Here is a 115,343-nt window from a genome sequence, read left to right as displayed (position 1 = left end):
TTCATTTTTACCATTTGATGGTGAAGGTGCTCAAGGTAAAGATGCGTATAAAGAAGCTGGAGTGAAAGAGAATTTTTGGTTTGGTACAGATCAATTAGGTAGAGATTTGTGGTCTCGTACTTGGCAAGGTGCACAAGTATCACTATTCATCGGTGTTGTTGCAGCACTGCTTGATATTTTTATAGGTGTTATTTATGGCGCGATTTCAGGATTTTTTGGAGGCCGTATTGATAATGTGATGCAGCGTATTATTGAAATTGTTGCGTCTATCCCAACGTTGATTGTTGTTATTTTATTCGTTTTAATTTTTGAACCATCTATATGGACGATTATATTAGCGATGGCTATCACAGGTTGGATTGGCATGAGCCGTGTGGTCAGAGGGGAATTCTTAAAATTAAAAGGTCAAGAATTTGTATTAGCATCTAAAACACTAGGTGCCTCTAAACTTAAATTAATATTTAAACATATATTACCTAATACTTTAGGGGTTATTGTAGTTACATCCATGTTTACAGTACCGAATGCAATCTTCTTCGAAGCATTCTTAAGCTTTATTGGTATCGGGGTACCAGCGCCAAGAACTTCTCTTGGGTCACTTGTAAATGAAGGTCGAGCAATGTTATTGATTCATCCACATGAATTATTTATTCCGGCTATTATTTTAAGTTTATTAATACTATTCTTCTATCTATTTAGTGATGGGTTACGCGATGCATTTGATCCGAAAATGCGTAAATAATAAAGGGGGCAACATTTTATGTCAGAAAGAATATTAGAAGTGAACGATTTGCATGTTTCCTTTGATATTGACGCAGGGGAAGTGCAGGCAGTACGTGGCGTGGATTTCTTTCTTGATAAAGGAGAAACGCTGGCGATTGTTGGTGAATCAGGTTCAGGGAAATCAGTGACAACAAAAGCTATTACAAAATTATTCCAAGGCGATACTGGAAGAATTAAAAAAGGTGTTATTAATTTCTTAGGTGAAGACTTAGCTAAAAAATCAGAAGAAGAATTGATTAAATTACGAGGTAAAGATATTTCTATGATATTTCAAGATCCAATGACTTCGTTAAATCCTACAATGAAAATAGGCAAGCAAGTCATGGAGCCATTAATGAAACATAGAAATTACAATAAGGCAAATGCGAAGAAAAGGGCGTTAGAAATATTAAATCTTGTAGGATTACCAAACGCTGAAAAACGTTTTAATGCCTATCCACATCAATTCTCAGGTGGACAAAGACAAAGGATAGTCATTGCGACAGCACTTGCATGTGAACCTAAAGTATTAATTGCAGATGAGCCAACTACTGCACTTGATGTAACGATGCAAGCACAAATATTAGAATTGATGAGAGAATTACAAAGCAAAATAAGTACTTCAATCGTTTTTATCACACACGATTTAGGTGTTGTTGCTAATATAGCTGACAGAGTAGCTGTTATGTATGGAGGACAAATGGTTGAAACAGGAGATGTAGATGAAATATTTTATGACCCTAAACATCCATATACTTGGGGGTTACTATCATCGATGCCTGATCTGACAACTGGTACAGATACAGCATTATTAGCTATTCCAGGTACACCACCAGATTTATTACACCCACCTAAAGGAGATGCGTTTGCTGAACGTAGCCAATATGCATTAGATGTAGACTTTAAAACTCCACCACCATGGTTCAAAATTTCTGATACACATTTTGTAAAGTCTTGGTTACTTGATGAACGCGCACCGCATGTTGAACCACCAGAAATGGTACAAAAACGTTTACGTAAGATGCCTAATAATTACGATAAGCCGCAACAGGTAGAAAGGGTGGCGTTTGATGATGCAAAATAAAGACATACTTTTACAAGTGAAAAATGTTAAACAATATTTTAATGAAGGAAAGCGTAGCGAAGTACGTGCAATTGAAAATATTTCATTTGATATTTATAAAGGGGAAACATTTGGACTAGTTGGTGAATCTGGTTGTGGAAAATCTACTACTGGTAAAGCAATTATTAAACTCAATGATGTAACGAGTGGAGAAATTCTTTATGACGGTGTAGACATTCAAAAAATAAAAAACCGTAAAGATTCTTTGAAGTTTAATAAAAAGATGCAAATGATTTTCCAAGACCCATATGCTTCATTAAATCCAAGGTTAAAAGTCATGGATATAGTGGCAGAAGGGATAGACATCCATAAGCTTGCTAGTGGAACAAAAGATCGTAAAAGAAGAGTTTATGATTTATTAGAAACGGTGGGACTTAGTAAGGAACATGCCAATCGTTATCCACATGAATTTTCAGGTGGTCAAAGACAACGTATCGGTATTGCTCGTGCATTAGCAGTAGAACCAGAATTTATTATTGCAGATGAACCGATATCAGCGTTAGATGTTTCAATTCAAGCACAAGTTGTCAATTTGTTATTAAAGTTGCAAAGAGAACACAATATTACATTTCTATTTATTGCTCATGACCTTTCGATGGTGAAATATATTTCAGACAGAATTGCAGTTATGCATTTTGGTAAGATTGTCGAATTAGGTTCTGCAGATGAAATATATAATCATCCGTTACATCCTTATACGAAATCATTACTTTCAGCAGTACCACAACCAGATCCTGAAAGTGAGCGTACGCGAAAAAGAACAGTGTATAAAGAAGACATGTCCAAAAACGATCAACGGTCTTTGAACGAAATACAACCAGGGCATTTTGTATTTACTACGGATGAGGAAGCAGAAACATTAAAATCTCAAATACAAGCACCATCAGTATAAGGGAAAGGGGGATTAATATGAAAAGGATTAAACTATTTGTAGTTTTATTAGCTTTAACTGTAATCGCTGCGGGATGTAGTAGTGCTGAAGGTGTTTACTCGGATAAAGGACAAGTATTTAGAAAAGTTATATCACAAGATATTTCTTCTTTGGATACTGCCTTAGCCACTGATACTGTATCGTTTGATATATATAACCAAGTGTATGAAGGTTTATATACATTAGATAAAAACGATAAAGCTCAACCAGGTGTTGCTAAAGAGATGCCAGAGAAAAGTAATGGTGGAAAGACATTGACTATTAAACTGCGTAAAGATGCTAAGTGGTCCAACGGTGACCCTGTTACAGCTCATGATTTTGAATATGCTTGGAAAAGAGTTGTTAATCCAGAAACAGCTGCTGAATATGCTTACATAATGTATGATATTAAAAATGCTGAAGACATTAATATGGGGAAAAAAGATGTTGATAAATTAGGGGTTACAGCTTTGAATGATCATACATTGAAAGTTGAATTAACAAAACCAATCCCATATATTAATGAAATGTTCGCCTTTGGAGCATTTATGCCACAAAATGAAAAAGTTGTGAAAAAGAATGGCGAGCAATATGCTACAACTGCAGATAAAACAGTCTTTAATGGTCCGTTTAAAGTTAAAGATTGGAAAGTTGAAGATAAAATTCAGTTAGTTAAAAATGAAAATTATTGGGACAAAGAAAAAGTTCAATTAGATCGTGTAAATTATAAAGTGTTAAAAGATCAGCAAGCAGGTGCATCACTTTATGACACTGGTTCTGTAGATGATACGACCATTACCGCTGACCAAGTAGATAAATATCAAGATAATCCAGGATTAAAAAAACGTTTATTGGCTAGCACGTTCTATATTAAAATGAATCAGGATAACGTACCAGAATTTAAAAATAAAGACTTGAGGTTAGCCATTGCACAATCTATCAATAAAGAGGGATATGTGAATTCAGTAAAAAATAATGGATCAGAAGCGACAGATGGATTTACTGCTAAATTAACGGCAGAAACACCAGATGGTAAAGACTTTGCTGAATCCATAGATTCACCACTGACTTATAATCCTAAAGCGGCCAAACAACATTTTGAAAAAGCAAAAAAAGATTTAGGTATTAAAAATTTAACATTTACGATGAATACTGAAGATACACCAGATGCAAAGGTTTCAGCTGAATATATTAAAGCACAGGTAGAAAGTACCTTGCCAGGTGTTACTTTGAAGATTAAACAATTACCATTTAAACAACGTTTAAATCAAGAGTCTTCTGAAACATTTGAAGCATCGTTATCAGGTTGGGGGCCAGATTATCCAGACCCATTGTCATTCTTAAATATTATGACTACAGGTAATTCGCAAAATAATACTGCATGGAGCAGCAAAAAGTATGACCAACTTATTAAAGATGCAAATGGTAAATTATTGAAAAAACCTGAAGAACGTAACGCAGCAATGAAAGAAGCAGAAGAATTGTTACTCAATGATGCGCCAGTAGCACCTGTTTATCAAAAAGGTGAAGCACACTTAACTAATCCTCAAGTTAAAGGGTTAATTTATCACCAAATCGGCGGCGATACATCGTTAAAAGAAGTGAAAATTGATAAATCAATTGACCGTGAAACAGGTGAAAAAAAATAAAATGAAGTAAAAGGTGAAAAAGAAGCCTGAGTACAATTTATTGAATTAATGAAAAACATCAGTTTCTATATCACGTTATAGAAATTGGCGTTTTCCTCATGACAAGAATTTTGGTTCATTTGTTGAACTATTATTATTCTCTAGCAGAGTTGACTTTGTACGTTAATTAATAATGTAGGCATTATTGATATATTCCAAGAAATTGTGGTGTTATTGAAAAATTCGTACACTTAACGATATTGTAATTTGGTTATATCAAGTGGAAAATTTGAGTGGAAATTACAGAAATGTTTCATTTGCAGGTTAATATAAATACCATAAAATTTATAGAAAAAAGGGCTAATCTATTTGATGTAGATTGGCCCTTTTTTGAATGAGATTTATGCAATCTTCACTATGATTTTATAAATTATCTTTTTCGGCCTAAGCCCATTGCTTTTTCCATTTTTTTCAACGTTTTAAATGAAGCTTTTTGAGCTTTATCTCTACCGTTATCTAAAATCGTATCTAATTCATCAGAGTTGAAATAGTATTCATATTTTTCTTGGAACTGAATTAAAAAGTCTTTCACAATTTCAGCTAAATCTGATTTAAATTCACCATAGTTAGAATCTTTATATTGTGTTTGGAGTTCATCAATCGTTTTGTCTGTTAAGCTTGAATAAATTGATAATAAATTTGAAATGCCAGGTTTATTGTCACGGTCAAATTTAATAATGCCATCTGAATCTGTTACTGCACTTTTTATTTTTTTGGCACCCACATTTGGTTCATCTAATAACGAAATATAATTTTTTTGGTTATCGTCACTTTTACTCATTTTCTTCGTTGGATCCTGTAAACTCATAACACGACCACCAACTTTTGGCATGCGTATTTCTGGTTTTACAAGTACATCATTGTAACGTGAATTGAATCGATCTACTAAATTTCTAGTTAATTCAATATGTTGTTTTTGATCGTCTCCAACAGGAACGATATTTGTGTTATAAATGACGATATCTGCTGCCATTAATGGCGGGTATGTAAGTAACCCAGCAGGTATACCTTCAGTTTGTTTTACTGCTTTATCTTTAAATTGTGTCATGCGTTCTAATTCACCAATCGATGAAATAGTTGTTAACATCCAGCTCGCTTGCACGTGCGCCGGCACCTCAGATTGTATAAATAATGTTGATTTTTCTGGGTCAATGCCTGATGCCAAATAAATTGCTGCTAGCTGTCTTGTTTGTTTACGTAGTTTTAATCGGTCTTGTGGAATTGTAATCGCGTGTTGATCCACGATGCAGAAGAAACAATCATAATCATCTTGGACTTCACCAAATTGCTTCAACGCACCAATATAGTTACCAAGCGTTGGAATACCGCTAGGTTGGATACCAGAAAATAAAGTTTCCATTTTTTGATGCCTACCTTTATAATAATTTAATTTGTATACTTTAGTAATAGTATAACAGTATTTCAATCATTTGTAAGTTATGTTAAACTGTATACATATCAATATTTCTAACTAAATTGATTGGGAATTAAGCTTATTTGAAATTTTTTAAAAAAATTAGAGAATTCTCATTTAATTTTAATGTTGATAGGGTATACTTTAATTGTAAGGTTAAGAGAGATAAAAATTACTTTAAAAATTCTTAATCATATAAAATTGAAATCTAATGAATTTATATTCATGAAAAATAGGAGAGTGAGATGTATGGTAACATTATTTACTTCACCAAGTTGCACATCTTGCCGTAAAGCGAAAGCATGGTTACAAGAACATGACATTCCGTATACGGAGCGTAACATTTTTTCAGAACACTTAACAATTGATGAAATCAAACAAATTTTAAAAATGACTGAAGATGGAACAGACGAAATCATATCTACTCGTTCTAAAACTTATCAAAAATTAAATGTAGATATTGATGCTTTACCACTTCAAGACTTATATTCAATTATCCAAGATAACCCAGGTTTATTAAGACGTCCAATTATCTTAGATGATAAACGTTTACAAGTTGGTTATAATGAAGACGAAATTAGACGTTTTTTACCTAGAAAAGTACGTACGTTCCAATTGCAAGAAGCGCAACGTATGGTTGATTAATGTATAGATAGAGCGATTGAGCCATAAAGTAACGTTATTGTGATGTTGCTTTGTGGTTTTGTTGTATTTACCGTAACAGATAAATATATACTTACGTCAAACAAATCGGTTATTCAATTGTGAATGATTATTGACTGAATTCAAACAGCACTCTAGAGAAAGTGCTGTTTTTTGGCCTTTTATAAGGGTATATGTTATTATAAGAGACCAAATAGAAAATAGTAAAAATTAATCAAACAAATTAATTGTAATTCTTACTACGTTCTAATACAATAATGATTACTATTCATCGACTGTAAGGAGTGAGATGATATGAGAATAGAGCGAGTTGACGACACTACCGTTAAACTATTTATAACATATAGTGATATAGAAGCAAGAGGCTTTAAACGTGAAGATTTATGGACTAATCGCAAACGTGGAGAAGAATTCTTTTGGAACATGATGGAAGAAATCAATGAAGAAGAAGATTTTGTTGTTGAAGGTCCTTTATGGATTCAAGTACATGCTTTTGAAAAAGGTGTGGAAGTAACGATTTCTAAATCTAAAAACGAAGATCTTATCAATATGTCTGATGAAGACAATGATCAATTAGATCATCAAGTTAATGATTTATTATCACAAACATTTGAGCAAGATGATAGTTTAGAGGATTTATTTGAACAACGTCAACAACAAAAAGAAACGCAACAAGATCAAGAACGCAACAAACGTAAACCACAGAATACGCGTACTGTTATAGTTAGATTTAATGACTTAGAAGAAGTAATTGATTATGCTTACCATAATAATCAAAGTGCAGATGAGTTTGAAGATTTATTATATAGTCTTAATAATGTATATTACTACGCTGTTCACTTTGATGAAACAGTTGGACAAGAAACAATTAACGATAGTTACAGTCAATTACTTGAGTTCGCATATCCTACTGATAAATCAGAAGTATATTTAAACGATTACGCAAAAATTATTATGAGTCATAACGTCGCTTCACAAGTACGTCGTTATTTTCCTGATACAACTGAATAATGATGATTAAAAACTAATATAAATTATTATCAATACTGATTATGATTTGATTAGTAATATTATTTAGATACTGAGCCATAAGTTAATTGTTAACTTATGGCTTTTTGTATTAATAATTTTTTCTTAAATAAAGGTATAGTAATTTGATGACTTTCTGCGTGTAATTATATGAGGTGACGAAATGTTATACGCAAACAATGATCAAAACCAGGCCGTGTGGGCAAAAAATGCAATAAAAAGTGAAAACTATCGTTGCCCATTTTGTAAAGGAAAAGTGTTATTAAAAAAGGGGGCATACTATACACCTCATTTTGCACATGTTCGTAATGATCGTTTATATTGCCATAAAAATGAATCGCAAGCACATTCTGATTTGAAATACCGCATTGCTCAACAGCTAAAAGATTTAAATCATAAAGTTAGCATTGAACCATATGTACCACAAAGTTACCAATATCCTGATTTAATTATAGATGATGAAATTGTATTCGAAATACAATTTTCAAAAGTAACGTTAGCGTGTATTTCAAGACGCAGTAAAGCTTTACAAAATGCCGGTTATAAAGTTTATTGGATAATAAAAGATGTAAAATATAATAAAAATAATAGCGTTGTATACTTATCAAAATACGAAAGAAATTTCATTAATATTTATAATAGATTGTTATTATCATGGGATACAACACATGAAATGCTTTTTGGTTATAAAGTGATTAATTTTATTGGTGGACAACAATTTATTGCGAAAAGGTATGATATACCATTAAAGCATTTAGTTAATCAAATTCAGTTAAAGGATGTTTATCATGCTGCAACACAAACGTTAAAACTATCAAATCGTGCTATAAAACATTATTTAAGTCTATGTCGTAAGACGCATTCAGTTTTAGAGCCAAGTTTAAGTGTGATGTATAATTTAAAGCTAACTGATGAATGGGTAGGTAAATATCTAGGGATCATTTATCCAGAACAAATGTATATTAAGTCGCATCCTGTGTATTGGCAATTACAACTTATATATATGTGGCAAATGAACACATTTAATATGACACATTTTAAACAACTGCTAGAATTAAACCAATTTTATAATAATGAAATAGATAAAACACAAATAAGTTATAGCATTGTTCAAAAATTCAAACAATTCTATTATAATCATGGGTGTTATAGCGTGCAAAAATGACTATGACGTGAGAAAATTATACTAATAGACTTTATAGGAGGTTTACTAGATATTATGACACAACAATTAACAAGAGAAGAGCAAGAACGTCAATATCCAGAATATACTTGGGATTTATCTACCATCTTTGAATCTGATAATGCTTTTGAGGATGCATTTAAAGATGTTGAAAATAATATAGGTAAAGAACAACAATATGTCGGTCATTTAGCTGATAGCTCATCGACTCTATTTAATGCATTAGCATTAGAAGATGAATTAGGTTCCAAGTTGGAAAAAGTATATGTGTATGCCCATTTAAAACAAGATCAAGATACGGCGAATGATAAATACACAGGTTATGAATCTAGAGCGCATCAATTAATTATAAAATTTAGCTCAGCATGGAGTTTTTTAGTACCTGAAATTCTACAAATAGATGAAGCAACGATTCAAAGTTTTATTGATGAAAATGATGATTTGAAACGTTATAAATTTGATTTAAAATTAATTAATGAAAAGAGACCGCATGTATTAAGTGCTGATAAAGAAAGATTATTGACAGAGGCGCAAGATGCATTGTCTACACCTGACAACGTGTATGGCATGTTTAGCAATGCAGACTTAGAATTTGAAGATGCAATAGATAGTGAAGGTCAACGACACGCTTTAACACAAGGGACATTCATAAAATGTCTGGAATCAGATGATCGCGTATTACGACAATCTGCATATGAAAATTTATATAAAGCATATGGTGCTTATAACAATACACTAAGCGCGACACTAGCTGGAGAAGTTAAGAAAAACGTCTTTAATGCTAGAACACATAATTATAAAACGGCAAGAGAAGCTGCTTTGAGTAATAATCACATTCCAGAAGCTGTTTATGATAATTTAGTGAAAACAGTTCATAAATACTTACCTTTACTGCATCGGTATACTAAATTACGCAAAGAACTATTAGACTTAGATGATATGAAAATGTATGATGTATATACACCACTTGTCAAAGACATTAAGTTTGAAATGCCTTATGAAGAGGCTAAAGATTGGATGTTGAAAGCATTACAACCAATGGGTGAAGAATATATGAAAGTTGTGGAAGAAGGTTTAAATCATCGATGGGTAGATGTCTTTGAAAATAAAGGTAAACGTTCTGGAGGATACTCATCAGGTGCTCACTTAACGAATCCATTTATATTACTGAATTGGTCAAATACAGTTTCTGATTTATATACCTTAGTACATGAATTTGGTCATTCAGCACATAGCTACTTTAGTCGTCAAAATCAACCATCTAATTTAAGTGATTACACTATATTCGTTGCAGAAGTCGCATCAACTTGTAATGAAGCATTATTAAGTGACTATATGGATAAACATTTAGATGACAAACGCAGATTACTACTATTAAACCAAGAACTTGAACGTTTCCGTGCAACGTTATTTAGACAAACAATGTTCGCAGAGTTTGAACATAAAATCCATCAAATAGAAGAAGCTGGAGAACCATTAACTGCTAACCGTATGAATGAAGAATATGCAGATCTCAATAGAAAATATTTTGGAGATGCTGTTGAAACAGATGAAAATATTAGTAAAGAATGGTCTAGAATACCACACTTTTATATGAATTATTATGTGTATCAATATGCAACCGGATACAGTGCAGCTCAAAGTTTAAGTCATCAAATTTTAACAGAAGGTAAACCGGCTGTTGAGCGATATATTAATGAATTCTTGAAAAAAGGTAGTTCAAATTATCCTATTGAAATCTTGAAAAATGCTGGTGTAGATATGACAACACCTGAACCAATTGAACAAGCTTGCCAAGTATTCGAACAAAAATTAGACGCTTTTGAAAAGTTAATGAAAGCTTAGTATGAATGTATTCGTTTACTATATGACAAGTTTGTGACAAAGGGTATTTATTTAATTTTAATGGTTGAAAGGTATATAACAGCGTGTTATATTATATACATGAAATTAATCACATAACAAACATACCCCTTTGTTTGAAGTGAAAAATTTCTCCCATCCCCTTTGTTTAGCGCCGTGTAATCAGACACGGCGTTTTTTTATATCCATTTTTAAATAACTAAGAGATGTATAAGAAATTGAATAACTATTCAGATATTTCAACATATAATTTGCATTGAATTTTATATAAAGTACTAATGTATATTGAAAATAATGTTTAGCAATTAGCAAATAAGAAAAAGTTGTAGAGATTCATTTTACAAAAAGCAATTGAAATATAATAACTAGAGGCAATAAAAAGCGCCAACTTCTTTAGTAATAATATAGAAGTTGGCATTTTCTTTGTTTTTATGAAATTTTGTATTATATGACGATTTGAAAATGCTTTGGGTACTAAATTTATATAAGTGCAACTTTGTTTCATCTTCCCGTAGTTAGTTAAGTGCGGAATAGGTGTTTTTTTGAGTTAAAATACATCATTTATCGAAAATTTGTAACGTGTCGATCGATGAGAATTTGAGCTAAGTGTGAGGTTATAGACTTAATTCATATTCTGTGTAAGTCAGTATAATCCCAATCGATAACTTGTAAAAAAGGACTAATTCATTTTGTTATGGATTAGTCCTTTGTCCAATGCTTCTTGGAAGTGAAAAGTAACTTTTTTCACAGCTTCTTTGATTGTTTGTTTCATTGATTTGAGACAAAATAGTCTCTGAATTAGTAATATTTTCAGTGTGATATTGGCAGTGATTTGGGCCGACTCCTGCGGGAAGCGCACTAGCCGAAGACTACAGGCTAAGGCAGTGCCAGCGGAAAGCGTGTACAAAAAAACTGCCAACAAAGTCGGAGACTTTGTCGACAGTCCTTTTTAACAATAAAATACATGCCACAGTATCTGTTTCAAATAAAATGAAACTTATAATTTTGAAAATAAAGCATATATTGTTGTGAATACTAGCAACATTTCAAACTTTTGACTTCCAAAATTTACCTTCTGGTGAGCTAAGTTTTTCTATTTTTTGCTGTAATGCTAATTTTTTCAGTTCTTTATTCAATAATTTTTCAGGCCATTCATAAATAGTCAGCAACTCTTCTTTGGTTACTAATTGTTGTTGATAAATGTAAGTTTCTAAACTTGGTGGAAGTTCTTTTTCAATTGGTGAACCAATAAGTTCATTTATGATATACGTATATATATGATAAGGGTATAAACCTTCAACTTTTAAACCTTCTTCATGTATATCTTCGTTAAAGAATACAAGGGAAGGTGCCTCTTCAATTTCCATTTCTCGAGCTATATGCAGGTCAACTTGTAAACTTTCTTTTAATGAACTCTTATGTAAGTCTTCTTTAAAGACTTCATAATCAAGTCCAGCATTACTAATACAATTATTGACCATCTCTTCAGTTATAATATCTCGTTTTGGTATTATTTCATTTTGTACAAGATGTATAAAGCGCTCAGCCCGTAATCGACCTTGGAGTTCAGCAGCTTTATAAGCAAGTGCGATATTATCTAAATTAGATGTACTTTGAGCTTGGCATTTTGTTAATACTCGTAAGGAAGGATTTAAAATATGTCTAATACTGATATATTGTTTATACTCAAGTCGTAATTTTGAAAGTATAGCAGACAATTTAAAGCACTCTTTACTGAATGGATCGAAAAAGGAATAAATTTCAATCTTACTCAAAGGTGAAAGATTTGCATCTTCACGACTATTAGCATTTATTAATTTTAATTCTTCAGCCATGTTTTTTCACCTACAATTAATTTTCGGAATTAACCATGTGATTCGCTGTTAAACGTAATCGTTCATATAAATAATCCCCGACGCCTGCAGGAAAATCTGCTTGTTGAATAGCTTTATACATATTTTCAAGCCATGCGTCACGTTCGTGCGTTGTTATTACAAATTCTAAATGTCTTTTTTTTAACATAGGATGACCATGTTCTTCTGTATACAGTTGAGGACCGCCTAAAAATTGTGTTAAGAACTGTTTTTGTTTTCTGCTTGTTTCTTCAAAATCTCCAGGAAACAAATGATTGATTCTATCATCACATTGTACCATATAATAAAAATGGTCAATCATTTTAAATAAGGCGTCTTGTCCGATAACCTCGTAAGGTGTTTGTGTCATAGTATCACCATATCCTATTAATATAATACTAATATAACATGAATTTTTACATTTGGAAGTAATTCGACTTCTTAATATTGCGCGCAATTAACTATTGCTTAATTTATGTTTGCGATTGAAAAATCTTTGGACTTTATTGTTTGGAATTTCATGATTGATATTGAATTGATGAAGGATTGATTTAAATTGAATTAATCCTTCATCATAATCATTTACTTCATATTCAAGTTCGAAGTCTTCAAAATCCAGATATTGATTTTTATCCAAGACAAGTAAATTACCATGAATTTCTTTTTCTAAACGTTCGGTAGTCAAAGCTCCTAATACGGTTAATGCATCAATATCTACATCCATTTTTAAGAGTTGGTTTAAAATATCTTGGGGCAGGTCCTGACTTTTGATGTGTTTGTTTAGTTTTGGTTTAACCTTTGTGTCGAAATTATACTCCATCAAGCCAATTTCAGCCGGTACTTTTAATGTCATTTCGTAAGTATCATCTTTAATACGAATTCTCAAAGCTGAGTGATGTGATTTTAAATCGAAATTTCGTGTATCGATGTAATAATTGGTCTGACTAAATGGTTTTGTATCTAAAAAATAAGTGTTGTATATTGCTTGGTAATTGTCTTTAGACAATAACTGTTTAAATTCAATTTCATTATTAGTTGCCACGCGTTACACTCCTTAAATACTTATGATAATTCATTTTAAAGTACTTGTGAGTTAATTTAAATTAGATTGCATTATACGCTAAAAATTATTATATTTACGTTAAGCCAATTGATGACATGATAATAGTCATGTAACGTGTTATGTACGTCATAATTATGTTAAAATGATGAAGAATAAGGAGGAACAAGCATGCGTATTTATGTGAATGAAATTAAAGTAACAGAAGATAGTTTAAAGTGTTATACAGAACAATCTACAGAAGGCTTACAAGAAGCAGGACAAATGCTTGTTGATAGTGATAATTATAGTTTTGCATATATCTTAGATGATGGCCAGTCATATTCATATTTGATTTTTGTTCAAGAAACCTGGTCTATGTTACATGAGAATAAAAATAAGAAGATTATCATTAATGATCAATTAGAACTAAAACAATTCGACAGAGAGTTTAATTATATATTAGAAAATATTCAAGGTAATTCAAACTATGGTAAGGAGTTTGTTTCTGTTGTGGAAGATACTTTCGAATTAGAGTGAAGCGGAGTGAAGCACAATGAATCAATGGGATCAGTTTTTATCTCCATATAGACAAGCAGTTGATGAATTAAAAGTTAAATTAAAAGGGCTTAGAAAACAGTATGACGTAGAAGATAATGCTTCACCAATTGAATTTGTGACGGGTCGTGTTAAACCTATGACTAGCATTATTGATAAAGCGAATAAAAGACAAATCTCATTTGATCGATTACACGAAGAAATGTACGATATCGCAGGTTTGAGATTAATGTGTCAATTCGTAGATGATATCGATATTGTGGTAAATCTCTTGAGACAACGTCAAGATTTTAAAGTAGTAGAAGAACGCGATTATATCAACAATACAAAACAAAGTGGATATCGTTCATATCATGTTATTATCGAATATCCAATTGAAACACTTGAGGGTGAAAAATCAATTTTAGCTGAAATCCAAATCCGGACATTAGCGATGAATTTTTGGGCAACAATCGAACATACATTACGTTATAAATACGACGGAGATTATCCGCCAGAAATCCAGCACCGACTAGAACGTGCGGCTGAAGCAGCGTTTTTACTTGATGAAGAAATGTCGGAAATTAAAGAAGAAATACAAGAAGCTCAAAAATACTATTCCAAAAAACGTGCTAAAAAGCATGATAATGACTAGGAGGTGTAATCATGCGCTATACAATTTTATCTAAAGGTGATTCAAAGTCTAACGCTTTAAAGCATAAGATGATTAATCACATGAAAGATTTTGAAATGGTTGAAGATACGGAAAATCCTGAAATAGTCATATCAGTTGGTGGAGATGGTACATTATTACAGGCTTTCCATCAGTATAGCCATATGTTATCACGGTGTGCATTTGTAGGGATACATACAGGACATTTAGGATTCTATGCAGATTGGTTGCCACATGAAGTGGAGAAATTAATTATTGAAATTAATAATTCAGAATTCCAAGTTATAGAATATCCTCTATTAGAAATCATTGTTCGTTATAACGATAATGGATATGAGACGAGATACTTGGCATTAAATGAAGCGACAATGAAAACTGAAAATGGCTCTACACTTGTTGTGGATGTGAATATAAGAGGGAACCAATTCGAACGTTTTAGAGGAGATGGACTGTGTGTATCAACACCATCAGGTTCCACTGCTTATAATAAGGCATTAGGTGGCGCATTGATACATCCTTCTTTGGAAGCAATGCAAATTGCAGAAATCGCTTCTATTAATAATAGAGTGTTCAGAACGGTTGGTTCACCATTAGTATTACCCAAACATCACACATGTCTGATTACACCAGTGAATCAAGATAAGATTTTAACGACCATAGACCATGTTAGTATAAAACATAAAAATGTTAATGCAATTCAATTTAGAGTGGCAAATGAAAAAATTAGATTTGCTAGATTTAGACCGTTTCCATTTTGGAAAAGGGTACATGATTCCTTTATTTCAAGCGGAGACGACGAATAATGCAATTTACGTATACAATTAGAGGCCCTCAAATGCTAAGAACCTTTTTACAGGAACAAGGGTATTCTAAGAATACAATTAGCGCCATTAAGCATAATGGCGCTTTAATTGTTAATGGACAAACAGAAACTGTGCGTAAACAATTACAGAAAGACGATATAGTAGAGGTACATTTAGCTCAAGAAACAGCAAGCCACAACTTGGTCCCGTTTGAGAAAACTTTAAATATTTTATATGAAGATGAATACTTATTAATTATTTCCAAAGAACCTTATCAAAATTGTGCACCATCAAGGGAACACAAACATTTTAGTTTAGCTGAACAAATTCTTGGTTATTTTAAACAATCACGACAAAACATAGTCCCACATATTGTCACTAGGATTGATCGAAACACTTCAGGTATTGTTGTGGTTGCAAAACATGGTTTTCTACATCATCTTATGTCAAACATACACATTGATAAAACGTATTTATGTGTATGCTTTGGTGAAATGGAAGAACAAGGAATTATAGATGCACCTATTGCTAGGGATCCTTCTAGTATTATTACAAGACAAGTCAATTCACATGGCAAACAAGCAATAACTAAATATAGGCGTTTAGACCATGTCAGTAATTACAGTTTATGTGAAATTGCTTTATTAACAGGTCGGACACATCAAATCCGCGTTCATTTTCAATATATAGGACATCCTATTGTGGGTGATGATTTATATGGAGGCGGACACTCGAGCTATAAACATCAGTTATTACGATGTTTTAAAATATCTTTTATGCATCCAATCTATGATAAAAAAATTGAAATACAGGATAGATATGATGCAATAGAAAATATATTTAATATGATATAATTTGAGTAACTATGGAGGTGGGACTTTTGGCAAATGAAAAAGATCAAATCGTTTTAGAAGATGAGCAAGTATATGATCAAGAAATGTTAGATAAACTACTTCATGAAAATCATATAGGTGAATTTAGAGAAGAATTCTTAGCGATGCACACATACGAACAAAGTGAATACTTTGAAGACAGCGATGAAGATATTAGACAAAAAATGTTTGAAGTATTGTCCCCTGAAGAAGTAGCGGATTTCTTCGAACAATTAGAAATTGATGAAGAAGAGTATGAAGCGCTATTCGATACCATGGATGCTACATATGCTAGCAAAGTGTTAGAAAATATGTCATACGATAATGCAGTTGACATTATGAATCAATTATCTAAGCAGAAAATTGTTAGCTTGCTGACACTAATGAACCGTGAAGATGCAAAAGAAATTAAAGCATTACTACATTACGAAGAAGATACCGCCGGTGGTATCATGACGACGGAATATATTTCTTTAAAATCAACAATGCCTGTAAAAGAAGCATTAATGCAAGTTAAAGAGCAAGCGCCAGATGCTGAGACAATTTATGTCATATTTGCTGTGAATGAGCATAAACAATTAGCCGGGGTTTTATCACTAAGAGATTTAATCGTAGCAGAAAATGATGCTTATATAGAAGACATAATGAGCGAACGTGTGATTAGTGCTAACGCTGCTGATGACCAAGAAGACGTAGCGCAAAAAATGCGTGATTATGATTTTATCGCTATGCCAGTTGTCGATTATCAAGACCATTTATTAGGTATTATAACAATCGATGATATCTTAGATGTTATGGATGAAGAAGCGAGCGAGGACTACTCTCGTTTAGCCGGGGTATCTGATGTTGATGCAACAAATGATTCTGTCATTAAAACTGCTAAGAAACGTTTGCCATGGCTAATTATTTTAACGTTTTTAGGAATGATTACAGCGACGATACTTGGATCATTTGAGGATACATTAGCACAAGTATCGTTGCTGGCAGCATTTATTCCAATTATCAGTGGTATGTCTGGTAACTCTGGCACACAATCACTTGCCGTATCAGTACGTAATATTTCAACTGGTGAAATTGATGAACAAAGTAATTTCAAAGTCGCATTGAGAGAAGCGGGCAGTGGCTTTTTAAGTGGATTGATTTGTGCTATATTGTTATTTATTATTATACTGGTGCTTTATGGTCAACCAATTTTAGCTACGATCGTAGCGAGCAGTTTAACGATTGCTATGACAGTAGGTACGTTAGTGGGATCAATGATTCCATTAGTTATGAATAAATTAAATATTGACCCTGCAGTTGCAAGTGGTCCATTTATAACTACGATCAATGATATTGTGAGTATGTTGATTTACTTTGGATTAGCAACTTCATTCATGTCTTACTTATTATAGGGGGTTACATGGAATTTTTATCACTTGTTGTCGTTGTAATGGCAGCGTTCCTTACACCGATACTAATCAATAGATTACGAATTACATTCTTACCTGTTGTTGTAGCAGAAATACTAATGGGTATTCTCATAGGACACTCTTTTTTAAACATAGTAGAGCGTGATGCTATGTTAAATATTTTGTCTACATTAGGTTTTATCTTCTTAATGTTTTTAAGTGGTTTAGAAATTGATTTTAAAGCATTTAAAAAAGATAAAGGATCGTCTGGAGATAAGGATAAAAGTAAAGAACCAGGCCACCTGCAATTAGCACTTACTGTATTTTTATTTATTATGATAATTTCAATTGTATTTGCTTATGCATTTAAGTGGTTTGGCTTAATTGATGATGTCTTATTAATGATTATTATCATTTCTACGATTTCATTAGGTGTTGTTGTACCGACACTAAAAGAAATGAATATTATGCGTACTACAATCGGACAATTCATATTATTAGTAGCAGTATTAGCTGACTTAGTGACAATGATATTGTTAACTGCATATGGCACACTACATGCTTCTGGTGGTGCATCACTATGGTTAATAGGCAGTTTAGTAGTATTTGCGCTTGTTTTTTATTTCTTAGGTGGCATATTTAAGAAAGCACAATTTTTACAGAAATTGATGGATGGTACCACACAGATAGGTATACGTGCTGTATTTGCATTAATCATTATGCTGGTTGCCTTAGCAGAAGGCGTTGGTGCAGAAAATATTCTAGGCGCTTTCCTAGCAGGTGTGATTGTTTCTTTATTAGGCCCAGATGAGGATATGGTGGAGAAATTAGATTCTTTTGGTTATGGTTTCTTTATACCAATATTCTTTATCATGGTTGGTGTAGATTTAAATATACCAATGTTAATAAAAGAACCTTCGTTACTACTTATTATTCCATTTTTAATACTCGCATTTGTAGTATCTAAATTAATACCAGTGTTTTACGTACGTCGATGGTTTGATATGAAAACGACAATATCTTCAGCATTCCTGTTAACATCTACTTTATCATTGGTCATTGCTTCTGCAAAAATTGCTGAAAAACTTGGAACAATATCATCGGAAATATCAGGTATTTTAATTTTAAGTGCAGTCATTACATGTGTCTTTGTACCTATCATATTTAAAAAAATGTTCCCAATGCCAGATGAGGCTACAAGACAAATTGAAGTGAGTTTAATAGGAAAAAATCAATTAACCATTCCTATTGCTCAGAATTTAACATCACAACTTTACCAAGTTTCACTTTATTATAGAAATGATTTAAGTGATAAACGTAAATTATCAGATGCGATTTCGATGATTGAAATTGCAGATTACGAAGAACCGTTATTAGATCGTCTAGGTTTATTTGAAAGAGATATCGTTGTTTGTTCTACAAATGATGATGATATTAATAGAAAAGTGGCGCTAATGGCTAAAAGACATGGTGTTAATCGAGTTATTTGTAGATTAGAGGCGAGTACGGGTGATGAAGGTCTACAAAGTGAAGGCATTGAAGTATTTAGTGGTTTTATGAGTAATAAAATACTCTTGAAAGGTTTAATAGAAACGCCCAATATGCTAAATCTTTTAAGTAATGTGGAAACATCGTTGTATGAAATTGCAATGTTAAATCATAAATATGATCAAATTCAATTACGTAATTTCCCGTTTGACGGTGATATTATATTTGTGAGAATCATTCGAAATAATGAATCAATCGTACCTCATGGTGATACACAATTACGCTATAAAGACCGTGTTATTGTAACGGGTTCTAAAGAATATGTTGATGAATTAAAACGTGAATTAGAGTTTTATTATTAACATCCATGTCTGGGATATGATTTATGTCTCAGACTGATGTAGGAATAGGCAGTAAATGAATTTCTGAAAGCTATTTTGAGTTGTTAATATTTATTTAATGAGTGAAGTATTGGTAAGCATTTTAACTTTGTAACCTATAAAAAATGATAAATTCGTATATAGAATGTAATATGAATTGTTTAAACAATGAAACCAATGTTAAAATAAAGTTTGTTAGAATTGGCATCGAGCAAAGTGATAGGAATACGATTATAACTTCTCGAACCAGTTTAAAATGAAAATTTAAAAAAGGAGTTATTTTCATGTTAAATTTAGAAAATAAAACATTCGTCATTATGGGTATTGCTAATAAACGTAGTATCGGTTTTGGTGTGGCTAAAGTATTAGACAAATTAGGTGCAAATTTAGTTTTTACATATCGTAAAGATCGTAGTAAAAAAGAAATGGAAAAACTTGTAGAACAATTAGATCAACAAACAATTAGAATGTATCAAATAGATGTACAAAAAGACGAAGATGTTATCAATGGTTTCGCAAAAATTGGAGAAGAAGTAGGTAACATTGACGGTGTTTATCATTCGATTGCTTTTGCTAATATGGAAGATTTAAGAGGCCGTTTTTCAGATACATCTCGTGATGGTTTCTTATTGGCACAAGATATTAGTTCATATTCATTGACAATTGTTGCTAGAGAAGCAAAAAAAATTATGCCTGAAGGTGGTAGTATCGTTGCTACAACTTATTTAGGTGGCGAATATGCTGTACAAAACTACAATGTAATGGGCGTAGCTAAAGCTAGTTTAGAAGCAAATGTACGTTATTTAGCATTAGATTTAGGTGAAGATAATATCCGTGTCAATGCGATTTCAGCTGGTCCAATTCGCACACTAAGCGCTAAAGGTGTTGGTGGTTTTAACACAATCATGAAAGAAATTGAAGAACGTGCGCCATTAAAACGTAATGTAGACCAAGAAGAAGTAGGTAAAACTGCAGCGTACTTATTAAGTGATTTATCAAGTGGTGTTACAGGCGAAAATATCCATGTAGATAGTGGTTATCACATCGTTAAATAATTTATGACTTAAAACATAATTGAAGATTTATATATTAAAAAAGACTATTCGTTTCAACGACAGAAACGAATAGTCTTTTTGTTTTATAACGTTATTTTATTCCTTGACATCACTATTTGCTTTAGCAATGATATCTTGTCTATATCGAAAGACATTTCTGACAACTGTTTTAATTACAGCATATAATGGAACAGCTATTAAGATTAAACCGAAACCACCAAGGTTACCTGCAGCTAATATCACTACTATAATTGTTAAAGGATGAATATTAAGTGATTTACCCATTACGTTCGGTGTGATTACATTGCCTTCCAATTGTTGTGCAATCAGCGTGATAATACATACCCATATAAATGTTGAAGGGCTTTGAATAATCGCAATGACTGCAGCAGGTGCAAATGCCATCCAAGGACCTAAGAACGGTATCATATTTGCAACACAAGCAAACATAACGAGCAATAGTGTGTAGTTAAGCCCTACAATTGAATAACCAATGTATAAGATTATTCCAAGAATGATACTTACTGTTACTTGGCCTTGAATATAAGATTTAACAGTTTCATTTAAATCTTTTAATAATTCTACAGTAAAAACTTTTCTATCTCCTTTAAACAATCTTGCAATGAAAGGGATGAAACGCTCGTGATCTTTTAACATATAGATTAAAAAGAACGGAACCATTATCAATAAGAAAAGCGTTGAAATAAATGATGTTAAGTATCCTAAAGAGTTAGATAAAATATCAGCAGTACTGTCGCTAATAGATTGTACCATTTTATTAATTCTATCAGTTACATCATTCGGCAATCTTTCCATTTGATCTAGTGCAAAATTGATGATGTTCTGCACTTCATGTTGTAATGCAGGTATTTGATGTACTAAGTTTTCAATTTGTTCTGCAATTAACGGAGCTAACACACCAATAACGATACTAATAATAATAATTAAGCCTATGAAGATTATAGTAATGCTGCCCCAACGTGGCACATGATTTTTTTCAAGTATTTTTTGAAAAGGCAAACAAATATAAAATAAAAAGCCACTTAATAATAATGGCAACAATACTGATTGAAGGATAATAATAAATGGTGTGAAAATACTATGTACTTCCATAATCAGTTTGATTAGTAAAAACAGGATTAATAAAGCGATACCTGTTCTAAACCATACTTTGTTAAGCATAGAACGGTTCCTCCTATAAAACTTTATTTTAATTTATAATTCAGTATATCTTAAAAAAAGATAGAACAAAAGATAAATTTGTGAAACTTTGTACTTAATGTGCATGTGAAGATTGATTACAATTTCAGAGTGATAACAAAGGGGAAACAGTAATGCGTAGTGCATTATAAGATAATATAAATATTAAATACATTAATGTTATTTATGCAAAAAATTCATAGCGAAATATATATTTTGTGAAAATAATAACTTATATAATGCGTTGCGCGGAACATAACATATGTGTATAATATTAAAAAATATCATTTTCTTTAATGGTATAACAAGGGGGATACGTTATGATAGAAGGTTTTTTAACTTGGCTCTATGACATAGTATGGAGCAAACCATTAGTTTATGGTTTGTTAATCACTGGTATATTATTTTCACTATTTATGAAATTTTTCCAAGTAAGACACTTTAAAGAAATGATTCGACTTATGTTTCAAGGGGAAAAGTCACCAACAGGTATTTCAAGTTTTCAAGCAATCGCATTATCGTTAGCAGGTCGTGTAGGTACTGGTAATATTGTAGGGGTATCAACAGCGATATTTATTGGTGGACCGGGAGCCGTATTTTGGATGTGGGCAACAGCATTTTTAGGAGCGAGTAGTGCATTTATAGAATCGACATTAGGTCAGATATATAAACGTGAAGAAAAGGGACAATATAGAGGTGGACCAGCATTTTATATTGAATATGGTATAAAGGGGAAACTGGGTAAAATATATGGCTTGATCTTTGCAATCGTCACTGTGATTTCAGTCGGATTGTTATTACCAGGTGTTCAATCAAATGCTATTTCTAGTTCTATGAAAAATGCATTTCAATTAAATCCATGGATTGTAGCCATATTTTTAGCAATTATTATCGGCTTAATCATTTTTGGGGGAATAAAGTGGATTGCTAATGCAGCGACTGCAGTTGTACCATTTATGGCAGTATTATATATTTTAATGGCGGTCATTATTATCATACTCAATATTGAAGCAGTTCCTTCTTTATTTGCATTAATTTTCAAATCCGCATTTGGTATGGAAGCTGCTTTTGGTGGGATAGTAGGTGCAATGATTGAAATAGGTGTCAAAAGAGGTCTTTATTCAAATGAGGCTGGACAAGGTACAGGACCACATGCAGCTGCGGCAGCAGAGGTATCACACCCAGCAAAACAAGGTTTAGTGCAAGCGTTTTCAGTTTACGTTGATACTTTGTTTGTTTGTACTGCAACAGCATTAATCATCTTGCTTTCTGGTACATATAATGTAACGGATGGCGGTAACACACCAAGTGATAAAGCAAGTTTAATTAAAGATAATGGTATCTTTGTTGAAATGTCAAATGGAGATAAAGATTATTCTGGAACCGCAATGTACGCACAAGCAGGTATAGACAAAGCATTACAAGGTGGAAGTTATCATTTTGATCCATCGTTCTCTGGATTTGGATCTTATTTTATAGCAATTGCTTTGTTTTTCTTTGCCTTTACTACTATATTGGCTTATTACTATATTGCAGAAACCAATATTGCATACTTAACAAGAAACGCAAATTATAGGACTTCCTTTATATTTATCAATATAACGCGAATTGTATTAATTCTTGCCACCGTTTATGGCGCAGTGAAAACGGCAGATATTGCATGGCTAATGGGAGATTTAGGTGTAGGTATGATGGCCTGGCTTAATATCATTGCAATTTGGCTATTACACAAACCAGCTATAAGCGCATTGAAAGATTATGAATTGCAGAAAAAACGTTTAGGATCGGGTAAAAAAGCTATTTATAAACCAGACCCTGAAAAAGTACCTAATGCTGTATTTTGGCTGGAAGATTATCCTGAACGTCTAAAAAAAGAGGATATTAACGACTAAAAATAATATGTCACTTAGACAAATAAAAAGCGAGTTATTTTAAAATATTGCGTCTCTTGATACAATGTCATTAAGACTACGAGGGGGCGCATTATTTTATGGACAATTTACAAGCAGGGCGAATTAATAAGATTAATTTTTCTAGTGACATATTAGATAGAGATATTACACTATCTATTTATTTACCTAAAGATTTTACAGAACTATTTAAATACAAAGTCGTCTTTTGTTTTGATGGTTTAGACTTTTTTAGCTTTGGCAGAATACACAGAACATATGAAAAATTATGGGAAGCAAATGAAGTAGAAAGAGCAATATTTGTAGGTTTTCATTATGAAGATGTTGAAAAAAGAAGAGCAGAATTTCATCCCCAAGGAGCAAAAACAGCTTTAACTGTAAAATGTATGGCGAATGAAATTTTACCGTTTATAGATGCTCAATTCCCAACGTATAAAGTAGGCAATGGCAGAGTTATTTTAGGTGACAGCTTAGCTGGAAGTGCAGCTTTGATTACTGCATTATCTTATCCGAGAATTTTTAGCCAAGTGGGACTATTGAGTCCTCAACATGATGAAGTGATACAAACATTAATCGAACGATGTCAATTTCAAGAACAATTGACAATATGGCATACTGTTGGATTAGAAGAAAAAAACTTTGCTTTACCAACGACAGGTAAGCAAGCGGATTTTTTAACACCTAATCGCCAGCTTAAATCGATTATCGAACATAGTGATATAACTTATCATTATGCAGAGTTTGATGGTGGTCATAGATGGAAATCTTGGAAACATTTATTAGAAGATTTATTAAAATATTTTTTATCAGATAATATTTCTTTTTAATTATCTGTAGGAAATTTAGTTAAAAGTAACGAATTTTTGTGAAATTTGATATAATGTAGTTATGTTAAACAAAGGAGGAATTTAAATGATTTTAGGATTAGCATTAATTCCGTCAAAAGCGTTTCAAGATGAAGTAAATGCATACCGTAAACGTTATGATGCTCACTATGCAACGATAATGCCACACATTACGATTAAAGAGCATTTTAAAATAAACGAAGGTGATCTTGACGCTGTCAAAGAGACAATCAAATCAAGAATCGAGGGGATACCACCTATTGAAGTACACGCGACAAAGGCTTCAAACTTTGCGCCAATTACAAATGTAATTTATTTTAAAGTTGCCAAAACAGACAATTTAGAAAAATTATTTAATCAATTCAATAGTGGTGATTTTTATGGTCGTCCTGAACATCCATTTGTACCACATTTTACAATTGCACAAGGTTTAACTAGTCAAGAATTCGAAGACATTTTTGGTCAATTGAACTTAGCGGGTATTGACTATAAAGAAGCAATTGAGCAACTTTCTTTAGTTTATTACGATGAAAGTGCGGAAAAATGGAAAGTCTTAGAGAATTTTAATTTTGCATAATTTTTTTATATAAAGTTATCATTTCAATCAATGATAATATTGAAACTTTAAAAGAGTCGCTATCATTTTAGAATTTATCTAAAAACTTGATAGCGACTCTTTTGTATATTGAACATTACTAAATATAGTTAAGTGTGTGTGTGTTGTTGTTTATTTTTAACAAAATAAATACCATAAAATATTGCTAAAAATAAAAATACTAATGCTGAAAAATAAAAAGTATTATTAACAGATTTAGAGAATTCTGTGATTAAACCACCTACGAGTGGACCAATCATAGAGCCGAAACCTTGTACACTATTGAACACGCCCCAAGTCTCTTCTTGTTCATCCATGTGTATATGACTTGCCATAAAAGTATTCCATGCAGGTAACAAGATGCCGTACATTAGGCCGATAAATAATGCCAAGCCCCAAACTAATTTAATATCCGTAATAATAGATAACGCAAATATCATTAAAGTATATAAAACAAATCCACTAAAAATGATACCATACATAAATAATGTACCATTGTTGTCTATAATTTTAGATAAAAACAACATAGAAATAGCACAACCTATGCCACCAATGATAATTGCAATCGTATATTCAACTGTTGAAACGCCCACGACTTTCGTTGCATATGTAGGTAATATCGGTACTAAGGCAGTGATGGAAGCACCTTGTAATAAAATACCTGGAAACAGAATTAAATGGCGTTTAGTCACATTTACAATTTGACCTAACTGTTGTTTTACAGGTCTTGTATTATAATTAGTCAGTCTTATTTTAACGAAATAGTATAGAATCCATGCAATCAGTACGACTAATGACATCATAAAAGCAAAACATGTTGGATGGAATTTAAAGATTAAGTTCATTCCAACCATTCCAACTAATAAACCTAGTAACCATGAGAAATAAACATAACCCATTTGTTTACCACGATTATTTTCATCAACACTTGCAAGCATAATGACCCAAATAGGACTCACGGCGATACCTAGCAATATTGCACTTGTGATTAGCACGATAGGTGATGTAGGAAACCAAATGACTAAAAACAAACTACCAAACGCTAATAAAAATCCAAGTGTCAAAACAAGCTTTGTACCTAAGCGTTTAAGTAAAAAACCTATGACAAAGTTGGTTGTTGCATCAGCAATAAAGTGAATAGAAATAGCGATAGATGTAACACCTACCGCAATAGAAGTTGCCGTTGGAAGTAATGCTAAATAACTCAACACATACATACCTCTAGCAAACTCCATTAAAAATAAAATAATCAACATAATAATAAAATTTGTACTTGAATTGTAGTTAGTATTATTTAACGAAGAGCTTTGCATATAAAGGAACCTTTCCATAAACTTCTTCATAACGTGTTGAATGGTCTAGAAGATCTAATAAATCTTTGCATAATTTATATGTTGAATATGGAATGCGTGATTCACTCATTGCTTTAGACATTTCTACTAGTGAAGTTGGATGATTTGTTAATGATGCTACTTGTTGAATAGCTTCATCAGGTGAATAAGCGATAGTGCCGTAACCTTTTTCTTCAAAATAAAGCGCGTTTTCTAACTCTTGACCAGGTGCAGGATCTAAGAAAATCATTGGAATTTGTCGGGTTAGTGCTTCAGAAATCGTGATGCCACCTGGCTTTGTAATCATCAACTGACTTGATGCCATCCATTCATTCATCTGTTTTGTATAACCTAAGATAAGTACGTTATCATAATTTTTAAATTGGCTAGATAATGTGCGTTTCAACTCTTTATTTTTACCACAAACCATGACTACTTGTGATTGTGGACTTTTAGTCAAAATATCACTAATCATTTGACCGAATCCTTTTGAAACGCCAAAAGCACCTGCGGACATAAGTATTGTAGGTTTATCTGGATTCAAATTATTTTGACGTAACCATGAAGATTGGTCAATATCTTGTTCGAATTTATCAGAAATTGGAATGCCAGTAACCTTTAATTGATGTCTTGGGATCCCTATTTCAGCAAATTCATCTTTTAATTCCTCAGTTGCCAAGTAATACCTTTGAGAATGTGGTGTAACCCAATTCTTTTGTAATCTATAATCTGTCATAACTGTGGCAATTGGGATATTCATATCAAATTGCTCAGTTAATACAGACATTACTGGCGTAGGGAAGGTCAACAATATTAAATCTGGTTTTTCTTTTAGTAATAGATTAATTAATTTATTTAATCCATAATATTTATAGAAACATTTGTCTATTTGGTCAGGTTTACTATAGTAAAAAGATTTGTACATATTTCTGAAATACTTAAAACTATTGATATACCACTTTTTACATATAGAAGTCAGAATTGGGTGAGCTTCTAAAAATAAATCATGTTCAATGACAGTTAAATTGTCTAGATTCATTTCATTGAATTGGTTTACTACGCTTTGAGTAACCTGTAAATGTCCATTACCAAAAGAACCAGTAATAATCAATATTTTTTTGTTACGAGTAACCATTTTGAGTCACCCTCCAATAGTATAAATTTAGCTCATGCTAAGTTTAACGCATTTTATTGTCATGCGAAAGAAAAAACATAATTATTAGAGATTATATCATTTTACAAACGCATAGAAAATGATTCATACTTATTTTTTAAAATTATATCACGCTAAATTTAGATTGTTCTATATGTATACCATACCACGCTTTCTATTAAAATAAGCGACCTTAAAAGAAACTAAACAAATAAAAAAGAAAATCTACACAATTAATTACATATGATTAACAAACTGAATCTAGTTTATGCTCATGATAGTTATAAAATTTTTTAAATGAAAACGAAAAATATATAATAGTAGAGAAAGAAATAATTAGCAATATTAGTTTCTATAAAATCAACTGAAAATGTGTATAATAGAAGTATTGGAAATAAAGGAGCGGTTAATGTTGAATGCAAATGAGTTGTTTAAAAAAATAAGAGTTAAACAAGTGATAGGTACATTAGATATGAATGTTAATGATATAACAACAGACTCGCGTACTGCTAAAGAAGGAAGTATATTCGTTGCTTCTAAAGGTTATACAGTCGATAGTCATAAATTTTGTCAAGATGTTGTAAATCAAGGCTGTAAAGTCATTGTAGTAAATCATGAACAATTGTTGAAAGGTGATGTAACACAAGTTATCGTTCCTGACACGTTGCGCGTTGCCAGTTTACTCGTAAATGTATTATTTAATTATCCAAGTAAACAACTAACTACATATGGTGTTACTGGAACCAATGGTAAAACATCTATAGCGACAATGATACACCATATATATAGAAAATTAGATAAAGGTAGTGCTTATTTAGGTACTAATGGTTTCCAAATTAATGAGGAAAAATCTAAAGGTACAAACACAACACCTGAAACAGTTGCGCTAACTAAAAAAATTCATGAAGCTGTAGAAAAGCAAGCACAGGCCATGACTTTAGAAGTATCAAGTCATGGTTTATCATTAGGACGTTTAAGTGGCGTTAATTTTGATGTGGCGGTATTTTCAAATTTAACGCAAGATCATTTAGACTTTCATGGCACAATGGAAGCTTATGGTCATGCTAAATCATTATTATTCAGCCAGTTAGGTGAAGATTTATCAAAAGAAAAATATGTTGTTTTAAATCAAGATGATAGATTTTCAGAATATTTAGCTTCAGTTACACCTTATGAAGTCTTTACCTATGGCATTAATGAATGTGCACAATTTATGGCTGAAAATATTAATGAGTCATTACAAGGCGTAACGTTTGATTTTAATACACCTGAAGGTACATTTCCTGTAAAGTCACCTTATGTAGGCATCTTCAACGTTTCTAATATTATGGCTGCAATGATAGCTGTTTGGGCAAAAGGTGCTACGTTAGTAGAAATTATTCAAGCCGTAGAAAACTTAGAACCTGTTGAAGGTCGACTTGAAGTTTTAGACCCCCAATTGCCAATTAATCTAATTATTGATTATGCACATACAGCAGATGGTATGGATAAACTTATAGATGCTGTGAAACCTTTTGCAAAACAAAAATTAATTTTCTTGTGCGGTATGGCTGGAGAAAGAGATATGGGCAAAACACCTGAAATGGGGCGCGTTGCTTGTAGAGCGGATTACGTTATTTTTACACCAGACAACCCAGCAAATGATGATCCTAAAAAATTAACAAGCGAACTCGCTAAGGGCGCAACACATAATAATTATATAGAATTTGAAGACCGTGCAGAGGGGATTCGTCATGCTATTGAAATTGCTAATCCTGGCGATACAGTTGTCTTAGCTTCTAAGGGACGTGAACCTTACCAAATTATGCCTGGTCATGTAAAAGTACCACATAGAGATGATTTAATCGGTTTAGAAGCAGCTTATAAAAAGTTTGGCGGTGGCCCTATTGGAAATTAGGCTTATCAGTCTGAATGATGTAACAGTCCGTAGTTATATTTATAAAAATGATAACGATGAAGTCTTGCTTTTGGCAATACCAGACTTAAATTGGTCATTAGAAATTGATACTTCGTTAAATGATGATGATATCAAGGAGGAACTTGTGATACACTTGTTTACGTTACTTGATGAGTCAACAGCAGTACAAATTGCTGATGATATTGGTCAATCGATATTTGAGAGTTAAAGGAGAGAACAAATGAGTATAAAGGAAGAAGTAGAATCCAGAAAAACTTTTGCGATTATTTCCCATCCTGATGCTGGTAAAACCACATTAACTGAAAAGTTACTATTATTTGGTGGTGCAATTAGAGAAGCAGGGACTGTAAAAGGTAAAAAAAGTGGTAAATTTGCGACAAGTGACTGGATGAAAGTTGAACAAGAACGTGGTATCTCAGTTACAAGTTCAGTGATGCAATTTGATTATGATCATTACAAAATTAACATTTTAGATACACCTGGACATGAAGATTTTTCTGAAGACACATATAGAACATTAATGGCCGTAGACAGCGCTGTAATGGTTATAGATTGTGCAAAAGGTATTGAACCGCAAACTTTAAAATTATTTAAAGTTTGTAAAATGAGAGGCATTCCTATTTTCACATTTATCAATAAATTAGATAGAGTAGGTAAAGAACCGTTTGAATTATTGGATGAAATCGAGTCTACATTGGAAATCGAAACATATCCTATGAATTGGCCAGTGGGTATGGGACAAAATTTCTTTGGTATCATTGATCGAGATACACATACGATTGAGCCTTTTAGAGATGAACAAAATGTGCTTCATTTAAATGATGATTATGAATTGGAAGAAGATCATAAAATTAAAAATGATAGCGCCTTTACGCAAGCAATCGAAGAATTAATGTTGGTAGAAGAAGCGGGAGAAACATTTGACAATGAAGCTTTGAGAAAAGGTGATTTAACACCAGTGTTCTTTGGATCAGCGCTAGCAAACTTTGGTGTACAAAATTTCTTGAATGCTTATGTTGACCATGCACCTATGCCAAGTGCTCGACAAACGAAAGAAGATATTGAAGTTACACCATATGATACAGATTTTTCAGGCTTTATTTTCAAAATTCAAGCGAATATGGACCCCAAACACAGAGATAGAATTGCATTTATGAGGGTTGTTAGTGGCGCTTTCGAACGAGGTATGGATGTTACGTTACAAAGAACTAAAAAGAAACAAAAAATAACACGTTCAACTTCATTTATGGCTGATGACAAAGAAACTGTTAATCATGCAGTCGCTGGAGATATTATAGGCTTGTATGACACGGGTAATTACCAAATTGGAGATACATTAGTAGGTGAAAACCAAAAATTCAGTTTCCAAGAATTACCACAGTTTACACCAGAATTATTTATGAAAGTTTCTGCGAAAAACGTCATGAAACAGAAACATTTCCATAAAGGGATTGAGCAGTTAGTTCAAGAAGGTGCCATTCAATACTATAAAGCATTGCATACTAATCAAATTCTTATTGGTGCAGTTGGTCAACTACAATTTGAAGTTTTTGAACATCGACTTAAAAATGAATATAATGTTGATGTCATCATGGAATCAGTTGGTCCAAAAATTGCAAGATGGATTGAAAATGAAGAAGATATTAAAGATAAAATGAGTTCTTCTCGTTCTATATTAGTTAAAGATGTTTATGATAATTACGTTTTCTTATTTGAAAATGAATTTGCAACGAGATGGTTTGAAGAAAAATTTCCAGAAATTAAATTATACAGTTTGTTATAACATGATTAATTGTGTATAATACTATATTATTAATAGAATACCTATGACTTTGTAGTCGGAGGGGAGTAACTCAACTGTTTTTAAAGAGATATATGAGATAGTAATATCATTATAAAATATCTGTTTTATATATCTTTTTAACATAGTCATTTTGTCGTCATTACGAAACGTTAAATGTTTCCGGTAAAATGGGCAGGAAAAACACTGTCGAGTGAGACCTTTGCTTATAAATGTTACAAACATACAAATTATATAAGACCGAAAGTTTAATTTACTTTAGTGAGTGTATATGATTAAAATGTGTGTAGCATTTACTTAGCTTAGGTCTCTATTTTTATGTAAAAAAACTAAAGGAGTTTTCCTAAATGGATCCGAGTTTGATTTTACCTTATTTATGGGTTCTAGTAGTACTGGTATTTTTAGAAGGTTTATTAGCAGCAGATAATGCTGTTGTTATGGCAGTTATGGTTAAACATTTGCCTCCTGAACAACGTAAAAAAGCATTGTTCTATGGACTGTTAGGTGCATTTATTTTCCGTTTTATTTCTTTATTCTTAATAAGCATTATCGCACATTTTTGGTGGATTCAAGCGCTAGGCGCAATTTACTTATTATACATGTCGATCAAAAATCTCATATCATTCTTTAAAGAAAAAGACCATCAAAAAGAGGATGGTACTGATGATCATCATTATGATGAATCGGGCGAGGAAATACATGCAAGTCCTAAAGCATTTTGGGGCACAGTATTAAAAGTAGAATTTGCTGATATAGCATTTGCGATTGATTCCATGTTAGCTGCTCTTGCTATTGCAGTAACTTTACCTACTGTTGGTATACACTTTGGTGGTATGGACCTTGGACAATTTGCAGTCATGTTCCTAGGCGGTATGCTAGGTGTGATCATCATGCGTTTTGCAGCCACTTGGTTTGTAAATCTATTGAACAAATATCCTGGTTTAGAAGGCGCTGCATTTGCGATTGTAGGTTGGGTAGGTATTAAATTAGTAATCATGGTGCTAGCACACCCTGATATTAAAATATTACCAGAACATTTCCCACACAGTGTATTATGGCAATCAATTTTCTGGACGGTTATGATTGTACTTGTAATTATCGGTTGGTTAACATCTGTTAAAAATAATAAAAAAGAACATAAATAATATATGTAAGCCTGAGTCATAAAATCTATGACTCAGGCTTTTTTGTTCTATATGTGATAAAGTTAGAATTTTTTACTAAAAGAGACTATAATCTGTAGTATGCTAACTTTATATGACAAAATAAAGCAGAAAAATTATATATGTTATGTCATAATAGAATTGTAATCAAAAGGAATAGGGGGGCTTACTGTGACGCAAAATAAAAAACATGTCATCCCAAAAGTAAAGTATGGACGTAAACGACGTGAATACTTTCATAACGAGGAACGGGAACAACGTGTGCAACAAGAACGTAAAGCTAGAAAACAGCGTGAAGAAAAAGCTGAAATACTTGCTAAAAATAATGAAGAACGTGTGAAAGAAAATTTAAGAAAAGCACGTATTGAAAAGCTAACACAAGAAGAAATTCAGCAACAACAAGCAATTGCTGCAGCGCGGAATTCCAAACATACGCAAGAAGACACACAGCACAATGAAACAACTTCAGCAAATAATATCAATCAATCGTATAATGAAAACGATGATATGGTGGAGGAAGAAAATAAAATAGATTCAAAATCAGTACACACTGAGAGCGAGACTCAAAATAACAGTACATCGTCAAATGAAGAACATGTCCCACCTAAAAAAGAACAAGAACAGAATTTTTATTCAGAAAATGCACAACAATCAAGAGTTGATTATTATTTGAATAATGATGAGCAAACTTCACAACAAAAAAGTTCTAGGGAATATTCGAATTCTAATACTGAAACTAAGCACCAAAATACGACTAACACACTTGATAAAGTTAAGGCTTTCTTTATTGAACATTGGGCCAAAATTCTAATTGTTGTGGCAGTTATTGTTTTACTGACACTCATACAAGCTATATTCAAAAATGTTGATGAAAATGGCACTTCAAATGATCATGTTTTTCATGATAATCAAAATAAAGATAAGACTTATACAACAACAATGAAAAGTGCGAACAGTGCAATTCATTCCGTAGTAACTGTTGAAAATGATACGAGTGATGATAGAACTTCTGCTGAAAAAGAGACACAAGAAGCAGGTAAAGAAAATGAATTAGGTTCAGGTGTCGTCTACAAAAAAGTGGGCGACTCTATTTTTATTATGACCAACGCACATGTGGTTGGAGATAAAAAAGAGCAAAAGATTACATATGGTAACGATGACTATTCTATTGGAAAAGTTATTGGAACGGATAAATATTCAGATATCGCTGTTGTTAAGGCTAAAGTAAAATCAGATAGTAAAGTGAAACCGATTAAAATAGGTGATTCCAGTACTTTAGTACTAGGTGAACCAATCATAGTAGTAGGAAATCCTTTAGGTGTAGACTTTAAAGGAAGTATATCTGATGGTATTATTTCAGGTTTGAATAGACACATACCAGTAGATATCAATAAAGATGATCAATATGATGTATTAATGAGCGCTTTTCAAATAGATGCACCTGTAAATCCAGGTAACTCAGGTGGTGCAGTTATCGATAGAAATAGTAAGTTAGTAGGTATAGCATCACTAAAAATAGATATGGATAATGTTGAGGGTATCGCCTTTGCTATACCAGTCAATGACGCTGAAGATATTGCCAAGCAGTTAGAAGCTAAAGGTGAAGTCAAATATCCTAACACTGGCGTAAAGATTGCTAATATTGGAGATATTGATGAGGCTACAAAGCAATCTATTAATTTACCAGAAGACGTTAAAAAAGGCGTATTTATAGGTGAAGTTAAAAAAGATTCATTAGGTGAAAAATCTGGGTTGCAAAAAAATGATGTCATAGTAGAATTAGATGGTAAAGAATTAGAAGATAATCTTAGATACAGACAAATTATTTTTAATCATAAAGATGATTTAAAAACATTACCAGCTAAAATCTATAGAGATGGTAAAGAAAAGGATATTAAGATTAAACTGAAGTAACGTTGAGGTGAAGAAACGTTGTCCATTTTCAACCAATTGTTAAAAAAATCAAGTCCTCAACAAGGGATTGTAATGTATTATATCGTGGCTATTATTGTGGCATTTTTAATGCTGAACTTGCCCTTTGTTCATAAGTCCAATGTGTCTGTAGATCCAATTGATTCATTGTTTGTTGCAGTGTCTGGTGTCAGCGTAACAGGACTAACGCCAGTTAATATTATTGATACTTACACAACCTTTGGTCAAGTTATAATCATGCTGATACTTAATTTGGGCGGGATTGGTGTTATGGCCATCGGAACCATGTTATGGGTTGTCTTAGGTAAGCATATCGGTATGCGCGAACGTCAATTGATTATGCTAGATAATAATAAACATACGATGAGTGGCACTGTGAAATTGATTCTAGATATTGTTCGAACAATCATCATTATAGAACTTGTTGGTGCATCACTATTAGCATTTTATTTTTATAGAGATACCCCGGATATACAATATGCAATCATGCAAGGATTATTTGTATCGGTATCGGCGACGACAAATGGTGGACTTGATATAACAGGACAGTCACTTATACCTTATGCAAATGATTATTTTGTACAAACAATCGTTATGTTTTTAATTATGTTAGGTTCAATTGGTTTTCCTGTATTAATAGAAGTGAAGGCATATATAAAAAATCGAATTCCTAATTTTAGATTTTCATTATTTGCAAAAATTACAACGGTAACATATTTTGGTTTGTTTATTTTTGGTGTGATAATTATTCTATTATTTGAACATAACCAAGCTTTTCAAAATATGAGTTGGCATAAATCGTTATTTTATGCATTGTTTCAATCAGCAACCACTAGAAGTGCGGGACTTCAAACTATTGATGTAAGCGGATTTGGTGAAGGTACGAATATCGTTATGGGTATACTAATGTTTATAGGTTCATCTCCAAGTTCAGTAGGTGGTGGTATTAGAACAACGACCTTTGCTATTTTAATATTATTCCTTTTAAACTTTAGTAACCAACCTGAGAAAACATCTATCAAAGCATTTAATCGTGAGATTCACATTACTGATGTTCAACGTTCATTTGCTGTATTTATCATGGCCAGTATATTAACTTTTACGAGCATGATTTTTATACTAGTTGTTGAAAATGGGAAGGTATCATTTTTACAAGCATTTTTCGAAGTCATGTCAGCATTTGGAACATGTGGATTATCGTTGGGTATTACAGGTGATGTGAATGATATGAGTAAAGGCGTCTTGATGTTATTGATGCTCATTGGCCGTGTTGGCTTAATCAGTTTTATCATTATGATTGGTGGACGTAGAGAACCAGATAAATTCCATTATCCTAAAGAACGCGTTCAAATTGGTTGATTGTCAAAAGTAAATCTGAACTTAATAATTTGTGAGACCATGGCGCCAGTATATCTAACAAATGATGTACTGGTGCTTTTAATTTTTAAATAAAGGGAACATATATAGCGAATCATATATGTTCATAATTATTTCAAGCTATTTTAGAAACGTGTTAGACTATGATTAATGAGGGGAGAGGCAAATGAAAAAAAGTGAAAAGATCGCAATAGACATTATTACTACTTCTGATATGCATAGTTATTTTCAAAGTGGTGAAAATAATTCAAATATTTATAGAGCAGGCTCTTATGTTAAAAGTATTAGAGAAACAAATGATCACGTTATTCTATTAGATAGTGGTGGTAGTTTAGCAGGTTCGTTAGCAGCTTTTTATTATGCAGTTGTAGCACCGTATAAGCGTCATCCAATGATAAAATTAATGAATGCCATGCAATACGATGCAAGTGGTATTAGTCCTAATGAATTTAAATTTGGACTGTCATTCTTTTCGAGGGCTGTATCATTGTCGAGGTTCCCATGGTTATCCGCAAATATTGAATATAAACGTACGAAAGAACCATATTTTTCTACACCATATACAATTAAAGAAATTGAAGGTGTGAAAATCGCAATTGTGGGTTTAACTTCAGATGGTTTAATGGAGCGTGAACATTTTGAAATGGAAAATGATGTACGGATTGAAAAAACATTGCGCTCTTCTAAACGCTGGATTCGATTTATCCACGAAAGTGAAATGCCTGACTTTTTAATTGTTATATACCATGGTGGGCTTAATCAACTAAATAAAACATCAAATGAACGTGAACAAAATGTTAATGAAGCGGAAAAAATAATGCAAACCTTAGGCGTTATTGATTTATTAATCACTGGTCATCAACATCAAACATTCATTGGTAGAGATGATCAAACGCTTTATGTGCAAGCTGGACAAAATGCTGAACAACTTATTCATGTGAAAATTAACTTTAAAAAGCGTACAAATTCATATGAATTAGAAAATGTCAATTCTAAAATCGTAGATCTAAATCATTATCCAGAAGACCAAGCATTATTAGATTTGACTTTTTATGATAGAAAAACAGTTTGTAATTGGAGTGAAGAAAGCATAAACGAAAATGTTCTATCAGCTGAGGTAAATGGTTTGAGTGATGTTATTACAAAACCACATCCATTTACACAGTTATTGCATGATAGTATTCGGTTAGCCTATGATTATGATATATCGTGTGTGCACTTACCAACGAGTGGCGAAGAAGGGCTCAGAGGCATCATTACAAATGAAGATTTATTCAATGCTTATCCTCATCCAGATGTTCCTGTTGATTTAACCATGAAAGGTCAACAAATTCACGATATTTTAGAATATTGCTATTCACATATAGAATTTAGTGACGGCGCATTGAGTTTAACAATTGTAGATGAAACCTTATGTACGTTTTGGCAAGGTGTTCATTACACCATTGATATGAATGCTGAACCTTATCACCGTGTAACATTAGAAAATATTAAATTGGATCACATGTATCGTGTAAGCATGACTGATTACTGCTATAGAAACTACAAGCAATATTTAGAAAATGCTGTTATACATGAAACTGGAGAAATTACAATGGTAGAATTAATTTCTAGAAATTTAAAAGATAAGGATTACCATATCGAACAAAAACAAACATTTAACGTTATTATATGATATGACACATAAAGTTTGATTGTCATCATTAGCTATAAAAAATGTCACGAAACCAAAGAAAACGCCAATTTCTATATTATTTCAATAGAAGTTGGCGTTTATTTTCGTGCAGAGATTATTTATGGCTAATCTCTTTTAAAATTCGGATAAAGGGGTTAATATCTCAACCCTTTTTCACATCATTCATAAGCCTGAGTTTCCGTTTCAATTTAACCGTGGAAAATTAATAGAATAACAACTGCAACAATTTGTGCTATTACAGTCGTAGCAATTCTGCGCGTATAATAATAGCTTAATGAAAGTACAATTTGAACGATAAACACAAAGAAAACAATCCACATTTTATCTAGATAGAAAAATAAAGAAGCAGAACAAATTGCTGTTATTAATACGCTTAACCACATGGGAATGTTTAATTTGAGTAGTTCTTTTTGCAATACAGTTCTCATATAGAGTTCATGACATGGTATTACAAATAATAATGTAACTAACATTTGCCATTTAAAATATACGCCTGTTCGCGTTAACTCTTTAATCAGTGCTGTATACTGAATATCTGATGAGATAACCGCTAAAATAAGCTGTACAATAATGAGCACGATACCAGTAATAATACCTATCCCTAGAGATGTTAATAGTCTTTTTGACTCAATATCTCTTTGGTAAAAGATATAACTGATACCTGCGATGAGCATGATACCAGTATAAAGGTACCAGTATTCTTGCTTTTCACCCCACATTATATATAAAATAATGTGAAATACGATAAAACTTACAATAAACCAGATTAAAGCGTTTGAAATTCTATTCATATAAACTATCCTTCTTGTTCGACGATTGTATATCGCTTGTGATTGATGACAGTTTTTTCAGGCAGGTCTAGATCATTGAAGTTTTCCATAATTGTTAAATCTACAATTACAGAGTTATCATTAATTTTTTCTACGCGGCCTTTTAAACCGTCATAAAATTCCACTATATTTCCGACTTCTGCAACAGTCATATTGAATCCTCCCTAGAAATGCTAACTAGATAGTATTATACAAAAAAACTACAGACAAATAAACAAATAACCTTTAAATATACAGTTATCATTCTTTTTTTAGAAAAATTAGTATAAATCAGTTAAATGATTGGCTTTTTTAACAAAAATATTGCATAAATAAGGTAAGGGCAATAAAAGGAAAAGGAGTGCAGTAAATGAAATTTATTAGTAATAATGATATTACCGATCCAACTTTAAATTTGGCAATGGAAGAATATGTTTTAAAACACATGCCGAATGACGATAGTTATTTTCTATTTTATGTCAATCGTCCTTCAATTATTATTGGTAAAAACCAGAATACGATTGAAGAAGTTAATCAACCTTATATTGATGAACATGGTATAGATGTAGTCAGACGTATTTCTGGTGGCGGTGCCGTGTACCATGATACAGGTAACCTTAATTTTAGTTTTATAACGGATGATGATGGTAATAGTTTTCACAATTTTAAAAAGTTCACTGAACCTATTGTAGAAGCATTGAAATCACTTGGCTTAGATGCTGAAATGAGTGGTCGTAACGATATTCAAGTCGGTAAAGCCAAGATTTCAGGCAATGCGATGGTCAAAGTAAAAGACAGAATGTTTAGCCATGGAACTTTAATGCTAAATAGTGAATTAAATGAAGTTCAAAATGCTTTGCGTGTGAACCCTGCAAAAATCAAATCAAAAGGCATTAAATCTGTGAGAAGTAGGGTGGCAAACATCTCAGAATTTTTAACTGAACCATTAGATATTGATACTTTTAAAGAAATTATTTTAAAAACAATATTTGGTGAGGCGACACAAGTTGAAGAATATAAACTTTCAGACGAGGATTGGGCCAACATAGAGCAATTGAGTAATGAAAAATATCGAACTTGGGAATGGAATTACGGTAGAAATCCTAAATATAATTTTGAACGAGAAGAAAAATTTGAAAAAGGTTTTGTTCAAATTAAATTGGATGTTAAAAAGGGAAGAATTGAACATGCTAAAATTTTCGGTGACTTCTTTGGCGTAGGAGACGTTACTGAATTAGAACATGCATTGGAAGGTACATTGCATGACTTTGATAGTATAGAAGAAGCTTTAGCAGATTATGATATTTATCATTACTTTGGAGATATTGATAGATATGAGTTAATCAGGTTAATGTCTTAAATAAACAATATAAAAGGTCTATTCGCTAACTATAATTAATTAGTGAATAGACCTTATTTTAAATAAATTATGACTAAATTAACCAACGAGATATGCCTCCAAATTTTTGTATTCTTCTGTATAACGTTTGAAATCATTCTCGTTTTTATTTTTAAGCGCATGATCGATGAGATTTTCTAGTTGTTGTTTACGTACATTCCTTAATGATTCATCAATAATTAATTCAATACCTAAGTCATTAATTGTAGATACAAAAGACTCTAAAGTATTGTATTTTACATGTGTATTATGTTTCATTGTCAACACAACCCCTCTATCTATATTTAAAATATATTATACAAGGTTTTGATTTTTAAATCAACGAATATTCTGACTTTTCCGAAAAAATAAGTGTAAAACGAAACTTTCAATAATTAAAAAATAGAAAAAGATTCGCAACTAAAATTTAATTGTAGAATATATAGAAATTATTTTATAATATAAGTTGATTTTAAAATGATGATAGTATATTATTTGAGTATCACCAAAACTGCAAGGAGGTTACAACTATGATACAACCGTATATTATTAAAAAAGGTGATATGACATTACAACCGTGCCATTTGCCTGTTGGCCAATATGAAGGTACACGAGTACTAAGATATAAAGAAGACGAAAGTACGATAAAAGAACGCACCCACAAAATCATTGATCGTTCTTGTAGATTTTATGGTAGTAGCTATGTTTTTAAAAAAGAGGACACAATTCGTATTACAGGCATTAGTAGCAAGCCCCCAATTTTATTTACTCCATTATTTCCCACTTATTTTTTCCAGACACATTCTGATAGAAAAACACAAAATACATGGATCAATATCCATTATGTTCAAAGTATTAGATCACTAAAAGATAAAAAATGTAGAGTGAACTTTGTTGATAATCAATCTATCGTTGTGAATATCTCAGCTCATAGCATGCAACATCAATATTTAAATGGCATTTATTATTATTATATGATGGATAGAGCAGCAAGAGTTGCCACTTTTGATCCAGAGTCTCCCATAGATTACACAAAACCTCAATTAAATATATATGAAGCACTCGCTAAATATTCTTTATTTGAAAGTAAATAGTAAAGTTTATTAAAAATATTAATGTAAAAGTAGAATATGCGGAATATTATATTAATTTAGTGTAAATGTTCTGCATATTTTTTTGTGATATGACTTGAAAATTTGTTATTAATTGATATAATAATATTTGTGCTTGATTAGAGATACTATTTATCCACAGTAGCTCAGTGGTAGAGCTATCGGCTGTTAACCGATCGGTCGTAGGTTCGAGTCCTACCTGTGGAGCCATTGGAAACGTACTCAAGTTGGCTGAAGAGGCGCCCCTGCTAAGGGTGTAGGTCGCGAGAGCGGCGCGAGGGTTCGAATCCCTCCGTTTCCGTAAAAACATAAGAGTATATCCAAATGAATATTTTGGATACAAGAAGGACGTTGATATATCAGCGTTCTTTTTATTTTGTTAAAAATAAATAAAAGCCAATCTTATTATGCATAAGTCCCACTAACTCATTTAATTGAGATAGTGGGACTTTAATTTTCTTATATTTTATGTGCAAATTTTATTTTGTTTTTTTACTAATTAAATTTCTAATTCCTCTTACAATATAACCGACAATCAGTGTTCTAAAAACACGTTTTATAATATTCATAAACTTTTACCTCCTCATCGAAACTCATACATGCTTCATACATACCTTTACCCATTTATTATCAGAGTAATGAAAATATATGAAATTTTTATGCGGTAGTTTAAAACTATTTTTCGAAAGTGATGAGCCCGTTTTCATCTGCTTTGTTAAAGAAAATTGTTAAGATACCACTAATGATAGCAATAATATAGGGAATACCAGTCCAGAAAAATATTAAGTGAATAATGCCTTTTAGTAATTGGTTTGAGTAAAATTTGTGGATGCCACACCATCCTAAAAGAAATGCAAGCACGACGTAAATGACTTTGTTTACTTTCATGTGTATAATGTCCTTTCGTTATCTAGATTCTTATTTTAATTATCTCTTAAATAGTGGAATTGAACAAACAAAACAATGTTACAAAATTTGAGTTATAAAGTTGTTATTACATCGAAATTTTAATTTGATTCATATATAATAGAATTAATAATTGCTATAAATAAAGGAGAAATAAAATGATTAGAAAAGCTAAACCTAGTGACAAAAAAGATATTGCAGAATTATGTTATCTCATTTGGAGTCAATTAGACATCGATATGGTAAAAGAAGTCGAAAAGTTTCGTTTGTTAAAAATAATGGAACAAAGTATGGTAGATGTAAAATATAGAGGGCATATTAGTAATGTATGGGTGTATGAAATTGATGGCAATGTAGCAGGATGTTTAATTGCATATCCAGGCAATAAGGAATTAGAACTGGAACAAGCGTGGCTAGACATGGATTTAGAAGCAGATATAAAATCCTATGGTACACCTATGCCTATGAAAGAGGCTAATGATGATGAATGGTATATTGAAACTGTAGCAACATTTCCTCATTACCGTGGGAATGGTGTAGCAACGAAATTGATCAAACATGTCATTGCGAACTACCCAGATGAAAAATGGAGTTTAAATTGTGATATAGATAATCTTACAGCATTACGCGTCTATGAAAAATTAGGTTTTGAAATTACGAGCGAATTTGATTTATATGGTCATATGCATTACCACTTAGTACATATTTAGCGTATATTTGTTAAAAATAAAAATCGTTCATCAAATGAATGAAGAACGATTTTGTATATATAAGCATAAAGCTTAAAATTAGTTGTTATTAAATACCACCTAATAGGGCACTTATATAGATACCTAATGCATAAAGGAAACCAAAGAAAGTATTAGTTTTTCCTGTAGCAGCCATTGCAGGCATCATTGTTTCAGGTGTGTCGTTCTTTTTAAATCTTCTAACTGCTTTGATTGGCATTGGGAATGACAATAAGGCTAGCAAGAAGAAAATTGAACCACCAGGTTTAAAGAAAGTGATGTAGATAACGAGTAAATAAGCAACGATATACATCAATGCTAAAAAGCGTACAGCATTATTTTTTCCTAATAAAATGGGTAATGTTTTTCGACCGCTTGCCTTATCTTTTGCCCAATCTCTGATATTATTGCCCATATTGATAAGTCCAATTGTAATTACGATTGGAATACTAATCCATACTGCTAAACTTTGTAAATTACCAGTTTGGATAAAGAAAGCAATTAAAATAATGATCATGCCCATAAAAATTCCGGAGAATAGTTCACCAAAAGGCGTCCAAGAAATAGGGAATGGTCCACCCGTATATAAGTAACCTACGGCCATGCATACTAACCCAATCGGTAGTAACCAGAATGAACTTTGGGAAGCGATAAATATGCCTAATATTGCTGCGATAATATAGAACGTTATGGCTAAGTTCATGACTAATTTTGGACTCATGCCATTACGCACAATTGCGCCACCGATACCTACTGAAGTATGGTCATCTAAACCTTTTTTAAAATCATAGTATTCGTTAAACATGTTAGTAGCTGCTTGGATAAGTAAACAAGCGACTAACATAGCTACGAATAAGCTAAGCTTTAGATGATCTTCACTACCTAGGAGGAATATTTTTGCAGTTGCAGTACCTACTAAAACTGGAACTACTGCAGCAGTCAAAGTGTGTGGCCGCATTAGATGCCAGTATTTTCTGACTGTTGAATATTGTTGGTATTGAGATGCCATAATAATTTACCTCGAATTCTTTTAATATAATTAATTTTTATCAAATTAATTTTAATAGAAGAAGTTATAAAGGTCAACTTACGTAAAAAATGTCTACATGAAATAAGCTGAAAAACGTACACAGATTGTGAAAAGTGGTACAATATTATAATGAGTGTAAACAGATAATGAAATGAAAGAAGTGAAATAGATGACTTTAGATGTCAAGGAAAGTGAAATTGTCGAAGCGGTGTACGAAAGTAACCAAACTTGGGTTTCTGTAGAAGCAAAATTAGATTATGAATTAGAACCTACATTATTATTTCATTTAACCGAAGATTGTGCAGGAGACCGTTTTTATTTCAAGAAAAATGACAACGAAACTTCATTCTTTGGCTATCATGCTATTACGAGATTTAAAAACGATTTTGAAAATAAACAATCTATTTTTCGTGAGTGGGAAAAGTATAAAAATGATATTGAGTTAATACATCCAAATTCTGAAAAACATCATTTGAAAATCTGTGGCGGTTTCCAATTTTCAACACACAAATCAGGTGATGAATGGCGTGAGTTTGGTATTAATCATTTTGTCTTGCCTGAAGTACTCGTCACGATGGAAGAGGGACAATCTTTTATAACGTATACTGTCGAAGCTGATAAGTTTGAGATGGATGCTTTCTTAGCAATTATTGACAAACTTACGCAAAAGGACGTTCAACCTAGTGATGAGATAGGGGAAATAAAAAGAATTGACGATATCTATAAAGACGAATGGCGTGACCTAGTTAAAGATACAATTGATATTTTAGATGAAAATAAAAAAATTGTACTTGCAAGAAAAAGACTTATTATGTTTGATAAAAACATTAACATTCCATATATATTAAATAGGGCAATGCAAGGTGAACACAATAGCTATTTATTTGTGCTTGAATCAAAGGACAGTGTCTTTTTCTCTCAGACCCCTGAGCAATTAATGGAAGTAAAAGATGATGTGCTATCAACTAAAGCAGTTGCTGGTACGATTAAAAGAACACATCGAGATGACATAGATAAGGCAAACATTGATGCATTTTTAAATGATAAAAAGAATTTAAATGAACATCATTTTGTTGTGAAAAGTATATTAAATGATATCAAGCCTTATGTAGAGCAAATAAAATTTAATAAAAAACCACAAATTTTAACGAACGATCATTTATACCATTTATATACAAAAATTGAAGGGCATTTAATCCAGAATTCATATATTGGATTATTGGATAATCTTCATCCTACACCAGCATTAGGTGGTTATCCTAAAGAAGAAGCTATTTCTTATATTGAAAACAATGAGTTTGGTACTCGAGGTCTATATGGCGCTCCAGTAGGTTATATTGATATGTATGATAACTGTGAGTTTATCGTAGCGATTCGATCTATGTTAATTAAAAAGAATCAAGCTACTTTGTTTGCTGGGTGCGGTATTGTACAAAATTCTGATGCTGATAGTGAAGTAGAAGAAACTGCTGTTAAATTCAATCCGATGATGAAAGCTTTAGGAGTAGAGAAATATGAATAATTACACAGACGCTTTAACAAAACAAGTTTTTACATTAGTCTCAGAACTATATGCATATGGCATAAGAGAAGTAGTAATAAGCCCTGGTTCACGTTCAACGCCTTTAGCTATTGCTATAGAGGCACATCCTAAACTAAAATCTTGGATTCATCCAGATGAACGTAGTGCTGCTTTTTTTGCAATGGGATTAATGAAAGGCAGTGAAAGACCAGTTGCAATTTTATGTACATCAGGTACTGCGGCTGCCAATTATACACCTGCGATTGCAGAAAGTAATTTAAGTCATTTACCATTGGTCGTTTTGACGAGTGATAGACCACATGAATTAAGGGAAATAGGTGCACCTCAAGCGATAAATCAAACAAATATGTTTGAGAACTATGTTCAATATCAATTTGATTTTCCAATAGCGGATGCTGATGAAGAACAAGATTATTTGTTAGACACTATAAATTTTCAAATGCAAAAAGCAAGTCAATATTTTTATGGACCACATCGTGGGCCAATACATTTGAATTTACCATTTAGGGAGCCTTTAACTCCGAACTTAGAAAAAGTAGAATGGTTAAGTTCAGATAGTAAGATATTGCCACATTATCAAAAGACAGCAAGTTTGAATGAAATCAAAGCGATTATGCAAAAACGCAAAGGACTAATTGTTGTAGGTGATATGCAACATCAAGATGTCGATCAAATACTTACTTTTGCGACGATCCATGACATGCCTATATTAGCAGATCCTTTGAGCCAATTACGTAAAGAACATCATCCTAATGTAGTGACAACTTATGATTTATTGTATAGATCGGGGTTATCTATAAATGCTGATTTTATTATTCGCGTAGGTAAACCAGTGATTTCTAAAAAAGTAAATCAATGGTTAAAAGCCACAGAAGCTTTTCAAATATTAGTGCAAAATAATGATCAACCAGATGCATTTCCAAAGGTACCACATGTATCTTACGAAATGTCGGCCAATGATTTCTTTAGACAACTTTCTGAAATTCCTACTGTAGAACGTAAAAATTGGTTAGAAAAATGGCAATCATTAGAAAAACAAGCACATATTCAAATCAAAGACTATTTGAGAACTGCTACAGATGAATCAGCTTTTGTAGCGAATGTATTAGATAAATTAACGAAAGAAGATGCGCTGTTTGTTAGCAATAGTATGCCAATCCGTGATGTCGATAATTTATTTGTAGATTGTGAAGCAGAGGTTTATGCTAATAGAGGAGCTAATGGCATAGATGGTGTTATTTCTACTGCGATAGGAATGGCGGCACATAAACGCGTAACATTATTAATAGGTGATTTAGCATTCTATCATGATATGAATGGTCTGCTCATGTCAAAATTAAATAATATCAACTTAAATATCATACTCTTAAATAATGATGGTGGCGGAATTTTTTCCTTTCTACCACAAAAGTCGTCAGCTGATATTTATTTTGAAAGACTTTTTGGTACACCGACAGGATTAAACTTTGAACATGCTGCATTACTTTATGATTTCTCTTACAGATGTTTTGAAACAATTGAGACTTTTAAATATGCTGAGCTATCAAAACTTGGTGCGCATATATATGAAATCATTACAAACCGTGATGAGAATTTAAATCAACACCAAAATCTCTATACGAAATTGAGTGATATTATCGATGTTACATTATAAATTTCATCAAACTACAAATAACTCAAAAGATTTGCTCGTATTATTGCATGGATTTATAAGTGATCAATCGACATTTGATGAACATATCAAAACGTTCACAGATGAAATAAATGTATTAACTATTGACTTGCCAGGTCATGGGCTTGATCAATCAAGTGAAAATCATACTTGGAATTTTGAATTTATTTGCGAATCATTAGATGATACATTAACTTCATTTAAGTCATCATATCGTATTTTTTTACATGGTTATTCTATGGGTGGTAGAATTGCTTTATATTACGTACTCCATGGAAAACATCACTTAGATGGTTTAATATTGGAAAGTAGTTCTCCAGGTATTGCAGATGAAGACGATCGCATAGAAAGAATACAAATTGATCAAGCGCGTGCAAAAGTTTTAGAAATAGCTGGATTAGAAGTTTTTGTAAATGATTGGGAAAAATTACCTTTATTTCAAAGTCAGTATGGTTTAAGTACAGAAATAAAACAAAAAATTCGTCGAATGCGATTGCAACAAAACCCTATACGATTAGCAAAAGCTTTAAGAGACTATGGCACAGGCCATATGCCCAATTTATGGCCCGAAATAGCAAACATTACAGTTCCAACGTGTATAATTGTAGGAAGTTTAGATGAAAAATTTATAAAAACTGCTTATAATATGTGCGATTTAATACCAGAAACGAGCTTATATGAAGTTGATGGTAGTGGTCATACTGTACATGTGGAAGAAATGACAGAATTTGATAAAATAGTGTTAGGTTTTATTTTTAAGGAGGAGCAAAATGACTAGACAATGGGAAACAATTAAAGAATATAAAGAGATTAAGTACGAATTTTATAATGGTATAGCAAAAGTAACTATCAATAGACCTGAAGTTCGTAATGCATTTACACCAAATACTGTACAAGAAATGATAGATGCTTTTACAAGAGCTAGAGATGATCAACGTATTTCAGTTATTATCTTAACAGGTGAAGGTGAAAAGGCATTCTGTTCAGGTGGAGACCAAAAAGTACGTGGCCATGGTGGTTATGTTGGTGATGACCAAATTCCGCGTCTTAATGTGTTGGATTTACAAAGACTTATACGTATTATTCCAAAACCAGTAATTGCGATGGTTAGAGGATATGCCATCGGTGGAGGAAATGTCTTGAATGTTGTGTGTGACTTAACAATCGCCGCAGATAATGCAATATTTGGTCAAACAGGACCAAAAGTAGGATCATTTGATGCTGGTTATGGTTCAGGATATTTAGCTCGCATTGTAGGACATAAAAAAGCACGTGAAATTTGGTATTTATGCCGTCAATATAATGCACAAGAAGCTTTAGATATGGGCTTAGTAAATACCGTTGTACCTTTAGCTGATATAGAGGATGAAACAGTAAAATGGTGTGAAGAAATCATGCAACATTCTCCAACAGCATTAAGATTCTTAAAAGCGGCAATGAATGCTGATACTGACGGATTAGCAGGATTACAACAAATGGCGGGCGATGCTACGCTATTGTATTATACAACTGATGAAGCTAAAGAAGGTAGAGATGCGTTTAAGGAAAAACGTAACCCTGATTTTGATCAATTCCCTAAATTCCCGTAAGCAAAATTGCTTAAAAGCAATACATTAATAAATTAGTGTGTTGTGACTATAAGTTATGAGGCTAAGCTAAAAAAAATCGTTAATTTCTATTAGATAATATAGAAATTAACGATTTTTTTATACAATTTTATAGCCATTTATTCACTATTTTATACTTAGTCGTAAGTATTAGGATCAAAAAAAGTGTTCAAGCTCATAAATCCAATATTTATAAAATATACATTTCATTAAGGAAAAAAGTTGAAATATAATATGAAAATATAGTTTTTAAATTTATTATTAAAAAGCAATTGTAAAACATGTAAATTGAGTGAAATTCGTTTTCAGAATATTCTATTGACTAATACTAGTAATGTTAAAATTTTTAAACATTTTGTTATTATATTTGACCAAAAATAAAATTTCTATTAATATAATAAAAAAGGGCAGAGGAGAGTAATGAATGGCACAATATAAAAATAAAGACCTTATGCAGGATATGTGTTTTCTGTTTTATGTTTCTAGTAAAGAGATAGTAAATAAATTTAATAAACATCTAAAGCAGTATGATATTAGCTTTCCCAATTATGTGGTGATGTTATATATTGAAAATTCGAAACCTGTATTTATAAAAACCTTATGCGATCAATTATATTTAGATTCTGGTACAATAAGCCCAATTATTAAAAGACTCGAAAAAAAAGGATTAATTGAACGTATGAGAACAGAAGAGGATGAGCGTAGAGTTAAAGTCCAATTGACAAAAAAGGGTAGTGGGTTAAAAGAGAAATTTGAACAAATTTCAGATGAAGTTTTAACACAGTTTAATATGAGTTCGGAAGATATAGATATATATTATAAATTAATGAAAAAGTTTGCTGAAAAAAACATCTATCAATAAAACGTATATATCTGAAAAATAAATCATAATATAAAAGAAGCCCGTAAATGAATTTTCTTTGAAATTCATTTACGAGCCTCTTTTATATCGTATTTCCTAAAACATAGATGTTTTTCCAGAAATTCACCTCTGTCTAAATATATAGACATTTACCAGTAAAGTTCTCCTCATACGCCTCCTTACAACGAATCACTTTAAATACAAGTATTTTTAATCACTATAATGACTGACTGTATGTTACAGTTCATCAATTTTTATGCTGAAGTCTGATGTTGGATGTTAATACGCATAAAACAACATGTATGTATTCAATTAGGTTTTAGGCTCAAATATTGAATACATATATAGCCATAGTTAAAATTGATAAAAATATTTAAACTACAAATTAACATATTGTTATTCATAGTGTTCTTTTATATAAAGCTCTAATCTTCTCATAGCCTCTTTTAAAGCATCAAGTTCATAGGCGTAAGAAATACGCACATGGCCTTTACCGATATCTGTAAAAGCAGAACCTGGTACCATTGCAACATGTGCTTTTTCAAGTACATCTACGCAAAAATCAAAATCATTTTCAGTGAAATTTTCAATACTTGGGAAGATATAAAAAGCACCTTCTGGTTTAGCGTCGAGTTTAAAACCTAAAGCTTGAAGTTTTGTGATTAAAAAATCTCGTCTTTCAATATATGCTTTGTTCATATAATGAGGCGCGTCTAATCCTTCGTTTAACGCTGCTATACAAGCAATTTGAGCAGGTACATTTGCGCAAATACAATTATAAGCATGCATATATGTTAACTTTTCAATTAAATATTCAGGACCTATTAAAAAACCAATACGAATACCAGTAGCAGAATGAGATTTACTTAATCCACTTACAAGCAATAATTGATCACGGATTGATTCAAATTCAGCAAAAGAACAGTGTTTATTACTAAACGTATTCTCTGCATAAATTTCATCACTAATGATAAAGATTTCTTCGTTTTTTAACACTTCTGTAAGTGCATGAACTTCATCATAAGTTAAAATGACACCAGTAGGGTTAGTAGGATAATTTAAAAGAATTGCTTTTGTTTTTGGTGATATATTTTGCTTGATTGCTTCAGGCGTTATTTTGAAATCTGATTTTGTAGTGTCGATATATACCGGAATTCCACCAAGTGTTTTAATTAATGGGATATAACCGGCATAAATAGGACTAGGGATCAATATTTCATCACCTGGGTTAATTATGTTTCTTAAAGCTGTGTCTAGTGCTTCACTAGCACCATTTGTAATAATGATTTCATCAGAACTATAATGAAAACCATAACGTTGTTTAAAGTAATGACCGACTGCATTACGTGTTTCAAGTAATCCTTTGTTATGGGAATATTTCGTTTGGTTTTCTTTTATTGCATTAATATATGCGTTTTTTACGACATCAGGCATAGGGAAATCTGGTTGTCCGATTGTTAAATTGATACAATCATCAATATCTTTAATTTTATTTGAAAATTGCCTAATACTTGGTGCCGTTAAAAATTTAGAATTGTCGTTTAAAGATAGCTTCATTGTTTTTCACCTCAAAATAAAAATACCGATCTGTAGATAAATAAGTATGACTAGCTTTTAATATCAAATTACTACTATCATAACATATTTGAAACAACTACAAATCGGTTGAATATCGTATTAATCTTTAAAATTGGCAGGGGATTGCAAGTTTATGACTGGATTGGTCCACTTAGATATAAATCTTGTTGATAATACATATACAATAATACTTGTGAGTAAGATTAGATAGATATAAGTCATTATAGAGATCTGATCTTTAAATGGATAAATATCAAAACCACGTATAATACCAATTACAATGCCGTGTAGTAAATATACATACATAGTGCGACGACCAATGTATGTGAAAAATCTTTCTTTTTCAGGTACTAAATTAAGGAAAGAAAACATTGTAATTAAAATAATAAAGTATAATAGTAATCGTTTAATTGGACTATATAAATCTTGTTTACCTTCCAGTGACATATACGGTGAATCACCTAAAAGCCAATCAGCGTTTATAGGATGTAAAGTATAAATGATATAAAAAAGGAGTAGGATGCTGACAGCGATCGGCATGAATTTTTTACTTCTTAATAAACGTGTATGTTCACTAGTAAATAAATAACCTAAATAAAAAATAGGGAAGAACATGATTGTTCTTGAAAAACTTAAATAATTGTCAATATCATCTGAATAACCTGCAAATAAAGAAATAATGATGGATATTGGTAATACAAAATATGGTTTATAATCTTTGACTATAACTAATATGACATGGAAGAAGAATAATGTAAGTAAAAACCATAATGCAAATACAGGGTCAAATGGATCAAATTTAACACTGTCTTCTTTTCCTGTGAAATAGTAGTAAAAGGTAAAAAAGCCAAAGAAAATAAAATAAGGTACCAATAATTTTTTTGAAACTTTTTCTAGATAACCAGCCTTGCCTGCTTTTTTAGCAAAATAACCTGAGATGAACAAAAAGCATGGCATATGGAAACTATATATAGTTAAATAAAGTGACGAAAGATATTTACTTTCTTCAGTATATGGTTGTAATAAATGACCAAATACAACAAGAAATATTAATATCATTCTCGCATTGTCGAAGAAATAATCTCTTTCTTTTATCTGTGTCATGTAGTTGCTCCTTTTTTAATGCAGGTAAAAATTTATAATCACTGTTTCTAATTTATTATAAAACATATGACAAATGCAACAAAACCGACTGTTTTGTAGATTATTATTGTATATTATACGGAATAACATTATAATATTAGAAAATAAAATAATAAATTTAAATGCTATTAAACATTTTAATTAAAGTAGTGGAGATGAAACAACATGTATAAACAACTAGAACAATTAATTACACTTACAAGTAATGATTTAAATTTAGTCAGTAGAAGGTTCGGCCAACGTAAAGATTTAACTTCCGAACAGTTAGAAATGTTAAGGATTTTGTATCATTATAATGTGCTATCGCAGTACGATTTAACAATGAAAATTAATAAAGAACAGTCTATAGTGTCTAGGTGGATCAAAAAGTTATGCCAAATGGGCTATATTACCAGCAAACAGTCAAATAAAGATTTAAGGTGTAAAGATTTAATGATTACAGAAAAAACGAAAGCCCTTGTCCAGCAAATTAACGAAGTTAGGGTAGCTTTGATTGAAGCAAGATGTCAAAATTTAACATTAAATGATATTGAAAACTTAAATTACTTATTAAATAAATTAAACAACCATCATAATTATATAAAATAGACGATAAACAATCGCTAAAATTTCTAGCAGCATCTGATAATAAAAATTAAAAATGACTGCAACAAAATTTTTATGATTAAAATATAGAACTAATCCTTATGAATAAGGATTAGTTCTTTTTAATGTTATAAAGCTCAAATTAATCAAAACGTTTAGAAACAGAAAGTTAAAATTCATATTTAATAATTGAAAAAGAGTTTGCATTACCCAAAAGAAGTTATTGTTATAGTTTTAAAGGTTTCTAAAATAATTTGGAAAATCCGTGTTGCTATAAAATAAACAAAGCAATGTGACTAATAAACAGAACTATAGGCTCTAGTTAGTAATAGAATTCCTAAATTGTATTACATTATATAAAAAATAAACCTTAGGTAAAATATCACCTAAGGTTTATCTATGTTTTTAAATATACATAATTATGGTTTATTGTTATTTATATGTGTTTATATCAAAATATTTACCTAATTTATTCATAGAATCATAGAACCCTTTAATACGTGTAGCATTATGAGATGCCCATGCTACATCAGTTGCATATTGATGTACGCCTGGATTATCAGGGTTCCAACGCATTTTATATAAAGTGTTTTGCCCTTGATTGATGTATGAATTAGCGATGAATTTAGCACCACCGACAATTGCTTTTTTAACAGTATCCCAACCATTATTTTTAGCGGTAGCAAAACCTTGTTTTACAGGATCTTTATCAACGGCTCCAATACCGAACATATTGTAATATTTTTTAGCACCATTAGTAACAACTTTATTATTTACTACGTCGCCACCATTAGCAAGCTTAGAAGTACCGTTTCCAGTTTCAAGTAGAGCATGAGAAACTAAGTAAACTTCATTGATATTATAAGTTTTTGCAGCTTCACTAAATGCTTCACCTTGACCTTCTAATATACCTTTACCAACTAGTAATTTATCTAAATCAGTACCAGAAATATTTTGAGATTTATCTAGGCGTAAGAATTGGTATTTTTGGGTTGGATCTTTAGCAAGTTTACTACTATTCATAGCATTTTTAATCTCACTCGCTGTTGCATCTTCCCATTTTCTAGGTGTACGTTGAATTTGAGGTTTGAATTTCATACCATGTTGTAACGCGACAGCCTGATCTAAAGTAAGATTAGATTTATAATATTTTACTAGTTCTTTACGCAAATCACTTTCTTTAATCCAAACAATTTTACCGTTTGATAACTTACCATGATACCAAGTTACACCATTAATGATTTGTTTTTCAAAAACAGTAAAGATGCTTTCATGGAAACCTTTCAATGATCCAGCTGATTTTGTAGCGTTAGGATTCAAGTAATAATTACCGCTTGCATTGTAAATAACATAGTCGAATTTTTGTGGTGTGACAGCTGATTGTGTTTGAGTTTTATTTAAATCTTTAGCTGAAATCCATCCAGTTTTATTATTTACATTTCCATATAGATACTCATCTTTATCAACAAACACAGATTTTGATGCGTTAAATTTACTATTCTTAATATTATTTTGAGTATCTAATTGCTGAGCTTTTGTACCCCATGGAATTGCATATAAACCATTGTTCGTTGCTTTTACAGTATATTGTCCAGTTTTAGCTTTTGTTTTGCTTAAGTCACGCGTATTTATATCTTTAGTATTAACCCAACCAATAGGTGTATTTTGTTTAGTATTTTGAATTAACACGTAAGTGTTATTACCTTGCGTACGTTGTTTAGTTACCGTATACGTACGGCCAGCAAATTTCGAAGCATTTTTACCTTTTTTATCATAAACAGTTGTTTTAATACCAGAATTATTTGTATTTAATTGTCCGATTTTACTAACTGATGTCGTTGGTGTAGCAGTAGCTTTTGTAACTGCTTCCTTAACAGTGATATCACCTGTTTGCATCCAACCCAAGTTAGTATTTGTTTTATTATCTGTAATTAAATAAAATGAATTATTTCCTAATGTAGCTTTTTTGCTTAATTTATAAGTTTTACCATTTACATAAGATTTTTGAATACCTTTTTTATCATATACAGATGTATAAACACCATGATTTGTCTTAGCCACTGTACCTTGTTGACTTGTAAGTGTATTGACAGTTAAATGATTATTTGTAGTAGGGGAAGTAGCTGTTTTGCTTGTCGAAGTTAATTTACTTAAGCTTACCCAACCAGATAAATTATTTACTGTGCCATAAACATAATTTGTTTTGCCAATTTGCTGTTGTTTTGATGCTTTGAATGTTTGACTAGAACTACCTGAAACTGTGCCTGCTTTTTGAGAACTAGTGCCCCAAGGTACAGTATAAACAACTTCACCAGGTTTGATTTTATAGGATTGGTTGTTTTTAACAACGGACTTAGCAGAGTTATAACTTACATCATTTTGATGTACCCATCCTATTAAATCACCTTTATTATAATCAGAAACTAAATAAAAGTTTTTGTTTCCTAAAGTGGCTGATTTTGTAACTTTTAAAGTTTGATTTGTTTTACTTGTTTTCTTACCATTTTGATCATAAACAGTGGTATATAAACCATCATTACTTGTATTTATACGACCAACACCGTTGTTAGTTGATACTGTTAATTTACCAGTATTAGTAGATGGTTTTGTAGTAGAACCATTTGATTCGTTCTTGCTTCCACTTGTACTTCCAGATGAAGTGGTACCCCAAGCAGCAGCTTTACCTGTTTTAATTAAATATTTTTCATAAATTAAATCATAAAGTTCATCATAACTATAATTATGGTTAGCTAAATAACCATGAGGGTCGATATGATCTGATCCACCTAAATAATTACTTACAGCTTTATGCGTCCAAACAGTTCCAACACCATCGTACTCAGAGCTATCAGGAGCAAGTCCATAATATTGTAGGTTTGTAGCTGCATAGTCTGCGTAGTTATTGATTGAACGCGCAAATGAATCATAGTCATGTGTATGGACTAATTCTACATGAATAAAGCGATCGTTTGCAGCTGGGCCAGCTCCCCATGCTAAATAATCTGTATTAGCTGTTTCAATTATACGATTACCATCTACATATGCATGTACAAATGCGCTATTATAATTATTTTTCATGTAATTAATTTCACCAGTAATTGTTGAATTATCGTTTGCAGTATCATGCATAACGATACCTTCAGGTTTACCATAACGATATTGATATTTTGGTAAATAACTTGCGATATCTTGTTCATAGTTAGGAGCTTTGAAGTTGTTTTTACGAATATAATTATTTATTGATGAATTTACTTTTGGCGTATATTTAGGTAATGAACTTTTAGTTGTAGATTCTTTAGTGACAGCTGATCTTGTAGCTATAGTAGGAGTACTAACTGATCTAGCCATTCTTAATTTTGGTGTTGCATCACTTTTATAAATTTGACCCGTTTTAGCTGAAGTATTTATATCTGAATCTAAAGTATTAACCTTTTTAGTTTGTGCTTCTTTGTCAGACTCATTTGTAGTAGTTGAATCGTCAGAGCTTACCTCTGTATTAGAAACTTCTGAATCATTATCATTTTGAGCAACATTAGTGCTGTCATCTTTATCATCTGCAACGTTAGTGTTATTATCTTTGTCTTCAGTCTCGTTAGAAGCATTATGAGTTTCATTTTCAGTATCAGAAGTTGAATCGTCAGAGCTTACCTCTGTATTAGAAACTTCTGAATCATTATCGTTTTGAGTAACATTAGTGCTGTCATCTTTATCATCTGCAACGTTAGTGTTATCGTCTTTGTCTTCAGTCTCGTTAGAAGCATTATGAGTTTCATTATCAGTATCAGAAGTTGAATCGTCAGAACTTACCTCTGTATTAGAAACTTCTGAATCATTGTCGTTTTGAGTAACATTAGTGCTGTCATCTTTATCATCTGCAACGTTAGTGTTGTCGTCTTTGTCTTCAGTCTCGTTAGAGGCATTATGAGTTTCGTTTTCAGCATCAGAAGTTGAATCGTCAGAACTTACCTCTGTATTAGAAGTCACTGAATCATTATCATTTTGAGCAACATTAGTGCTGTCATCTTTATCATCTGCAACGTTAGTGTTATTGTCTTTGTCTTCAGTCTCGTTAGAAACATTATGAGTTTCGTTTTCAGCATCAGAAGTTGAATCGTCAGAACTTACCTCTGTATTAGAAGTCACTGAATCATTATCATTTTGAGCAACATTAGTGCTATCATCTTTATCATCTGCAACGTTAGTGTTATTGTCTTTGTCTTCAGTCTCGTTAGAAGCATTATGAGTTTCATTTTCAGTATCAGAAGTTGAATCGTCAGAGCTTACCTCTGTATTAGAAACTTCTGAATCATTATCATTTTGAGCAACATTATTGCTATCATCTTTATCATCTGCAACGTTAGAAGCATCATTATTTATATTTTGCGAATCAGAAGTTGGTTGTTCAGAATTTACCTCTGTATTAGAAACTTCTGAATCATTATCGTTTTGAGCAACGTTAGTGTTGTCGTCTGTATCTTCAGAACTGTTAGACGCAACATGATTTTCATTTTCGGAATTAGAAGAAGGTGCCTCTGTATTAGAAACATCTGAAGTATCGTCATTTTGAACAACATTAGCATTATCATCTGTATTACCTGTAACGCTAGAAGCATCATTACTTTCATCTTGAGCACTTTCATTTTGAGCGTCAGTTGCTAATTGTTCAGTATGAGTCTCTGTGTAATTATTGACGTTAGAATTATTTTGGTCTTCTTGATTCTGAGTAAGATATGTATTTTGACTTGATGTGTCTTTATTAAGTTCATCTAACTGTGCATCATAATTTTCAGGTTCATCAGATTTAAGCTCTTGCACTTGACTTGGATCATTGTATGTTTGTGTTCCTGAAATATTTGTCGTTGGTTTACTTACTTCAGATTTTATTTCTTCGCTTTGTTTTAAGGTATTTTCATCATTTAACACATTTTTATTTGATTTCTGATCTTGTGTACTATCAGCTGCATGTGCATAATGGGTTGTCAAAGCTGTACCTGCTAATGTCAATGCAACTATTGAAGGTACCTTATAATTCAACTTTTTATTAGTCATTTAACTGCCCCTTTTATTATTAATATTTAATACCATTATAATACGAAGATAGTTTAATTGAATTGATTTCATAGATTTGTAATATAAAATTAATCTTATTAAGACACTATAAAAGAAGATATAATTTAAAAAAAGGCGGAAATACGCCTAATTTTAAATATATTAAAATATTACACTCTTTAGAATATTACATTGTAAAGATGTACATTAAATACAACTTTATTAAATACTTTAGCTTAAATTGTTTTATTCATTAAAATATGTTCAATATTTTCCTCTAAAAAAATATCACCTGAAGATTTATAACCTAAGGATTCATAAAAGCGTTGCGCATGACATTGGGCATTAAGCGATAACGTTTGATATCCACGATTTTTAGCTGCTTCTTCAATAAAAAGCATTAATGCTTTGCCATAACCTGACTTTCTGTGTGTCGGTAAAATTGCTACACGCTCAATTTTCGCTCCATTTTGATAGGGTCTAAATCTTCCAGTAGCAAAAGGGGAGTGCTGTTCATCATAACCAATAACATGAGTGGCGGATGATTCAAATTGGTCTATTTCATTTTCAACTGGCACACCTTGTTCACGAACAAAAACTGCTTTTCTAATTTCATATGCATCATCTAACATTTCGGATGTAGTAACTACTTCGAACATGATAAAACCTCACTTTTTTAAATATAATAAAACTACCCTATCACAATTATAATGTAATAGGGTAGTTATTTAATGAATTATTGAGCTTCTTGACGTACTAATGCAGTATATTGCCAAAAAATTCTCATTTGTGCAATATTCCAATTGTTCATGCCCATGGTAAAACCGGATGGTCTAAATAAATTAACATCTGTTACTTCAAGCGCTGCTGCAATTAAATATTGTAGCGGTACACTGAGTTCTTTCATTGTTTCAGTTATTCCATTTTGATCATAAACCCAAGAAAAAGGTAGTTCTGATTCAAAAACATCAACTTTATCAAAAATTTCAGGTAGGGCTACGATATAACATGCGCCATCTACAACAGGATTGGTTTCACTATCCTTGTAGTAGATTCGTAAAGCTTCATAGTTTTCACGATGTGCGTGATTAACATAGAAAAATTCATTTCTAAAAAGTGCCATATCCTTACTATGGATTAATTGCTGTTCTAAAACGTTAAACATACCGTTTATATTTGCTAATTTTTCATATGTTTTTCGTGACATGTCGCGATCTCCTCTCTACAGCCTAATATAAATTTGTTTGTAATTCTTGCGTGTTTTGTTGTTGGTTTGGATCCTGTTGCTGTTGATTAGGATCTATTTGTTGGTTTGAATCAGGTTGTTGATATGAATCGTTTGGTTGCTGTGTCGTTTGATTATTATCTTGTTGATTCATATTATCTTGTTGGTTTTCATTTGTTGAATTTGTGCCTTGTGAATTTGAATTATTTTGTTCTGATTGTGAATTTGAATTGTCTTCATCTTGTTCAGAGCTATCTTTTTGATTTTTACGTAATAAGCTACTGTCAATTTCAGTTTGTGGTACGAGTGTACCATAAAAGTCGATAACACGTTTATTCAAGAAATCGTCTGTATCCTTAATTTTAGGTAAATTTAAATCGCTGCGCAAAAGGTTTGCAGTATCTTTTATATTTTTAATATTAGGATTATAGTAATAAACACCATTCAAATAATCATCTTGACCTTCTAGTTGTTTACTTTTAATTTCAACATCATCTTTTAAGTAAGAAGTGGCTAATGCTTTTACTTCTTTATAACTTAAATTATGTTTAGCATTTTTTCCTACTATTTCAATTACATCATCTAATTTACTGAAAGAATCTGCCTTTTGAGCTTTAATAAATAGCTTTTTGATTAAATCCATCTGTCTTTGACCACGTTTTAAATCTGAATCTTGATGACGTGTTCTAGCAACTGCTAAAGCTTCATCTCCATTTAGCTTTTGATGTCCTTTTTTCACTTTAATTTTCCCAGTATCGTTTGTATTTGGTTCAGAAATATTATATGGCACATCATATTCAATGCCACCGAGTTCATCAACGGCATCCACGAATGCTTCCATGTTAATTCTTACATAATAATCAACAGGAACATTCAATGTAGCTTCTACAGCATCCATAGAAGCTGTAGGTCCATCGTATGCATGTGCATGTGTGATTTTATCATAATAGCCAACTTCTGGAATGTAACTAATCGTATCGCGTGGAATACTTAGCATTCGAATTTGTTCTTTATCTGCATTAAAAGTAGATAATATCATTGCATCAGTTCTTGATTGTTCAGTACTTTGACCATTTTTTTGACGACCACTATTATCATCGATACCTAAAAATAAAATAGAAATTGGATCTTTAGACGGGTTTATTTTCGATTCACGAATACTTGATTCTCTTGATGTATCGCTCGTATTCAATGAATGTTCAAATGCACCTTGTGACGATTTAAGTAATAAAACGGCAAATATAACTGGAACAACTACAAGAATTAAAGATAGAAATATTAAAAAGTATTTTAAAAATTTATTCATGTATGAAGCTCCCCATCGTATGTGATTTTTTTGTATATTACAATATTGATCTAATGTTAAGTTTTTGATTGTTTCATTAAAATATTGTAAAGAGAAATTTGTACTATAACTTATAATTTTATAACTAACATTAAAAAATATCAACTAAGAATTTATCCTACTAAAGTTTGAATTATAAATTGGCGTACAGTTGACCATTAAAATATTATTAATGAAAATAAAAGAAATAATTATAAGAAAATCAACATAGCTAAAAATGATTTATTTATGAACATACGATATAATTAACATATGTTAAATGTTATTGTTCATTGATAACATTAATATTTTTATTAAAGTGAAATTTTTAAACAGAGATTTTAAATTCAAAACGATTTTTGGTATTTATTAAATCAATTCGACGATGAGATAATACCTTGTGAATAATTGTTTAATATATTGGAGTTTCAAGGAGGATATAACCATGAAATCAGAATGGTTGGATAAATTAGATGAAAGTTTAGTAAAAACATTTTATGAAGCGCAAACCGACAAAGAAATAGAAGAAGGGTTTAGTGGGAACTTAACGTTTGGCACTGCTGGTATACGTAGTACCTTTGGTTTAGGACCAGGTCGATTGAATGCATTTACAGTCCGTAAAGTAGCATTAGGCTTATCACAATATTTGAAAGAAAAATATGATAATCCATCTATCGTAATCCATTTTGATACAAGATTATTATCTAAGGCATTTTCAGAAGAAATGGCGTCTGTTTTAGCTCAAAATAATATTATTACGATTTTATCAGAAAATTATAAATCTACACCAGAATTATCATTTGCGGTTAGGTATTTAAAATCAAGTGCAGGTGTGATGATCACTGCCAGTCATAATCCTAAAAACTATAACGGTATTAAAATATACGATCAAAATGGTGGCCAATTATTGCCAGATGAATCAGAAGATTTAAGTCAATATATAAACGCTATTGAACGTCCATTACAAATTGATGGAGGCAATTTTAATTCATTACTAAATGATAAAAAAATCACATATATGTCACATGAAGTTACTGAAGCTTATAAAAGTGAAGTGAAAGATTTAGTGGGGGACATTCCTGAAAAAGATGCAAAAGTAGTACTGACGAGTTTACATGGTACAAGTTTACCTTTAACTTCTACAATATTATCAGAATTAGATTATGATAATTTTGTTATTGAAAAAGAGCAATCCACACCAGACGGTAATTTTCCAACTGTTGCGATAGCTAATCCTGAAGATGAAGCTGTGTTCGAACGTGGTATTAAGCTGGCAAATGATACTGATGCACAATTAATTATAGCAACTGATCCTGATGCTGATAGATTAGGTTTAATTGAACGTTATGATGACGAAACATATAGGTATTTTAATGGAAATGAAATTGGTATATTACTTACTAAATTAAGATTTCAAGATTTAGTAGAAGAGGGTAAGCAACTTTACATGATTAAATCTATAGTCACAAGTGAACTTGCGGAAAGACTAGCTTTAGCATTAGATGTTGAAGTAAATAATGTATTAACAGGATTTAAATATATTTCAAATTTATTGGAAAAAGAAAGCACACAACAAGATAAACAATTACTAATTGCTTTTGAAGAAAGTCATGGCTATTTAGCAAAACCATTTTCGAGAGATAAAGATGCAATCCAAATGGTACCTTTATTAATCAAATATAAAAATTTATTAGCGAATAATGGAATGACATTTAAAGATACGATAGATGATATATATGCTCATATCGGTGCATATAAAGATAAAACTTTATCACCGACTTTTGAAGGTGCAGAAGGTATTGAAAAGATCACTAAAATAATGGACCAATTTAGAAATGAAGATGTTTCAACAATTTGTGGTCTTGAAGTAAAACAAATTGAAGATTATCAACTAGGTACCATTAAAAATGTAACAGAGGGTAGTACCGAAGCTTTGTCTTTACCTGAGACAAATTTAATTCGCTTTATTTTTGATGAAGGTTTCATTGCATTGAGACCTTCTGGTACTGAACCTAAAATTAAATTGTACTTCTCGTTAAATATAGAGGATATTGATGCCTTAACAAACCAATTTAAAGATGAATATATCAATCATATAAAATAACAACAAAGAGGCAACAACATGAAAGCCAACAAATTTAAAATATTTATTGTTTTGATCATTTTCATATTTTTGATTTTAGGATTTACTGGATACAGACACTATAAACAAATGAAAGATTATATCAGTCCTTCAAAGATTTTGACCAAAGAAAATGAAAAGCAATCATCGAAAAAACAAAAAAAGTTAAAAACGGTTGTTGATCACAAACATCCACAAATTAATAAAATTGATGAGTATTTAGAACAAACTCATTTTAATGGAACCATTGCGCTTTTTGAAAGAGGTAAACTCAAACTGAATAAAGGCTATGGTTATCAAGATTTTGAAAAGAATGAAGAAAATAATGCCAATACGATGTTTTTAATAGGTTCAGCACAAAAATTTATGACAGGCATCATGTTAAAACAGTTAGAAATTGAAGACGAGATTCATATGATGACGCCTGTGAAGCATTATTTAGAATGGTTTGACTCAAATTATCCACTATCTATAAAACAACTGATGTTACATCAAAGTGGATTATATAAATATAAAGCTAATCCAAAATTTAAAGATTTAAATGATGCAACACATGCAATACAACAGAGAGGTATCAATCCCTTAGAATATAATAAATATCAATATAACGATGCTAATTATTTAATATTGTCAAAAGTTATAGAAGAAGTAACACATAAATCTTATACGCAAAATTTAAATGATAGATTAATAAAGCCATATAATTTAGAATATACAGCGCGATATAATAATGTGAATTTCAAAAAATATATGGCTGTTGGTTATAAAAATGATAAATTAACTGGAAAACGTATCCGTCAAAAACCTAATATTTTAAATCAATATGATGGGGCAGGTAACATTTATATGTCTCCTTATGATATGGGGAAAGTAGTATTAAATTTGCAAGATAATAGAATTTTTGATTCAACAACTACCATGCCCTTTATTCATGAAAGTTTAACTACACAATATCCTAAACCATATCGATATGGATTTTATTCATTTGCTGATAAAAATAGAATTAATGGTATCTTTTTTGGTAATATATTCACAGTATATTTTAATGATAATTATGTAATTGTATTAGCAACAAATTATGACAACAGTAAAATTAATAACGAATATAAAATGAAACATATTTACTTTAAGTTATTACATCAAGGTGGTCACTATAACAGAGTGAAACAGCTATATTGAAAAATTAGGTGATAGGTGTATAAATATCTCTTATAAAAACATAACCGCCAATTTCTATCGTTTTTTATAGAAATTGGCGGTTTTTTACTTTTTATAAAAAAACTTCATGTTCAATAAAATTAATGCTTCTAAGAGTGAATCTGAGATTAATGTTAAATTCATATATTTAAGATTTCTCATTAAATTAGTTTATCTATGAATTTAAAGAGATGAAAATATCTTTGTTTATCTACAAAATAGTTATTTTTATGATTTGTAAGGTGCTGACTGGATAATCGTATGTGAGAAAAAGTCCAGATTCGAACTTATACCCATGATTAAAACGGTCAAGATTCAAAAAGATTCTAGGGCACCATTGATTCATCTCAGACACAATTATATTGTTAGCGGATGACTGAACTGAAAATAGAAACGCCCACTTCTCAATTATTGAGTTAGTGGGAGTTATGCATGAGCTTTAGCTCAGGTAATCATTTTATATTTTTACCAATTCTAGTCATCTTTGTTGGGGTGGTAAGGAGAAATCTTTTTAATAAAATTAAATTTCTGTCTTACTTCTTTTTTATTGAAAACGTATATTTTTGTTACAACCGTTTTGTGTATTTAAAATTTACTTACAATACTTTAAAGCATCAATAAACATCTGCTTAAAGGTATTTGCTTGTACTGACATTACTACGGTTGTATTAGGAAATTGAGATTTGAAATCAACTACTGAAGCACCCTTGGTTAATTTGCCATCTGTTTCAATTTGCACATCAGCTTCTTGTACATCAAAATGTTCTGGATGTAGTAGGTAAAGCAATGTGTAGGCATCATATACATTAATACCTTTTTCAAAATCGTCTCCTCTATAATGTTTGAATAACTGATGTAACATCTTTCCTGTTTCGTTGATTAAGCTTAGCTCATTGATTGTGTCATGCGTTAAACTAGAACTTCTAGCAACGTCTAATCCTACCATTGTTAAGGGCAGACCAGAATTAAACACGATTTGAGCAGCTTCGGGATCACAATAAATGTTAAATTCAGCTAATGGTGTTACATTACCTCGAGTTGCTGAGCCGCCCATTAACACAATTTCTTTAATAAATGTCTTTACTTCAGGATAAGTCATTAATAATAATGCAATATTCGTCAACGGGCCAATGGGGATAAGTGTGATGGGTGTTTCACTTTTGACTAAAACGTCTCTCATGGCCTCAACGGCATGAGTAGAATCGAGATCACTTTCATTGATTTCTGGGAAAGTATATCCTTCCATTCCTGATTCACCGTGTACATCACTTGCATCTACTATATCTGATAATAGTGGTTGTGAAGCACCTCTATGTACAGGTATGTCACTATTAAAGAAACGTTTGAGTTTTAAAGCATTAGCAGTCGTTTTTTCGATACCAACGTTACCATTGACTGTAGAAATCATTTTCAAATCAAATTCTGGATGGTTTATTGCAAAGCTAATCGCTGCTGCATCATCAATGCCTGGGTCTGTATCAATAATAATTGGTTGTTTCATAATTTATCTAATCCTCCTATTGCAAAAATAACATTATCAATTATATTCTACATCTTTTGTGAAAAGAAATGTTACAAAGTAAATTATAGATTGAAAGCATAGGGGAGGTTAATAAATAAAACTATAAAAAAAAGACTTCTCTTTCGAGAAGTCTTTTTTGGGTTTATAAGTGGCTTGAGTGTCCACCTTGCATTACCCAATACGTACCAATAACTGTAATTAGAGTAATGATAACCGCAAATATAACTTTAAATCCTTGTAAGTTTCCATCTTTACCTTCAGTTAAGTGCATGAACATTAATAATTGTACTGCAGCTTGGATAAAGGCAAAGCCAAAGATGATTGTAATCTTAGCATTAAGTGCCATTGATGTGTATAAGGTTACGAATACTGCTAAAATAGTCAATACGATTGATCCAATAAAACCGACTGTGTGTTTTACAATTGTATTCATCCGCTAAACACCATCCCTATCATATATACGGCAGTAAAGATGAAGATCCAAACAACATCTAAGAAGTGCCAGTATAAGCTTACTATAAATAACTTAGGAGCATTATCTTTATTTAATCCACGCATTGCAACTTGAATTAATAAACATGTAATCCAAACAATACCTAATGATACGTGGGCACCGTGAGTTCCTAATAGAATAAAGAAACTAGACCAATAAGAACCAATAGTTAAGTTAACACCTTCTGAAACATAGTGAGCAAACTCATAAATTTCAAAGCCTACGAACACAAGTCCGAATAGTAAAGTGATAACCATCCATATTGTCATTAATTTTGCTTTTTCTTGTCTCATATAGTAAATAGAAATACCACAAGTATATGAACTAATTAATAACGCAAATGTCATTATTAAAACTAGGGGTAATTCGAACATCTCAGTTGTCATTTTACCGCCATAGTCGCCACCGTGTTGAAGCGTTAATAGGGTTGCGAATAGCGTACCGAATAATGAGACTTCTGCTGTAAGGAATATCCAAAAGCCAAGTCTATTTAAATTACCTTCATGCGAACGTTGATCAATAGTGTTTGCATCATGACTCATGACTTACAGCCTCCCTTTCTTTTATACGTGCTTCACGTAAACGTTTTTCGGTTTCTGCTACTTCAGAAGCTGGGATATGATAACCGTGGTCTACTTGGAAACTGCGGTAAATCATAGTACCAAAGATACCTATTAAGCAAATAACTGCAGGGAGTATTGTTTCAAAGACAAGGAAGAATCCTCCGATTGTGAAGAAAATTCCCATCCAGAAACCAACTGGTGTATTATTTGGCATATGGATATCAGAATAATTGTGATTATCTAAGTAGTGTCTACCGTGTTCTTTCATATTCACAAATGTATCGTAGTCATTCCAATCTGGCGTAACAGCAAAGTTGTATTTAGGTGGCATTGCTGAAGCAGTTGACCACTCTAATGTACGTCCTAAGCCATACCAGTTATCACCAGTAGCTTCACGTGGTGCTTTGAAGAAGCTGTATACGATACTAGCAACTAAGAACATAAAGCCTAATGCCATCATTAATGCTCCGACAGTAGAGATTGCGTTTAACATCCACCATCCATCTTCTGGCATATAAGTGTATAAACGACGAGGCATACCATCTAAACCAAGAATGAATTGTGGTATGAAACAAACGTTAAATCCGATTATGAATAACCAGAAACACCATTTGTTTAATGTCTCGTTCAATTTAAATCCAGTCATCTTAGGCCACCAGAAAATTAAAGCACCTAGACAAGCAAATACAACACCAGCCACTAATGTGTAGTGGAAGTGAGCAACTAAGAAGTACGTATTATGATACTGATAGTCGGCTGCTGCCATAGAAAGCATGACACCTGTTACACCACCAATTAAGAAGTTAGGTATGAAACCTAATGCGAATAACATAGGTGATTCAAAGGTGATACGGCCTTGATAAAGCGTAAACAACCAGTTAAAGATTTTAACACCTGTTGGTATACCAATCAGCATAGTTGTAATCGAGAAGAATGAGTTAATTAATGCACCATTACCCATAGTGAAGAAATGGTGAACCCAAACTAAGAAACTTAAGAATGCGATTCCTGCTGTTGCCCACACCATACTTTGGTGACCAAACAGACGTTTACGTGCAAATGTTGGAATGATTTCTGAATAAATACCGAATGCCGGTAGGATAACGATATAAACTTCGGGGTGCCCCCATACCCAGAAGAAGTTAGCCCATAACATTGGCATACCGCCATTTGCGACTGTAAAGAATGCAGTATCGAAGATTCTATCTGTTGTAAACAGTGCTAAAGCTACTGTCAATACTGGGAAAGCCAAAATAACGATTAATGCTGTAATGAAAGTAGTAACCGTGAACATTGGCATTTCCATAAATTTCATCGTAGGTGATTTACATCTAAGTATTGTTACAAAGAAGTTAATACCAGTCATTAGGGTACCTATACCAGAAATCTGTATCGCGATAAGGTAGTAGTTAACCCCAGGTCCTGGGCTGAATTCCCCTGCAAGTGGTGCATAGTTAGTCCAACCAGCTGCAGGTGAGCCTCCGATTATAAATGATAGGTTGAATAACAACATACCAGAGAAGAATAACCAGAAACTTACGTTATTTAATACAGGGAATGCAACGTCTCTTGCACCAATTTGAAGAGGTACAATAACATTCCATAAACCAAAAATGAAAGGCATCGCCATAAAGATAATCATTATTACGCCGTGCGTACTAAAGACTTCATTATAGTGGTTTCCTTCTAAGAATGTATTATCTGGAATTGCTAATTGTGTACGCATCATTAGGGCATCAATACCACCACGTACGAACATTAATACAGCACAGATTAAATACATAGCACCAATTTTTTTATGGTCAATAGATGTGAACCATTCTCTGTATAGATATTTCCACAATTTAAAATAAGTAATTACTGCGATCACTGCGATGATAGCAAACGGTGCACCAATTTGTGCCATTGTAATCATCCAGTTACCTTGAACGAGTAATTGATCCCATGGGAAACTCATTAATGTCCACCTCCATGTTCATGGTCTTTTTTCTCAGCTTTAGATGCTTCTTCATCTTTAGCACCTTCTGAGATTTTTTCCATTTCATCCATATTATGTGATTCTTCATCTTTGAATTCACTATTATATGGTTCATTATTGCCTAGAATCATAGCTTTCATACCATGACGTTCATAGTTAGCGTTTGTGATTTGTGGTTTACGTGCAGGTTTATTAGGTTTATCTAATACGTCCTCTTTAATTTCTTTAGGTGTGTTAAAGTTAGGATCTTTCTGTACGTAATTGAAACGATCATAAGCATGGAAAATATACTCAGGATCAGCTGCTGGATCAACAAACGCCATGTGCGTACCACTGAAAGTTAAGTTTTTATTTTCAGTAGTTGGTAAAAGTTGTTTATCAAAAGTATCTTGATCTAATTCCTTTTGACTTTGAGCATCTTTTACCCAATCCTTGAATTTACTTTGGCTTACTGAATTAACATCAAATGTTTGGCGAGCGAATCCTTCACCGTTGAAGTTTGAGTTACGTCCTCGGAACGTACCTTCTTCACTAGCCGTTAATGTCCAATCCATTGTCATACCAGTCATCGCATATTTTTGACCACCTAATTGTGGAATCCAGAAACTTGTCATCATATCCATTGATTGGAGTTTGAAGACAACAGGGCGATCTTTAGGTATTGTTAAGTGATTAACAGTTTCAATTTTTTCATCAGGATAACTGAAGAACCACTTATAACCAGCGCTTGTCGCATAAACAACAAGTGGATCGTCTTGTTTATCTGGTTTAGCTTCGTACATGTAAAGTGATTTTACTGTAGGGATAGCTAAAGCGATAACGATGATCACCGGAATGATAAACCAAATTGTTTCCATTAAAGCACTGTGATGCATCTTACCTGCTTCTTCTGTTTTGTGTAATCTATATTTAAATAGAAACAGAGTAAACATGATAAGTACGGCGGCAATAATAACAAGCATGAAGATGATTGAATACATAATCAAGAACTTCGAGTCACTTGCTACCGGCCCTTTTGGGTTTAAAACTTCTACATTTGAACAACCACTAAGTATAATTAGTGAGCCAAAGAGTAGAAGCAAAGACTTAAATTTTGACACTTTTTTGACCTCCTAATACTACAATTGTAGGGCTTACCATCAATTTTAAGATATTACGCAATATTTACAAGTGTTTGTGTAAAAAAAATTATTGTAAAATTAAAAGAAACCCAACAAACTCAACGTCTGACGGGCTTTCAAAGATTTGTTAAAATTATGTGTACATTTTGTGAAAAGTGTCATATTTTAGACGATAGGATAAATTCACACCAAATATTAATGATTTGATGTAAATTTCATAGTGACATATGTATTCATAAATTATTTTACTTCGATATATCTTACTGATTTATTCATTGCACCTTCTGAATCTTCTACAGTATATTCAACTTTATATTTTCCTTCTTTTTCTGTATTAATATTTCCATTTACTGAAATTTTGTGCGTCAAGTCACCATCTTCTTTGTCATAGGCACGTACACCATTTAATAAATTATAGTTATTTCCTTTATCAATGATTACATCGTTTGTTCCTTTTAATTCAGGTATAGAATTTTCTGTAGCTTCTGCACTTAAATTAGGTGAAACAAGTGTTGCAGATACACCGAGTGCTGATAATGACTGCATTAATTTATTCATAACGTAAACCTCCGTATGAGCGTCATTTATTTTTTATCTTAAATACACTATATGTTATTTTGAATGAAATTACATCGTACTATAGTCTTAATATAACGCAATAGTGTAAATTGAGTGATAATTTTTTGAAAAAATTCAGTTAATTGTAATATTTTTTGATTAACATAATAGCAATTAAACAAAATTGAGTGATATTCGAAGAAAACGTCATTAATGTTTGTTTTAAAATGGATGGATTATTTTAGAACATAATTTAAAAGCAGATATGTGGTGGGGCAGAAATCTCATTGAAATAATAGGCATCTTTTACAATTAAACTAAGTGATTTGAAAGGATTAATTAAGGTTAAAACAATCTTTAAATGATACAAGGCATATTGGTCAATGAGTAAAAGCGTTGCAGCATTACATAAAAAATAAACGTCAACTTCTATTGTAACAATCTAGAAATTGACGTTTATTTATTAGTAGTTAAAGATAAGGTATCTCAACTTTGTTCAGTTTTTGAAATATGTTTCTTAAAACAATAGTGTTATTCGATGCCTCTACGCATTTTTTCTGCCATAAGTGTATTGTTTAATACCATTGTAATTGTCATTGGGCCTACACCACCAGGCACAGGTGTAATAGCTCCAGCAATTTCTTTAACTTCATCATAGGCAATATCACCTTTTAATTTGCCGTTTTCGTCAGGTGTATTACCTACATCAATTACAACTGCGCCTTCTTTAACATCATCTTTAGTAACAAGACCAGGACGTCCGACAGCACTAACGATAATGTCAGCATTTTTTAAATGTTGATGCATATCTTTAGTTCTTGAATGCAAAATCGTAACTGAAGCGTTTTTTTGTAATAATAGTTTTGAAACTGGTTGACCTACAATATGACTTCTACCTATAACAACAGCATCTTTACCTTCTAAATCAATGTCAGCATGATTTAGTAACTCCATGATACCAAGTGGTGTACAAGGTACAAATGTTTGTTGGTCAATATATAATTTACCTATATTTTCAGGATGAAATCCATCAACATCTTTAGCAGGATTAATCGATTCTAATACTTTTTGTTCACTTACTTGATCTGGTAGCGGAACTTGAACTAATATACCACTCACACTATCATCTTCATTTAAGCGTTGAAGTTCGCTTAATACTTTATCTTCACTAGCACTTTCATCTAAATGTACGATTTCAGAAATCATACCGATTTTTTCTGCAGCTTTCTTTTTTGAATTCACATAACTTTTACTTGCACCATCGTTACCTACTAATATTACTGATAATTTTGGTGTGTAACCCTTAGTTTGTAAAGCCTCGACTTGATCTTTTAGACCTTGTCTATAATCCTTTGCGATTTGTTTACCGTCTAAAATTTTTGCGACCATGAAAAAATCCTCCTCCAATGTATGAACTTTACTTAACTTTAACATAATTACCATCATGTTTTTCAACCAAAAGACGAAAATTTAACGATTTTTTTGTGTTAAAGTTCGATTTTTGATTGAAAAAGCGATTTTTAGTTGTTATGCTATATCTGTAATATACATCTAATAGTCATAACATTTCAAATTTCTGAAAGGGTGTTCATTTTGAAAGTGGTAGTCATAATGGGTAGTTCTTCCGATTGGGAGACTATGAAAGAAAGTTGTCAAATGTTAGAGCAACTAGATATACCGTATGAAAAGAAAGTTGTTTCTGCACATCGTACGCCTCAATTAATGTATGAATTTGCTAAAGGAGCCAGAGATGATGGCTATGATGTCATTATTGCTGGTGCTGGTGGTGCAGCACACTTACCAGGTATGGTTGCCTCGATGACGACGTTACCAGTAATTGGTGTACCTATAGAATCTAAAAGCTTAAAAGGGTTAGACTCTCTCCTATCTATTGTCCAAATGCCAGGTGGTATTCCTGTGGCTACAACAGCTATAGGGAAATCTGGGGCAAAAAATGCGGGAATACTTGCTGCCAGAATGCTCAGCATTGGTAATAAAGTAGTCCAAAAGAATTTGGAAAATTATGAAAAATCATTGGTTGAGAAAGTGAGTGAGATGCAACATGAACTTCAATAAACTATCATTTGGATCAACGATTGGAATTATTGGTGGTGGGCAATTAGGTAAAATGATGGCACAATCTGCTCAGAAAATGGGTTTTAAAGTTATTGTGTTAGATCCCGATGAAAATTGTCCATGCCAACATGTAGCACATCAGTTTATAAATGCAAACTATGATGACGAACAATCGCTTGTTCAACTAGGTGAATTATCCGACGTTATCACATATGAATTTGAAAATATTTCTGCGAATCAATTACAAACATTAGTTTCCCAATATAATATTCCTCAAGGTTATCAAGCTATACAACTATTACAAGATAGATTGATTGAAAAACAAACATTGCAAAATGCCGGAACTCAAGTAGCACCATTTATGAAGTTATCCGATGCAGACAGTTTATCTCAAGCTGTAGAAAATATTGGTTTTCCGTTTATGGTAAAAACAAGATTTGGTGGATACGACGGAAAAGGGCAAGCGCTTATTACAAATGAAGCAGATTTGGATAATGCTAAAACATTAATTAATAAACAAGAATGTGTTGCTGAAAAATTTTTAGAACTACAAAAAGAAGTTTCTTTAACAGTAACCATCGGTAACGATAATCAAATCACGTATTTTCCATTACAAGAGAATGAACATCAAAACCAAATATTATTTAAGACAGTTGTACCTGCTCGTGTACAACCACAAATTGAACAAATGGCACGAAAAGAAGTTGAGAAAATTATCAAACATATTCATTTTGTGGGTACGTTCACGGTGGAGTTTTTCATCGATACAAGCAATCAATTGTTTGTGAACGAAATTGCACCTAGACCTCATAATTCTGGACATTATTCAATAGAAGCATGCGATTATTCGCAATTTGATACACATATATTAGCAGTTACTGGTCACCGGTTACCAGAAAAAATTGAATTATTAAAACCTAGTGTAATGATGAATTTATTAGGAAGAGATTTAGATTTATTGGAACATAAATTCGATGTTCATCCTGAATGGCATGTACATATTTATGGCAAAATAAGCCGCAAGCCTGACCGAAAAATGGGTCACCTTACTATGCTGACAAATCATGTAGAACAAACAGAACAAACTTTACTAAATCATTTTGAAGGGAGACATAGCTAATGTCTTTGTTATATGAAGGAAAAGCAAAAAGAATTTTTTCTACGGCGCAATCGGATGTGCTTCGAATTGAATATAAGGATGAAGTCACAGCCGGCAATGGAGCGAAAAAAGATTTTATAGAAGGTAAAGGTCGTTTAAATAATCAAATTACTTCTAGAATTTTTAGTTTTATTCAAGAACGTGATATTGATAGTCACTTTATCGAGCAACTATCAGAAACTGAACAACTCGTGAAATCTGTGGAAATTATACCATTAGAAGTCGTAGTGAGAAACATCGCTGCGGGTTCTATAACAAAGAGATTAGGCTTTGATAAAGGACATACGTTTGAAAATCCTTTAGTTGAATTCTTCTATAAAAACGATGATTTAAATGATCCTTTAATTACTGAAGATCACATACAGTTATTACATTTAGCTAGTAAAGAAGAAATTGAAAAGTTAAAAGAGGCAGCAAAAACAATTAATGCAGTGTTAATTGAATTAATGGATGGTATGGATTTACGACTTGTAGATTTCAAAATAGAATTTGGGCGCAGCAAGGATGGTCAAATTCTATTAGCAGATGAAATTTCACCCGATACATGTCGTATTTGGGATAAATATAGTGATACAAATTTTGATAAAGATGTTTATCGTGAAGAAACGGGTTCAATCATAGAAACTTATCAAACTTTTCTTAATAAATTGGAGGAACTATAAAATGAAAACAATTGAATTGCATATCACATTACAACCACAAGTATTAGATACACAAGGACAAGCTTTAAATCGCGCAGTACATGATCTAGGATACACACAAGTTAATGATATACGTGTTGGTAAATTATTGTACATGACAGTTGATGAAGCTACTGATGCTGCAGTTCACAATGTCGTTACTACTTTAAGCGAAAAACTTTTTGCAAATACAGTTATTGAAGAATATAGCTATAAAGTATTGGAAGAAGGGGAGAAAGCATAATGAAATTTGCAGTGCTAAAATTCCCAGGATCTAATTGTGATAGGGACATGTATAATGCAGCATTGAAATCCGGTGTAGAAGCAGAATATGTGGACTATAGAAATACATCATTAGAAGGTTTTGATGGTGTGTTAATACCCGGTGGGTTCTCATTTGGTGACTACTTACGTTCAGGTGCGATGGCAAGTGTTGCACCTATCACTGAAGAAGTTAAACGTTTCGCGAATGAAGGGAAACCAGTATTAGGTGTTTGTAACGGATTTCAAATTCTTACTGAGATAGGTTTGCTTCCAGGCGCTTTATTGCATAATGATTCACATTTATTTGTAAGCCGAAATGAGCTATTAAAAGTTGTAAATAACCAAACGCCCTATACCAAATTATATGAAGAAAATGAAACAGTAATATATCCTGTAGCGCATGGTGAAGGTCATTACTATTGTACATCAGAAATGTATGACAGATTAACAGAAAACAATCAAATCATTTTAAAGTATAAGGATAATCCCAATGGTTCGTACAATGATATTGCAGGTATTGTCAATGAAAATGGAAATGTTTGTGGCATGATGCCGCACCCCGAACGCGCAATGGACTCTTTATTAGGAACTGATAGTGGCGTTAAATTATTTGAAGCAATGGTAAATAGTTGGAGGGAACAAAATGTCTAAGTTTATTGAACCAAGTGTGGAAGAAATCAAATTAGAAAAACTATATAAAGATATGGGATTATCAGAGTCAGAATACGATAAAGTATGTGAAATTCTAGGTCGTGAACCCAATTTTACTGAAATTGGCATTTTCTCTGTAATGTGGAGTGAACATTGTTCTTATAAGCATTCAAAACCATTTTTAACTCAGTTTCCAACTTCAGGCGAACATGTATTGATGGGGCCTGGTGAAGGTGCGGGTGTGGTAGATATTGGTGACAATCAAGCAGTGGTATTTAAAGTTGAATCACATAATCATCCTTCAGCTGTTGAACCTTATCAAGGTGCGGCAACAGGTGTCGGAGGCATTATACGAGATATTGTTTCCATTGGTGCTAGACCGATAAATTTATTGAATAGTTTACGCTTTGGTGAATTGACAGAAAAACAAAATCGTCGTTTATTACGTGGTGTAGTAGCCGGTATTGGTGGCTATGGTAATTGTATTGGAATTCCAACTACAGCGGGTGAGATAGAGTTTGATGATAGATATGATGGCAATCCACTGGTGAATGCAATGTGTGTGGGTATTATTGATCACGATAAAATTCAAAAAGGTACTGCTAAAGGTTCGGGTAATTCGGTTATATATGTAGGGTTGAAAACAGGTCGTGATGGTATTCATGGCGCTACTTTTGCTTCAGAAGAACTAAGCGAAGATAGTGAAAGTAAACGTCCATCAGTACAAATTGGTGACCCATTTGTAGGTAAAAAACTTATGGAAGCGACGTTAGAAGCAATTACGTTTGATGAACTTGTTGGCATCCAAGATATGGGAGCTGCTGGTCTAACATCATCCTCGTCAGAAATGGCTGCTAAAGGTGGCAGTGGCTTACATCTACAATTAGAAAAAGTACCAACAAGAGAAAAAGGTATTTCTCCTTATGAAATGATGCTCTCTGAAACCCAAGAACGTATGCTATTAGTAGTAGAAAAAGGATCTGAAGCTAAATTTTTGAATTTATTTGATAAACACGAATTGGATAGTGCAGTTATCGGTGAAGTTACAGATACAAATCGTTTTGTCCTTACATATGAAGATGAAATTTTCGCTGATATACCAGTACAGCCATTATCTGATGAAGCGCCTGTATATATACTTGAAGGTGAAACACCGCTATATAATGAACCACAAAATGACTATAGTGATATTGATGTTGAAGATATATTTAATCGTTTACTTGTTCATCCAACAATTGCTTCCAAACGCTATTTATATGAACAGTATGATCAACAAGTTGGTGCGAATACTATTGTCAAACCAGGATTACAATCTTCCGTTGTTCGTGTCGAAGGTTCAAATAAAGCAATTGCTTCTACGATAGATGGTGAAGCACGATTTGTCTTTAATAATCCATATGAAGGTGGAAAGATGGTAGTAGCAGAAGCATACCGTAATTTGATCTCTGTTGGTGCTACGCCTTTAGCGATGACTGATTGTTTGAACTATGGATCACCAGAGAAAAAAGAAATTTATCAACAATTAGCAGATTCTACGAAAGGTATGGCAGAAGCTTGTGAAATATTAAAGACGCCAGTAGTTTCGGGTAATGTTTCTCTGTATAACGAAACAAAAGAGACTTCAATATTCCCTACACCCGTTGTAGGCATGGTTGGTTTGATTGAAGAAATTGATTATTTCAATGATTTCACGCCCAAAGCAGGTGATACGCTTTATATTGTAGGCGATACACATAGCGATTTTGGTGGGAGCCAAATTGAAAAATTACTTTACGGTAAAGTGAATCACGAGGTTGAAACCATTGATTTATCAAATGAAGTCAAAAGAGGGGAGTCAATTAAAAAAGCAATCCGTAGTGGCATTGCTTCTCACGTCCAAACAGTTGGTAAAGGTGGACTGTTAATGACATTAGCTCGTATTAGTGCACATTATCAAATGGGCTTAGATGTAACTTTAAATCTTAAGCATGAGCAATTATTCAGCGAAACACAAGGGCGTTATATTGTGGCTGTAAAAGGCGATCAACCTTTAGAAATAGCAGATGCCATTCAAGTTGGTACATTAACAGAAAATGAAAAATTTGTAGTTTCAAATGGCGACACTATAATTTCACGTGATGTGAAACAATTGAATGAACAGTGGGAAGGAGCAATTCCTAAATGTATGACTACAACGGATTAAATGAAGAGTGTGGCGTTTTTGGTATTTGGAATCATCACGAGGCAGCACAATTGACGTATATGGGGTTACACAGTTTACAACATAGAGGTCAAGAAGGCGCAGGTATGGTGTGTTCTGACGGCCAAAAACTTACTGGAGAAAGAGGACTTGGTCTTTTGACTGAAGCTATTACAGATACTCAGTTGGAAGCATTTAAATCTTATCAACATGCGATTGGTCATGTACGATATGCTACGTCAGGCAATAAAGGTATAGAAAATATACAACCATTTTTGTACCATTTTTATGATATGAGCGTTGCAGTTTGTCATAACGGAAATCTTATTAATGCACAAAGTTTAAGAAAGTCTTTAGAACATCAAGGTTCTATTTTTCATTCTTCTTCAGATACAGAAGTAATTATGCATTTAATTCGTAAAAGTAAAGCACCAACCTTTGAGGAAGCATTACAGGAAAGTTTACGTAAAATAAAAGGTGGTTTTACATTTGCACTATTAACAAAGGATGCGTTATATGGTGCTGTTGATCCAAATGCAATTAGACCATTAGTTGTAGGAAAAATGAAAACAGGTGCCTATATCATTGCAAGTGAAACTTGTGCCGTAGATGTTTTAGGTGCAGAGTTCGTTAGAGACATTCATGCAGGTGAATATGTGGTTATCAATGATGAAGGAATTCGAATAGAATCTTATACGAGACACACGAATACAGCAATATCAGCTATGGAGTACATTTATTTTGCTAGACCAGATTCTACTATTGCAGGAAAAAATGTTCATGCTATTCGTAAACAATCTGGTAAACAATTAGCATTAGAAAGTCCTGTTGATAATGCGGATATGGTTATTGGCGTACCTAATTCATCACTTTCAGCAGCATCTGGTTATGCTGAACAAAGTGGTTTGCCATATGAAATGGGCTTGGTCAAAAACCAATATGTAGCACGTACATTTATTCAACCGACACAAGAATTACGAGAGCAAGGTGTAAGGGTCAAATTATCGGCAGTAAAAGATATCGTACAAAGCAAAAATATCGTCTTAGTGGATGATTCTATTGTTAGAGGAACGACAAGCAAACGCATTGTCCAAATGCTAAAAGATGCTGGAGCTAATGAAGTGCATGTACGTATTGCCTCTCCAGAATTTATGTTTCCAAGCTTTTATGGCATAGATGTTTCTACAACTGCTGAACTAATATCAGCGAATAAATCACCTTCAGAAATCAGCGAACATATTGGCTCTGATTCTTTGGCCTATCTAACTGTAGCTGGTTTGATAGATTCAATTGGCCTTGAAGTAGATGCACCATATAAAGGGTTATGTGTAGAAAGTTTTACAGGTGATTATCCTGCTGGTCTTTATGATTATGAAAAAGATTATTTTGAACATTTAAGCGAACGTCAAAAAGAATATTTAGCAAATCATAAACAATACTTTGATAGAGAGGGTAATTTAAATGTCTAAAGCATACCAACAAGCAGGCGTTGATATTAGTGCAGGTTACGAAGCGGTTGAACGTATGTCAAGCCATGTTCAACGAACAATGCGTAAAGAAGTTTTAGGTGGATTAGGAGGATTTGGTGCAACATTTGATTTATCACAGTTAAATATGAAAGCACCATTGCTCGTATCTGGTACAGATGGCGTTGGCACTAAATTAAAGTTAGCGATTGATAACAACAAACACGATACGATAGGTATTGATGCAGTAGCGATGTGTGTCAATGATATTTTAACAACTGGTGCAGAACCATTATATTTCTTAGATTATATTGCTACTAACAAAGTAGTTCCAGAAGTTATTGAACAGATTGTCAAAGGGGTTAGTGACGGTTGTGAAGCTACGAATACAGCACTTATAGGTGGTGAAACAGCTGAAATGGGTGAGATGTATCATGAAGGTGAATATGATTTGGCTGGATTCGCTGTAGGAGCAGTTGAAAAAGAAGCATATATAGATGGCTCTGCCGTAAAATCAGGTGATGTAATTATAGGACTTGAATCAAGTGGTATACATTCCAACGGTTATAGCTTAGTGAGAAATTTAATAAAAAAATCAGGTATTGATCTACAAAATAAATTTGATCAAAATCACACATTTTTGGATATCTTTTTAGAACCTACTCGATTATATGTCAAGCCTGTATTAGCTGTAAAAGAACACGTACATATACATGCGATGACACATATCACTGGCGGCGGATTTATTGAAAATATTCCAAGAGTGCTGCCTGAAGGCGTGGGTGCAACAATTGATGTAACACAATTTCCAACACCAAAAATATTTGAATGGTTACAAAAGCAAGGCAGCATTTCAACCAAAGAAATGTACAATGTATTCAATATGGGCATTGGTTTTACCATAGTTGTTGATGCTAATGATGAAGCTAAAGTATTAAACACACTAAAAGAAGCACAAGTAAATGCATATAGAATTGGTGAAATTGTTAAAAGTGAAGAACCAATTCATTTGACGGGGGTATAAAAGTGACGAAAATTGCTATCTTTGCTTCAGGATCTGGAAGTAACTTTGAAAGTATCATGTCACATATAGAAGCAGGTAATTTACCTCAAATTGAAGTGACTGCATTATATACGGATCAAGTAAATGCTTATTGTATTGAGCGCGCAAGAAAGTATCAATTAGATGTACATATTAATGAGCTTAAAAATTTTGATTCTAAAGCAGACTATGAGCGGAAAATCATTGAATGGTTAACTACAGAAAAAGTTGAATGGATTATTTTAGCTGGTTATATGAAATTAATCGGTGAAAATATATTAAATGCATATCAAAAACGCATCATTAATATTCATCCTTCGTTATTGCCAAAATATCGAGGTAAAGATGCGATTGGTCAAGCATTAAATAGTGGTGACAACATTACAGGTACAACAGTACATTTCGTAGATAGTGGGATGGATACAGGAGAAATTATTGAACAACGTACATGTGAAATAAAACCGGACGATACGAAAGAACGATTAGAAGAAAGAATAAAAGCGATTGAACATGAATTATATCCAGAAGTTATTTCAAAAATTATACAATAAGAGGTGCCAATAAACATGAAAAAGGCAATTATAAGTGTATCTAATAAAACAGGTATTGTACCTTTTGCACAATCACTCCAACAATTAGGATACGAGTTGTATTCAACTGGTGGTACGATGCGAGCGTTAGTTGAAGCAAATATTGCAGTTAAATCTATATCAGAACTCACACATTTTGATGAAATTATGGATGGGAGAGTCAAGACATTACACCCAGCTGTTCATGGTGGTATTTTAGCTGATCGCAATAAACCAGAACATTTAGCACAATTAAAAGAACAGCAAATTGATTTAATAGACATGGTAGTCGTAAATTTATATCCATTCAAAGAGACTGTTGCAAATCCAGATGTTACAGAAAATGACGCGATTGAAAATATAGATATTGGTGGACCTACAATGTTACGTGCAGCAGCTAAAAACTTCAAACACGTTACTACAATCGTACATCCATCAGACTATAATGAAGTTATTGAAAAACTAAAATCAAATCAATTAGATGAATCTTATAGAAAATCATTGATGATTAAAGTATTTGAACATACGAATCAATATGATCAAGCAATTGTTGATTTCTTTAAGGAAAATAAAGAAAGTTTAAGATATGGTGAAAATCCACAACAACAAGCTTCATTTATAAGAACATCAGATGCTAATCATACGTTAGGTGGCGCGAAACAATTGCATGGTAAGCAATTGAGTTATAACAATATCAAAGATGCAGACGCGGCGCTGTCATTAGTTAAACAATTTGAAACGCCAGCTGCAGTTGCTGTTAAGCACATGAATCCTTGTGGTGTAGGTATTGGTACAAACATTTCTGAAGCATATCAGCGTGCATTTGAAGCAGACAGTCAATCTATTTTCGGAGGCATAGTAGCATTAAATAGAACCGTTGACGCCACTTTGGCAGAAACGCTGCACAGTATATTCTTGGAAGTGATTATTGCACCAAAATTTTCTGAGGAAGCGTTAGCTATTTTAAGTAAGAAGAAAAATATAAGATTATTAGAAATTGATATGACAATCGATAATAATGAGCAAGAAATAGTATCTGTTTCAGGTGGATATTTAATACAAGATAAAGATAATGTATTAATAAAAAGTGATGACTTAACAATTGTTACAGAAAGTGTACCTACAGAAGCTCAATGGAATGCAATGTTACTTGGATGGAAAGTGGTCGCTTCTGTTAAAAGTAATGCAATTATCTTATGCAACGATAAACAAACAGTCGGTATTGGTGCGGGGCAAATGAATCGGGTAGGATCAGCAAAAATTGCAATAGAACGTGCGGTTGAAATTAATGATAACGTCGTAATGGTATCGGATGGTTTCTTCCCAATGGATGACACAGTAGAACTTGCTGCGCAACATGGTATTAAAGCCATCATTCAACCTGGTGGTTCAATTAAAGATCAAGATTCAATAGATATGGCGAATAAATATGGCATTGCAATGGTAACTACTGGCATTAGACACTTTAAACATTAAAATATTGGAGGCAAAATTATTTATGAAAGTACTAGTCATTGGCACAGGCGGAAGAGAACATATTTTAGCACATAAGTTAAAACAGTCTTCACTCGTAAATGAAATTTTTGCAATTCCAGGAAATGATGCAATGTCAGACATTGCAAATGTACATTGTGAAATAGCAGAAACAGACCATAATCAAATTGTTGAATTTGCTGTTGCGCATAATATTTCGTGGGTCATTATTGGACCGGAACAGCCACTTACTGAAGGTTTAGCAGACAAACTAATCGCAAAAAAGATCAAAGTATTTGGTCCTAATCAAGCAGCTGCTCAGATTGAAGGATCGAAATTATTCGCAAAGCAATTAATGCAGAAATACCATATTCCTACTGCAGAATACAAAGAAATATCAAATAAAACAGATGCGTTACGTTATATTAAAACATGCCAATATCCTATCGTGTTAAAGAAAGATGGTTTGGCAGCTGGTAAAGGTGTTATTATAGCCGAGAATTATGATGAAGCTGAAGAAGCAGTTCACTCATTGTATCCACAAGAGCTTGGTACGGTTGTCTTTGAACAATTCTTAGAAGGTGAAGAATTCTCATTGATGACATTTGTAAATGGTGATTACGCTGTGCCGTTTGATTGTATTGCACAAGATCACAAACGTGCATATGACGATGATAAAGGGCCTAATACTGGAGGGATGGGGGCGTATTGCCCCGTACCTCACATAAATAAAGAAGTCCTTCAGCTTACTAATGAAGTAATTGCACAACCTATAGCCAAAGCTATGTATAAAGAAGGTTATGAATTTTTTGGTGTTCTTTATATTGGCGTGATTTTAACAGCAGATGGCCCGAAAGTAATAGAATTTAATGCAAGATTTGGTGACCCTGAAGCACAAGTATTACTGACAAGATTGGAAAGCGATTTAATGCAACATATCATAGACTTAGAAGCTAAAAATAAAATAACCTTTAAGTGGAAAGATGCTTCGATTGTTGGTGTAATGCTTGCTTCTAAAGGGTACCCTGGTAATTACGAAAAAGGCAAAGCAGTTTCAGGGTTTGATTTAAATGGTAATTATTTTGTCAGTGGTTTGAAACGAGATAAAGATAAATTTGTAACCAATGGTGGACGTGTCATCTTAGCATTGGGAGAGGGCAATGATATTGCAAGCGCTAAAGCAAATGCTTATAAAGCTGCAGAAAAGATTCAAAGTGACGCGTTATTTTATCGAAAAGATATTAGCAATAAAGCAATAAAACATCTATAAATATTCATAAAAAATCGTAATTTCTATTAGCAGTGTATAGAAATTACGATTTTTAAGTTTTTAACATAGCATTTTTATTAAAGGATATACAATCACATACAAATTTATGTAAATGATTATATCAAAAAGATAAGACAAAGTGGTTTAGTTTTTGTCTTATCTCTATAAATTGGATAGTAATGAATTTTGGATAAAATAAGGTAATCGTTAATATATATTTTTTATACGAACATCGTTTATACCCGTAATCGGTAAGTGAAGTGCTAGGAAATAAGCAACTATCAAAATGATGCTAAAAACGATGATTAATAGAATGTCTTTATACGAGAAAGGCGCATGATAATAATAGGTGCGCGGACCATCTTTAAAACCTTTTTTCTCCATTGCAACAGCAAGTTGATGTGCTTTTCTAATGTTTTGGCTTAAAAGTGGAATAATAAGATGTTTGATTCTGTTTAATATATTGTAATTTTGTTGAGAGATAATTTGATATCTCATTTTTAAAGACTTCCTAAGTTGAACTAAAGAGCTAATCATTAATGGAACCATTCGTATAGCAGCCATAAACGCATAAGCAACTTTGGGTTTAACTTTTAAATGTTGCATAAGACTATAAAAGACCATTACAATTTCAGATGTGAAAGCAATTAAGATACCGAAAAATGAGACGGTTGTTGTACGTAATGCTAAATGTAGCCCTCTAACCAAACTTTCAGTGCTAATTTGAATAAATCCAAATTTAAACAAAATATGTGTACCTTCACCATAAAAAATCATGAATAAAGCTGAAATTAAGCTGAAAGTAATAGTAAAGAAAATAAAAGCAAATGTAATTTTAAATTTTATACCATTGAATAGTAATAAAAATAGGAACATCAATAAGCAAATATAAATCATGTAATCAAATTGATGTACAAATATAACAAAGAAAAACAAAATAACAGCTAATGTTAATTTCGTAATGATATTCACGTCATCCATGAAGGAGTAACGCTTTTTCCACATTTCAAACATGATTATCACCTGCTATCTCTAGTATTTGTTTTTTTCTTACATACAATTTACGTGTAGGATAGCGTGCAATAATCTCAGGGTCATGTGTAACCATAATGATAGTTTGACCATCTTTAACGCGTTGCTGGAATAATTTAATTAAATTAAAAGTATTATGGCTATCTAAACCGAACGTTGGCTCATCCAATAAAATATAGTCTGATGAAGAGCTTAGAGCTATGGCGACACTCAGTCTACGTTTTTGACCGATTGACAATTCGTACGGATGTTGTGATTGTACATCTTCTAAATTTAACATTTTAAGCATTTGTACAGTTTTATCATCAGCTTCTGATATGGAAGGGTAATTGGCTTTGTTTTGGATGAAGATTTCTTTGTAAACCGAATTTGCAATAAATTGAAGTTCAGGATTTTGGTATACAAGATACATATTTTTAGCAGCTTCTTTAATTTTAGTGAGTTTTTTGCCATCAAAAAACATTGTGCCATCATATTTAATGAGCTGCATGATCGATTCTAATAAGGAAGTCTTACCTGAACCGTTTGCACCAGTAATTGTAATCCATTCCCCGCTAGTAACATTGAATTTTGGTATATCAATAAGTATTTGTTTTCTTCTTTTTACAGAACCTTGTTCAAAAAGCAATAGATGATTATCGGCGTTTTGTACATTAGATGGTTGTAAATCGATAGGTGAAGGTGCGTTGTCCCACGCTTTTGGATGCCAAACACCATATTCGGATAAAAGGTGTTCATAGTTTTTTAATATGTCAGCGGGTGAGGCATCGCCAATAATGACACCATCATAGTTTAATAATATAACACGATCAATATGTTGCCATATATGTTCTACTTTATGTTCAACTATGATAACAGTTTGGTCTTGCCATAGGGCTTTAATCTTATTCCATAAGTCTTCCGTTGATGGTACATCTAACATCGCTGTTGGTTCATCTAAAAATAAAGTGTCGGCTTGTTGTAATAATGTTTCTGCAATAGCTAATTTTTGTTTCATACCACCACTTAAATTATTGATATATTGGTCTTTATTTACGTTTAAATCTACAGAGTCGAGTGCTGTTTCGATCATGGCATCCATTTTGTGTCGGGGTGTTTGTAAGTTTTCCAGGACAAAAGCGAGTTCTTCATATACTTTTGGCATACAGAACTGACTATCAGGCTCTTGAAAAATAACACCACAATCATGATCAATCTCTAATTTATCGTATTTCATAGGTAAATCAATAAGATTTGGTACGATACCACTTAAAACATTAAGTAGCGTGCTTTTACCTGAACCGGAAGGGCCGAGTATAAGCACTTTTTCTTTATCTTTAATATGAAGTGATAAATTGTCGAATATTTTCTTTTGTCCATTTGGATATTTAAGACGTAGATTTTCAGTGACTATCAACTTTTATGCTCCTTATAAATTGTCATAATCTTTTTGTGTTGCAGGTCTGAATAATTTAGTGACGCCAGTTTGATCTAATATTTTCACAATATAATAGGACAACAATCCAGCCACAACAATACCACTAATCAATCTAAATACGATATAAAGTGTTAAGTTCCAACCCGCAATTTCTCCTAAATAACCATAAGCAAAATCAAGGGGAAGTGTCGCAACAGATGCTAAAAATCCTGCTAACATAGCTACCATTGCCGAACGTGATTTGTATCTAAAAATAGCGAAAATAATTTCACATGCTAATCCTTGAAGTAACGCATAGACCATTGTGGGAATATCAAATCTGCCCATAACAATCGTTTCACCTGCACCTGCTGCAAATTCAGCTAAAATGGCAATACCAGCTTTTGGTATGATCAGGTATGCAACAATTGCGGCCATAAACCACGCACCGTATGTTAATTCTTCTAGATGAAGACCAGAAACCTGCACTGCTTTATATACTAAAGTCCAAATATTATAAACGATTGCAAAAACAACAGCTATAAGTACGGTTACTAAAATTTCTGATAGTTTTAAACCTTTTGACATAAATTCTCCTCCAATAAAAAAACGCACAACCCTCTAGAAGTTGCGCGTTAAATATAGGCATACGGATACCAAAAACATATCACGATACACTTTCCTACGCTAGTTTAATCTAGATCAGGTTCAAAGGGTTTGAGGGTATACCTCATCTCAGTCACAAAACACCCCTAGTGCGAATATTAATTTTTAATTTTAACTATAATGTATGACTTTTAATTAGTTATGTCAAGGTGTATTCACGTTGAAATTAATATTTATAACCTAAATCGTACAACATAACATAAGGTTAAATAGAGCGCATTAGTTTAAAAATTTGGTGATATGGCTGTGTGTGTTTGGTAGTTAAAAATTGTTTCGTTCAACGTTTGTAATAATAAAAGTAAATATTTAAGGTCAATTACATATCACGATAAATGATATGTGGTGTTTAACTTATGATGAAGTTTTTCTGTTGTTCAAATACATCTTTGCTAGGATGTTGTATGTTTTGACGCATAGGTAAGATGTTATGAGTGACTAGTAACTGGGATTATGTGGATCATAGATCATATCTTCAGTCAAACATGCACGGTAAAAAACGACATGATATCAAAAAAAGGACTAATCCAATTTTACACAGATTAGTCCATTTATGTTAAAAAGCAATACTCATTTAGAAATCAAAAGCGTGTATTTTAATCTAGAGTATCTTGAATATTTTTTTTCGTTTCTTCAGTACTCTCTTCAGCAGATTCTTTTTTATCTTTTAATTTATCTTCAGCTTCTTTTGCTTTTTCAGCTGCTTTTTTATTTAATTCTTCTTTACTCATAGTTAAACACTCCTTCAATATTCAAATTACTTATATTTTCAATATACCACTTCATTTGAAAACTAAACCATAAAGATTTAACGGTATGTATTTCTTTGAATTTGAAATATTTGTTTAATTGATTATGTTTGGTGGAAACTTGACTGTACAACTATTTTCTATCATACTATAGACTTATTTATTGATTTATTAAAGACAAGAACTAAATGTTAATATATAATAACTTTGAGGTGAATGGTATGTCTTTTTTAAAGAAACACGCTGAGATATTATATAGTTATATAATAGGCATCGTTTCGCTCTTCACAGGTCTCATCATTTTAATAAATTTATCTATGATCCATGATTTAAAGGACAAAGGTAAAATTGAATTACATATTCATAATGTTTGGGATTTTATAAATGCATTTTTTGCAGAAATCATAAGAGTTATGAGTAATTATATAGGGAATTTCCCAGTTATAAGTGCAGTGTTAATTATTTTATTTGGTATTGCAGTTATCCTACTTGGATTCACTCTATTAAGAACAACAAGATACGATTATGATGTTTCAATCTTCTTCTTAGTTATAGGAATACTGTTCTTCATTATAACACTTATTTTAATGACACAAGTTTATAGTTTTTTTGCCATCATTTTTATCATCCCATTTGTGATTCATATTGGGTATATTGTATATAAAGATGAATTAAATCCAAATCATAGAAAATATCATTATTTATTAATTATTTTCAGTTATGGCATAAGCTATTTAATTACGCAAATCGTGTTATATGGAAGAATAGATAGTGACGAAATCATTCCAATTGATATTTTGAGTGTAAATTCATTCTTTTTATTGATGTGGCTATTAGGTCAAATGTCGATTTGGAACTTCTTGTTTTTAAGAAGGGCACTACCTTTAACAAAACAAGAATTAGGTGAAGAGGGACCTGAATTATCGAGAACAAGCAAAGGTACAGTTACAAACCAAACGAAAGAACATTTGAAAAGTTTACAAGATAAGACAACTGAGTTTACTCGAAAAACACGTAGAAGTGTTGATATTCAAAAATTAAGAGATAAAAAAGACAAATTTATCGAAAAATGGAAGAATATTATTGATATACAAGAGGATGATATACCAAATTGGATGAAAATACCAAAGTGGGTTAAATCAGCTTATGTAGAAATATTTTGTGGTGTTGTATTATTATTCTTTACAATCATAGAATTTAATAATAGAAACGCATTATTTGTTTCAGGTAATTGGGAAATTTCTCAAACACAATATGTGATTGAATGGATTACTTTATTATTATTGATGCTGATTATCATTGCTTATATATTAACGACATTAACAAACTACTTGAGAGATAAATTCTATTATCTGCAGTTATTTATGGTAAGTATATTATTTTTCAAATTGTTCACAGAATTTGTGAATATCATGGTTCATGGTCTTTTATTGTCTATTTTCATTACGCCTATATTGTTTGTGATGTTAATAGCAGTGATTGTATCATTCATTATTAAATTACGTGAACCTTCAAAAGATTAACAAGTAAATATATTTTTAAAAGAACTGGCCTTAGCTATATGCCAGTTCTTTTTTTGTTCATGATTGTAATGGCACAAAGCACCTGATGATTTTAATGAAAAACGATACAATGTGTGAATTGAGAAAGCATTCAATTACATATAAATGATGTTACTATGATTATTGAGATGATAGAATAAGAAAGCATAAATTATAAAATTAGTAGAAAGGCTGACATATAATTATGAAAACTGCCACATTAAATAAAGGTAAAGAAACGAAATATCTAAATGGATACCCATTAATCGACGAAGATGATGTATTTGCGCATGACCATTTGAAAGAGGGCGATTTATTCTCATTAATCAATGATGAACAAAGCTATATTGCAACAGCATATGTCGGAAGACAACATAAAGGTCTTGGCTGGGTATTAAGTTATGACGAAAACGAAGTGATTAATACTCAATTCTTTGAGAGACTTTTTGAAATTGCTAAACAAGAAAGAGCATATTTTTATAACATTGAGGGTACCAATGCTTTTAGAATTTTTAATGGTGAAGGTGACGGTGTAGGTGGCCTGACAATTGATAACTATAACGGTCACTTTTTAATACAATGGTATTCTAAAGGTATTTATAAATATCGTTATCAAATTTTAAGTGCCTTAAAAAATACCTTTAAATATAATTCTTTATTTGAAAAAATGCGATTTAAAGATGCTCAGATAGCTGGTGGATTTGTTGATGGTGAGGCACCGGAATTTCCTATTGTAATCGAAGAAAATTTCACGTTTTATAATGTTGATTTAAATGATGGTCCTATGACAGGTATTTTCTTGGACCAAAAAGAAGTGCGTAAGAAATTACGAGACCACTTTGCCGAAGATAGATATTTGTTAAATGTGTTTAGTTATACTGGCGCTTTTTCAGTTATCTCAGCAGAAAAAGCCAAAGTGACGACTAGTGTTGATTTAGCTAATAGATCACGTACCTTAACAGAAGAAAATTTTGGTTTAAATGCAATTGATCCAAAAACACAATATATATTTGTAATGGATACCTTTGATTATTTTAATTACGCACGCCGTCATGATTTACTATATGACACAATTGTGATTGATCCACCTAGTTTTGCTAGAAATAAGAAAAAAACATTTTCAGTATTGAAAGATTACGATAAATTAATTTTAGGTGCTTTGGACGTACTTTCACCAGGTGGAACTTTATTATTGTGTACAAACAATAGTACATTTTCATTAAAAGCATTTAAGAAGATGATTAAAGACACTCTAAATAGTGCAGAAGTTGATTTTGAATTATCAGAAGTTATGGGATTACCAAAAGATTTTAAAACACATCCACATTACAAACCTTCAAAATATTTGAAAGCTATTTTTGTAAATATACAGTAATTTCTTTGAAATAGGGTAATCATTTTACAGTACTAGATTTTATCAAGGAGTGAATATCATGAGTTTTAAGAATAAAATAACTAATAACGTAACACAGAAAGTCGGAAATAAAGTTTTAAATATTGAAGATATAAAAAATAAAAGTACCATACCGACGACGAACATTGAATTGGATGAACGTCGTCAACGTGCCCAAGCTATAGTGAGAAAAAAATCAGTGTTATCTTCGAGTGTGAGTATTGTACCAATACCAGGTCTTGACTTTGGTGTAGATATCAAGCTAATGAGAGATATCATTGAAGATGTTAATAAAATTTATGGCTTAGATCACAAACAAGTTAATTCGATGAGAGAAGATGTAAAAGAACGTATTTTTACAGCAGCTGCAATACAAGGCAGTCAATTTGTCGGTAGAAAAGTATCTAATGCCATATTAAAAGTGGTTATCAGAGACGTTGCAAAACGTATGGCTGCAAAACAGACGAAATGGTTCCCACTTGTAGGTCAAGCCATCTCAGCTTCTATCAGCTATTACTTTATGAAAAAAATCGGCGATGACCATATTGAAAAATGTGAAAAGGTTACTAAATCTTTAATGGAATAGTGGAGCGTTTTCATAAAAAGAAACAATATTCAATGAATATTGTCATATCATGGGTGCAACGAATTGAATTTATATGTATAATTTGGTAATGTTATTATATAAAACTATGCTAGGTTTTATAATAAACTAACGATTCTAACTATACGAAGGAGACATCATATTATGGAACAAAAATCATATGTAATTATTGACGAAACAGGTATTCATGCACGTCCAGCTACAATGCTTGTTCAAACTGCATCAAAGTTTGATTCAGATATTCAATTAGAATATAACGGTAAAAAAGTTAACTTGAAATCAATCATGGGTGTTATGAGCTTAGGCGTAGGTAAAGATGCTGAAATTACAATCTATGCTGACGGTAGTGATGAAACAGATGCAATGGAAGCGATTACTGATATCTTATCAAAAGAAGGATTAACTAAATAATATGACTAATTATATTAATGGCATTGCTGCTTCAGATGGCGTAGCAATTGCTAAAGCATATTTATTAGTTGAACCTGATCTTTCATACGATAGTGAAAAGATTCAAGATGTCGACGCAGAAATTGCTAAGTTTCAAAATGCTATTGAAACATCTAAAGTTGAATTAACAAAAATCAGAAATAATGCCGAAAAAAATCTCGGCGCTGATAAAGCTGCTATTTTTGATGCACATTTATTAGTCTTGGATGATCCAGAGTTAATTCAACCGATTGAAGACAAAATTAAAAATGAACAAGTTAACGCACCAACTGCGCTTTCTGATGTGACTGGACAATTCATTACTATTTTTGAAGCAATGGATAATGAATACATGAAAGAGCGTGCTGCAGATATTCGCGATGTGTCGAAACGAGTTTTAGCACATATATTAGGTGTGGAGTTACCTAATCCTAGTATGATTGATGAAAGCGTTGTTATTATAGGTAATGATTTAACGCCTTCAGATACTGTTCAATTAAACAAGGAATTTGTACAAGGTTTTGTTACAAATATTGGAGGCAGAACTTCTCACTCAGCAATTATGAGTCGCTCACTTGAAATTGCTGCAGTAGTAGGTACGAAATCAATAACGGAAGAAGTTAAACAAGGTGACATGATTATTGTTGATGGTTTGACTGGTGAAGTGATAATTGATCCTACAGAAGACGAAGTCATTGCATACCAAAACAAACGCGAACGTTTCTTTGAAGATAAGAAAGAGCTTCAAAAATTACGCGATGAAGAAACAACAACTATTGACGGTGTTCATGCTGAACTTGCTGCTAATATCGGTACACCAAATGATTTAAAAGGTGTAATTGAAAATGGTGCTGAAGGTGTCGGATTATATCGTACTGAATTTTTATATATGGGTAGAGACGAAATGCCAACTGAAGACGAACAGTTTGAAGCTTATAAAAAAGTGCTTGAAACAATGGAAGATAAACGTGTTGTTGTTCGTACTTTAGATATAGGTGGAGATAAGGAACTACCATATTTAAATTTACCAGAAGAAATGAACCCGTTCTTAGGCTATCGTGCAATTCGTTTATGTCTAGATCAACCTGAGATTTTCAGACCACAATTGCGTGCCTTATTACGTGCGTCAGTTTATGGGAAATTAAATATTATGTTCCCAATGGTAGCGACAATCAAAGAATTCCGTGATGCTAAAGCATTATTATTAGAAGAAAAAGAAAATTTAACAAGTGAAGGTATTGAAGTATCTGATGATATAGAAGTTGGTATCATGGTAGAAATACCTTCAACAGCTGCATTAGCAGATGTTTTTGCTAAAGAAGTAGATTTCTTCAGTATTGGAACGAATGATTTAATTCAATATACAATGGCTGCAGATCGTATGTCAGAGCGAGTGTCATACTTGTATCAACCATACAATCCAGCAATTTTACGTTTAGTGCAACAAGTGATTAATGCTTCTCATAATGAAGGCAAATGGACTGGAATGTGTGGAGAAATGGCCGGAGATGAAACTGCTATTCCATTACTATTAGGTTTAGGATTAGATGAATTCTCTATGAGTGCTACATCAATTCTTAAAGCACGCCGTCAAATTAAAGGGTTAAGTAAAAATGAAATGGAAGAATTGGCACAAAAAGCAATTAACTGTGCTACTTCTGAAGAAGTACAAGACTTAGTAAGTAATTATACGAAATAAAAAAGATTGGGACACAAATCCCAGAAAAATAGCACTCAGATGATTTAAATCAATTCATCTGAGTGCTTCTTTTTATTCAATGCTTCGTTTTGTTGGCTCGCTTTCTTAGGGGACAGCTTCAGCCTATAGTCTTCAGCTTGTCCTATTCCCACAAGAGTCTCGCCGAAATACGTCGCATCCATATGTGATTTTACATTCAAATACTTAAAAAATTAGGTCATCATGTATAATCTAATAAACACTATTGAACTATATTAACGAGGTGCCTCATGTATAAAGATTATAATGTGACTCAACTTACACTACCAATGGAACTTCAATTCTTATTCCCACAAATGATATGTCATGACATGTTAATGAAATTGTTGAAATGATTTTTAATGAAAAAGGCAATTTCTATATTATCCAATAGATATTGTCTTTTTCACTTGTTCAAGAACTTTATGTCCTAGACGCTTTTTATAGTTATATTGAAATTTATTTGAATGGTATGGAAATGTATGCGAAGTTGAGTAGTTTTGGAGAATTCACAACTCACTAAATTGTTTATTACAGTTGAAATTAGGTTATGGTTAGTTAACCCGTTTAAAATGATGCATTAGCCTTATTTCAGTTGATTTAGTTAATGTGTTTGTATTTGAGAGGTTTAATGTGTTGTTTCAATATTTAAGGTTTGGTTAATTTTTTCCATATCAACTTGGTACATCGGTTCACCATTCAATAATATAAAAGGTGTTGCAAAAGCATCATAATCAATCATTTCATTTCGATATTGCTGATTAGCGATGTTTTTTTCTATATATTTAAAGCCTTTATCAGTTAAATAGTTTTTAATAAAGGTACAAGGAGGGCAGTCATTCTGTGTGAAAATGATGATATCAGTCATTCAACATCAATCCTTTCTACAAAGTCGTTTTCTATAATAGTAAGTGACTTTTAATTAAAATTCAAGTTATAAAATTGCATGTAATTGGTCATTAATTTGTCACTTAATTCTGAGTTTAACTAATTTTAAAACATAGCCATTGGGTTTATAATGAATGGACGTTGTGATTTTTGTCACAAATAAATTAAAAAGGTGATATTATGGATTCAGTTGAATTAGCTCGTTTTCTAACTGCAATGACACTCGCAGTGCATATCATATTTGCAACAATTGGTGTAGGTGTCCCATTGATGTTTGCAGTTGCTGAGTTTTTAGGGATTAAAAAGAATGATCCTCATTATATAACATTAGCCAAAAGATGGTCTAAAGGTTATACAATTACTGTGGCAGTTGGGGTTGTAACAGGTACGATTATAGGATTACAACTGTCATTATTATGGCCAACGTTTATGCAAATGGGCGGCCATGTGATTGCATTACCGTTGTTTATGGAAACATTTGCGTTTTTCTTTGAAGCAATTTTCTTAAGTATATATTTATACACTTGGGATAGATTTAAGAGTAAATGGACACATTTCTTAATTAGTATACCAGTGATTATTGGAGGTTCTTTCTCTGCCTTCTTTATTACGGCTGTCAATTCATTTATGAATACACCAGCTGGTTTTGATATTAAGAATGGTAAAATGATAAATGTTGAACCTTGGGTAGCAATGTTTAACGATTCATTTTTAATAAGATCTTTTCACGTTGTAACGACTGCTTTTATGACGATGGCTTTTGTACTAGCTGCCATTGCTGCTTTCAAGTTAGTGAAAAATAAGTTTAAAAAAGATGCAGAATATCATAAAAAAGCATTGAAATTAACAATGATTCTTGGCATTATCTTTACTTTAGGTTCAATGTTAGCAGGAGATTTATCTGCAAAATTTTTACATCAAGAACAACCAGAAAAATTAGCTGCGTATGAGTGGCATTTTGATACGGAATCCAATGCCGATTTAGTACTTTTTGGTTCTTTAAATGAAGAGACACAAGAAGTAACTGGAGCAATTAAAATTCCGAGTCTACTTAGTTTCTTGGCTGACAACAATGTCAATACTAAAGTGAAAGGGTTGGATGAATTTCCAAAAGAATTGCATCCTCCAATGATAGTACATTATTACTTTGACTTAATGGTGTCAATGGGTGTCTTCTGTTTAATTGTTTCAGCTGCATTTGTACTAACATTATGCTTTAAAAAATTACGGAAATTCACTTATTCAAAACCAATGCTATACGGTGCTTTATTAACAGGACCTGCAGCGATGTTAGCGATAGAGTTTGGTTGGTTCTTAACGGAACAAGGGCGTCAACCTTGGATTGTACGTGGATATCTAAAAGTGGCTGAAGCGGCTACTCAAGCAGGTGGCTTAACACTCGTAACAATATTATTTGGTATATTATATTTAATATTAATTGTTACCTCTTCTTATGTATTAATAAGAATGTTTAAGGATAAACCAGCATATGAAGAATTTGAAGTAACTTCATCGGAAAGAGGTGATGCATGATGGTATTTGCATATATAGGTATCACGGTACTATGGATATTCTTATTTTGTTATATTATTGTTGCATCAATTGATTTTGGTGCTGGTTTCTTTACGCTACACGCTAAAATAACAAAACAAGATAAAAAAATTAATCACTTGATTGCACGTTACCTTAATCCAGTTTGGGAAGTGACGAATGTTTTCTTCGTATTCTTTTTCGTAGGAATGGTTGGTTTTTTCCCAGATACAGCTAAATATTTCGGTACAGTATTGCTTTTACCAGCATCTATTGCGTTGATATTGTTGTCCATTAGAGGTGGCTTTTATGCCTTTGAAAACTATGGACCAGATACAAAACTACCGTGGCTTGTACTATATGGTTTAGCAGGTTTATTCATACCTGCAGCCTTAGCCACTACTTTAACGATTTCTGAAGGTGGTTATATTACTGGCTCAAGTAACCATTTAGATTTAAATTGGTTTGAATTATTGTTAAGTCCATATTCATGGTCAGTAGTATTTCTTGCAATTATATCCGTACTTTATATTTCGTCTGGATTTTTAACTTATTATGCTTCTAAAGCAAATGATAAACCTGCTTATGGTTTATTAAGATACTGGTTCTTATTTTGGGGACCGCCAATGATTGCTATTTCATTATTTGTATTTCTATCATTAAGATTGCAAAATGAGACGCATTTCTATACAGCAGTATTTGATTATTGGTGGATGTTTGTACTCAGCTTACTATGTTTTGCTGGTGCAATGTTACTCACATTGATGAAAAAGTGGCACGGTTTTGCATTTATCTTAGTAATTTTACAAATGGCTTTTGCGTTCTTCGGCTACGGTGCAAGTAAATTACCATATATTTTATATCCATATATTCGCATAGATGAACATGTTGTTAATAGTGGTATGGCTATTGCTTTAATCATCGCGTTTATTTTAGGTTTACTTTTATTAATTCCATCGCTAATATTATTATTGAGATTATTTGTTTTTGATAAAAAATATGTTGAAGGTAAAAAGTAGACAAATATACTTAAATACAGTAGTAATGTTTATTGTTTAAACTACTAATATTTGATATATTTCAATTATCTTATTTTTGGAGGACGCATATGGATAAAGAATATGTGGTTATAGGTTTAGGTCGTTTTGGTGGTAGTATTGTTAGAGAATTAAATGCCTTAGATATGGATGTCATGGCGATTGATATGGATGAAGCACGTGTGAATGAATATAGTGATATTGCCACACATGCTGTAATTGCTGACACAACTGATGAAGCAGTGATGAAAAGTTTAGGCATTAGAAATTTTGATCACGTTATTGTTGCAATAGGCGAAAATATTCAATCTAGTACGTTAACGACTTTAATTTTAAAAGAGTTGGGCGTTAAGAAAGTAACGGCTAAGGCTCAAAATGATTATCATGCTAAAATTTTAAATAAAATTGGTGCAGATACTGTTGTTCATCCTGAAAGAGATATGGGCAGAAGAATTGCACATAATGTAGCTAGTGCTAGTGTTTTAGATTATTTAGAATTAGCAGATGAACATTCAATAGTAGAAATTAAAGTTAGTGAAAAGATGGCAGGCCAAACAATAATAGAATTAGATATTAGAGCTCAATATGGTATAAGTATTATCGCTATTAAAAGAGGCAGAGATATTATCGTATCTCCAGATCCAAACATAAATATTGAAATTGGAGATATTTTAATTATGATTGGTCATGACAATGACTTAAACCGATTTGAAAAAAAGGTAGTTAGATAAATAATAATATATAAATTAAAGAAGGGGTAGGGACAAATCAATGGTGCCCAAACCCTTCTTTTTTAATTATTAACTGATTTTGTTAACTGGTGATCGCGATGTGAATTATGTATGTGAGATACTGTAGAGGTATACTATATCCTCATCCACAGGCAAAACAATACGTTCAAAATAGCAAGTATTTTAATATAAAAAGCACTCATCCATAGCAAATGGATGAGTGCTTTATTTTGAAAAAGTTGATTATATTTTTGGTTATGATTACGATTCTGATGATTGATCCGATTGATTATCATCTTTTTTTGGTTTCTGAGTTGTGTTTTTATTATCTTTATTGTTAGAAACTTTTGTGTTTTTGTTTTGAGATTTAGTATTGTGTTTTTTAGTACTGTCTTTTTTTTGATTTGGTTTATTTTGTGGCTTTTTATTTTGAGAAGGTGCATCACCTTCATTTACTTTCATTATCACTGGTAAAATCATTGGCTTACGTGCTGTTTTCTCGAATAAATATGGTTGTAGCGTTTCAATGATTGATGATTTAATTTGATGCCATTGTATTTCTGGATTTTGGTTCAGTTTAGAAATAACATCTGTTTTGATTTTTCTTTGGGCATCATAAATTAATTGACCAGATTCACGCATGTAAACAAAACCACGAGAAATAATGTCAGGGCCTGAAAGTAGTTTGTTTGTTTTAAAGTCTATACTAACGACGACGATGACTAAACCTTCTTCAGACAATAATTTTCTATCTCGAATAACTACATTTCCGATATCTCCAATACCGCTACCATCGACTAGCACATTGCCAGATGGTATTCTTCCAGCTTTTCTAGCTGAATTATGAGTTAAAGCTAAGACGTCACCGATATCAAAGATAAACACGTTGTCTGGTTCTACGCCACATTCAATTCCTGATTGACCGTGTGCTTTTAACATACGATATTCGCCATGAATAGGCAGGAAGAATTTTGGACGTAGTAAGCGTAACATCAATTGTTGATCGCCTTTAGATCCGTGTCCAGATGTGTGAATGTTTGAAACCTTATTGTGTATTACTTCAGCACCAACGCGATATAATGAATTTATGGTGCGGTTGATACTTTTAGTATTACCTGGAATAGGGGAAGAACTAAATACTACAGTATCTTCTGGAATGATTTTTATTTGTTTGTGTGTACCGTTAGCAATTCTTGATAAAGCTGCCATTGGTTCACCTTGTGAACCTGTACATAAAATGAGTAACTCATGTTTAGGAACACTATTAATTTTGTTTGGTTCTATAAAAGTTTCAGGTGGTGCTTTTATATAACCGAGTTCCATACCAATTTTAATATTGTTTTCCATTGAACGACCAAAAGTTACAATTTTACGGTTGTGTTTAATTGCAGCTTCGACTGCTTGCTGAACACGATAGATATTAGAAGCAAAAGTTGCAAAGATAATTCTACCACTACAATTACGGAATATCTTTTCAACATTTTGACCCACTTCACGTTCACTTAATGTAAAATCAGGAACTAGTGAGTTAGTAGAGTCTGAAAGTAAACAAAGTACACCTTCTTCTCCGAGTTTCGCCATTTTCGCTATATTTGCTGGTTCACCAACTGGCGTAAAATCAAATTTGAAATCTCCAGTGTGAACAATATTACCTTCTGGTGTATTAACAATAACACCATATGATTCTGGAATACTATGTGTTGTTAAATAGAAAGAAACTTCGAAATGTTTAGATTTGATAACGGAACTTTCTTCAATTTCAATAAGTTTTGTTGTTCTTAACAAGTGATGTTCTTCCAACTTATTTCTGATTAAACCTAAAGCTAATGGTCCACCATATATAGGCACGTTTATTTGTTTTAATAGGTAGGGCACACCACCTATATGGTCTTCGTGGCCGTGTGTTATAAACAGACCAACTATTTTGTCTTGGTTCTGTTCTAAATAAGTAATGTCAGGAATCACGTAATCAATACCTAATAAGTTATCATCAGGGAATTTGATACCTGCATCTATAATTACGATTTCATCCTGATATTCTACGGCATAAGTGTTTTTTCCGATTTCACCTAAGCCACCAAGGGCATAAACCGCAACTTCATTTTTATGAATTTGTTTCATTACTCAGCTTGCTCCACATTAAAGTGATCGGATTGTTTTTCATATTCTAAATGTGCGCCCTCAAGTTTAGTAATAAACTCGATATTGTAATTACGGTCTTTCAAATATCTTCTTACTTGTTCTTCTGATTGAGCTTCAACATAAATAGTTTGTGTGTGTTCTCTAACAACTACTTCTTCTTTGTTATGTTGAAAAAATACTTTAAATACTGCCATTATATCTATTTCCTCCTAAATTTTGGTTAAATTATTTATATAAACCCTGAAATGTATATTATTTTGTGAGCTTCTTAATTTTAAATAAAATGATATTTACTAAAAGTGTATTGAAACTACGTTTTATATAAAGAGAACATACGAGCATTTGCCCAGTATGTTTCTAGGGTCATTTTAAATTCGTTCGTATAGAAAAATACAAATAGAAAGCATTTGTATGTTTTCAGTTATTTCTCATTTTACATGATGTAGTAGAATAAATAAAGCAGTTTTATTTTCTGCTTATACTTAATATGTAGAAAAAAGTGATTCACTATATATAAGGTATTTAACTTAGTAAATTTAAACAAATCATTTTGAAATATTAAATGAATTATCAAATAGCTTGAGTCGATAATAAAAATTAATTATGATTAAAAGGAAATATAATAATTAATAATATAAAGTGAAAAAGTAATAGAGATGAAATGAAGGTGGTTGCTATGGATAAAGTGGAGCGTATTGTTGAAGATATTAAAAATGAAAAACAACGAACTGATAAGGTCTTTCAAGATATCACATTTGAAATACGTGCGGAACAAGTTATCATGTTTTTCAATTACAATGAAATCATTGATACTGTGAATGAAGATCAAAATTATGTAAAGCACAATCATGATCCGGTATTTATTGATATTCAAGAATTAAATGCTTTGAAGAAAGAATTACAAGAATTGAACATCATGTACCATGAAAGAAGAGACGATTTTATGTAAAAAGAACTGTTAGTAAACGTGTGCAATTGCCACATCTACTAACAGTTCTTTTTTTATACTTCTACTGCATCTTCATGAGGTTGCAGTGGATGTTCTGAATCTATGTGATCATAAAACATGATGCCATTAATATGGTCTATTTCATGTTGAACTACAACAGCTGGATAACCTTTTAAACGTAATTTAACATCATTACCATCTATATCTTTCGCTTTAACTGTAACTCTATATTTACGGTGTACTAGTCCTGGTACATTTTCGTCTACACTTAAGCAACCCTCACCAGTAGGTAGATAGGCTTCTTGAATGCTATGACTCATAATTTTAGGATTTACTAACATCAAGTCATAACTTTTACCTTCTCCATCATCTGGTAAATAGACGGCAATCATTTTTTTAGAAATATTGATTTGTGGCGCTGCAAGTCCAACGCCAGAACGAAGACCATATTTATTAGCAGTTTCTTCATCTTGACTATTTATTAAAAATGCTCTCATAGATTTTAATGTCTCTCTATCTTCATCTGATAATGGGACTTCGACATCTTTAGCTTTTTCACGTAGTGTTGGATGTCCATCTCTAATTATATCTTTCATTGTTAACATTTGTTCATACACCTTCCTTAATATAAAATATACCAAAGATTACCAAATAAAATACAGTAATAAATTTGATTTATTAAAATTTATTATATAATATAGCACACGAAAAAGGAGGATTTCTCAAAATGAAATTTAAATATGGTATTGGTGCCATACTAGCTTCCACAGTACTTATAGCTGGATGTACAACTGATAAAGGTGAAATAAAAGATTATAATGAAAAAATACAACAAGCATTCGATGAAGAAAAGCCTGTTTCATCAGTAGGCAAAAAACTTAATGAACTAGAGCAAAAGAAACAAAAGCTAGTGAAAAAAATCAATGGGAAAGACCAACAAGAAGCCAAACAAACTTCTGAAAAAATTGTAGATAATGTTGAAGAAAGACAAAAAGAATTTAAAAAAGAAGAAAATGCGTTAGATAATTCAGAAAAAGAATTTAAAAAAGCACAAAAACATTTAGATAATATTAGTGATGAAGATAAGAAAAAAGAAGTGAAAGAATTAAATGATGCTTTAAAAGATAAATATAAAGCACATGATAACTATGCAAATGCATACAAGAATATTATGAACAAAGAAAAAGATTTATTTGAATATGGAACTCGTGATCAAGCTAACCAAGAAGAAATGAATAAAAAGACAGAAGCTGTATCCAAATCATATAAAACTATGGACAAATCTTTTAATAAATACAAAGATGCAATGGAAAAAGTAAATAAAGAAAAACAAGATGTAGATAATTTAAACTAACTTAAAATGCTATTAATTTGAAATTTAAGGTAAATAACTATAGCATATTAAATGAGGACGCTTACATTCTTTTGGGAGTGGACACTTTGAACCTTGTAAAAAAGATAGTACAGCATGTTTGAAAATAGTGATACAGTTTTAAAACTGTACCTATTTACTGTATTACAGAACTTTTCATATTTGTTTAACAGTGAAACAGTTTTGTGATACAATGTTAAAGGATAAAATGAATTTCTATTATACGGGAAAGGTATGGTGAATTGAATGGCTCCGAAATTGAAAGCCCAATTCGATGCAGAGAAAGTATTGAAAGATACTGAATCTCAATTTGAAATGATCCAAATTTTGGATGAAGACGGTAATATCGTTAATAAAGATCTAGTACCTGATTTATCAGACGAGCAATTAGTAGAATTAATGGAAAGAATGGTTTGGACACGTATTCTTGATCAACGTTCTATTTCACTAAATAGACAAGGGAGATTAGGATTCTATGCACCTACTGCTGGTCAAGAAGCTTCACAATTAGCTTCTCAATATGCATTAGAACAAGAAGACTTTATTCTTCCTGGTTATCGTGATGTTCCACAATTAATTTGGCAAGGTCTGCCATTAACTGAAGCATTTTTATTCTCTAGAGGTCACTTTAAAGGAAATAGAATGCCTGAAGGTGTTAATGCACTAAGCCCACAAATTATTATCGGCGCACAATACGTACAAACAGCTGGTGTTGCACTTGGACTTAAAAAACGTGGGAAACAAGCTGTAGCAATCACATATACTGGTGATGGTGGTTCTTCACAAGGTGATTTCTATGAAGGTATTAACTTCGCTTCAGCTTACAAGGCGCCAGCAATTTTTGTAATTCAAAATAATAACTATGCGATTTCTACACCACGTAGTAAACAAACAGCTGCTGAAACTTTAGCTCAAAAAGCTATCTCAGTAGGTATTCCTGGTATACAAGTAGATGGAATGGATGCACTTGCAGTATATCAAGCGACTAAAGAAGCGCGTGATCGTGCTGTAAACGGTGAAGGTCCAACACTTATTGAAACAATCACTTATCGTTACGGTCCACATACAATGGCTGGAGACGATCCAACGAAATACAGAACTTCAGACGAAGATTCTGAATGGGAGAAAAAAGATCCATTAGTTCGTTTCAGAAAACATCTTGAAAATAAAGGTCTATGGACTGAAGAGAAAGAAAACGAAGTAATCGATCGTGCGAAAGCTGAAATTAAAACTGCTATTAAAGAAGCGGATAATACAGAAAAACAAAAAGTTACAGACTTAATGGAAAATATGTATGAAGAAATGCCTCAACATTTAGCAGAACAATATGAAATCTATAAAGAGAAGGAGTCGAAGTAACCGATGGCACAAATGACAATGGTTCAAGCGATTAATAATGCGCTTAAAACCGAATTACAAAATGATGAAAATGTCTTACTTTTCGGTGAAGACGTCGGTGTTAACGGTGGTGTATTCCGTGTAACTGAAGGATTACAAAAAGAATTCGGTGAAGACCGAGTATTTGATACACCTTTAGCAGAATCTGGAATTGGTGGCTTAGCTCTAGGCTTAACTACACAAGGTTACCGTCCAGTTATGGAAATCCAATTCTTAGGATTCGTATTTGAAGTATTTGACTCTGTTGCAGGTCAAATTGCGCGTACACGTTTCCGTTCTGGTAACTCAAAACAAGCACCAGTAACTATCCGCGCCCCATTTGGTGGTGGTGTACACACACCTGAATTACACGCAGATAATTTAGAAGGTATCTTAGCTCAATCACCAGGATTGAATGTAGTCATCCCATCTAGTCCTTATGATGCAAAAGGATTATTAATTTCTGCAATTAGAAGTAACGACCCAGTTGTATATTTAGAGCACATGAAATTGTATCGTTCTTTCCGTGAAGAAGTGCCTGATGAAGAGTATACAATTGAAATCGGCAAAGCGAGTGTCAAACAAGAAGGTAATGATATTACATTAATCGCTTATGGTGCCATGGTACAAGAATCATTAAAAGCTGCTGAAGAATTAGAAAAAGATGGTCATTCAGTGGAAGTTATTGATTTACGTACGGTACAACCAATCGACTTAGAAACGTTAGTTGCTTCAGTAGAAAAAACTGGACGTGCAGTCGTAGTTCAAGAAGCACAACGTCAAGCTGGTGTTGGAGCTACAGTTGCTTCAGAATTAGCAGAGCGCGCAATTCTGTCATTAGAAGCACCAATTGCTCGTGTAGCTGCTGCTGATACCGTTTATCCGTTTACTCAAGCTGAAAATGTTTGGTTACCAAACAAAAACGATATCGTTGAAAAAGCAAAAGCAACATTAGAATTCTAATAAATATTAATAAGTTTGGGATAGCTTTTAAAATGTTATCCCAACTTCATTGATTAATAATAAAACAGCATGAGATTGCGAATCATAAGTTTCGTTCTCATTTTCTAATTTTTGACTAAATATGAATTTTTAGGAGGATAATAACGTGGCATTTGAATTTAAATTACCCGATATTGGTGAAGGTATCCACGAAGGTGAAATTGTAAAATGGTTTGTTAAAGCTGGAGATACTATCGAAGAAGATGATGTTTTAGCTGAAGTCCAAAATGACAAATCTGTAGTAGAAATTCCATCACCTGTGTCAGGTACAGTGGAAGAAGTACTTGTAGATGAAGGTACAGTTGCTGTTGTCGGAGATACAATTGTTAAAATTGACGCGCCTGATGCAGAAGATATGGAATTTAAAGGTAGCGATAGCAGTGAATCTACAGATGAAGCTGAAGCAGAACCTGCTAAAGAAGAAAGTTCTGAAGCAGCGGCAACTACACAATCATCAGCTGATGAAGATGTAGATGAAAATAAACGTGTTAAAGCTATGCCTTCAGTGCGTAAATATGCACGTGAAAATGGCGTGAACATTAAAGCAGTTGTAGCTTCAGGTAAAAATGGACGTACAACTAAAGAAGATATTGATGCATACTTAAATGGAGATACAAGTGCAGCTTCAACTGAAAGTGCAAGTGAAACTGCAGAAGAAACTTCTGCGAGAACAGCACAATCAGCGCCAGTTTCTAGTGAAGGTGAATTCCCAGAAACAACAGAAAAAATCCCTGCTATGCGTAAAGCAATCGCAAAAGCAATGGTTAATTCTAAACACACTGCACCTCACGTAACTTTAATGGATGAAATTGATGTTCAAGAATTATGGGATCATCGTAAAAAATTCAAAGAAGTTGCGGCTGAGCAAGGTACTAAATTAACATTCCTACCTTATGTAGTGAAAGCTCTTGTTTCTGCACTTAAGAAATATCCAGCACTAAACACAGAATTTAATGAAGAAGCTGGAGAAATTGTACACAAACATTATTGGAATATTGGTATTGCAGCTGATACAGACAGAGGTTTATTAGTACCTGTTGTCAAACATGCTGACCGTAAATCTATGTTCCAAATTTCAGATGAAATTAATGATTTAGCTGTAAAAGCACGCGATGGCAAATTAACTTCAGATGAAATGAAAGGTGCTACTTGTACTATTAGTAATATTGGATCAGCAGGTGGACAATGGTTCACACCAGTTATAAATCACCCAGAAGTAGCTATCTTAGGTATTGGTCGTATCGCTCAAAAACCTATCGTTAAAGACGGAGAAATTGTAGCTGCACCAGTATTATCATTATCATTAAGCTTTGACCATAGACAAATCGATGGTGCTACTGGACAAAATGCAATGAACCATATCAAGCGTTTATTAAATAATCCAGAATTATTATTAATGGAGGGGTAAAACATGGTAGTTGGAGATTTCCCAATTGAAACAGATACTATTGTAATCGGAGCAGGACCTGGAGGATATGTTGCAGCAATTCGTGCAGCACAATTAGGTCAAAAAGTAACAATCGTTGAAAAAGGCGAATTAGGCGGTGTATGTCTTAACGTTGGATGTATTCCATCAAAAGCATTATTACACGCATCTCACCGTTATGATGAAACTAAAAACTCTGAAAATTTAGGTGTTATTGCTGAAAGTGTTTCACTTAAATTTGACAAAGTTCAAGAATTCAAACAATCAGTTGTTAAGAAATTAACAGGTGGTGTTGAAGGATTATTAAAAGGAAATAAAGTAGAAATCGTTAAAGGTGAAGCTTATTTCGTAGATAACAATAGTTTACGTGTTATGGACGAGAAGAGTGCTCAAACTTATAACTTCAAACATGCAATCATTGCAACTGGTTCAAGACCAATTGAAATTCCTAATTTCGAATTCGGTAACCGTGTTATTGATTCAACTGGTGCTTTAAATTTACAAGAAGTTCCTGGTAAATTAGTAGTAGTTGGTGGCGGTTATATCGGTTCAGAACTAGGTACTGCATTTGCAAACTTTGGTTCAGAAGTTACGATTTTAGAAGGTGCTAAAGATATCTTAGGCGGCTTCGAAAAACAAATGACACAACCTGTTAAAAAAGGCATGAAAGAAAAAGGCGTTGAAATTGTTACTGAAGCAATGGCTAAATCTGCTGAAGAAACAGATAACGGTGTTAAAGTAACTTATGAAGTTAAAGGTGAAGAACAAACGATTGATGCTGATTATGTATTAGTTACTGTTGGTCGTCGTCCAAACACTGATGAATTGGGCTTAGAAGAATTAGGTCTTAAATTCGCAGATCGTGGATTATTAGAAGTAGACAAACAAAGCCGTACTTCTATCGACAACATTTTTGCAATTGGTGATATCGTTCCTGGGCTACCATTAGCTCATAAAGCGAGCTATGAAGCAAAAGTAGCTGCTGAGGTTATTTCTGGAGAAGCATCAGAAGTGGATTACATTGGTATGCCTGCTGTATGTTTCACAGAACCAGAACTAGCACAAGTAGGTTACACTGAAGCGCAAGCGAAAGAAGAAGGATTAGAAGTTACAGCTTCTAAATTCCCTTACGCAGCAAACGGTCGTGCATTATCATTAGATGACACAACTGGTTTCGTTAAATTGTTAACACTTAAAGAAGATAATACACTAGTTGGTGCACAAGTAGTTGGTACTGGTGCTTCTGACATTATCTCTGAATTAGGCTTAGCAATAGAAGCTGGTATGAATGCTGAAGATTTAGCATTAACTGTACATGCTCACCCAACATTAGGTGAAATGTCTATGGAAGCTGCTGAAAAAGCTTTAGGATTACCAATTCATACAATGTAATAAATTAATAAGTATAAATAGTTACACTTTAGATGTTTTATCTTAAATGGTTATGGAAGTAATGAACGATATTACTGTTCTAGTGTTTTCAAATCATTGTATAAATGTTTAAAGCTTACAACAAATATATAGGGGCGGGAATAAGGAATCAATTTATTATATTTTGATTTCTGTCCCGCTCTTTTTTTACATCTTTTAAAATTTTGGTAACTATTTGTTAATTAAAGGGAGGATAAGTATATGGAATATTCATATCCGATTGATCTTGAATGGACAAATGAAGAAATGATGCAAGTGGTTGCTTTTTTTAATGCTATTGAAAAATACTATGAATCAAAAGTTGAAGGTAAAGTACTGTTAGAACGTTACAATCAATTTAAAAAAATAGTTCCAGGTAAAGCTCAAGAAAAGCAAATATTTAAAGAATTTGAAAAACAAAGCGGCTACAATAGTTACAAAGTAGTAAAATCAGTCAAAGATGCGTCAAATCAAAAATATTTTAGTTCAAAACAAATTTAACTATTGTCATCTTAGCTATATTTTGATATTTTTATTAAGCACTAAACAAAATGTTTGATAAAAGTAAACAAAATATAGTTTTTTTGTATAAATAATGCTCACGTTTTGGTTAACTATTGTTCCTTTAATGTGCAAAATAAGAAATTATAAAATAAGGTGACAGAATGAAGATTGGAAAAAAATTAAAGAATCTTAGAAATATTAAGCAACTCACTCAAGGTGAGCTGGCAGAGCGTACAAATTTATCTAAAGGATATGTTTCTCAAATTGAAAGTGAACATGCCTCGCCAAGCATGGAAACTTTTTTTAATATTTTAGAAGTATTAGGTACTACCCCTCGTGAATTTTTTTACGATTCAGCAAATACTAAGGTGTTATATAAGAAAAATGAACAAATTCATTATGATGAATCTGATAAAGGATATTTACTAAACTGGCCAATCACACAATCGAATAACTTTGAAATGGAACCATTAATACTTACTTTAAAACCTAATGCGTCATATAAAAGTTTTGATCCATCAGATTCCGATACATTTATATATTGTCTACAAGGTGAAGTTTCGCTTTTATTAGGAAGTGATTATTATCACGCTGAAGAAGGGGATGCGTTATATTTTAAAGCAAACCAAATACATAGATTAAAGAACCTTACGTCACAGGATGTGAAAGTTCTGGTTGTTGCTACAGCATCATATTTATAGGAGGACAATACATGAACCCTTTATTGACATTCCAATCAGTAAGTAAAGCTTATGATGGAACACAAATATTAGATAATATAGATTTGAATATTGAGTCTGGACATTTTTACACATTATTAGGCCCTTCTGGTTGTGGGAAAACTACAATTCTGAAATTGATTGCAGGCTTTGAACAAGTTGATCATGGACAAATCGTTTATCAAGGAAAATCGATTAATCAAGTTCCTGCTAATAAGAGAAAAGTAAATACTGTTTTTCAAGATTATGCTTTATTTCCGCATTTGACTGTATTTGATAATATCGCATTTGGATTAAAAATAAAAAAATTAAATGAGGAAGTAATTAAAGCTAAAGTGCAAGAAGCTTTGAAATTAGTGAAATTAACTGGTTTTGAAAATAGAATGATAGATGGCATGAGTGGTGGACAAAAGCAACGAATTGCGATTGCGCGTGCTATCGTAAATGAACCTGAGATTTTACTTTTAGATGAATCATTATCGGCATTAGATTTAAAATTAAGAACTGAAATGCAATATGAATTAAGAGAGATTCAATCTAGATTAGGTATTACTTTTATTTTTGTGACTCATGATCAAGAAGAAGCATTGGCACTGAGTGATTATATATTTGTTATGAAAGATGGGAAAATACAACAATTTGGTACACCCACTGATATTTATGATGAACCAGTAAATCGTTTTGTTGCTGATTTTATTGGAGAATCTAATATTTTGAAAGGTACAATGGTCAAAGATTATGTTGTTAATATTTACGACCAAGCATTTAAGTGTGTCGATATGGGAATTCCTAGTCAACAACAAGTTGAAGTCGTAATCAGACCAGAAGACATTGCGTTAGTAAACCCCAACGAAGGATTATTTGAAGTGACTGTTGATTCCATGTTATTTAGAGGTGTACACTATGAAATCAATTGTGTAGATAGAAAAGGTTATGAGTGGATGGTGCATTCTACAAAGAAAACTGAAGTAGGTAGCAAAGTAGGTTTGTTTTTTGAACCAGAAGCGATTCATATTATGGTGCCGGGCGAAACCGAAGCAGAGTTTGATGAACGTATTAATAGCTATGAGGTTAATGATAATGCGTAAAATAAACAGATTTTTATTTATACCATATATCTTATGGATGGTTTTATTTATCGTTGTGCCAGTCATTTTGCTAATTTATTTCTCAATGATTGATATACATGGTCATTTTAGTTTAGATAATTATAAACAAATGCTGACACCAAAGTATTTTTTGATGATATGGGACTCTATATTGTACGCTGTGTTAATTACGATGACTACGTTGCTTATTAGTTATCCAGCAGCATACTTTATTCGTACAGCAAAATATCAGAATTTATGGTTATTGGTATTAATTATACCCACTTGGATTAATTTACTTCTAAAGACCTATGCATTTATTGGCTTGTTCAGTCATGATGGTATTATCAACCGAATATTATATAGTTTGCATTTACCTAAAGCGGAACTTTTATTTACAGGTCCTGCCTTTATAATTGTAGCCAGTTATATTTATATACCATTTATGATTTTACCAATTTTTAATAATATGAAGGACATACCAAATAATTTATTACAAGCCTCAAGTGATTTAGGCGCTAGTAGACTAATGACATTTAAAAAAGTAATTATGCCTTTGACTAAACGTGGCGTATTAACAGGGGTGCAAGTTACATTTATTCCTGCGCTTTCTTTGTTTATGATCACAAGGTTAATTGCTGGTAATAAAGTCATTAATATTGGAACGGCGATTGAGGAACAATTTCTTGTAATTCAAAACTATGGGATGGGTTCAACTATTGCGTTGTTTCTCATTCTCTTCATGGCTTTTGTCCTAATCATTACAAATAAAAAATCTACAAATGGAAAAGGGTGAATCATATGAAATGGTATGGCAAACTATATATCGGTATATTAATTGCAGTGTTGTATATCCCTATACTGTTTTTAATGTTTTATTCATTTAATTCAGCAGGTAATATGATTCACTTTGAGCATTTTACATTAGCGCACTATCTATCCTTATTTAACAATGACAGATTATTAGCAGTTATTTTTAATACGATTGCGGTGGCATTATTAGCTGCTGCAATTGCAACGGTAATTGGAACAATGGGGGCCATTGCTTTATATCATTTAAGAAACAAAAAATTAAAAATTTCGTTACTCACTTTAAATAATGTGCTAATGGTTTCTTCCGATGTAGTTATTGGTGCATCATTTTTGATTATGTTTACGGCAATAGGTCATTTTACAGGTTTAGGGCTTGGTTTTATCACTGTATTAATTTCACATATTGCTTTTTGCATTCCAATTGTAGTGATTATTGTGTTACCTAAGTTATATGAAATGAATGAGCATACTTTAGATGCTGCTAGAGATTTAGGTGCCAGTGAATTACAAGTTTTAAATAAAGTGATGTTACCCCATTTGTTTCCTGCAATACTTGGCGGTTTTTTTATGGCACTAACCTATTCTTTGGATGATTTTACAGTTAGTTTTTTCGTTACAGGAAATGGATTTAGTGTATTATCAGTAGAAGTTTATGCTATGGCTAGAAAAGGTATAAGTATGGAAATTAACGCGATATCGACAATACTTTTTATAACGATCATAATAGGTATTCTTGGTTATTATTTGATACAAAAACTTATCAAACGAAATAAAGCATTGAAGCAGGTGACACAATAATGAAACGATTTTTACAATTAATCGTGCTTTCAATTTTCGTTGGACTACTATGTTTATTGGTAAGCCAAAAACTCACTGAAAAAGAGCATTCTGCTTCAGGTGAAAAAATTTATGTGTATAACTGGGGAGAATATATTGATCCGAGTTTAGTAAAAAAATTTCAAAAAGAAACTGGTATTGAAGTTGTGTACGAAACATTCGATTCAAACGAAGCTATGGAGGCAAAAATACGTAATGGTGGTACAAATTATGATGTTGCTTTTCCAAGTGAATATACGATAGAAAAAATGAAAAAGGAAGGTTTGTTATTACCTTTAAATCATGAGAAAATACCAAATATGAAAAATTTAGATAAAGATTATATGAACATGTCATTTGATAGGAAAAATCATTATTCAGTGCCATACTTTTTTGGTACAGTAGGTATTTTATATAATAAAAATGTATATTCACAAGATAACTTTGATTCGTGGGAAAGTTTATATAATCAAAAATATCAAAATGATATTTTATTAGTAGACGGAGCAAGAGAAGTTATGGGTTTAAGTTTAAACAAATTAGGCTACAGTTTAAATGATAAGCAATCAAAACATTTAGCAGAAGTTGAACAAGATTTAAAACAAATAAGTCCTAATATTAAAGGTGTTGTCGGTGATGAAATAACTATGATGCTTGAACAACACGAAGCTAATATTGCGGTTGTGTGGAGTGGTATAGCAGCGCCAATTGTGCAAAATAATAGTGATTTTGATTACGTCGTTCCAAAAGAAGGATCAAACTTATGGTTTGATAACATGGTAATTCCAAAGACAGCTCAAAATAAAGCAGGCGCACATAAGTTTATCAATTTTATGTTAGATGCACAGAATAGTAAACAAAATACGGAGTGGGTAGCTTATGCAACACCTAATAAGGCTGCAAGAGCACAATTACCAAAAGACATCAAAGATGATGAACGTTTTTATCCTTCAAAGCGTACACAAGCACGTTTAGAAGTCTATAAAGATTTAGGTAAAGATACACTTAGTGAATATAATGAACGCTTTTTAAATTTTAAAATGTCGCTAAATTAAAGCGTAGTATAGTAGTTATTTTATCGTTTATTCGATATAATAGTTTGATAAGTAGTATAAGGAGTTGTATAGAAATGTCAGGAGAACAATATACTCAAGTTAGGCGTCCAGTGAGTCGACTAGCAGAAAAGGTATTGGGTTGGTTGAGCTGGATATTCTTACTATTACTAACAATCATCACAATGTTTATTGCATTAGTTTCTTTTAGTAGTGAAAGTTCTATTCAAAATTTAGAAACGTCGTTAAATGGTAATGATTTTATTCAGCAAATATTGGCGAATAATGGATTAAATACGATTCAATTTGTTATTTGGTTACAAAATGGTATATGGGCAGTTATTGTATATTTCATTGTTTGTTTATTAATATCATTTTTAGCGTTAATTTCAATGAATATTAGAATATTATCTGGATTTTTATTTTTAATAGCTACCATCGTCACTTTACCTTTAGTTCTATTATTTGTACCACTCATTATACCGATTCTATTTTTAATAGTTGCAATTATGATGTTTGCACGCAAAGATAAAGTAGAAATGATACCAGCTTATTATTCTGGTGGTTATCAAGGTAGTTATAATGACTATGGTCAAGAAAGAGAAGCAGAACCAAAATCTGAGCCAAAACCTGAACCGAGACCTGAGCCAAAATCTGAACCAAACCCTCAATATAATGTACAACAAGATACTTCTGACTTAGAACAACCATCAAACCAAGAACAACAATTAAGAAGAGGTGGGTACAGTTCCGAAATTGCAGACAAAGTAAATTCGGATATTAATTCAAAAGAGGAAGAACCTCAAGTATTATCTCGACAGGCTAAATACAATTATAAATCAAGAAAGCAGCCAAATGATTTTGATGAAAATCTTCAAAATGAACAAGAGGACTCAAATATCGATAGTGAAGAATCTGAAATAGAAGCTAGACAAAGACAAGAAGCTTTTGAAAAAGAACAACAACTTCAACAAGAAGCTTATGAAGAACAACAGCGAATCAAGCAAGAAAAGGCTGAGGAAACTGCTAGATTGAAGCAAGAAAAAGCCGAAGAAAAAGCTAGAATTAAGCAAGAAAAGAAAGCACGTAAACAGCGTGAAAAAGAAAAACGTAAACAACAACCAAGTGCAGTTAGTCAGCGAAGAATGAACTTTGAAGAACGAAAGAAAATCACAAGTCAAACTGCTGAATCATCAGAGATTGATGAAGAAAAAAGTCAATCAAGTAAAACTAAACAAAATGAAGCAGTAGATTCAGATAAAGAAAAATAAAGATTTTATTTTCTCTATCCTATACGCAAAATAAGAGGGCCAATCCTTAATATGGATTGGTCCTCTTTATATTTAAAATCTTACGATTTTGATCGTGCATGCTTGCCTGGGGATATGGCTAGAGCCTGTAGTCTCTCGCTCATATCATTTCCCCGGGCGTCAGCATATTACAAAATCGCAATTTCGCAAAGAAATCGTCAATTTTGTTTCTCTGTAAATATTTGAGTTTCAGTAATATGTCTACATGAGCTCTTTAAATGTTTCTAATATTAAGTATACATTTAATATGCTTAAAATAATGATTAATAGCCATGAAATAGTATTAATCCAGGTTCTGTTTTTAAATTGTCCCATTAAATAAAGATTATTTGTAGCCAGTTGTAAAGGTATTAATGAGAACGGTAAAGCTAAACTTAAAAACACTTGTGAGAACACTAGCAATTGTTCAATTTTTGCTTCATCACTTTTGAAAATAATGATACAGAATATGATAGGTAAAATTGCAAGTAGACGCGTAACAAGTCTACGTAACCAGTTTGGAATTTTAAGATGCAAAAAACCTTCCATTACAATTTGACCAGCCATCGTACCAGTAATTGTAGAATTTTGGCCTGATGCCAATAAAGCAACTGCGAATAAAGTACTCATAATTGCACCCATAGAAGCTCCTAATACAGGTTGATTTTGTAAAGCGTGATATAAATCGTAGAAACCACCCAATTGATCAGTATTAACACCATAAAATAAAGCTGCACCTAAAACGAGTAATAAGCAATTAATGATAAATGCAATTGAAAGTTGAATATTAGAATCCATCGTAGCATATTTAATTGCATGTGCTTTTGATTTTAAACTATTTCTATCATACATTCTTGATTGAACAATTGAAGAGTGTAGATATAGATTGTGTGGCATAATCGTAGCCCCAATAATCCCTAGAGCAATAAACAATGCGCTGTTATTCGTTATTATTTCTTTGCTTGGTACAAAACCAGTTAAAACCTCATTAACATGAGGTGAGGCAATAAACACCTCAAATATAAAGATCACAAGTACTGTAAAAATTAACGTACCTACAATCGCCTCAATTTTTCGGAATCCAAAGCGCATGATAAAGAGTAATAAAAATACGTCCAATACCGTGATAAGTGCACCGACAAGTAGTGGAATGCCAAACAATAAATCTAATGCTATCGCACTCCCGATAACTTCTGCGATATCAGTTGCAATAATTGCTAATTCAGCAATTATCCAAAAAACAAAAGCTAATGGTTTGTTTAAGTAATATTTTGTAGCTTGTGCTAAATCCATACCTGTCGCTATTCCTAATCTTACCGTCATACTTTGCAGTAACATTGCAGATAAACTAGAGAGTAAAATTACGAATAGCAAAATGTATCCAAATTGTGCACCACCTTGCATTGAAGTAATCCAATTTCCTGGATCCATGTAACCAACTGCTACTAATAACCCTGGACCTAAATAAGATAATAACTTTTGACTAAATTTACCATTACTATTAATAGAAACCGTATTGTTGATTTCTTCTAAACTTTTATTATGCATTTTTATATTATTAGCCAATAATGATACCTCCTATACTTCTAACTAACTTTTTATAGGTTGCTCCAAAAAAAATATTAGGTCAACCTAATAACAGGTAATTACTTAGATAAAGTTTTACTGTTTTTATTTTTTAATTAGTAAATTAATATTTTGAAATATAGAAAATAACACTTTGTAATTTTGTAATTTTGTTAAATTTGCTATGATAGTGATAATGAATGAATAGGAGGAAAAATGATGAATCGGAAAGCAGAAAAAATCCTTGCTTGGATTGCAAACGGTCTTAGTTTATTATTTTTAATACTCATGATTTTGGGACTAATTTTATTGAATTTTCCCGAATCCAAGGAAGCATTAAATCAAATATATGAACAACAAGGTATGTCAATATCGGCAGATGCGCTTAAAGCTTCAATATTAATGCAAGGTGGATTTTTATTATTCGCGACGATTCTAGGATTCTGTGGCGTATTTACAATTAAAGGAAACAGAATTTTAGCTGGTTGCCTTTTAATTGCAGCGGCTTTAATTAGTATTTTTACTGGTAATTTTATTGCGTTAATACTTTGGATTATTGCTGGAATTATGCTATTGGTGAAAAAAGACAAAGGCCAACCACAATATCATAATCAAATACAACAAAATGACATTAGTGAAGATGCCAAAGATATTGGTCAACGACAAAAGAGTGATATGAACCCAGAACAAGAATTAAAAAAGAAAAAAGATGAGGATTCTTATATTTATTAAGTTATGTGAAAAGACTTACCAATTAATGATCTATAAAAACTGAAAATATATGCTAACTGCTAACAAAGTATTAACTATGTTAGCAGTTTAGTTGTTAGTATAATTTTTGATTTTATATAGAATACAGATTCAGGGTTTAAAATACCATTCTTTTTTTGAGCATATTAATAATAAGAAAGATATCACAACATGCTAATGTATTTTTATAAACGTAAAACGGCGACAAAGTCCCCGGCTTTGTTGGCAGTTTTTTATGCACGCTTTCCGCGGGCACTACCTTAGCCTGTAGTCTTCGGCTAGTGCTATTCCCGCAGGAGTCGGTATAAATCACTGCCAATATTATAATATATATAAATTAAGCAGTGGTGGTGTTTATTATGTTGAATAAATCAATTGATAAAAGAGATCAATATGAAATGATTTCTATCTTTGACTTAGTCGCTAATAGTCATTTATTACGTAAAGTCGATGCGATATTAGATTTAAATTTTATATATGAACTTGTCGAAGACAAATATTTGAGAAAATATAAGAAATAGCTATCAAAACAATTTAATAGATTACTCATCTTTATTTATTGATGCTACGCATATTAAAGCAAATGCAAATAAGAATAAGTATACAACTGAATTAGCTGAGAAGGACACACTCTATTTTCAATAAGAATTAAATAATGAAATTAAAGAATAAAGATTAGTTCAAGGGGAAAAGTCCTATTTGAAAAAACGATATAATTAGAAAATAAACAAACCCTTCGCATTAATTTGCGAAGGGTTTGTCTACTTTCAAGTCTAA

Annotated in this window: 105 protein-coding genes, 2 tRNA genes and 1 riboswitch (1 of these 108 only partly in view); of the genes, 72 read left to right on the top strand and 35 right to left on the bottom strand. The window is 32.3% G+C overall.

What is annotated here, in order from left to right:
* The 4 genes in view from opp3C to KA856_RS09530 are tightly spaced (at most 18 nt apart) and all read left to right on the top strand, a layout consistent with a single transcriptional unit that may run on beyond the window.
* Positions 1–742, top strand: the 3' portion of a protein-coding gene (gene opp3C / locus KA856_RS09545; RefSeq protein WP_107384880.1) for an oligopeptide ABC transporter permease. It extends 326 nt beyond the left edge of the window; only the last 742 of its 1,068 coding nucleotides appear in the window; its start codon lies off the left edge, out of view; it ends in the stop codon at positions 740–742.
* A gap of 18 nt (positions 743–760) precedes the next feature.
* Positions 761–1,846, top strand: a complete 1,086-nt coding sequence (locus KA856_RS09540) for an ABC transporter ATP-binding protein (RefSeq protein WP_107384879.1) — start codon at positions 761–763, stop codon at positions 1,844–1,846.
* Positions 1,836–2,777, top strand: coding sequence for an ABC transporter ATP-binding protein (locus tag KA856_RS09535; RefSeq protein ID WP_181187560.1), 942 nt, complete (start codon positions 1,836–1,838; stop codon positions 2,775–2,777). The genes KA856_RS09540 and KA856_RS09535 overlap by 11 nt, the downstream gene beginning before the upstream one ends.
* Positions 2,778–2,794: 17 nt before the next feature.
* Positions 2,795–4,444 carry a peptide ABC transporter substrate-binding protein gene (locus KA856_RS09530; protein WP_107384877.1) on the top strand — a complete coding sequence of 550 codons (1,650 nt, stop codon included), beginning with the start codon at positions 2,795–2,797 and terminating at the stop codon, positions 4,442–4,444.
* Between the two features lie 409 nt (positions 4,445–4,853).
* On the opposite strand, the gene trpS is transcribed toward KA856_RS09530, so the two are convergent.
* A complete protein-coding gene (gene trpS, locus KA856_RS09525; RefSeq protein ID WP_107384876.1) occupies positions 4,854–5,843 on the bottom strand; it encodes a tryptophan--tRNA ligase in 990 nt (329 codons plus the stop codon).
* Between the two features lie 303 nt (positions 5,844–6,146).
* On the opposite strand from trpS, the gene spxA reads away from it, so the two are divergent.
* The 4 genes from spxA to pepF all read left to right on the top strand — a co-directional run bounded on the left by spxA (position 6,147) and on the right by pepF (position 10,617).
* Positions 6,147–6,542, top strand: a complete 396-nt coding sequence (spxA, locus tag KA856_RS09520) for a transcriptional regulator SpxA (protein ID WP_040030144.1) — start codon at positions 6,147–6,149, stop codon at positions 6,540–6,542.
* A 312-nt stretch (positions 6,543–6,854) separates the two neighbouring features.
* Positions 6,855–7,571: an adaptor protein MecA gene (gene mecA, locus KA856_RS09515; RefSeq protein ID WP_107384675.1), complete on the top strand. Its 717-nt coding sequence runs from the start codon at positions 6,855–6,857 to the stop codon at positions 7,569–7,571.
* Positions 7,572–7,752: 181 nt separating this feature from the next.
* Positions 7,753–8,754 (top strand): competence protein CoiA, encoded by a 1,002-nt coding sequence (locus KA856_RS09510; protein ID WP_107386401.1) that lies wholly within the window; start codon positions 7,753–7,755, stop codon positions 8,752–8,754.
* 54 nt (positions 8,755–8,808) lie between these two features.
* On the top strand, positions 8,809–10,617 hold the full coding sequence (gene pepF / locus KA856_RS09505) for an oligoendopeptidase F (RefSeq protein WP_107386402.1): 1,809 nt from the start codon (positions 8,809–8,811) through the stop codon (positions 10,615–10,617).
* 1,064 nt (positions 10,618–11,681) lie between these two features.
* Here the strand turns inward: pepF and yjbH are convergent.
* The 3 genes from yjbH to KA856_RS09490 form a co-directional block, all read right to left on the bottom strand.
* Entirely contained in the window at positions 11,682–12,470 is a 789-nt protein-coding gene (gene yjbH, locus KA856_RS09500; protein ID WP_019469066.1) for a protease adaptor protein YjbH, read from the bottom strand.
* 16 nt (positions 12,471–12,486) lie between these two features.
* Complete coding sequence (locus KA856_RS09495) at positions 12,487–12,858, bottom strand: globin domain-containing protein (protein WP_210138652.1); 372 nt, start codon at positions 12,856–12,858, stop codon at positions 12,487–12,489.
* An 87-nt stretch (positions 12,859–12,945) separates the two neighbouring features.
* The gene (locus KA856_RS09490; protein ID WP_107517876.1) at positions 12,946–13,530 is read right to left on the bottom strand and encodes a CYTH domain-containing protein; all 585 of its coding nucleotides are present in this window, start codon (positions 13,528–13,530) and stop codon (positions 12,946–12,948) included.
* Positions 13,531–13,719: 189 nt separating this feature from the next.
* On the opposite strand from KA856_RS09490, the gene KA856_RS09485 reads away from it, so the two are divergent.
* The 7 genes from KA856_RS09485 (at position 13,720) to fabI (ending at position 20,726) form a co-directional block, all read left to right on the top strand.
* The gene (locus KA856_RS09485; protein WP_107384680.1) at positions 13,720–14,067 is read left to right on the top strand and encodes a UPF0738 family protein; all 348 of its coding nucleotides are present in this window, start codon (positions 13,720–13,722) and stop codon (positions 14,065–14,067) included.
* A 16-nt stretch (positions 14,068–14,083) separates the two neighbouring features.
* Entirely contained in the window at positions 14,084–14,719 is a 636-nt protein-coding gene (gene yjbM / locus KA856_RS09480) for a GTP diphosphokinase (protein WP_107384681.1), read from the top strand.
* 11 nt (positions 14,720–14,730) lie between these two features.
* A complete protein-coding gene (locus KA856_RS09475) occupies positions 14,731–15,540 on the top strand; it encodes an NAD kinase (RefSeq protein WP_107384682.1) in 810 nt (269 codons plus the stop codon).
* Entirely contained in the window at positions 15,540–16,394 is an 855-nt protein-coding gene (locus tag KA856_RS09470) for an RluA family pseudouridine synthase (protein ID WP_210129398.1), read from the top strand. The genes KA856_RS09475 and KA856_RS09470 overlap by 1 nt, the downstream gene beginning before the upstream one ends.
* 83 nt (positions 16,395–16,477) lie before the next feature.
* On the top strand, positions 16,478–17,806 hold the full coding sequence (gene mgtE / locus KA856_RS09465; RefSeq protein WP_394859557.1) for a magnesium transporter: 1,329 nt from the start codon (positions 16,478–16,480) through the stop codon (positions 17,804–17,806).
* A gap of 8 nt (positions 17,807–17,814) precedes the next feature.
* The gene (locus KA856_RS09460) at positions 17,815–19,653 is read left to right on the top strand and encodes a monovalent cation:proton antiporter family protein (RefSeq protein ID WP_107384685.1); all 1,839 of its coding nucleotides are present in this window, start codon (positions 17,815–17,817) and stop codon (positions 19,651–19,653) included.
* Positions 19,654–19,955: 302 nt separating this feature from the next.
* Positions 19,956–20,726 (top strand): enoyl-ACP reductase FabI, encoded by a 771-nt coding sequence (gene fabI, locus KA856_RS09455; protein ID WP_107384686.1) that lies wholly within the window; start codon positions 19,956–19,958, stop codon positions 20,724–20,726.
* 96 nt (positions 20,727–20,822) lie between these two features.
* On the opposite strand, the gene cozEa is transcribed toward fabI, so the two are convergent.
* Positions 20,823–21,908 carry a lipoteichoic acid biosynthesis protein CozEa gene (cozEa, locus tag KA856_RS09450; protein WP_107384687.1) on the bottom strand — a complete coding sequence of 362 codons (1,086 nt, stop codon included), beginning with the start codon at positions 21,906–21,908 and terminating at the stop codon, positions 20,823–20,825.
* A 338-nt stretch (positions 21,909–22,246) separates the two neighbouring features.
* On the opposite strand from cozEa, the gene KA856_RS09445 reads away from it, so the two are divergent.
* The 3 genes from KA856_RS09445 (at position 22,247) to KA856_RS09435 (ending at position 25,258) form a co-directional block, all read left to right on the top strand.
* Entirely contained in the window at positions 22,247–23,818 is a 1,572-nt protein-coding gene (locus KA856_RS09445; protein ID WP_107384688.1) for an alanine/glycine:cation symporter family protein, read from the top strand.
* Between the two features lie 98 nt (positions 23,819–23,916).
* Positions 23,917–24,663, top strand: a complete 747-nt coding sequence (locus KA856_RS09440; RefSeq protein ID WP_107386391.1) for an esterase family protein — start codon at positions 23,917–23,919, stop codon at positions 24,661–24,663.
* Positions 24,664–24,748: 85 nt separating this feature from the next.
* A complete protein-coding gene (locus KA856_RS09435) occupies positions 24,749–25,258 on the top strand; it encodes a YjcG family protein (RefSeq protein ID WP_019469079.1) in 510 nt (169 codons plus the stop codon).
* Positions 25,259–25,386: 128 nt separating this feature from the next.
* On the opposite strand, the gene ltaA is transcribed toward KA856_RS09435, so the two are convergent.
* A complete protein-coding gene (ltaA, locus tag KA856_RS09430; protein ID WP_210138651.1) occupies positions 25,387–26,589 on the bottom strand; it encodes a lipoteichoic acid biosynthesis MFS flippase LtaA in 1,203 nt (400 codons plus the stop codon).
* Entirely contained in the window at positions 26,567–27,742 is a 1,176-nt protein-coding gene (locus tag KA856_RS09425) for a diglucosyl diacylglycerol synthase (RefSeq protein WP_019469081.1), read from the bottom strand. The genes ltaA and KA856_RS09425 overlap by 23 nt, the downstream gene beginning before the upstream one ends.
* A gap of 430 nt (positions 27,743–28,172) precedes the next feature.
* On the opposite strand from KA856_RS09425, the gene KA856_RS09420 reads away from it, so the two are divergent.
* The 7 genes from KA856_RS09420 to KA856_RS09390 all read left to right on the top strand — a co-directional run bounded on the left by KA856_RS09420 (position 28,173) and on the right by KA856_RS09390 (position 37,626).
* Positions 28,173–29,657: a UDP-N-acetylmuramoyl-L-alanyl-D-glutamate--L-lysine ligase gene (locus KA856_RS09420; protein WP_210129407.1), complete on the top strand. Its 1,485-nt coding sequence runs from the start codon at positions 28,173–28,175 to the stop codon at positions 29,655–29,657.
* Entirely contained in the window at positions 29,647–29,886 is a 240-nt protein-coding gene (locus tag KA856_RS09415) for a YueH family protein (RefSeq protein ID WP_107505156.1), read from the top strand. Before KA856_RS09420 ends, KA856_RS09415 begins: the two co-directional genes overlap by 11 nt.
* Positions 29,887–29,898: 12 nt before the next feature.
* Positions 29,899–31,461 carry a peptide chain release factor 3 gene (locus KA856_RS09410; protein ID WP_119535804.1) on the top strand — a complete coding sequence of 521 codons (1,563 nt, stop codon included), beginning with the start codon at positions 29,899–29,901 and terminating at the stop codon, positions 31,459–31,461.
* Between the two features lie 365 nt (positions 31,462–31,826).
* Positions 31,827–32,624 (top strand): TerC family protein, encoded by a 798-nt coding sequence (locus KA856_RS09405; protein WP_210138650.1) that lies wholly within the window; start codon positions 31,827–31,829, stop codon positions 32,622–32,624.
* Between the two features lie 189 nt (positions 32,625–32,813).
* Entirely contained in the window at positions 32,814–34,556 is a 1,743-nt protein-coding gene (locus KA856_RS09400) for a S1C family serine protease (protein WP_107384870.1), read from the top strand.
* 18 nt (positions 34,557–34,574) lie between these two features.
* Complete coding sequence (locus tag KA856_RS09395; RefSeq protein WP_107384869.1) at positions 34,575–35,933, top strand: TrkH family potassium uptake protein; 1,359 nt, start codon at positions 34,575–34,577, stop codon at positions 35,931–35,933.
* Positions 35,934–36,117: 184 nt separating this feature from the next.
* Entirely contained in the window at positions 36,118–37,626 is a 1,509-nt protein-coding gene (locus KA856_RS09390; RefSeq protein ID WP_107384868.1) for a bifunctional metallophosphatase/5'-nucleotidase, read from the top strand.
* Positions 37,627–37,835: 209 nt separating this feature from the next.
* On the opposite strand, the gene KA856_RS09385 is transcribed toward KA856_RS09390, so the two are convergent.
* Together KA856_RS09385 and KA856_RS09380 are read right to left on the bottom strand one after the other, a co-directional pair.
* Positions 37,836–38,438, bottom strand: coding sequence for a CPBP family glutamic-type intramembrane protease (locus KA856_RS09385; RefSeq protein ID WP_107384867.1), 603 nt, complete (start codon positions 38,436–38,438; stop codon positions 37,836–37,838).
* 5 nt (positions 38,439–38,443) lie between these two features.
* Complete coding sequence (locus KA856_RS09380) at positions 38,444–38,629, bottom strand: YkvS family protein (RefSeq protein ID WP_002508073.1); 186 nt, start codon at positions 38,627–38,629, stop codon at positions 38,444–38,446.
* Between the two features lie 197 nt (positions 38,630–38,826).
* Between KA856_RS09380 and lplA the strand changes: the two genes are divergently transcribed.
* Complete coding sequence (lplA, locus tag KA856_RS09375) at positions 38,827–39,816, top strand: lipoate--protein ligase (protein WP_019469090.1); 990 nt, start codon at positions 38,827–38,829, stop codon at positions 39,814–39,816.
* Positions 39,817–39,894: 78 nt separating this feature from the next.
* On the opposite strand, the gene KA856_RS09370 is transcribed toward lplA, so the two are convergent.
* Positions 39,895–40,113, bottom strand: a complete 219-nt coding sequence (locus KA856_RS09370; RefSeq protein WP_019469091.1) for an IDEAL domain-containing protein — start codon at positions 40,111–40,113, stop codon at positions 39,895–39,897.
* A 251-nt stretch (positions 40,114–40,364) separates the two neighbouring features.
* Here KA856_RS09370 and KA856_RS09365 point away from each other — a divergent pair, with 251 nt between their 5' ends.
* From KA856_RS09365 to KA856_RS09355, 3 genes are all read left to right on the top strand, one after another.
* Complete coding sequence (locus KA856_RS09365) at positions 40,365–40,928, top strand: competence protein ComK (RefSeq protein ID WP_210138649.1); 564 nt, start codon at positions 40,365–40,367, stop codon at positions 40,926–40,928.
* 153 nt (positions 40,929–41,081) lie between these two features.
* Positions 41,082–41,156: transfer RNA gene (locus KA856_RS09360), tRNA-Asn, on the top strand.
* Positions 41,157–41,158: 2 nt separating this feature from the next.
* A tRNA-Ser gene (locus KA856_RS09355) sits at positions 41,159–41,247 on the top strand.
* A gap of 178 nt (positions 41,248–41,425) precedes the next feature.
* On the opposite strand, the gene KA856_RS14150 is transcribed toward KA856_RS09355, so the two are convergent.
* Together KA856_RS14150 and KA856_RS09350 are read right to left on the bottom strand one after the other, a co-directional pair.
* Positions 41,426–41,515 (bottom strand): SAR1012 family small protein, encoded by a 90-nt coding sequence (locus KA856_RS14150; protein WP_019469096.1) that lies wholly within the window; start codon positions 41,513–41,515, stop codon positions 41,426–41,428.
* Positions 41,516–41,621: 106 nt separating this feature from the next.
* Entirely contained in the window at positions 41,622–41,834 is a 213-nt protein-coding gene (locus KA856_RS09350) for a TM2 domain-containing protein (RefSeq protein WP_107386261.1), read from the bottom strand.
* Between the two features lie 176 nt (positions 41,835–42,010).
* Between KA856_RS09350 and KA856_RS09345 the strand changes: the two genes are divergently transcribed.
* Positions 42,011–42,562 carry a GNAT family N-acetyltransferase gene (locus tag KA856_RS09345; protein ID WP_107384701.1) on the top strand — a complete coding sequence of 184 codons (552 nt, stop codon included), beginning with the start codon at positions 42,011–42,013 and terminating at the stop codon, positions 42,560–42,562.
* 88 nt (positions 42,563–42,650) lie between these two features.
* Here the strand turns inward: KA856_RS09345 and KA856_RS09340 are convergent, their stop codons facing one another.
* On the bottom strand, positions 42,651–43,589 hold the full coding sequence (locus KA856_RS09340; RefSeq protein WP_107384700.1) for a 1,4-dihydroxy-2-naphthoate polyprenyltransferase: 939 nt from the start codon (positions 43,587–43,589) through the stop codon (positions 42,651–42,653).
* Positions 43,590–43,779: 190 nt separating this feature from the next.
* Here KA856_RS09340 and KA856_RS09335 point away from each other — a divergent pair, with 190 nt between their 5' ends.
* The 5 genes from KA856_RS09335 (at position 43,780) to KA856_RS09315 (ending at position 49,294) form a co-directional block, all read left to right on the top strand.
* On the top strand, positions 43,780–45,132 hold the full coding sequence (locus KA856_RS09335; protein ID WP_107384699.1) for an isochorismate synthase: 1,353 nt from the start codon (positions 43,780–43,782) through the stop codon (positions 45,130–45,132).
* Positions 45,125–46,807: a 2-succinyl-5-enolpyruvyl-6-hydroxy-3-cyclohexene-1-carboxylic-acid synthase gene (menD, locus tag KA856_RS09330; protein ID WP_107384698.1), complete on the top strand. Its 1,683-nt coding sequence runs from the start codon at positions 45,125–45,127 to the stop codon at positions 46,805–46,807. The genes KA856_RS09335 and menD overlap by 8 nt, the downstream gene beginning before the upstream one ends.
* The gene (gene menH / locus KA856_RS09325) at positions 46,794–47,603 is read left to right on the top strand and encodes a 2-succinyl-6-hydroxy-2,4-cyclohexadiene-1-carboxylate synthase (protein WP_107384697.1); all 810 of its coding nucleotides are present in this window, start codon (positions 46,794–46,796) and stop codon (positions 47,601–47,603) included. Before menD ends, menH begins: the two co-directional genes overlap by 14 nt.
* A complete protein-coding gene (menB, locus tag KA856_RS09320) occupies positions 47,596–48,414 on the top strand; it encodes a 1,4-dihydroxy-2-naphthoyl-CoA synthase (protein WP_181187537.1) in 819 nt (272 codons plus the stop codon). Before menH ends, menB begins: the two co-directional genes overlap by 8 nt.
* A gap of 442 nt (positions 48,415–48,856) precedes the next feature.
* On the top strand, positions 48,857–49,294 hold the full coding sequence (locus KA856_RS09315) for a MarR family winged helix-turn-helix transcriptional regulator (RefSeq protein ID WP_107384695.1): 438 nt from the start codon (positions 48,857–48,859) through the stop codon (positions 49,292–49,294).
* Between the two features lie 396 nt (positions 49,295–49,690).
* On the opposite strand, the gene KA856_RS09310 is transcribed toward KA856_RS09315, so the two are convergent.
* Together KA856_RS09310 and KA856_RS09305 are read right to left on the bottom strand one after the other, a co-directional pair.
* Positions 49,691–50,851, bottom strand: a complete 1,161-nt coding sequence (locus KA856_RS09310) for an aminotransferase class I/II-fold pyridoxal phosphate-dependent enzyme (protein WP_210138648.1) — start codon at positions 50,849–50,851, stop codon at positions 49,691–49,693.
* 120 nt (positions 50,852–50,971) lie between these two features.
* Complete coding sequence (locus KA856_RS09305) at positions 50,972–51,976, bottom strand: acyltransferase family protein (RefSeq protein ID WP_107384693.1); 1,005 nt, start codon at positions 51,974–51,976, stop codon at positions 50,972–50,974.
* 204 nt (positions 51,977–52,180) lie between these two features.
* Here KA856_RS09305 and KA856_RS09300 point away from each other — a divergent pair, with 204 nt between their 5' ends.
* On the top strand, positions 52,181–52,603 hold the full coding sequence (locus KA856_RS09300; protein ID WP_210138647.1) for a MarR family transcriptional regulator: 423 nt from the start codon (positions 52,181–52,183) through the stop codon (positions 52,601–52,603).
* A 429-nt stretch (positions 52,604–53,032) separates the two neighbouring features.
* Here the strand turns inward: KA856_RS09300 and KA856_RS09295 are convergent, their stop codons facing one another.
* The 4 genes from KA856_RS09295 to KA856_RS09280 all read right to left on the bottom strand — a co-directional run bounded on the left by KA856_RS09295 (position 53,033) and on the right by KA856_RS09280 (position 60,180).
* Positions 53,033–57,649, bottom strand: a complete 4,617-nt coding sequence (locus KA856_RS09295) for a GW dipeptide domain-containing protein (protein WP_210129401.1) — start codon at positions 57,647–57,649, stop codon at positions 53,033–53,035.
* Between the two features lie 236 nt (positions 57,650–57,885).
* Positions 57,886–58,308, bottom strand: a complete 423-nt coding sequence (locus KA856_RS09290) for a GNAT family N-acetyltransferase (RefSeq protein WP_107384690.1) — start codon at positions 58,306–58,308, stop codon at positions 57,886–57,888.
* 77 nt (positions 58,309–58,385) lie between these two features.
* Positions 58,386–58,856, bottom strand: coding sequence for a DUF2538 family protein (locus KA856_RS09285; RefSeq protein ID WP_019468155.1), 471 nt, complete (start codon positions 58,854–58,856; stop codon positions 58,386–58,388).
* 22 nt (positions 58,857–58,878) lie between these two features.
* Positions 58,879–60,180: an LCP family protein gene (locus KA856_RS09280; protein WP_107384703.1), complete on the bottom strand. Its 1,302-nt coding sequence runs from the start codon at positions 60,178–60,180 to the stop codon at positions 58,879–58,881.
* Positions 60,181–60,643: 463 nt separating this feature from the next.
* Here KA856_RS09280 and KA856_RS09275 point away from each other — a divergent pair, with 463 nt between their 5' ends.
* Entirely contained in the window at positions 60,644–62,302 is a 1,659-nt protein-coding gene (locus tag KA856_RS09275) for a phospho-sugar mutase (protein WP_107385319.1), read from the top strand.
* 18 nt (positions 62,303–62,320) lie between these two features.
* Positions 62,321–63,499, top strand: a complete 1,179-nt coding sequence (locus KA856_RS09270; RefSeq protein WP_107385320.1) for a serine hydrolase domain-containing protein — start codon at positions 62,321–62,323, stop codon at positions 63,497–63,499.
* Between the two features lie 610 nt (positions 63,500–64,109).
* Here KA856_RS09270 and rihC read toward each other — a convergent pair.
* The 7 genes from rihC to folD all read right to left on the bottom strand — a co-directional run bounded on the left by rihC (position 64,110) and on the right by folD (position 71,141).
* The gene (gene rihC / locus KA856_RS09265) at positions 64,110–65,018 is read right to left on the bottom strand and encodes a ribonucleoside hydrolase RihC (RefSeq protein ID WP_107385236.1); all 909 of its coding nucleotides are present in this window, start codon (positions 65,016–65,018) and stop codon (positions 64,110–64,112) included.
* A gap of 163 nt (positions 65,019–65,181) precedes the next feature.
* Positions 65,182–65,472, bottom strand: coding sequence for a cytochrome aa3 quinol oxidase subunit IV (qoxD, locus tag KA856_RS09260; protein WP_107385237.1), 291 nt, complete (start codon positions 65,470–65,472; stop codon positions 65,182–65,184).
* Positions 65,469–66,074, bottom strand: a complete 606-nt coding sequence (qoxC, locus tag KA856_RS09255) for a cytochrome aa3 quinol oxidase subunit III (RefSeq protein WP_107385238.1) — start codon at positions 66,072–66,074, stop codon at positions 65,469–65,471. Before qoxC ends, qoxD begins: the two co-directional genes overlap by 4 nt.
* Positions 66,064–68,052: a cytochrome aa3 quinol oxidase subunit I gene (gene qoxB / locus KA856_RS09250; protein WP_019468148.1), complete on the bottom strand. Its 1,989-nt coding sequence runs from the start codon at positions 68,050–68,052 to the stop codon at positions 66,064–66,066. Before qoxB ends, qoxC begins: the two co-directional genes overlap by 11 nt.
* The gene (gene qoxA / locus KA856_RS09245) at positions 68,052–69,173 is read right to left on the bottom strand and encodes a cytochrome aa3 quinol oxidase subunit II (protein WP_107385240.1); all 1,122 of its coding nucleotides are present in this window, start codon (positions 69,171–69,173) and stop codon (positions 68,052–68,054) included. The genes qoxB and qoxA overlap by 1 nt, the downstream gene beginning before the upstream one ends.
* A gap of 261 nt (positions 69,174–69,434) precedes the next feature.
* A complete protein-coding gene (locus KA856_RS09240) occupies positions 69,435–69,752 on the bottom strand; it encodes an immunoglobulin-like domain-containing protein (RefSeq protein WP_107385241.1) in 318 nt (105 codons plus the stop codon).
* 531 nt (positions 69,753–70,283) lie between these two features.
* Entirely contained in the window at positions 70,284–71,141 is an 858-nt protein-coding gene (gene folD, locus KA856_RS09235; RefSeq protein ID WP_019468145.1) for a bifunctional methylenetetrahydrofolate dehydrogenase/methenyltetrahydrofolate cyclohydrolase FolD, read from the bottom strand.
* Positions 71,142–71,345: 204 nt separating this feature from the next.
* Here folD and purE point away from each other — a divergent pair, with 204 nt between their 5' ends.
* From purE to purD, 11 genes are read left to right on the top strand one after another with little or no spacing between them, the layout of a single operon-like run.
* The gene (gene purE, locus KA856_RS09230; RefSeq protein ID WP_107384865.1) at positions 71,346–71,828 is read left to right on the top strand and encodes a 5-(carboxyamino)imidazole ribonucleotide mutase; all 483 of its coding nucleotides are present in this window, start codon (positions 71,346–71,348) and stop codon (positions 71,826–71,828) included.
* Positions 71,815–72,948 (top strand): 5-(carboxyamino)imidazole ribonucleotide synthase, encoded by a 1,134-nt coding sequence (purK, locus tag KA856_RS09225; protein ID WP_107384864.1) that lies wholly within the window; start codon positions 71,815–71,817, stop codon positions 72,946–72,948. The genes purE and purK overlap by 14 nt, the downstream gene beginning before the upstream one ends.
* Positions 72,948–73,649 (top strand): phosphoribosylaminoimidazolesuccinocarboxamide synthase, encoded by a 702-nt coding sequence (gene purC, locus KA856_RS09220; protein WP_107384863.1) that lies wholly within the window; start codon positions 72,948–72,950, stop codon positions 73,647–73,649. Before purK ends, purC begins: the two co-directional genes overlap by 1 nt.
* A gap of 1 nt (position 73,650) precedes the next feature.
* Positions 73,651–73,911, top strand: a complete 261-nt coding sequence (gene purS / locus KA856_RS09215; protein WP_019468141.1) for a phosphoribosylformylglycinamidine synthase subunit PurS — start codon at positions 73,651–73,653, stop codon at positions 73,909–73,911.
* Positions 73,911–74,582 (top strand): phosphoribosylformylglycinamidine synthase I, encoded by a 672-nt coding sequence (purQ, locus tag KA856_RS09210; RefSeq protein ID WP_107384862.1) that lies wholly within the window; start codon positions 73,911–73,913, stop codon positions 74,580–74,582. Before purS ends, purQ begins: the two co-directional genes overlap by 1 nt.
* Positions 74,575–76,764: a phosphoribosylformylglycinamidine synthase subunit PurL gene (purL, locus tag KA856_RS09205; RefSeq protein WP_107384861.1), complete on the top strand. Its 2,190-nt coding sequence runs from the start codon at positions 74,575–74,577 to the stop codon at positions 76,762–76,764. The genes purQ and purL overlap by 8 nt, the downstream gene beginning before the upstream one ends.
* Positions 76,743–78,230 carry an amidophosphoribosyltransferase gene (gene purF, locus KA856_RS09200; protein ID WP_107384860.1) on the top strand — a complete coding sequence of 496 codons (1,488 nt, stop codon included), beginning with the start codon at positions 76,743–76,745 and terminating at the stop codon, positions 78,228–78,230. The genes purL and purF overlap by 22 nt, the downstream gene beginning before the upstream one ends.
* Entirely contained in the window at positions 78,223–79,251 is a 1,029-nt protein-coding gene (gene purM, locus KA856_RS09195; RefSeq protein ID WP_107384859.1) for a phosphoribosylformylglycinamidine cyclo-ligase, read from the top strand. The genes purF and purM overlap by 8 nt, the downstream gene beginning before the upstream one ends.
* 2 nt (positions 79,252–79,253) lie before the next feature.
* Positions 79,254–79,820, top strand: coding sequence for a phosphoribosylglycinamide formyltransferase (gene purN / locus KA856_RS09190; protein WP_107384858.1), 567 nt, complete (start codon positions 79,254–79,256; stop codon positions 79,818–79,820).
* A 15-nt stretch (positions 79,821–79,835) separates the two neighbouring features.
* Entirely contained in the window at positions 79,836–81,314 is a 1,479-nt protein-coding gene (gene purH / locus KA856_RS09185; protein WP_107384857.1) for a bifunctional phosphoribosylaminoimidazolecarboxamide formyltransferase/IMP cyclohydrolase, read from the top strand.
* A 22-nt stretch (positions 81,315–81,336) separates the two neighbouring features.
* Complete coding sequence (gene purD / locus KA856_RS09180) at positions 81,337–82,581, top strand: phosphoribosylamine--glycine ligase (protein WP_107384856.1); 1,245 nt, start codon at positions 81,337–81,339, stop codon at positions 82,579–82,581.
* A 207-nt stretch (positions 82,582–82,788) separates the two neighbouring features.
* Here the strand turns inward: purD and KA856_RS09175 are convergent, their stop codons facing one another.
* From KA856_RS09175 to graF, 4 genes are all read right to left on the bottom strand, one after another.
* Complete coding sequence (locus KA856_RS09175; protein WP_107384855.1) at positions 82,789–83,595, bottom strand: energy-coupling factor transporter transmembrane component T family protein; 807 nt, start codon at positions 83,593–83,595, stop codon at positions 82,789–82,791.
* Positions 83,588–85,009 carry an ABC transporter ATP-binding protein gene (locus KA856_RS09170; RefSeq protein ID WP_107384854.1) on the bottom strand — a complete coding sequence of 474 codons (1,422 nt, stop codon included), beginning with the start codon at positions 85,007–85,009 and terminating at the stop codon, positions 83,588–83,590. Before KA856_RS09170 ends, KA856_RS09175 begins: the two co-directional genes overlap by 8 nt.
* 12 nt (positions 85,010–85,021) lie before the next feature.
* Positions 85,022–85,597 (bottom strand): ECF transporter S component, encoded by a 576-nt coding sequence (locus KA856_RS09165; RefSeq protein WP_019468131.1) that lies wholly within the window; start codon positions 85,595–85,597, stop codon positions 85,022–85,024.
* 74 nt (positions 85,598–85,671) lie between these two features.
* A riboswitch (TPP riboswitch) is annotated at positions 85,672–85,773 on the bottom strand.
* 495 nt (positions 85,774–86,268) lie between these two features.
* Positions 86,269–86,403, bottom strand: coding sequence for a glycopeptide resistance-associated protein GraF (gene graF / locus KA856_RS09160; protein WP_019467642.1), 135 nt, complete (start codon positions 86,401–86,403; stop codon positions 86,269–86,271).
* Between the two features lie 239 nt (positions 86,404–86,642).
* On the opposite strand from graF, the gene auxA reads away from it, so the two are divergent.
* The 5 genes from auxA (at position 86,643) to ptsP (ending at position 92,087) form a co-directional block, all read left to right on the top strand.
* Complete coding sequence (gene auxA, locus KA856_RS09155; RefSeq protein ID WP_107524124.1) at positions 86,643–87,944, top strand: lipoteichoic acid stability factor AuxA; 1,302 nt, start codon at positions 86,643–86,645, stop codon at positions 87,942–87,944.
* Between the two features lie 223 nt (positions 87,945–88,167).
* The gene (locus tag KA856_RS09150) at positions 88,168–89,337 is read left to right on the top strand and encodes a class I SAM-dependent rRNA methyltransferase (RefSeq protein WP_107384423.1); all 1,170 of its coding nucleotides are present in this window, start codon (positions 88,168–88,170) and stop codon (positions 89,335–89,337) included.
* Between the two features lie 58 nt (positions 89,338–89,395).
* Complete coding sequence (locus tag KA856_RS09145; RefSeq protein WP_210138646.1) at positions 89,396–89,941, top strand: DUF697 domain-containing protein; 546 nt, start codon at positions 89,396–89,398, stop codon at positions 89,939–89,941.
* 162 nt (positions 89,942–90,103) lie between these two features.
* Positions 90,104–90,370, top strand: a complete 267-nt coding sequence (locus KA856_RS09140; protein ID WP_019467646.1) for a phosphocarrier protein HPr — start codon at positions 90,104–90,106, stop codon at positions 90,368–90,370.
* Between the two features lies 1 nt (position 90,371).
* Entirely contained in the window at positions 90,372–92,087 is a 1,716-nt protein-coding gene (ptsP, locus tag KA856_RS09135) for a phosphoenolpyruvate--protein phosphotransferase (RefSeq protein WP_107386107.1), read from the top strand.
* A 646-nt stretch (positions 92,088–92,733) separates the two neighbouring features.
* Here ptsP and KA856_RS09130 read toward each other — a convergent pair.
* A complete protein-coding gene (locus KA856_RS09130; protein ID WP_210138645.1) occupies positions 92,734–92,973 on the bottom strand; it encodes a glutaredoxin family protein in 240 nt (79 codons plus the stop codon).
* 200 nt (positions 92,974–93,173) lie between these two features.
* On the opposite strand from KA856_RS09130, the gene KA856_RS09125 reads away from it, so the two are divergent.
* The 3 genes from KA856_RS09125 (at position 93,174) to KA856_RS09115 (ending at position 96,291) form a co-directional block, all read left to right on the top strand.
* The gene (locus tag KA856_RS09125) at positions 93,174–94,526 is read left to right on the top strand and encodes a cytochrome ubiquinol oxidase subunit I (protein ID WP_019467856.1); all 1,353 of its coding nucleotides are present in this window, start codon (positions 93,174–93,176) and stop codon (positions 94,524–94,526) included.
* On the top strand, positions 94,526–95,542 hold the full coding sequence (locus tag KA856_RS09120) for a cytochrome d ubiquinol oxidase subunit II (protein WP_107384425.1): 1,017 nt from the start codon (positions 94,526–94,528) through the stop codon (positions 95,540–95,542). Before KA856_RS09125 ends, KA856_RS09120 begins: the two co-directional genes overlap by 1 nt.
* Positions 95,543–95,631: 89 nt before the next feature.
* On the top strand, positions 95,632–96,291 hold the full coding sequence (locus KA856_RS09115) for a potassium channel family protein (protein ID WP_019467854.1): 660 nt from the start codon (positions 95,632–95,634) through the stop codon (positions 96,289–96,291).
* Between the two features lie 261 nt (positions 96,292–96,552).
* Here the strand turns inward: KA856_RS09115 and rnjA are convergent, their stop codons facing one another.
* Together rnjA and KA856_RS09105 are read right to left on the bottom strand one after the other, a co-directional pair.
* A complete protein-coding gene (gene rnjA, locus KA856_RS09110; RefSeq protein WP_210138644.1) occupies positions 96,553–98,412 on the bottom strand; it encodes a ribonuclease J1 in 1,860 nt (619 codons plus the stop codon).
* Positions 98,412–98,627, bottom strand: a complete 216-nt coding sequence (locus KA856_RS09105; RefSeq protein ID WP_019467852.1) for a DNA-dependent RNA polymerase subunit epsilon — start codon at positions 98,625–98,627, stop codon at positions 98,412–98,414. Before KA856_RS09105 ends, rnjA begins: the two co-directional genes overlap by 1 nt.
* Before the next feature lie 482 nt (positions 98,628–99,109).
* Between KA856_RS09105 and KA856_RS09100 the strand changes: the two genes are divergently transcribed.
* Positions 99,110–99,382 carry a hypothetical protein gene (locus KA856_RS09100; RefSeq protein WP_107384418.1) on the top strand — a complete coding sequence of 91 codons (273 nt, stop codon included), beginning with the start codon at positions 99,110–99,112 and terminating at the stop codon, positions 99,380–99,382.
* 53 nt (positions 99,383–99,435) lie between these two features.
* Here KA856_RS09100 and def read toward each other — a convergent pair whose 3' ends face one another.
* Positions 99,436–99,987 (bottom strand): peptide deformylase, encoded by a 552-nt coding sequence (def, locus tag KA856_RS09095; RefSeq protein ID WP_107384417.1) that lies wholly within the window; start codon positions 99,985–99,987, stop codon positions 99,436–99,438.
* Positions 99,988–100,109: 122 nt separating this feature from the next.
* On the opposite strand from def, the gene KA856_RS09090 reads away from it, so the two are divergent.
* From KA856_RS09090 to auxB, 12 genes are all read left to right on the top strand, one after another.
* Positions 100,110–100,736 (top strand): YkyA family protein, encoded by a 627-nt coding sequence (locus tag KA856_RS09090; RefSeq protein ID WP_107386106.1) that lies wholly within the window; start codon positions 100,110–100,112, stop codon positions 100,734–100,736.
* A 264-nt stretch (positions 100,737–101,000) separates the two neighbouring features.
* On the top strand, positions 101,001–102,113 hold the full coding sequence (gene pdhA / locus KA856_RS09085) for a pyruvate dehydrogenase (acetyl-transferring) E1 component subunit alpha (protein WP_019467848.1): 1,113 nt from the start codon (positions 101,001–101,003) through the stop codon (positions 102,111–102,113).
* Between the two features lie 3 nt (positions 102,114–102,116).
* A complete protein-coding gene (locus KA856_RS09080) occupies positions 102,117–103,094 on the top strand; it encodes an alpha-ketoacid dehydrogenase subunit beta (RefSeq protein WP_107384415.1) in 978 nt (325 codons plus the stop codon).
* 145 nt (positions 103,095–103,239) lie between these two features.
* Positions 103,240–104,541, top strand: coding sequence for a dihydrolipoamide acetyltransferase family protein (locus KA856_RS09075; RefSeq protein ID WP_210129405.1), 1,302 nt, complete (start codon positions 103,240–103,242; stop codon positions 104,539–104,541).
* Positions 104,542–104,544: 3 nt separating this feature from the next.
* Positions 104,545–105,951: a dihydrolipoyl dehydrogenase gene (gene lpdA / locus KA856_RS09070; RefSeq protein WP_019467845.1), complete on the top strand. Its 1,407-nt coding sequence runs from the start codon at positions 104,545–104,547 to the stop codon at positions 105,949–105,951.
* A gap of 240 nt (positions 105,952–106,191) precedes the next feature.
* Positions 106,192–106,470 carry a UPF0223 family protein gene (locus KA856_RS09065; protein ID WP_019467844.1) on the top strand — a complete coding sequence of 93 codons (279 nt, stop codon included), beginning with the start codon at positions 106,192–106,194 and terminating at the stop codon, positions 106,468–106,470.
* Between the two features lie 164 nt (positions 106,471–106,634).
* On the top strand, positions 106,635–107,174 hold the full coding sequence (locus tag KA856_RS09060) for a helix-turn-helix domain-containing protein (protein ID WP_107384413.1): 540 nt from the start codon (positions 106,635–106,637) through the stop codon (positions 107,172–107,174).
* Positions 107,175–107,185: 11 nt separating this feature from the next.
* A complete protein-coding gene (locus KA856_RS09055; RefSeq protein ID WP_210138643.1) occupies positions 107,186–108,280 on the top strand; it encodes an ABC transporter ATP-binding protein in 1,095 nt (364 codons plus the stop codon).
* Positions 108,273–109,076, top strand: coding sequence for an ABC transporter permease (locus KA856_RS09050; RefSeq protein WP_107384411.1), 804 nt, complete (start codon positions 108,273–108,275; stop codon positions 109,074–109,076). Before KA856_RS09055 ends, KA856_RS09050 begins: the two co-directional genes overlap by 8 nt.
* Positions 109,077–109,081: 5 nt before the next feature.
* Positions 109,082–109,891: an ABC transporter permease gene (locus tag KA856_RS09045; RefSeq protein ID WP_107384410.1), complete on the top strand. Its 810-nt coding sequence runs from the start codon at positions 109,082–109,084 to the stop codon at positions 109,889–109,891.
* A complete protein-coding gene (locus KA856_RS09040) occupies positions 109,891–110,964 on the top strand; it encodes an ABC transporter substrate-binding protein (RefSeq protein ID WP_181187528.1) in 1,074 nt (357 codons plus the stop codon). Before KA856_RS09045 ends, KA856_RS09040 begins: the two co-directional genes overlap by 1 nt.
* Before the next feature lie 74 nt (positions 110,965–111,038).
* Positions 111,039–112,232, top strand: a complete 1,194-nt coding sequence (gene auxB, locus KA856_RS09035; RefSeq protein ID WP_107384408.1) for a lipoteichoic acid stability factor AuxB — start codon at positions 111,039–111,041, stop codon at positions 112,230–112,232.
* Between the two features lie 240 nt (positions 112,233–112,472).
* Here auxB and KA856_RS09030 read toward each other — a convergent pair whose 3' ends face one another.
* Positions 112,473–113,798, bottom strand: a complete 1,326-nt coding sequence (locus tag KA856_RS09030) for an Nramp family divalent metal transporter (RefSeq protein ID WP_107386109.1) — start codon at positions 113,796–113,798, stop codon at positions 112,473–112,475.
* Between the two features lie 237 nt (positions 113,799–114,035).
* On the opposite strand from KA856_RS09030, the gene KA856_RS09025 reads away from it, so the two are divergent.
* Both KA856_RS09025 and KA856_RS09020 read left to right on the top strand, forming a co-directional pair.
* Positions 114,036–114,548: a DUF4064 domain-containing protein gene (locus tag KA856_RS09025; protein ID WP_210138642.1), complete on the top strand. Its 513-nt coding sequence runs from the start codon at positions 114,036–114,038 to the stop codon at positions 114,546–114,548.
* Positions 114,549–114,925: 377 nt separating this feature from the next.
* Entirely contained in the window at positions 114,926–115,087 is a 162-nt protein-coding gene (locus KA856_RS09020) for a hypothetical protein (protein WP_154409316.1), read from the top strand.
* Positions 115,088–115,343: the final 256 nt, after the last annotated feature.

Source organism: Staphylococcus sp. GDB9P120P (assembly GCF_017893435.1).
Taxonomy (GTDB): Bacteria; Bacillota; Bacilli; order Staphylococcales; family Staphylococcaceae; genus Staphylococcus; species Staphylococcus cohnii.
The sequence above is the reverse complement of the archived record's forward strand: the minus strand, read 5'-3'. Positions and strand labels throughout refer to the sequence as shown.

Excerpts from the sequence above, each read along its gene's own strand:
- KA856_RS09370 (WP_019469091.1), bottom strand. The coding sequence starts at position 40,113 with ATGAAACATAATACACATGTAAAATACAATACTTTAGAGTCTTTTGTA.
- purM (WP_107384859.1), top strand. The coding sequence starts at position 78,223 with ATGTCTAAAGCATACCAACAAGCAGGCGTTGATATTAGTGCAGGTTAC.
- auxB (WP_107384408.1), top strand. The coding sequence starts at position 111,039 with ATGTCAGGAGAACAATATACTCAAGTTAGGCGTCCAGTGAGTCGACTA.
- KA856_RS09425 (WP_019469081.1), bottom strand. The coding sequence starts at position 27,742 with ATGGTTACTCGTAACAAAAAAATATTGATTATTACTGGTTCTTTTGGT.
- pdhA (WP_019467848.1), top strand. The coding sequence starts at position 101,001 with ATGGCTCCGAAATTGAAAGCCCAATTCGATGCAGAGAAAGTATTGAAA.
- auxA (WP_107524124.1), top strand. The coding sequence starts at position 86,643 with ATGTCTTTTTTAAAGAAACACGCTGAGATATTATATAGTTATATAATA.
- trpS (WP_107384876.1), bottom strand. The coding sequence starts at position 5,843 with ATGGAAACTTTATTTTCTGGTATCCAACCTAGCGGTATTCCAACGCTT.
- KA856_RS09050 (WP_107384411.1), top strand. The coding sequence starts at position 108,273 with ATGCGTAAAATAAACAGATTTTTATTTATACCATATATCTTATGGATG.
- KA856_RS09485 (WP_107384680.1), top strand. The coding sequence starts at position 13,720 with ATGCGTATTTATGTGAATGAAATTAAAGTAACAGAAGATAGTTTAAAG.
- ltaA (WP_210138651.1), bottom strand. The coding sequence starts at position 26,589 with ATGCAAAGCTCTTCGTTAAATAATACTAACTACAATTCAAGTACAAAT.
- KA856_RS09445 (WP_107384688.1), top strand. The coding sequence starts at position 22,247 with ATGATAGAAGGTTTTTTAACTTGGCTCTATGACATAGTATGGAGCAAA.
- KA856_RS09175 (WP_107384855.1), bottom strand. The coding sequence starts at position 83,595 with ATGTTTGAAATGTGGAAAAAGCGTTACTCCTTCATGGATGACGTGAAT.
- KA856_RS09115 (WP_019467854.1), top strand. The coding sequence starts at position 95,632 with ATGGATAAAGAATATGTGGTTATAGGTTTAGGTCGTTTTGGTGGTAGT.
- KA856_RS09495 (WP_210138652.1), bottom strand. The coding sequence starts at position 12,858 with ATGACACAAACACCTTACGAGGTTATCGGACAAGACGCCTTATTTAAA.
- purL (WP_107384861.1), top strand. The coding sequence starts at position 74,575 with ATGTCTAAGTTTATTGAACCAAGTGTGGAAGAAATCAAATTAGAAAAA.
- def (WP_107384417.1), bottom strand. The coding sequence starts at position 99,987 with ATGTTAACAATGAAAGATATAATTAGAGATGGACATCCAACACTACGT.
- KA856_RS09540 (WP_107384879.1), top strand. The coding sequence starts at position 761 with ATGTCAGAAAGAATATTAGAAGTGAACGATTTGCATGTTTCCTTTGAT.
- cozEa (WP_107384687.1), bottom strand. The coding sequence starts at position 21,908 with ATGCTTAACAAAGTATGGTTTAGAACAGGTATCGCTTTATTAATCCTG.
- lpdA (WP_019467845.1), top strand. The coding sequence starts at position 104,545 with ATGGTAGTTGGAGATTTCCCAATTGAAACAGATACTATTGTAATCGGA.
- KA856_RS09285 (WP_019468155.1), bottom strand. The coding sequence starts at position 58,856 with ATGTCACGAAAAACATATGAAAAATTAGCAAATATAAACGGTATGTTT.
- KA856_RS09310 (WP_210138648.1), bottom strand. The coding sequence starts at position 50,851 with ATGAAGCTATCTTTAAACGACAATTCTAAATTTTTAACGGCACCAAGT.
- KA856_RS09150 (WP_107384423.1), top strand. The coding sequence starts at position 88,168 with ATGAAAACTGCCACATTAAATAAAGGTAAAGAAACGAAATATCTAAAT.
- KA856_RS09290 (WP_107384690.1), bottom strand. The coding sequence starts at position 58,308 with ATGTTCGAAGTAGTTACTACATCCGAAATGTTAGATGATGCATATGAA.
- fabI (WP_107384686.1), top strand. The coding sequence starts at position 19,956 with ATGTTAAATTTAGAAAATAAAACATTCGTCATTATGGGTATTGCTAAT.
- spxA (WP_040030144.1), top strand. The coding sequence starts at position 6,147 with ATGGTAACATTATTTACTTCACCAAGTTGCACATCTTGCCGTAAAGCG.
- KA856_RS09060 (WP_107384413.1), top strand. The coding sequence starts at position 106,635 with ATGAAGATTGGAAAAAAATTAAAGAATCTTAGAAATATTAAGCAACTC.
- KA856_RS09470 (WP_210129398.1), top strand. The coding sequence starts at position 15,540 with ATGCAATTTACGTATACAATTAGAGGCCCTCAAATGCTAAGAACCTTT.
- KA856_RS09365 (WP_210138649.1), top strand. The coding sequence starts at position 40,365 with ATGATACAACCGTATATTATTAAAAAAGGTGATATGACATTACAACCG.
- KA856_RS09020 (WP_154409316.1), top strand. The coding sequence starts at position 114,926 with ATGTTGAATAAATCAATTGATAAAAGAGATCAATATGAAATGATTTCT.
- KA856_RS09030 (WP_107386109.1), bottom strand. The coding sequence starts at position 113,798 with ATGCATAATAAAAGTTTAGAAGAAATCAACAATACGGTTTCTATTAAT.
- KA856_RS09385 (WP_107384867.1), bottom strand. The coding sequence starts at position 38,438 with ATGAATAGAATTTCAAACGCTTTAATCTGGTTTATTGTAAGTTTTATC.
- KA856_RS09270 (WP_107385320.1), top strand. The coding sequence starts at position 62,321 with ATGAAAGCCAACAAATTTAAAATATTTATTGTTTTGATCATTTTCATA.
- KA856_RS09040 (WP_181187528.1), top strand. The coding sequence starts at position 109,891 with ATGAAACGATTTTTACAATTAATCGTGCTTTCAATTTTCGTTGGACTA.
- KA856_RS09165 (WP_019468131.1), bottom strand. The coding sequence starts at position 85,597 with ATGTCAAAAGGTTTAAAACTATCAGAAATTTTAGTAACCGTACTTATA.
- KA856_RS09240 (WP_107385241.1), bottom strand. The coding sequence starts at position 69,752 with ATGAATAAATTAATGCAGTCATTATCAGCACTCGGTGTATCTGCAACA.
- purD (WP_107384856.1), top strand. The coding sequence starts at position 81,337 with ATGAAAGTACTAGTCATTGGCACAGGCGGAAGAGAACATATTTTAGCA.
- qoxC (WP_107385238.1), bottom strand. The coding sequence starts at position 66,074 with ATGAGTCATGATGCAAACACTATTGATCAACGTTCGCATGAAGGTAAT.
- KA856_RS09065 (WP_019467844.1), top strand. The coding sequence starts at position 106,192 with ATGGAATATTCATATCCGATTGATCTTGAATGGACAAATGAAGAAATG.
- menD (WP_107384698.1), top strand. The coding sequence starts at position 45,125 with ATGAATAATTACACAGACGCTTTAACAAAACAAGTTTTTACATTAGTC.
- KA856_RS09080 (WP_107384415.1), top strand. The coding sequence starts at position 102,117 with ATGGCACAAATGACAATGGTTCAAGCGATTAATAATGCGCTTAAAACC.
- KA856_RS09405 (WP_210138650.1), top strand. The coding sequence starts at position 31,827 with ATGGATCCGAGTTTGATTTTACCTTATTTATGGGTTCTAGTAGTACTG.
- KA856_RS09045 (WP_107384410.1), top strand. The coding sequence starts at position 109,082 with ATGAAATGGTATGGCAAACTATATATCGGTATATTAATTGCAGTGTTG.
- KA856_RS09280 (WP_107384703.1), bottom strand. The coding sequence starts at position 60,180 with ATGAATAAATTTTTAAAATACTTTTTAATATTTCTATCTTTAATTCTT.
- KA856_RS09340 (WP_107384700.1), bottom strand. The coding sequence starts at position 43,589 with ATGGCATCTCAATACCAACAATATTCAACAGTCAGAAAATACTGGCAT.
- graF (WP_019467642.1), bottom strand. The coding sequence starts at position 86,403 with ATGAGTAAAGAAGAATTAAATAAAAAAGCAGCTGAAAAAGCAAAAGAA.
- KA856_RS09535 (WP_181187560.1), top strand. The coding sequence starts at position 1,836 with ATGCAAAATAAAGACATACTTTTACAAGTGAAAAATGTTAAACAATAT.
- KA856_RS09335 (WP_107384699.1), top strand. The coding sequence starts at position 43,780 with ATGACTTTAGATGTCAAGGAAAGTGAAATTGTCGAAGCGGTGTACGAA.
- KA856_RS09380 (WP_002508073.1), bottom strand. The coding sequence starts at position 38,629 with ATGACTGTTGCAGAAGTCGGAAATATAGTGGAATTTTATGACGGTTTA.
- qoxD (WP_107385237.1), bottom strand. The coding sequence starts at position 65,472 with ATGAATACAATTGTAAAACACACAGTCGGTTTTATTGGATCAATCGTA.
- KA856_RS09295 (WP_210129401.1), bottom strand. The coding sequence starts at position 57,649 with ATGACTAATAAAAAGTTGAATTATAAGGTACCTTCAATAGTTGCATTG.
- ptsP (WP_107386107.1), top strand. The coding sequence starts at position 90,372 with ATGACTAATTATATTAATGGCATTGCTGCTTCAGATGGCGTAGCAATT.
- yjbM (WP_107384681.1), top strand. The coding sequence starts at position 14,084 with ATGAATCAATGGGATCAGTTTTTATCTCCATATAGACAAGCAGTTGAT.
- lplA (WP_019469090.1), top strand. The coding sequence starts at position 38,827 with ATGAAATTTATTAGTAATAATGATATTACCGATCCAACTTTAAATTTG.
- KA856_RS09055 (WP_210138643.1), top strand. The coding sequence starts at position 107,186 with ATGAACCCTTTATTGACATTCCAATCAGTAAGTAAAGCTTATGATGGA.
- KA856_RS09130 (WP_210138645.1), bottom strand. The coding sequence starts at position 92,973 with ATGACTGATATCATCATTTTCACACAGAATGACTGCCCTCCTTGTACC.
- yjbH (WP_019469066.1), bottom strand. The coding sequence starts at position 12,470 with ATGGCTGAAGAATTAAAATTAATAAATGCTAATAGTCGTGAAGATGCA.
- KA856_RS09350 (WP_107386261.1), bottom strand. The coding sequence starts at position 41,834 with ATGAAAGTAAACAAAGTCATTTACGTCGTGCTTGCATTTCTTTTAGGA.
- folD (WP_019468145.1), bottom strand. The coding sequence starts at position 71,141 with ATGGTCGCAAAAATTTTAGACGGTAAACAAATCGCAAAGGATTATAGA.
- KA856_RS09090 (WP_107386106.1), top strand. The coding sequence starts at position 100,110 with ATGAAATTTAAATATGGTATTGGTGCCATACTAGCTTCCACAGTACTT.
- purH (WP_107384857.1), top strand. The coding sequence starts at position 79,836 with ATGAAAAAGGCAATTATAAGTGTATCTAATAAAACAGGTATTGTACCT.
- KA856_RS09390 (WP_107384868.1), top strand. The coding sequence starts at position 36,118 with ATGAAAAAAAGTGAAAAGATCGCAATAGACATTATTACTACTTCTGAT.
- KA856_RS09410 (WP_119535804.1), top strand. The coding sequence starts at position 29,899 with ATGAGTATAAAGGAAGAAGTAGAATCCAGAAAAACTTTTGCGATTATT.
- KA856_RS09145 (WP_210138646.1), top strand. The coding sequence starts at position 89,396 with ATGAGTTTTAAGAATAAAATAACTAATAACGTAACACAGAAAGTCGGA.
- KA856_RS09345 (WP_107384701.1), top strand. The coding sequence starts at position 42,011 with ATGATTAGAAAAGCTAAACCTAGTGACAAAAAAGATATTGCAGAATTA.
- KA856_RS09435 (WP_019469079.1), top strand. The coding sequence starts at position 24,749 with ATGATTTTAGGATTAGCATTAATTCCGTCAAAAGCGTTTCAAGATGAA.
- menH (WP_107384697.1), top strand. The coding sequence starts at position 46,794 with ATGTTACATTATAAATTTCATCAAACTACAAATAACTCAAAAGATTTG.
- KA856_RS09275 (WP_107385319.1), top strand. The coding sequence starts at position 60,644 with ATGAAATCAGAATGGTTGGATAAATTAGATGAAAGTTTAGTAAAAACA.
- pepF (WP_107386402.1), top strand. The coding sequence starts at position 8,809 with ATGACACAACAATTAACAAGAGAAGAGCAAGAACGTCAATATCCAGAA.
- KA856_RS09300 (WP_210138647.1), top strand. The coding sequence starts at position 52,181 with ATGTATAAACAACTAGAACAATTAATTACACTTACAAGTAATGATTTA.
- mecA (WP_107384675.1), top strand. The coding sequence starts at position 6,855 with ATGAGAATAGAGCGAGTTGACGACACTACCGTTAAACTATTTATAACA.
- KA856_RS09530 (WP_107384877.1), top strand. The coding sequence starts at position 2,795 with ATGAAAAGGATTAAACTATTTGTAGTTTTATTAGCTTTAACTGTAATC.
- KA856_RS09140 (WP_019467646.1), top strand. The coding sequence starts at position 90,104 with ATGGAACAAAAATCATATGTAATTATTGACGAAACAGGTATTCATGCA.
- purK (WP_107384864.1), top strand. The coding sequence starts at position 71,815 with ATGAACTTCAATAAACTATCATTTGGATCAACGATTGGAATTATTGGT.
- purQ (WP_107384862.1), top strand. The coding sequence starts at position 73,911 with ATGAAATTTGCAGTGCTAAAATTCCCAGGATCTAATTGTGATAGGGAC.
- KA856_RS09475 (WP_107384682.1), top strand. The coding sequence starts at position 14,731 with ATGCGCTATACAATTTTATCTAAAGGTGATTCAAAGTCTAACGCTTTA.
- KA856_RS09305 (WP_107384693.1), bottom strand. The coding sequence starts at position 51,976 with ATGACACAGATAAAAGAAAGAGATTATTTCTTCGACAATGCGAGAATG.
- KA856_RS09105 (WP_019467852.1), bottom strand. The coding sequence starts at position 98,627 with ATGGCAGTATTTAAAGTATTTTTTCAACATAACAAAGAAGAAGTAGTT.
- KA856_RS09315 (WP_107384695.1), top strand. The coding sequence starts at position 48,857 with ATGGCACAATATAAAAATAAAGACCTTATGCAGGATATGTGTTTTCTG.
- rihC (WP_107385236.1), bottom strand. The coding sequence starts at position 65,018 with ATGAAACAACCAATTATTATTGATACAGACCCAGGCATTGATGATGCA.
- KA856_RS09025 (WP_210138642.1), top strand. The coding sequence starts at position 114,036 with ATGAATCGGAAAGCAGAAAAAATCCTTGCTTGGATTGCAAACGGTCTT.
- rnjA (WP_210138644.1), bottom strand. The coding sequence starts at position 98,412 with ATGAAACAAATTCATAAAAATGAAGTTGCGGTTTATGCCCTTGGTGGC.
- KA856_RS09440 (WP_107386391.1), top strand. The coding sequence starts at position 23,917 with ATGGACAATTTACAAGCAGGGCGAATTAATAAGATTAATTTTTCTAGT.
- mgtE (WP_394859557.1), top strand. The coding sequence starts at position 16,478 with ATGTTAGATAAACTACTTCATGAAAATCATATAGGTGAATTTAGAGAA.
- KA856_RS09125 (WP_019467856.1), top strand. The coding sequence starts at position 93,174 with ATGGATTCAGTTGAATTAGCTCGTTTTCTAACTGCAATGACACTCGCA.
- KA856_RS09100 (WP_107384418.1), top strand. The coding sequence starts at position 99,110 with ATGGATAAAGTGGAGCGTATTGTTGAAGATATTAAAAATGAAAAACAA.
- purF (WP_107384860.1), top strand. The coding sequence starts at position 76,743 with ATGTATGACTACAACGGATTAAATGAAGAGTGTGGCGTTTTTGGTATT.
- qoxB (WP_019468148.1), bottom strand. The coding sequence starts at position 68,052 with ATGAGTTTCCCATGGGATCAATTACTCGTTCAAGGTAACTGGATGATT.
- KA856_RS14150 (WP_019469096.1), bottom strand. The coding sequence starts at position 41,515 with ATGAATATTATAAAACGTGTTTTTAGAACACTGATTGTCGGTTATATT.
- KA856_RS09460 (WP_107384685.1), top strand. The coding sequence starts at position 17,815 with ATGGAATTTTTATCACTTGTTGTCGTTGTAATGGCAGCGTTCCTTACA.
- purC (WP_107384863.1), top strand. The coding sequence starts at position 72,948 with ATGTCTTTGTTATATGAAGGAAAAGCAAAAAGAATTTTTTCTACGGCG.
- KA856_RS09120 (WP_107384425.1), top strand. The coding sequence starts at position 94,526 with ATGGTATTTGCATATATAGGTATCACGGTACTATGGATATTCTTATTT.
- KA856_RS09510 (WP_107386401.1), top strand. The coding sequence starts at position 7,753 with ATGTTATACGCAAACAATGATCAAAACCAGGCCGTGTGGGCAAAAAAT.
- purS (WP_019468141.1), top strand. The coding sequence starts at position 73,651 with ATGAAAACAATTGAATTGCATATCACATTACAACCACAAGTATTAGAT.
- menB (WP_181187537.1), top strand. The coding sequence starts at position 47,596 with ATGACTAGACAATGGGAAACAATTAAAGAATATAAAGAGATTAAGTAC.